Below are 111,069 nucleotides of genomic sequence, written 5' to 3' on the forward strand. Positions count from 1 at the left end.
AGCAAGGTGCCGTAATCGCGCTGTTGCGCCTCGAACTCGTTGATCTCGTCGAAGCCGCGCTTCCATTCCTTCTCGCTGACCAGGCCCATGACATGGTCCTCCAGCACGCGGCGGTACCAGCTGTGGAGGAAGATGGCGGTGTGGCCGGCAGCCGGCAGGCAGTTCCAGAAACGCGCCAGCCAATGGCCCTCGTTCGAGTGGCGGCGATCGGGCGTGATGTTGTGGACGTTGTAATGGACTGGATCGAATGCCGCACCGAGCGCCTTCAGCACGGCCTTCTTGCCGGCGCCTTCCGGACCTTCCAGGACGATGACGGCGCGGCGGCGGTGGACGATCTGTGCGACCTGCGCGCGCGACAGCCGTTCCTGCAGCGCGGCGAGCGCTGAGGCATAGTCACCGGCGAACGGAGCCCCCCGCTCAATGTCGGCCAGATTGATCGGCACGAGTGACGGCTTAACGCAACAGGAATCCACCCGCAACGGAGTTAACATTGATTAACGGATACTTGCGGCCCGGTGCATCGAACCGGGACAGTTACGAATAAAGCTCCGCGCCCTCGCCCGTCACCTTGATGTTGAGCTCGCGCAGCTGCTTCGGATCGACGACCGCCGGGGCGTTCATCATCAAATCCTCGGCCTTCTGGTTCATCGGGAAGAGAATGACTTCGCGAATGTTCGGCTCGTCCGCCAGCAGCATGACGATGCGGTCGACGCCCGGCGCCGACCCACCGTGCGGCGGCGCGCCGAACTTGAAGGCATTGATCATGCCGGCGAAGTTCGTGTCGACTTCTTCCTTGGTGTAGCCGGCAATCTCGAACGCCTTGTACATGATATCCGGCCGGTGGTTCCGGATCGCGCCCGAGCTGAGCTCCACGCCGTTGCAGACGATGTCATATTGCCAGGCAAGGATGTCGAGCGGGTCCTTGGTCTCCAGCGCTTCCAGCTCGCCCTGCGGCATCGAGAAGGGGTTGTGAGAGAAGTCGATCTTCTTCTGCTCGTCATTATATTCGAACATCGGGAAATCGACGATCCAGCAGAAATCAAAGCGATTCTGGTCGATGAGGCCCAGGTCCTCGCCGACGCGGGTGCGGGCGAGGCCGGCGAGCTTGGCAGCCTGCTCTTCATTGCCCGCGGCGAAGAAAATGCCGTCGTCAGGGCCGAGGCCAAGCTCATTCGCGAGCTTGTCCATGCCTTCGGTGCCGTGGTTTTTGGCGATGGGGCCGCCCCACTCACCGCTTTTGCGGGTGGCGTAGCCAAGGCCGGCATAGCCTTCGCCGCGCGCCCACTCGTTCATGTCGTCGAAGAACTTGCGGCTCTTTTCGGCGGTGCCCGGCGCAGGAATGGCGCGGACGACATTGCCCTTTTCGACGAGGCCGGCGAACAGGCCGAAGCCCGAACCGCGAAAATGCTCGCCGACGTCGGAGATGAGGATCGGGTTGCGGAGGTCCGGCTTGTCGCTGCCGTATTTCAGCATCGCCTCGCGGTAGGGAATGCGCGGGAACGAGCCGGCCGGAGTCACCGTTTTGCCGTTGGCGAATTCTTCGAACAGGCCGGCGAGCACCGGCTCGATGGCGTTGAAGACGTCGTCCTGGGTGACGTAGCTCATCTCGAAATCGAGCTGGTAGAATTCGCCTGGGCTGCGGTCGGCGCGGGCGTCCTCGTCACGGAAGCAGGGCGCGATCTGGAAATAGCGGTCGAAGCCGGCGACCATGATCAGCTGCTTGAACATCTGCGGCGCCTGCGGGAGCGCGTAGAACTTCCCCGGATGGACGCGGCTGGGGACGAGATAGTCGCGGGCGCCTTCCGGCGAACTGGCCGTCAGGATCGGCGTCTGGAACTCGGTGAAGCCCTGGTCGATCATTCGGCGCCGGATCGAGGCGATGACCGCGGCGCGCAGCATGATGTTGGCGTGAACCTGCTCGCGGCGGAGGTCGAGATAGCGGTAGCGGAGGCGGATTTCCTCCGGATACTCGGCCTCGCCGGCGACTGGCATCGGCAGCTCGGTCGCGTACGACTGCACCGTCACTTCGCGGGCGACGACCTCGATCTCGCCGGTGGCGAGCTTGGCATTGGTGACTTCTGCGCCGCGAGCGACAACGTCGCCTGTGACGGTCACGACCGATTCCAGCTTCAGGCTGTCGAGCAGCTTCATCGCATCGCTGCCGGCGACTCCGACGATTTGCGTCAGGCCGTAATGGTCGCGGAGGTCGATGAAGAGCACGCCGCCATGGTCGCGCTTGCGGTGAATCCAGCCCGACAGGCGAACAGTCGAACCAACGTCGGCGGCGCGGAGCTGTCCGCAGTTATGCGTGCGATAGGGGTGCATAGTCTTTCTCTTGGAGATTGCGGGGCGCTTTCCCGTCCCCTCCCCTTTTGTCAACCCGCCGCCCTCGCTATGGGCCGTGCAGCATGAAGATTCTCCCGTTGATTAGCGACAGCGCGACACTGGCCGCGCTGGTCGAAAGATTGTCCGCCGCTCCCTTCGTCGCCGTCGATACGGAGTTCATGCGCGAGAACAGCTACTGGCCCGAGCTTTGCCTGCTGCAGATCGCCTCGCCGGACGAGGCCGCGGCCATCGACCCCAAGGCCGAAGGGCTGGACATGAAGCCGCTTCTCGACCTTCTGGTCGAGAATGATGAGGTCCTGAAAGTCTTCCACGCCGGCGGGCAGGACCTCGAAATCGTCTACAACCTGACCGGCAAGACGCCCGCTCCCTTGTTCGACACGCAGATTGCGGCGATGGCGCTCGGCTATGGCGAGCAGGTTGGATATTCGAACCTCATCGAATCCATGCTTGGCCACGTCCTCGACAAAGGTGCGCGCTTCACGGACTGGAGCCGTAGGCCGCTCGAAAAGAGGCAGATCGATTACGCGATCGCCGACGTCACCCACCTTGCGACAATCTTCCCGAAGATGGTTGAGAAGTTGAAGAAGAACGGGCGCGGCGCGTGGCTGAATGAAGAGATGGAGCGGCTTGCCGATCCGTCGAGCTTCGCTTTCGCGCCCGAAGATGCGTGGAAGCGGTTAAAAATCCCCGGCCGTAACCCGCAGTTACTCGGCCGCCTGAGGGCGCTCGCCGCGTGGCGGGAGAACGAGGCGCGGAACAAAAATTTGCCGCGCGGGCGAATCGCCAAGGACGACACGCTGCAGGAAATCGCCAGTCATCCGCCCAAGACGCAAGACGACCTGGGACGCGTGCGCGGCCTGTCGGCGGGTTGGCGGAGCAATGATATCGGCGGTCGGATGATGGCTGCGCTCGCCTCTGCGAAGCCGCTCGCGCCCGAAGACATGCCTGCGCGCGAGCCACGCCGCCCGGGTCTCACCAAAGACGCGGTACTGGTCAGCGACCTTTTGAAGCTGCTGCTGAAAATCCGCTCGAAAGAGAGCGGCGTTGCGCCGAAGCTCATCGCGCGCTCGGACGACCTGGAGGCGCTTGCCGCCGGAGTCCGTGACGGATTGATCATCCTCAATGGATGGCGGTTTGAAGAATTCGGGCGCGACGCCCTCGACCTCGTCGAAGGGCGCCTCGCATTCGCCATCGAGGAAGGAAAGCTCAAGATGACCAGGACCGTCAGGGAAAGCGTCGATGCGTAGGCTGGCCTTGCTGGCTGCGCTTGCGCTCCCAGCTTGCGCCGCAGCAGCACCGGAAGCGCCGGTGCGTGGCGCAAGCGCTTACGAGTGCAAGGACGACGCTTTGGGGCAGTTTACCGGCCAGCCGGCGACCCAGCAGCTTGGCGCCGACATGCAGCGGGTTTCGGGTGCCCGCCGCCTGCAATGGGTCGGGCACGGAATGATGGTGACGATGGACTTCAGCCCTGAACGGCTGAGGGTGTTCCTGACCGCCGACAATCGCGTCGAACGGGCCAGCTGCGGCTAGGCCGCGCGGTCGATCAAACCTGCTTCCATCAGCGCTCGCCGAACGGTCGGCAGCGTGACACGCGCATGTTCCGCGATCGCAAAGCGGTCGATAGCTTCGACGATGCGCTCCGCGTTCAGATAGTCGCGATGCACCCGGCCAGTGATGAAGCGCAAAGCCTCGCCGGGGATGTGCAGGCCCCGATCGGCGAAGAGCAGCTCGATGAGTGCCGCGAACAAGGCATCGTCCGGCTGGTGGATGCGCGCCACCGGTGTCACCGCCAGACGGGTCTTGAGGTCGGGCAGCTTGACTGCCCAGCCTTCGCTGTCGTCGACGACGATGACGATGGGCTTGCCGGTCTCCTGCGCCTGATTCCATGCGTGGAACAGTGCTTCTTCCTCATGCCGCTCGGCATCGTCGAAAAGCCGGCCGCCGACTCGATCGACGAAGCCGCGCGCCAGTAGCGACCGTCCCGAGCGGCGCGGGCCGGTGAGCACCGTCGCCTTGACCGGCCACATGCTCCAGTGCCGGAAATGCTCAAAGGCATCGCGATTGGCGTCGGAGAGGATGAAGCGCCGTTCGTCGCCCGACTGGGGGAAATCCAGCGGAAGAGCGATCTGGTCGGCGCCGGGCTTCATTGGCCTGAAGGTGCGCCCGGTATCTGCAGCGCGGGCACGACCCGCAAAGTGCCGTTGACATCACTGACTGTCCAGCCTCGGGCGCGAATGGCCGAGGCCAAGGTGACGTTGTTGCCACGGAAATTGACGAACAGGATCGACCAGCCCTTGTCGCCGCCACGAACGCCGACACCTTCCATGCCGGGGATCGTGCGCAGCTGGGCGACAGCATTGTTGAGGCCCGCGTCGTCGCGAGTCAGGATCTGGATCTGGATTCCCGATAGCGGCACCTGGGCTACGGGCTGGATCGCTGCCAGTTCGTCCTCGACAGGTGGCGGGGGCTCGACGGTGATGAGCGTCGGGTCGCGGACCAACTCCCCAGCGGCCAGCGCGCGGGTGAACAGCTCATCCATCCGCTGCACGCCTTCCGCCATCATGCGCGGTATGTCGGCGCTGTCCTTGGCCTTGAGGTCGAATCCGCCAAGGATTTCACCATCCGGTCCGTGACGCCCGACAAAGCGGGCATAAGCTGGTCCGCCCGGATAGAGCCGCTGCACCGAAACCTCGGCAACCAGAATGTCCGCGGCGCCATAAAGATCGATGATATTGCGCCACCAGCCACGGCCGGGCCGCCCGGTCTGGGCGGCATTCACGAGTAGCGGATCGACGCCCATGCCGCTGATTCGGACATAATCGACCGGGCTTTGCGAGGTCCGGAACTGCGCCCAGGCCCGCTGCCAGGGATTCTTGATTTCAACCGTGGTCGCCGTCCCGCCTGAAATCATCACCGGGACCAGAAGCATCGGCGCCGAGCGGCGGACTTCGCCCGACATGCCCAGCAATTCGCCGGCGCGGGCGCGGTCGAAGAGGATGCCAAGGTCGGCGATGTAACGGGTCGGGCCGATATTCTCGCGATCGACGACGATCGAGCTGACGAGGCCGTCGAGCACCGAATCGCTGAGGTTCGGCGCTTCGGATTCCGGCCGGCCATGCTGTTTGGCCCACAGCTTCTTGAACCCTTCCCGCTGGGCGATCCGCCAACCGGCGTAGCGGGCTGAGGCCGCATCCTTGCCGCCCACATCGACGTGAATCCCGTCAATCTCCAGCGTACCGGTGCTGTCGATCGGCAGGATGCCGCGGTCGCCGGCCTCCATCTGCGCGACGACGGTGCCGCCGACGGCGAGTAGGACGATCAGGCAGGAAGAGGCGGTCAGCAGGCGCCGGCGGGAAGACATGCAGAGGCTTTTGGCGACAACGGCGTGGAAATCCAAGCCGCTTATCGCTAGCGGCCTAACCTATGACGCAAAAGCCACTCACCTATGCCGATGCCGGCGTCTCGATTGCGGCCGGAAACGCGCTGGTGAAGGCAATCGGCCCGCTCGCCAAATCGACCGCGCGCCCGGGGGCGAACGCAGAACTGGGCGGATTCGGCGGCTTCTTCGACCTCAAGGCGGCCGGTTACGACGACCCGCTGCTTGTCGCCGCGAATGATGGAGTCGGCACCAAGCTCAAGCTCGCCATCGACACGGGCAATCATTCCGGCGTCGGGATCGACCTCGTCGCCATGTGCGCCAACGACCTCATCGTCCAGGGCGCCGAACCGCTTTTCTTCCTCGATTATTTTGCGACCGGGAAGCTCGATCCCGCCGTCGCGGAGGCAGTCGTTGCCTCGATCGCCGACGGCTGCCGGCAGGCCGGCTGTGCGCTCATCGGCGGCGAGACGGCGGAAATGCCGGGCATGTACGCGGAGGGCGATTACGACCTCGCCGGCTTCTGCGTCGGCGCCGTCGAGCGATCGAAGGCGCTAACCGGCGATGCGATCGAGGCTGGCGACGTCATTCTCGGCCTTGCCAGTTCCGGCGTCCATTCCAACGGCTTCAGCCTGGTGAGACGGCTGATTTCCAACAATGGCTGGAAGCTGGATCGCCCGGCCCTGTTCGATCACGAACGACTGCTTGGCGATGCGTTGCTCGAACCGACGCGCATCTATGTGAAGAGCCTGCTGCCGCTGGTCCGATCCGGTAGGATCAAGGGCCTCGCGCACATCACGGGTGGCGGACTTCTCGAGAATATTCCGCGAGTTCTGCCCGATCATTGCCACGCAGTCGTCGATGCGGGCGCCTGGGAGCTGCCGCGCATCTTTGCGTTCCTGCAGGCTGGCGGGGCCATCGAACCCGGCGAGCTGGCCCGGACGTTCAATTGCGGCATTGGCATGATCGCGATTGTTTCTGCAGATGATGCCGGGGCAATCTTGGCGGCGCTGACTGACGCCGGTGAGACGGTGCACAACATCGGCGTGATCGAGGCCCGAACGCGCGGCTGCACCGTTCGCGGGCCGGCAGGAAGCTGGAGCGCGCGGGAAGACTGGTCGGCGACGCACGAGCATGAGTGACCCGAAACGCGTCGCGATCCTGATTTCCGGCCGCGGCAGCAATATGAAAGCGTTGATCGAGCAGGCCCGGGGCTATGAGGTCGTCCTGGTCGCCTCGAACAAGGTTCACGCGCCCGGCCTCGACACCGCGAGGGCGCTTGGCGTCCCGACATTCGCCTTTGAGGCGAAGCGGGATGAATTTGAAGCGGCGCTCGAGCGCTCGCTGGCCGACCACAAGATCGGCACGATTGCGCTGGCCGGATACATGCGCATCCTGTCGGCCGCGTTCATCGGCCGCTGGCGGGGCAGGATCCTCAACATCCATCCGTCGCTATTGCCCCGGCACAAGGGCCTGGACACGCATAATAGGGTCCTGGCGGCGGGCGAGACCGTGAGCGGATGCACCGTTCACCTGGTCAGCGAGGAGCTCGATTCCGGCGATGTCATTGCCCAGACCGAAGTGCCGGTCGAATCCGGTGACGATGCGTCGAGACTTGCAGCGCGCGTGCTGGAGGCCGAACATTACCTGTACCCCAAGGCCCTCAGCGAGTTTGTACGGCGATGAACCAGACATCCGAAGAGAAGCGGAAATCCCGGATGCGTTGGGTCACGCTTGGCGAGGCTATCGCCATCGCCGCCCTCATTGTGTCCGGCCTTGGCCTTTACCGCGAATGGAACAAGCCGGACGAGAAGCCGACTGTGGTCGAGAAGGAGCGTTCGTCCATTCGCCTCGCCTTGCGCGGCCGGGCCCAGGACGATGGCCGCTCCATCGTAATCTCGCCGGTCGAAGAGAGCCATGCGCTTGAATCGCTGACCGTCGCCATTGGCGCTTCGAAAATCGAACTCGGCAGCGACGGCGAGCTTGACGCCAGCGATGTCGAGAACGCGCTCGGCAAGACCGATAAGGACGGCAAGGGCACGCACAGCCTGCGGGCGCGCATCACCGCTCAATATGTCGAAGCCGGCGCGGACAAGACCGCCACCGGTTCCTACGCCATCACCTATAAATGGGAAGGCGGTGGCCTGCTTGGCGGCAAGTCGCTGCGCCTGACCGGGATGTCGCGGGGATGACGGCCGGCCGGCTTCTCTGGCTGGCCCTCCTCCTGCCGCTGCTTGGCGGCTGCAACATGCTGATATCCGACAAGCCGATGTACGGGGACGAGGATCGCGCGACGATCACTCCCCGGGACGGCATCTGGCCGTCGCCAGACAAGGGGTGCGATTTCGACAGCAGCCGGCCGGAAGCTTCCTGGCCCGAATGCGCCATGTGGGTGGTCGTCCGGAATGCGGGCAAGGACCTCTACCTGACCGATGGCAAGCAACAGAGCCAGGTCGTTAGCGGCTTCTTCGCCTCGGGAGAGCCGCAAATCCTGCAAGCCTATTGGATCGACACCGACAAGCAGCCGCATCGGGCCTTTTATGGGTTCTTCGGGATCGAAATCCACCAGGTCGGACCTGACGGACGATACTCGGCCGCTTCGGTCTGGCCCGTCGAATGCGGCGCCCAAGCCAATCCTAATGCGGATATCCAGCCCTATCCGGGTGTCGCCCCAGACTGCCATCCGTCATCGAAGGAGGCGATCCGGTCCGCCGCGGAGAAAAGCCGGCGAACGGATGAGGTCCAGGAATGGCGGTGGCTTCGCGCGGAAGCCACCGCGAAGGGCAATTAGCCGACAATCGTCGGCCTAAGACCGTCCCCCGGACGGTCTAGCCGACGATTTCGTCGGGCGAGAAGAAGAAGTCGATTTCAATCTTGGCGTTCTCGTCGCTGTCCGAGCCGTGGACCGAATTGGCCTCGATCGATTCCGCATACGACTTGCGGATGGTGCCTTCGTCGGCGTTGGCCGGATTGGTCGCGCCCATGATGTCGCGGTTACGCTGGACGGCGTTCTCGCCTTCGAGAACCTGAACGACGACCGGGCCGGAGGTCATGAAGGTGCACAGGTCGTTGAAGAACGGACGTTCGCGGTGGACGCCGTAGAAGCCCTCGGCCTGGTCGCGGGTCATGTGAATGCGCTTGGAAGCGACGACGCGGAGGCCGGCTTCCTCCAGCATCTTGGTGACCGCGCCGGTCAGGTTGCGGCGGGTGGCGTCGGGCTTGATGATCGAAAAGGTGCGGGTGACCGCCATGGAAAGCTCCATCGGGTTGCAGGGTTGAGGGGTTGGCCGCGCCCCTAGCGGGCGGGCGGCAGGGGCGCAAGGTTCAGCCCTTTTCGACCCACTTGCCGTCTTCGTTCGCCCAATAGTGGCGCTCGACGCCTTCGCGGCCAGACAGCAGCTTCCATGCCAGCCGGGCAGCTTCCAACGTCTCCGTGTCGAACAAATAGAAAGCGCGGTCGAAGCTCAGCGCCGCGTCGCGCCATTCACCGTCGGCGATCAGCAGGTTGCGGGCGAGGTTGGGCGCATCGACCTGCCGCGACAGGAGGATAGGCTGGCGGGCATCGTCGCTGCCGCCGGCTATGCCATGCGCAAGAAAGCTCGACGCGCCCTGGTCCCATAGCTGGCGGTCGAGGCGCGCCAGCAGGGCTTCGTCTTCGGCGACGACAAGCAGCCGCTGCCCCTCGCCGGTCAGGCGGCCGGCGATTGCGGAAATGACGCTGTCGTGGGGCACGGCGCCAAGCTGGTAGAAGTCCACCCGCACGGTGCCCTTGTCCTCAGCCTTCGTGGTTCGCGGCGATATATTCGTCGAGCAGGCGCACGCCATAGCCGGTCGCGCCCTTGTCGTAGGTCGGCTTCGGCTTGTCCGACCAGGCCATGCCGGCGATGTCGAGGTGCGCCCATTTGACGCCATCATCGACATAGCGCTGCAGGAACTGGGCGGCCGTGATCGAGCCGCCTTCGCGCGGGCCGACGTTCTTCATGTCGGCAATGTGCGAGTCGATGAGGCGGTCGTAGCCCTCACCCAACGGCTGGCGCCACAGGCGGTCACTCGACTTGAGACCGGCGGCGATCAGCTTTTCGGCCAGATCGTCGTCGTTGGAGAAGACCCCCGCCATTTCATGGCCGAGCGTGATCACCATGGCGCCGGTGAGGGTCGCGAGGTCGATCATGACCTTTGGCTTCGCGACCTTCTGGGTCCAGGTCATGATGTCGCAGAGAACCAGGCGGCCTTCCGCATCGGTGTTGATGACCTCGACCGTCTGACCCGACATGGTGGTGACCACGTCTCCCGGGCGCTGGGCATTGCCGTCGGGCATGTTTTCGACCAGGCCGCAGACGCCGATGACATTGGTCTTGGCCTTACGCAGGGCCAGCGCCTTCATGGCACCGGCGACTGCACCAGCACCGCCCATGTCCCACTTCATCGCTTCCATGTTGGCCGCCGGCTTGATCGAGATGCCGCCGGTGTCGAACGTAACGCCCTTGCCGAGCAGCGCCACCGGCGCGTCGCCCTTGGTGCCGCCGTTCCAGCGGAGGACCAGCACGCGCGGCTCACGGCGCGAGCCCTGGTTGACCCCGAGCAGGGCGCCCATGCCGAGCTTCGTCATGGCCGGACCGTCGAGAACCTCGACCTCAAGCCCGGAGCCTTCGACGCTCGCAATGACGCGCTCGACGAAACTTTGCGGATAGATGATGTTGGCGGGCTCGGTCACCAGCTCGCGCGTCAACGAAGCGCCTTCGTAGACAGCGTTGTAGCGGTTGTCCCAGGCGGCCTTCGCGCCGTCGCCGCCGCCGACGATGGTCACTTGCGCCAGCGTCGGCTTCTGCTTGTCCTTGAGGCGGGTCTTGTAGCGGTCGTAGCGCCAGGCCCGCAGCGCCGCCGCCAGTGCGACGCGCGCCGTAGCGTCGGCGTCATAGTTGAGGCCGGTGAGGTCGACCACGGCATGCTTTTCGCCCGACAAAAGCAGGCGCGAGACGATCGCCCCGCCGAGCTTCTCCGCCGCATCGGCAGGCTTCGAATTGGCGCCGGTGCCCACCACAAGCAGGCGCTGGCCGCTCTCGAGGAAGTGCTCCACCGAAGCGGACGCGTCGCCTTCGAAGCGCTGGCGCTTGATTGCCGCCTCGATCGCCTTGCCATCGTCACCGATGGAGGCAAGGCCGGGGCGATTGTCACCGGCAGAAGGAATGACAAGCGCATAATCACCGGCCGGGCGCGTCGCGGCAAAGCTGATCTTCATGGGAGCGGGAATTCCTTATGGGTAAAACGTGTTGCGCGCCCTTTAGGACGCGCTGCCGTCGATGCAAAGTATCGGCTGGCCGACATGGGTGATTGCCGCCTCGCGGACAAGGTGCAATAGCGTTGGCCTGAGGATCTAACGGGGTGGTGTTTCCAGCGTGAAAGCGACAAGTCTCAACTGGACGGCGCTTCCGCTCATTCTCGCCGCTTCAGCCCCGGCAATGGCTCAGGAGAACGCGCCAGCACCTGTCGCCGACAGTGCTGCCGTTGCGCCCGATGAACAGGTCATCGACTTCAGCGCCGACGCCGTAACCTACGATAGCGATGCCGACGTCATCACAGCCAGCGGCCGGGTCAGAATGAATCGAGACGGCAACTACCTAGCCGCCGACCAGGTAATTTGGTCACGCAAGACCGGCGAGGTCCGCGCGAACGGCAGCGTCGTGGTCATGACACCCCAGGGCGACAAGATCCTGGGCGACAATGTCGTCCTGACGGATACGCTTCGCGACGGGACCGTCGATAATCTGCTCGTGATCCTCGAAAGCGGCGGGCGCATCGCCGCCTCGAAGGGAACCCGCGTCAATGGCGAGAACATCCTGGAGCATGCGGTCTATTCGCCCTGCCCTGTGCTGACCCAGAACGGCTGCCCGAAGAGCCCGAGCTGGAAGATCGTTGCGGCCAGGGTGATCCAGGACCCGGTGACACAGCGGATCCGATTCCAGGGCGGCCGATTGCAGCTGTTCGGGCTTACTCTGCCGCTATTGCCGGTCTTCAGCATTGGGTCGAATGGCGAAGGCCAGACGGGCGCCCTGTTCCCGAATTTCGCCATTTCAAACACGAACGGGTTTGAGGTCGCCCTCCCCTATTACTGGCGGATCGCGCCCAACCAGGACCTGACGATCACTCCTCACATTTACACAAAGTCGCTTCCCGCGATTGAGGGCAAGTATCGCGCGCTCACCAGCCTTGGCGCCTTCCAGCTCGGCGGATTCCTTACCTATGGCGATGCCGAAGACCCTGATCCGGATGAGGTCGATCCGGAAAGCAAGGATCGGGTCCGCGGCTATTTCGAAGCCAATGGTCGGTTCCAATTGGACCCTTATTGGAGCGTCACAACGTCACTCCGGGCGGCGACCGACAAGACGGTGACGCGTCAGTACGACATCACGCGCGACGCCGAGCTAAGAAATTTCCTGGACGTCGAACGGATTAGCCCCAACAGCTATATCTCTATCGGCGGCTGGGCCTTCCAGGGCCTGCGGGTCGACGATCATCAGGATGAGATCCCGATCGCATTGCCGGCGATCGATGCCCGTTTCCTGCTCGGCGACCCAATTCTCGGCGGCAAAATTGAGCTCCAGGCGAACAGCCTCGCAATCCTTCGGATCGACGGGCAGGATACGCAGCGCGCTTTTGCGAGCGCCCGCTGGGACCTGCGCAAGCTCACGAAGATGGGCCAGGAGGTGACGTTTACGGCCTACGTGCGCGGCGACGTCTATCACAGCGACGAGAACGACGAGACGGACGTCCTGATCTACCGCGGCGACAACGGATGGCAGTATCGCGGTATTGCCGCCCTTGCCGCCGACATGAAATGGCCGCTCGTTGGTCCGGCCTTCGGCGGCACCCAGCGCCTCACGCCGCGCGTGCAAATGGTGCTGACGCCGCCGACCCCGAACCTGGAGATCCCGAACGAGGATGCCCGTTCCATCGATCTTGAGGATAGCAACCTGTTCGCCCTCAATCGTTTCCCCGGCTATGACCGCTGGGAAGACGGATCGCGCATCACCTATGGCGTCGAATGGGCGCTGGACCGGCCAAATGTCGCCATCGATACGGTCATCGGGCAAAGCTATCGTCTCACCCGTAATCCCGGAATCTTTCCGGAAGGCACCGGACTTACCGATCGCTGGTCTGACATCGTCGGCCGAACACGAATCCGCTTCGGCCGCTTTATCGACCTCACCCACCGGTTCCGGTTCGACAAGGACAATCTTGCCCCACGTCGCAACGAAGTCGACCTGACCGTCGGCACCGACCAGACCTATGCCCAGATCGGCTACCTGCGCCTCAATCGGAACATCAGCACCGCGGTCGAGGACTTGCGGGACAAGGAGGAACTGCGGCTCGCCGGGCGACTGAAGTTCGCACGCTACTGGTCAATCTTCGGAGCCACCGTCCTCGACCTCACCGACAAGAAGGAAGATCCCTTATCGCTGGCTGACGGCTACGAGCCGGTCCGCCATCGCCTGGGAATTACCTATGAAGATGAATGCCTTGAGCTTGGCCTTTCGTGGAAGCGCGACTATGAGCGCGTCGGCGAGTTCAAGAAGGGCAGCACCTTCGCGCTCCGATTCGCCTTGAAGGGAATCGGCCGCTAATCCGGCGTTCAGCGCGGCGCGCCTAACGCCTAATCAGACAATCGATTGAGCTAAAAGGAATTTCGAGGGGTGGCAGTGATTAGCAAATTCGCCAAGGCGGGGCCGATGACAGCGCTTTTGGCGCTCGGCGTAGCGGCCGCCAGTGCCGCAATAGCCCAGGACGAGGCCAGCAGCGTCAGTGCGTTGAAGTTGCCCGACAACCCCATCGTCTTCGGAACGGCTCTGCCCTCGGTTGTGAAGGCGACGGCCATCGTCAATGGCGAGGTCATTACCCAGACGGATATCGACCAGCGCGTAGCGCTGCTGGCCATCGCCAATGGCGGCAAGATACCAGCCGACGAGATCGAGCAGCTTCGCCAGCAGGTGCTTCGCAACCTGATCGACGAAACTCTGCAGATCCAGGCGGCGAAAGCCGCGGAGATCAACGTCACCGAGGCCGATATCGACAAGACGGTCAAGCGCGTTGCCGGCAACGTCAATCAGACACCCGAGCAGATGACTGACTACCTGAAGGCTAATGGTTCTTCGATGCGGTCCATCCGGCGCCAGATTCTCGGTGAGATCAGCTGGCGCCGCCTGCAGAGCGCCAAGATTGAAAGCGGAGTTAGCGTCGGCGACGATGAAGTGAAGGCGGTCATCGCCCGCATGGAAGCGTCCAAGGGTTCCGACGAGTATCGCGTCGGTGAGATTTACCTGTCCTCGAACGCGGGGAACCAGCAGCAGGCGACCGCCAACGCTAACCGAATCATGGAGCAACTGCGGCAGGGTGCGTCCTTCGTTGGTTATGCCCGCCAATATTCGGAAGCCTCGACCGCGGCGGTCGGGGGCGACCTCGGCTGGGTAAGGCCAGAGCAACTCCCCGACGAGCTAGCCAGCGCGGTGCGCGCAATGCAGCCGGGGCAGATCCGCATGGTCCAGGTGCCGGGCGGTATTTCCATCATCGCGGTACAGGACACACGCAAGGTGCTGACCGCGGACCCGCGCAACGCCCAGCTCAACCTCAAGCAAATCTCGGTGAACTTCCCGAAAGGCACGACAAAGGAGACGGCCGAGCCGATCGTCGCCCGTTTTGCCCAAGCAGCACAGGGTATTGGCGGCTGCGGCGGCGCCGAGAAAATGGCGTCGGACTTCAATGGCGAAGTCGTGCAATCCGACGGGGTCAAACTGCGGGATCTGCCGCCGGCGCTACAAGAAATGATGATGCCCATGCAGGTCGGCCAGGCGACCCGTCCCTTCGGTTCGCTCGATGAAGGTATTCGCGTGCTTGTTATCTGCGGCCGCGATGAAGTTACGCCCGACATGCCCACCTACGACCAGGTGCTGGCCCAGATGAACGAAGAGCGCGTGAACCTGCGTGCCCGCCGCTACCTGCGCGACTTGCGCCGCGATGCGGTTATCGACTTCCGCTAAGTGCAATTGCTAAGGGCGGGGCAATGAGCCCCGCCCCACTCCCTCCGCTCGCCGTTTCGCTCGGCGACCCGGCCGGAATCGGGCCGGAAGTGGTCGCCAAATGCTGGGACCATCGTTCGGCCTTCAACCTTCCCGCCTTTCTCGCCGTCGGCGACGCTCGCTCCCTGAGCGCCGTCTGGGACGGCCCGATCGTCACTATCGACGATCCGCGCGACGCCGATTCCGCCTTCGACGTAGGTTTGCCGATCTTCCATATTCCGGCCGGCGATGCCGATATCCCCGGCCAACCGAGTGTCGCCGGCGCGCATTGCTCGCTGGACGCCCTGGAGCTTGCGGTGGGCCTCGCCCGCTCCGGCTCGGCCTCGGCCGTCGTGACGGGACCGGTGAGCAAGCAACAGCTTTATTCAATCGGCTTCGTCCATCCCGGACAGACCGAGTTTGTCGCCGAGCGTTGCGGTGTGGCGTCCGAGAACGTGGCCATGATGCTGGCCGGGCCGACGCTGAGGACCGTGCCTGTCACGACCCATGTGCCGCTGCACGAAGTGCCGCGCCGCCTTAATCCGGGCCTGATTGAAGCCCGCGGTCGCGCCACTTTGCGCGGCCTGCAGCGCAACTTCGGAATTGCCGACCCGCGGCTCGCCATCTCCGCGCTTAATCCGCATGCCGGCGAGGGCGGCGCGCTTGGCAACGAAGAGCAAGACCTGATCAGGCCAGCGATCGATGCGCTTCGCGCCGAAGGCTGGCATGTGATGGGTCCTTTGTCCGCCGACACCATGTTCCACGAGGCGGCGAGGTCCCAATATGACGCCGCGCTCTGCATGTATCATGACCAGGCGCTGATCCCCTTGAAGGCTCTGCATTTCGAGGAAGGCGTCAACATCACCTTGGGCCTGCCGATCGTGCGGACGGCGCCCGACCACGGAACGGCGTTCGACATCGCCGGTGAGGATCGGGCCGACCCGCGAGCCATGGCGGCGGCGATCCGCATGGCGGCGAGCTGTGCCGCCCACCGAGCCGCGGCATGAGCGAGCGCGCGGCGGAACCGCTGCGCGACGTCATCGCCCGCCACGGACTGCAGGCGGCCAAATCGCTAGGGCAGAATTTCATCCTGGACCGGCAGTTGCTGGCACGAATTGCGGCCATTCCGGGCGACCTGACCGGCGCCCCGGTCTATGAGGTAGGCCCCGGGCCGGGCGGCCTGACGCGGGCCCTGCTGGATGCGGGCGCCAATGTGGTGGCCGTCGAGCGCGACCGCCGCTGCCTGCCGGCACTGGCCGAGCTCGAAAGCGAATATTCCGGCAAGCTGCGGGTCATTGAGGGCGACGCCTTGGAAATCGACGGGCAATCGGAGGTTGCCGAGGGTGCGCATATCGTTGCGAACCTGCCCTACAACGTCGGGACCGCACTCCTCCTGCGATGGCTGGGCGACGAGAGCTGGCCACCGTGGTGGCGCTCTTTGACGTTGATGTTCCAGCGGGAAGTCGCGGAGCGGATCGTGGCCGCTCCTAACAGCGAGCACTACGGACGCCTTTCCGTCGCCGCGCAATGGCGGAGCGAAGCCCGGATCGTCATGAACGTTCATCGCTCCGCTTTCGTCCCGCCGCCCAAAGTAACCTCGGCGGTGGTTCACATCGCGCCAATCGCCGCGCCCAAAGGCTTGAGCGGCAAGGTCATGGAGCAGGTCACGGCCGCTGCGTTCGGCCAGCGACGCAAGATGCTGAGGCAGAGTCTAAAGGGACTGCCGGGCGCTTTGGAGGCTCTCGATCGGCTGGGAATCGACCCGCAACGGCGGGCCGAGACGCTCGGCGTCGCGGACTATGTGGCGCTGGCGCGCGAACTCAGCTGAGCTTTAGTTCTTCTTCGGGGTGCCGGCTGGGGGCTTGGCCTGCGCCAGGGTCGGGCCGCGAGTGATGGCTGCGTTGAGCTCTGCAAGTTGCGGGCAGCCCGACGCGCAGACCTTCTGCAGCTTGGCGAGGACTTCCTTGGCGCGCGCGTCGGCGCCCAATTCAACCATCGCCGTGCCCTGAACCGACAAAGCGTCACGGTCGGTCGGCTCCAGCTGCAAGGCCTTGTTGGTGAGGCGGATCGCCTGGCCGAACAGTTTCTGTTTCATCGCCACGCGGGCCATGGTAACGAAGGCGCCGCGGTTACGGGGATCGACGGCGAGCGCGGTCTCGAGCGCATCATCCGCTTCCATCAGCTTGCCGGCGGCAAACGCGGCCTCGCCCTTTTGCTGGAATTCGATCGACTTCGGCGCGATCTGGTTATCGGGCTTCTGGCCGATCACCGGCACCGCGAACGAAGACGCGGCGAGGCCGAGGGCAAGAACAACAGGGGACAAGCGCATCAAAATCTCCAGTAGGTCTCGCCGGCCGCTTAGCACGAGCGCCCAAGCCGCGCGACGAAAAAGCCGTCCGTGCCGTCATGGGCCGGCGTGAGCAGGCGCCCATCGCCGTCCTTGCGGCCGAACGAACCAAGCGCATCCTGCGCCAACCAAGATGAATGGCGCCCTAAGAAAGCCGCAACCTGATCGGCGCCTTCGGCGGCGATGATCGAACATACGGCGTAAACCAGGGTTCCGCCCGGCTTCACGAGCGGCGCGGCGATGTCGAGCAGGCGCGCCTGAAGTTTTGTGACTCGCTGAAGCCGTTCCGCTGTCAGCCGCCAGCGTCCTTCGGGGTTGCGGCGCCAGGTGCCGCTACCTGAGCAAGGCGCGTCGACGAGCACGACGTCGGCCTGTCCGTCGAGGTCGGCCAGTTGCTGAGCTTCGCGGCCGCCGTCGAGGAGGCGGATACCGATTCTTGCCACGGCCCGCTCTGCACGAGGCTCCAAGTTGGAAAGCCGTGCGCGATTGGTGTCGCAGGCGAGGATATGCGCGTCGGGGGCTGCCGCGGCGAGTGCCAGCGACTTGCCGCCGGCACCAGCACATAGGTCCAGGATGTTCGTACTGCCCTGCGGATCGCAGGCGAGCGCGATCAATTGGCTGCCCTCGTCCTGCACTTCCACGAGACCTTCGGCGAATGCGGCGTGCTGATCGACATGGCTGTCGGGCGGGAGGCGAATGCCCCATGGGCTCAGCGCAGTCGGCTCGGCGCCCTCGAATGCTTCGACCATTGCCTGCCGCGTCGTGCGCGCCACGTTGACGCGCAGGTCCAGTGGCGCCCGTTCGAGCAGCGCCGGAAATTCGTCCGCCGTCACCAGCGGCGACAATTGGCTTTGAAGCCATGCGGGAACGAGGCTCCCCTCAGCGCCTTCCTCATCGCCAATCGGCGGCGGACCATGCGCGGAGCCGTCGAACGATGACGTCAGCTCCGCATCCTCGCTCGCCAGCCCAATCATGGCCTTCCGGCCTGCGTTTGGGCGCTCGCCGGAGCGGCGGATGGCGCGGAACACGAGGTCGCGGACGGCGCGGCGGTCTTTTGAGCCCGCATAGCGCCGCGCTTTGAAATAGCGGGTGACGATGGCGTCCGCAGGCGGCCCGTCATTGCGCGTCGAGGCAATGACCTCGTCGAGGATTTCGATTGCCGCCTGGACCCGCGCCGAAGGCGTCATGGCCGCCTACCGCGTCGGGTAATTGGGCGCTTCCCGGGTGATCGCGACGTCGTGGACATGGCTTTCGGAAAGACCCGCGTTGGTGATGCGGACGAAGCGCGCGCGTTTCTGCAGGTCGTCGATGGTCGGGGAGCCGGTGTAGCCCATGGCGGCCTTCACTCCGCCGACCAGCTGGTGGATGATGTCGCGGACATGGCCCTTGTAAGGCACGCGCCCTTCGATTCCTTCCGGCACCAGCTTCAGATGATCCCTGATGTCCTGCTGGAAATAGCGGTCGGCCGAGCCCCGCGCCATCGCGCCCACCGAGCCCATGCCGCGGTAGCTCTTGTAGGCGCGGCCCTGGTACAGGAAGGTCTCGCCCGGTGCTTCCTCCGTGCCGGCAAGCAGGGATCCCACCATGACGGTCGAGGCGCCGGCCGCCAGCGCCTTGGCAATATCGCCGCTGGTACGGATACCGCCGTCGGCGATGATCGGGACGCCATTCGCCGCCTTGGTTGCCGCCATGATTGCGGTGAGTTGCGGCACCCCGACGCCAGCGACGATCCGCGTCGTGCAGATCGAGCCGGGCCCGATTCCAACTTTGACCGCATCGGCACCGGAATCGATCAGCGCCCGCGTTGCTTCGGCGGTGGCGACATTGCCTGCGACGATCTGGACGCTGTTCGACAGGCCTTTTACGCGCTCGACGGCGACGGCAACGTCGCGATTGTGGCCGTGCGCAGTGTCGATGACGATGCAGTCGCAGCCCGCGTCGATGAGCGCGGCCGAGCGCTCGAATCCGGCATCGCCAACTGTGGTGGCGGCGGCGACGCGGAGGCGCCCGTCGAGGTCCTTGGTCGCGAGCGGTGAAGCCACCGACTTTTCGATGTCCTTCACCGTGATGAGGCCGACGCAATGGTCCTGCTCATCGACGACGAGCAATTTCTCGATTCGGCGCTGGTGGAGAATCCGCTGGGCCTCTTCCTGGCCAGTGCCGATGCCGACCTTTGCGAGATTATCGCGGGTCATCAATTCGCTGACCGGCTGCTTCGGGTTCTCGGCGAAACGGACGTCCCGATTGGTGAGGATGCCTGCCAGCCTGCCCGATTTCTCGACAATCGGGATGCCGCTGATCTTGTTTGCGGCCATCAGCTCCAGTGCATCTGCCAGCGTCTGGTCCGGCGTCATGGTGATCGGATTGACAACCATGCCCGATTCGAAGCGCTTCACGGCACGAACCGCCGCGACTTGCGCGTCGACATCCATGTTGCGGTGGAGGACGCCGATGCCGCCGAGGTGCGCCATCGCAATCGCCATGTCCGCGTCGGTCACGGTGTCCATCGCCGACGACAGGATCGGGATGCGCAAGGGGATCTCGCGGGTCAGAAAGCTGCGCGTGTCAGCCTGGCTGGGCAGGACGCTGGATTCGCACGGCTGGAGCAGCACGTCGTCGAAAGTGAGACCCAGCGGAATTTCGGGAACGTCGAGAAGGTCGGCCATATCGGCCCATGCCAAGGTTCGGCCGATTCGCCAAGGCCTCCCTACTTCTCCAGGTGCGGGACCTGGGCAAAAGTCGGTAACAGCGATCGCGATGCCGCACGGCGAACCAGTTCGACATGAAGGTTGGCGTCGTCCACCGCGCCGCCAAGATCTGTGTCGAGCCGCAACTCGTCCTTTGGCCCATGATAGGCGCTGCCAAAAAAGGCCTCGAGCAGCTTCAGGTCGCTGAAGCTGCCGCCCGCCATGATCATCGGAACGCCGCGTTCCGCCAGCGCCCAGCCGTCCTGCCGCTTGATGAAGGGTTGCGCTTCCCTGTCAGGGTCGAATGGCCGACCGACCGCCTTCGCCGCATCGCGGACCAATTGTTCAAGCGGTGACTTGTCGGGGGCAACGATCGCCACGGGCGCGCCCTTTGGTGCGATTGCAATCGTATCCAGGTTGAAGCCGGCGACGATGCTTGTCAGCGGCACTGGCGGATTGGCAGCGAAGGCCTTGGCCCCCAGCAGTCCCCATTCCTCCCCGCTGGTCGCAACGAGCCAGACGTCACGGTCCAGGCCCATTTTCGCCACCCGCTCGGCAACTGCGATCAACGCGGCAACTCCGCTGGCATTATCGACGGCGCCGTTGCAGATTCGGTCTGGCGCACCTTCGGGTTCGCAAATCCCCAAATGGTCGTAGTGCGCCATGACGACCACTACACGGCCGTCCGACGCCTTGCCTGGCACGCGTCCGACGACATTATAGGCTGTGAACGGGCCCTGTTTGTTGAGTTGCTCAAGGAAGTAGAGCTGGCCGGACGGCATTTGCGCGGAAGCGGCGGGCAGGTCCTTTGGCTTGCGATCGATTGTGAACGGCTGTCGAAAGCCGCCAGCCGGCGATTTCAGTCCGGCACGACGAAACCGGTCCGCAATATAGGCTGCAGCTTTGTCTGCCCCCGGAGTTCCGGCGCGACGTCCCTCAAAGTCGTCGCTGGCCAGTACGCCGATTGCCTGGCGCATCTCTGTTTCATCGATGATTGTCGGTGGGGAAATCTGAGGAGTGGCACATGCGCTTAAGGCCAGGAACAACGGCAACAGCTTCTTCATCGACGCTCCAATATCCGCTGCGCAGTTTCAACATGCATCCGCTCGATCATTTCCCCTTCGAAGCGCTCGGCCCCGCCGGTTGCCGCCGCGACCAGCCTCTCGGCGCGAGCGACCTCCTCCTCGCTCGGCGCGAAGGCCGCGTTGCACAACGGAATCTGGCGCGGGTGGATCAGCGACTTGCCGTCAAAGCCATGGATGCGCCCTTCATGGGCTTCGGAGGTGAACCCCTCGTCATCCTCGAGTGAATTGAACACGCCATCGAAGGCGGCGATGCCGGCTGCTCTGGCGGCGATGATGATCATCTGAAGCGCCATGTGCAGCGGGCGCCGCCCGGCCCCCGGCGGCAAATGGAGATCGGCAGACAGGTCATTGGTACCCGCGATCAGCGCCGACGCCTCGCGAGCAGTCTCGTGGATGGCGACAAGCCCCTTGGCCGTCTCGATCATCGCCAAGACCGGCTTGCCCGTCTGGTTGCGGACGAAGGCGACTTCCTCCTTGCCAACGGCGCGCGGCACAACGATCGCGCTCGGGCTGGACGTCATAACCGCTACCATGTCTTCGCCGTGCCACTCACTGTGCTGCGAATTGATGCGGACGGCGACCGGCATCCGCCAATCCTGCCCGAGCGCTTCGACGGCGGCTGCCCTCGCGGCGACCTTGTCCGCGGGTTTCACTGCATCTTCGAGATCGAGGATCACCAGATCGGCCTCACTCTCACGCGCATGCATGATGGCGCGCGGATTGCTGGCCGGTAGGAAGAGCAGTGACCTGAGGGCGAACAGGTCGATCTTGGAATCCGGGATCACGATACCGATTTCCCTTCCCTCTGGCCTGTCGCCTCTGCATCATGTCGCCAGAACTGGGGGAAGAACATGGAATATTTCCTGATCGCGGTTGCCGCTCTCGTGCTGCTCGTCGTGATGATGAGCGTCAAGATCGTCAGCCAGGGTTATCGTTACACGATCGAGCGGTTCGGGCGTTTCGTCCGCGTCGCCGAACCCGGCCTCAACCTGGTGACGCCGTTCGTCTATCGGGTCGGACGAAAAATCAACATGATGGAGCAGGTCGTCGACATTCCCGGCCAGGAGATCATTACCAAGGACAATGCCATGGTGGCGGTCGACGGTGTGGTGTTCTTCCAGGTCATCGACGCAGCGAAAGCGGCCTATGAGGTCAGCGACCTCTATACCGCCCTTATGGCACTTTCGACCACCAACCTGCGGACGGTCATGGGCTCGATGGATCTCGACGAAACCCTGTCCAAGCGTGACGAGATCAACGCCCGGCTGCTTGCCGTGGTCGACCATGCGACCGAGCCGTGGGGGGTCAAGATCACGCGCGTCGAACTGAAGGACATCCGGCCGCCATCCGATATCGTCAACGCAATGACCCGGCAGATGAAGGCGGAGCGCGAGAAGCGCGCGGCGATCCTTGAATCGGAAGGCATGCGCCAGTCGGAAATCCTCCGGGCCGAGGGCGAGAAGCAGGCCAAGATCCTTCAGGCCGAAGGCCTTAAGGAAGCGGCCTTCCGCGAAGCGGAATCGCGCGAGCGGGCAGCACAGGCCGAAGCCAATGCGACCAAGTCCGTCAGCGACGCGATCGAAGGCGGCAGCACGCAGGCGATCAATTACTTCATTGCCCAAAAATATGTCGAAGCGATCGGCAAGTTCGCGACCTCGCCCAATGCAAAGACCATCCTGTTCCCGGTCGAGGCGACTCAGCTGATGGGCACGCTCGGCGGCATCGGCGAGCTGGCGAAGGAAGCTTTGGGCGATGTGAAAACCAAGGCCCCGACCCAGCAGAAGTCCAAGGCAGAAACCGCCGGTCGCGGCGCACTTCCCGGCATTCCAGGCGTGCCGCGGATCGAGGGATGATGTTCGGGCTACATCCCGGCTGGCTGTGGGCGATCGCCGGAGTCCTGCTGCTGATTGCAGAGGTCATCGCCCCAGGCTTCTTCCTGGTGTTCATCGGCGCGGCGGCGATTGCCACCGGCCTGTTCACCGTCCTGTTCGACCTCGGGATTGCGCCTCAGATCGGCCTGTTCATCATCTATGCGGCGCTATTCGTGCTGGTGTTCAAGCGCTGGTACGGCCAGTCGGACGGGCCAGCCGCCGACCCGCTTTTGAACGACCGTGCCGCCCGGCTCGTTGGCCGCAGCGTCACTGTCGTCGAGGCGGTGGACGAGCATGGCGGCCGGGTTCGCGTCGGCGACGGCGAATGGAGCGCTCGGGGTGGACCTGCAGCGCCCGGCGACCGGGTCCGGGTTGCGTCCGTCGAGGGCAATTGCCTGATCGTCGAAAGGGGGGCTACGCTGCCGGCGACCTGACCGCAGGAGCGTTAGCGTGAACCAAAACACCCTTACCCGTCGTGAGATTCTGGCGAGCCTGGGCGCGAGTGGCGCCGTGGTCGGCCTTGCGGGTTGCACAGCCAGCGCGCCCATTCGCGCAGGCATGCCGGTTCCCAGCATGACGAGCGAGGCTGAAGCCAGCCTCCTTCTCGACTCCATCGCCGAAAACCTCCTTGCATTGCAGCCGGAGTCGGCAACGTCGCTGGGCGTCGATAAGGGGCCGCGCGCGGCGTTGCGCTCCAAGCTTGGCGACCGCAGCCAAGCGGGACAAGATCGTATCGAGGCCGTCTTGCGCGCCGACCTAGCTCGCGCCGAAGCCATGGATGTCTCCACCCTCTCTCATTCGACCCGAACGAGCGTCGAAGTCGTCCGCAGCGCCTATCGCACCGCGCTCGAAGGCTTGGCTCTGCCCTATGGCGACGTTGCCGTCGGCAGCTGGCGCAACACGCCTTATGTCGTCATCCAGAATGTCGGCGCCTATCTCGACACGCCGCGCTTTCTCGACAGCGACCACCCGATCGATAACGCGGCCGACGCCGAGGCCTATATCGCCCGCCTCGAAGCCTATCCTGTCGAACTTAGCGGCGAGCTCGGCCGCATCCGCGACGCCCGCGGCAAGGGCCTGGTCCCGCCCGCCTTCCTCATCGACAAGGCGATCGCCCAGATGGAGACCAGCCTGAAGGGCGCCCGTGATGGCGGGGGCCTGGTGGAATCCATTGAGCGGCGAACCCGCGAGAAGAATATCCCCGGCAATTGGGCGGGCCGCGCCCGCGCCATTACCCAACAGAAGGTCGCGCCGGCACTGGAGCGCCAGATCGCCGAGCTTCGCACGCAACGGCAGACCGCGAGCATGGATGCGGGTATGTGGGCGCGGCCGGGTGGCGAAGCCTTCTATCGCTGGGCGCTCAAGGCCTCGACGACGACGACCATGACGCCGGACCAGGTGCACCAGATGGGTCTTCAGCAGCTGGCCGAGCTGCAGGGCCGCATGGACCCGATCCTGAAGAAGCTCGGTTACACGCAGGGCTCGGTGGGTGCGCGAATGCAGGCGCTGGCCAAGGACCCGCGCTACAAGTTCAGCGAGGGCGACAAGGGCCGCGCCGAGATCATGGCCTATATCCAGGACTGGCTGGGCAAGTTCCGCACCCGCTTGCCCGACGCCTTCCGCACGCTGGTTCGCGGCAATCTGGAAGTAAAGCGCCTGCCGCCCGAGGAAGAGCCGGGCGCTCCCGGAGCCTATGGTGGCGCCGGATCGATCGACGGCAGCATCCCGGGCAAGTTCTGGATCAACCTGCGCTCGACCGATTTGCACTCGAAATACAGCCTGCCCGACCTCGCCGCGCATGAGGCGATCCCGGGCCACGTCTGGCAGGGCGAATACGCCAATCAGCTGCCGATGATCCGTACCTTGCTCGCCTTCAATGCCTATTCCGAAGGCTGGGCGCTTTATGCCGAGCAATTGATGGACGAGCTTGGCGCCTATGACGATTTCGAAGTGGGGCGGCTGGGCTTTCTTCAGTCCCTCGCCTTTCGCGCAGTGCGGCTCGTCGTCGACACCGGCATCCATGCCAAGAAGTGGACCCGCGAGCAGGGCGTGCAATTCTTCGTTGAGCGCAACGGCTCCAACCCGCTGGAGGTCGCGAGCGAAGTTGATCGTTACTGCAGCTGGCCGGGTCAGGCCTGCGGCTACAAGATCGGCCATACCGAGATCGTTCGCCAGCGCACGCGCGCCAGACAAGAGCTAGGTGGCCGCTTCGACCTGCGCGACTATGACGATGCCGTCGTCAAGGGCGGCAACGTGCCGATGGACGTGCTGGCCAAGAACGTAAGCGAATATATCGCGACGGCGAAGCGCGCTGCCGCAGCCTAGCCGCGTCCCGCCCCAGCCTGTCGAGCCATTTACATCCATCCGAAGACTAGAATCTTCGTCCTGTCGATTTGAGGCGGGGTCGCGTTTGCGCCTTGTGAGCGTTCACGGCATGCAATACCGCTCCGGTCGGTCGACAGGGGTTTGCATGCGGGTTCTGGCAACATCAGGACTTTTGGCATTGGCCGTCGCATCCGCGGCGATCGCCGACTCGCCGTTCACGCATCGCGACGGAAGCGACGAGGGCGACTCAATCCTGCCGATCACGTCCTATCCATTGGGCCAGTCCCAGGTCGTCTCCGAGTCCATGGCGCGCAACGTCCAGATGTACTGGATCCAACGAGACATGTGCGAACAGATGGGCTGCCTGATCATCCGGAACGAAGCGAAGAACTACAAAGTCGCGGACTTCAGGATCGAGCTGGTCGACCGTGACGGATCATCGCGCTGGAGCAGGAACCAGCTTCTCCATCCGCTGCTGCCGACGGAGAGCGTGGTCCGTCTCAAGGTGGCGCCGGCGGAAACCTGTGCGCGCCAGATCAAATTCATTCTCCAGCACCGCAAGACCAAGGAAAAGCTGGAGCTAGCGGGAACCACGGACTTCTGCCCGTCGCCTCATGCAACCAATATGATCCGCATCAACGTCAAGTCGCCGGAAGTCACCGTCGAGGACGTCAAAAACTAGTAGCTTGTCCCCGTGCGGGCGGCCGTCTGTGGCGGGAATTGCGCCAGCACCTTGGCAACCGCCTCGTCCAGGCGGGAATAATCGACACGACCGGAATAGCTGTCTCGCTTCACGACGCCGTGCCACGCCGGCTGGTGGGTCTTGCCGTCATAGACGTCGATGATGATGCTGCGCTCGGTCACGGTGTAGATGTCGGGGTAATAAGGCCCCCAGCCACCCCAACCTCCCCAGCCGCCCCAACCGGCCCAGCCACGCCAGCTTCCCCAGCCCGGGCCGACCCAGCCGTAGCCGTCATCGTCTGCCTCGATCCGGTCCCGCTCGCCGACCGTGAAGGTGATGGCGAAGTCGGCCTGGTCCGCCTGGGTATAGCCGCGGGCCGCCAGGTTGCGGTCGATCGAGTCCTTCACGCGGCGGAACATCAACGGGTTCATCCCGCGCGGAGCTTCGCTCGGAAGCCAGGTGTAAGTTCGGTAGGAAGCGATCGGGATCGCCGGGTCAAAATCGGTCTGGACGTTGTGATATTCACAAGCCGTCAGCAATAAAAACGCACCAACCAAGGGAAATGCGCGCATAGCTACTCTCCCGCATGATGGCGAACATGCGCCACCCCCTGCCCGGCCTCTATACAGGAATGCACCGACCGACGCGAGACTCAGTCGCTGGAATCGCCGCCCTCTTCGAACTGCAGCAGGTCGCCCGGCTGGCAGCTTAGCGCTCGGCAGATCGCATCCAGGGTGGAGAAGCGGATTGCGCGGGCCTTGCCGGTCTTGAGGATCGAGAGGTTGGCAAGCGTGAGGTCGACCTTCTCGGCGAGCTCGGTCAATGTCATCCGCCGTTCGTGGAGCAGGTCGTCGAGCCGGACGCCGATAGCCATCAAACGGTCCCTTGCAGGTCGGCGCGCATCACGGTGCCTTCCGCAAAGACTCGGGCGAGAATGAAGGCGAAAAGGATGGCCACCCAGCTGCTGACAGAAAAACCGGCCTCCAGGTGGATGGGTTGCTCCGGTGTCGAGATAGCCTTGCCGATTGCCCCGATGATGATGCTGATGATCTGCATGCCGACCATGATCCAGGCAATCGCGTGCAGTCGGTAGGCATTGGCGGCAACGAACGGATCGCCCTCGCGCACGGTGTCCACCATGGCGACAAGCCGCTTGAGTACCATGTAGTTGAACCCGATCACGACCAGGCCGAGCGCCGCAATCGCCTGCAGCCCCGGCAAGATGCCTCGGATGGGATGGCCTGTGGTTACTCCGAGGGCAGTCAGCGTCCATTCGTGAGCAAACAAGGTTCCGCACAGGATTGCGAAGATGCAGATCCCCCAGACCCAGTTGAGAACGATGAGGATGCGCAGGACGACCGAAGCGATCGGCAGAGCAGCGGTTTGGTGTGACATCGGCTTGCCCCTAACGACTCGAAATATCGATAAACGATAATCTCTTTATCGATATACGGCAAGGTAGATTATCGTTTTTCGATATATCTCCTATGGCAACACCGACAGGTCCGGTTTGACGAAATGGCGCCGTGCCTCGACCGAGAACAGCCGCTCGCCGCTGTAGAACCGCAGCGGCCAATCGCGCCGCCCCATGGGTGAGAGTAGCAGTTCGTTGACCAGTTCGTGGAGCGGTTCGTCAGGATCAGCTTCGGCCAAGAACAGCCGCACGCCATGCAGGAAGGTTCGCGTAATCGTCTCGTGATATCCCTGCGTGTCGTCGTTCACGCCGCCGACGCTCTCGTTATAGCGGCGGATGATGCCGGGCAGCTCACTGTCCAGGTCGATGTCGGTGCGGCGCGCTACCAAGTACGTAGACGCGGCAAGATGAGCTTCGTGGGTCCAATCCTCGCGCGGCAGGGTGCGCGCAAGCAGCCCCTCGCCGATGCGGACAATCGCATCGTCGCTGGTGAATAGACGGGGTCGGTATTCGGTCATTTCGATCGGGCTTTCTCATTCGAGGCCCGATCGAGTGACCGGGCTATTTAGGCGGTAGCGATGACTTTCGGCGCGGCTTGTCGGACGCCTTCGTCGACGTGCTCAGCAAATTGCGCGAAGTTCTCCACGAACAGGTCGACGAGCTTGGCCGCCGTGCGGTCATATTCGTCCTTGTCCGTCCATGTGTTGCGCGGGTCGAGGATGGCGGTATCGACACCCGGAACCGCAACAGGCACGTCGAAGCCGAAGTTCGGGTCCTTGCGGAACTCGACGTTCTTCAGGCTGCCGTCGAGCGCGGCGTTCAGTAGAGCGCGGGTCGCCTTGATCGGCATGCGGCTGCCGGTGCCGTACTTGCCACCGGTCCAGCCGGTGTTGACCAGCCAGCAGTCGGCATTGCCCTTCGCGATCCGCTCCTTGAGCAGGTTGCCGTAGACGCTCGGCGGACGTGGCATGAAGGCCGCGCCGAAGCAGGTGCTGAAGGTCGCGGTCGGCTCGGTCACACCGATTTCGGTCCCGGCGACCTTGGCGGTGTATCCCGACAGGAAGTGGTACATCGCCTGGTCGGGGGTCAGGCGCGAGATCGGGGGCAGCACGCCGAATGCATCGGCGGTCAGGAAGATGATCGTCGACGGCGGCGGACCGAGATTGTCCTTACTGGCGTTCGGGATGAACTCGATTGGATAGGCGCCACGCGTGTTCTCGGTCTTGCCGGCGTCATTGAAGTCGAGCTCCCGCGTCGTCTCGTCCATCGCCACATTCTCGAGGATCGTGCCGAACATCTTGGTCGTCGCGTAGATCTCCGGCTCACCCTCGGCGGACAGGTTGATCATCTTGGCGTAACAGCCGCCTTCGAAGTTGAAGACCGCCGTATCCGACCAGCCGTGCTCGTCGTCGCCGATCAGCGTCCGGCTGGCGTCCGCCGACAGGGTCGTCTTGCCGGTGCCCGACAGCCCGAAGAAAATCGCACTCTTGCCGTCTGCGCCGATATTGGCCGAACAGTGCATCGGCATCACACCCTGCGCGGGGAGCAGGAAGTTGAGCAGGCCGAACACGCCCTTCTTCATCTCGCCCGAATATTCGGTGTTGCCGATCAGGATCAGCTTCTCCGTGAAATTCACCGCGATGACCGTGTCGCTGCGGCAGCCGTGCCGCTCAGGATCGGCCTTGAAGCTCGGCAGGTTGATGATCGTATATTCCGGAACATAGCCGGGAAGCTCGCTCGCGTCGGGGCGAACCAGCAGCGTGCGCACGAACAGATTATGCCACGCCAACTGCGTGATGACACGGACGTTGACCCGATATTCCGGCTGGCTGCCGCCGTAGAGGTCGGCGACGAAGAGTTCTTCCTTGTCCTTCACCGCATCCAGGAAGTCGGCCTTGAGATTGGCCCAATGCTCGCCCGACATCTCCTGGTTGATCGCGCCCCAGTTGATGGTGTCCTCGGTGGTGACGTCGCGGACCACATATTTGTCCTTGACGCTGCGACCGGTGAACTTGCCCGTATCGACAAGCAGCGCGCCGTCCTTGGTGAGCTCGCCCTCGCCGCGCGCGATCGCCTGTTCGACCAGCGGTGCGGTCGTCAGGTTCCAGTGCAGCTTGGCCGAGGTCTCGATACCCTGTGCGTCCAAGCCGTGTCGCGAAACGCGCTCGCTCAACTCTCATCCCCTTGAAAAATCAGACGGCGGCGGCTCTTCAGCCTGCCGCCGTAGCTACCTTCCCGCGCCTATACCGATGGGGTGCCATTCGGTCAAAGGCACGGCCGCTTCCGTCCGGCAGTCCCGAAGCTTATTGTCTCATCCAATGCCCAATTGGGCGCGTTGCAGGCGGATTTGATGGCCGAAGAGCAAATTCCCACTCCGCTGAAAGGGCAAGCGGAAGACGTCGCCCAGGCCTCGTCCCTGTGCGTCGACTGCGGACTGTGCTGCAATGGCTCGCTTCACGACGCGGCGGCTCTCGATGAGGATGAGGTAGACGCCGCCCGGGCGGTTGGGCTGGATGTCATTCGCAACCTCGACAAGACCGGCTTCGCCTTCCCCTGCCCCAAGCTCGACGACACGCGCTGCACGATCTTCGGCCAGCGCCCGAGGGTCTGCAGCCGGTTCATGTGCAAAGTACTGGTGGATCTCCGCGAGGACAGGCTGACGTTCGACGAAGCCACCGCCCATGTCCGCGAGGCCCGGCGGTTGTATGCGGACATGATGGCGGAGCTACCGGACTACATCCCGTTGCGGGCGGCACGATTGCTGATCAGGAACTCCGCGGCGACGCCTGCCCTGCAGCCGCTGGTCGACAAGGGCACCGTGTTTCAGCGCTACCTCGACGATCATTTCCGCAAGCCCAACGACGGGAAGATGATCGATGCGTCCTGACGACGCGGACGTTCGAGACTTCCTGGCGGCCGCACTGCGCGGCGAGCAGGTGGTCTGGCCGGGCTCCGCAGAGCCGGGCGATGTTGCTGAAGCCGCGATCTACCAAGGCGTCGCCGGCCTGCTTATCGAGCGAGAACATGAGTTGGCATCATGGCCGCCGGAGACCATCGACCGAATGCGTACAGAGGCCCGCGGGCGCGCCATGTGGGAACTGCGGCACCGACTATTATTGGCCGAGTTGCTTGACTCGTTTGCGGCAGGCGGAATCGACTGCCTGGTCTTGAAGGGCACGGCGGTCGCGTACGACCTTTACGCCAATGCAGCGACCCGAATGCGCGGGGACACGGACTTGCTTGTTGCTGCAAAGGACGTGGCGAGTGCGAAGGAGGTGCTTTGCGCGTTGGGGTATATGGATCAGACCCTCGGCGGCGTGTCACCCGAGTTCGCCCTCCAGCAAACCTGGACACTCAAGTCGGCGTCGGGCGCGGCCCATTCGATCGACCTTCACTGGCAAGCGTTGAACGCGCCCTCTTTAAAGGGGCTGCTTCGCTTCCAGGACTGCCTCGCCCATTCGATAGGGTTGCCGCGTTTATCCCCGCACGCTCGAACCATGGATCGCGCGCGTCTGCTGGTTCACACCTGCCTGCACCGTGCTACCCAGCATAATGCGCCCTATGTCGTTGACGGGGCCACCTATTATGATCCCGGACGGTTGATCTGGTTGTGGGATATCCACCTTCTTGGGAACGCCTTGAGCAGCCGGGAATGGCTGCAATTGTCCGCTCTCGCGAATGACATGAAGGTTTCCGGTCCATGCCTCGAAGCACTGACGGCCGCGGCGTCGAGTTTCGGAACACCAATCCCCAACGAGACGGCGCGCGCTCTTGGCGAATCCGCAGTTGCCGACCGGACCAATCGATATTTCACACAATCGCACGCCGCCAGCCGCGCCATCCAGGACATTTGGGCGATCCCCGGCTGGCTGAGGAAGCTCAAATATGTGCAGTCGCGTATCGTCACTACGGAGCCGTTCCTGCGTGCCAAATATCCGCAACTGGCGGACCGGCCGCTGCCGTTGCTTTACGGCCGACGCCTGTTGGACGTCGTGCGGCGTAAATCGAATGCGGGCTGAAGGATGAGCGGCATTTTCGGAATCCTGACGCTGGATGGAAGTCAGCCCGAGCAGCGCGACCTGGACGCGATGGCGTCGGTCCTGACGACGCGGGGCCCTGACGGCACGCATTGCTGGCGAAATGGCAAGGTCGCGTTGGGCCATACCTTGCTGGCGACGACCCCCGAGGCGCTCGTCGAGGTCTTGCCCCTGACCGACGCCGAAACAGGCTGCACGATCACGGCGGATTGCCGGCTCGACAATCGCGAAGAGTTGATACCGAAGCTTGGCATAGACGGCGTTGAACGCGTGATCGGCGACGGTGAGATTATCCTGCGGGCCTATCTGAAATGGGGTGAAGAATGCCCAGCCAAACTACTCGGCGACTTCGCCTTCGCCATCTGGGATCCGCGCATCTCGCAACTCTTTTGCGCCCGCGACCACATGGGGATGCGGCAGCTGATTTATTATCATCAGCCCGGCGAGCTGTTCGCTTTCGCGACCGAAGCGGAGGCAGTGCTTGCGCACGCCGCGGTGCCACGCAGGATCAACGAGGGTCGCATCGCCGACTTCCTCGACGATCTCGAAGGCCGCGACCTGAGCTCAACATTCTTCGAAGATGTTCTGAGGCTCCCGCCCGCCCATTGCCTGATGGTGAGCGGAAATGGCGCCAACCTGCATCGCTTTTGGACGCTGGGACCCGGCCCAGCCCTGAAGCCGGAATCCGACGACGCTTTCGCGAAAACATTCCTGAATATCTTCGAAGAGGCCGTTCGTTGCCGTCTGCGCAGCCCTGGGCCCGTCGGATCCATGCTCTCCGGAGGCATGGATTCAGGCTCCGTCGCGGCCATGGCGGCAAGGCTTCTGGAGGACAGCGGACGAGCTCCCTTGCAATCGTTTTCCGCAGTCGGGCCCGATCCCGAGGCCTGTATCGAGACACGCACGATCCTGTCGGCAGCCGGGATCTCTGGGATAAAGGCGACCCTTCTCGACCATGCGGACATCGCCGCCGACATCGAGTCACTCAAGGATCTTCCAGAAGGTGGCGAACCGTTTGATTACCACATGACCCTGATCCGGGCTGTCTATCTCGCGGCCCATGATCGGGGATTGAAGATCATGCTGGACGGCGTCGCCGGCGATATCGCCTTGAACGCGGGCAATCGCGTTGTTCAGCTGTTGCGCGAAGGAGAAATCTTGTCGGCGATCGGCGAGGGCCGAGCCGAAGCACGGTTCTGGGGCTCGAGATGGCCTTTCTGGAAGACGTTCCCGCAAGCCGTTTGGAGCGCGTGGGCCCCGCGTGCCGTCCGCGAGTACAGGCGGCGAGCGCGCTCATGGCTGCGCGACCGGCGCATCGGTCGCAAAGGCATGGTGTCGGGCTCTTTCGCTGAAGAGATCGACTTGCGAGCTCGAAGGGAGAGTTACCGGTCCCACTCGTCCGATGAGCCAGAATCCATCACCCAAAAGCGCGCCCGATCCATATTGCATCCGCATCTCGTGGCGGCGCGAGAGCGATATGATCGTGTGGCCTCGGCCCTAGGAATTGAGCCGCGCGATCCCTTCATGGACGTGCGCTTGCTGCAATTCTGCCTGTCGCTCCCGCCTGAGCAGCTTCAGTCCAGGGGTTGGCCCAAGGCTATCCTGCGCAGAGCGATGCGAGGCCTCCTGCCCGAACAAGTTCTCTGGAGGTACGGCAAGGAGCATTTGGGCTGGGCATTTACGACGGCATTGTTCGAGCGATGGGCGGGTTGGTCCGAAGAACTCGAAATAAGGCCATCCCCGATAGGCCGTTACCTCACTCCGAACGCGATGGATGAAAGCAACCATCCGCGAGGGAAAGGGTTAGACATGGAACAAAAAATTAAGCTATTCTTTCTGCAGAGGTGGCTGGGGCGAGCCCAAACCGATCGCTCTGGGACCGCGCATAATTCGGGGATTGAGAATGTCGAAGAAAATGCCTGAACAGTCGCAAGCCGTTGCCCGCAAGCCGTACTCTCGACCCGGTCTCACGGTTTACGGCGGCATGGCTGCTTTGACGGCTTCAGGCACCCAACCGCCCACCGAAAATGGCGGTCAGCCGCAAAAGCATCCATAGTAGGCGCCCCCAAGCTTAGCGTCGAAAAGGTGATTGACGTTTTGCGAAGCGGTCTCCCTGGATGGAGTCTGCGTAGGGAAAATGCCGATACGGATCTCGCCAAGCACCTAATCCAAGACCCGGCCTGGATCGACGAACCTGGCTTGTTGCATGTGTTTGCCATCTGCCACGACAGAGAACCTCGCTATTACCTGCGGTTTTGCGACGAAATTGGGGTCGACGTTCGATTTGGCAGCCGAACCATTGTTGAACACGCTCTTCGGCCGGATATCCCGCAGTCGACCCGCGACCACTTTCTCGCGGATCAGGTGCTCCCGCGCATTCTGGGCCACAGTGGAGCGTTAGTACTTCATGCTGCGGCCGTGCGCATCGGAAATGGTGCCGTTCTCCTCTTGGGGAAATCAGGATCCGGCAAGTCCACGCTGGCCGCAAGCTTTGCGCAAGCCGGCCATGGCTTGCTTGGCGACGATGCCCTGATCATTTCGTGGCGCGGGCAAGTTCCCCTCGCAAGGACGGTCTATCCCAGTCTGCGGCTTTTTCCAGATTCGCTTGGCGCGCTGTTCGCCGAGGAGACATTGACGACTTCTGTTGCCCATTACACTCCCAAGCTCCGTGTAAATGTGCCCTTGAAAGACCTGGACGAAAGCGGGCGCTTGCCTGTGCACGCAATGTTCGCGCTGGGAACTGCCTCTCGGGACAACGAGATTCTCATCAGGCCAAAGACCATCGCTAACGGTTGCATGACCTTAATCGAGAACAGTTTCGTGCTGGATCCCACGGACCCAGGTCGCGCGCCTTCTCGCCTCGAGGCCGCAAGCAGACTTTCCGGCCAGGTCCCGACTTTCGACCTTTACTATCCCCGTGCCTATTCCTGGCTGCCCGATGTCCGGGCTGCGATGGTTGAGGCTCTGGGCAAAAACACCTGATATCATTGGACTGCAGCGCCATGGGACTTCCGACGGGTTATAATATTCTTGGCTACGGCCTTATGGTTACGTCGGAGCCGCGCATGTCGGCCTACGCTGACGCGTTGCGAAAGGCTGTTACGCCTGGATGTACTGTGTTCGACATCGGTGCGGGACAGGGAATTTTTTCTATCCTGGCCTGCAAATATGGTGCCGGTGCCGTGGTGGCGATCGATCCCGACGACACGATTGCGCTGGCCCGGGAGCTTGCGGCCAACAATGGCTGTGCCGACCGGATCACATTTTTCCAGGGACTGTCGACCGATTTTCAACCGTCAGTCAGGGCGGATGTGATCGTATCGGACATCAGGGGCGGACTTCCGTTATTCGAACATCATATTCCGTCCATTGTAGACGCACGCGAACGGCTCCTGCGCCGCGGCGGCACGCTGATCCCGATGCGCGACACCATCCGCATTGCCCTTGCGGAGAATACGAAGGCCTACGAACTCCACGAAAGGCCATGGTTGGAAAACAAGTTCGATATCGACCTGACTGCAGGGCATCGCTTCGCCTGCAACGTCAGGACGAAAGCAGAAATGGCACCTGCCGACCTTTTGTCTGAACTGCAGGATTTGCTCACGATCGACTATCGCCATGTGACGGATACCGATGCCACTGCATTCGCAACGCTTTCCGCGACCAGGTCTGGAACTGCCCACGGCATGAATCTGTCATTCCAATCGGAACTCGCGGAGGGCATCTCCTTTTCGACCGAGCCGGGTGTGCCGGAGAACGTCTATGGCCAGAATTTCTTTCCATTCCAACGACCTGTGGAGCTGGCGGCCGGCGACCACGTTGACGTCGAGATTAGCGCACGCCTGGTCGATGGTTCCTATATCTGGAACTGGAACAGCGAATTCCGCCGACAGGGGCAGAGCGGGGCCCCGTTGAAGTTTCGGCAGTCCAGTTTCCTTGGCAAGATATACTCGCCCCAGTCGCTTGCCCGCCAGTCCAGGCAATTCATCCCCCCGGCTTCCGAGGCTCAGCAAATCGATCAGCTTTGCTTATCGCTGGTCGATGGAAAGCGATCACTTGAGGCAATTGCTGGCGAGCTAAATGCTAAGTTCCCCAACCGATTCACATCGGCGTCGGACGCCCTTAATCACGTCGCGAATTTGACCGCGCGTTATCGCTAGCTAGAACAGTCCCATGGCCGATATTTTCGACGAGCACCTTGTTCCGAGCACCGATGCAGTCGAAAGCGCCGTCGGCGACGAAACGGTCATTCTCCACCTGAAAAGCGGCACCTATTTCGGGCTCGACGCCGTCGGTACGCGTATCTGGGCGATGGTTAAGGATGGCGTTGCGACCGCCGACATCGCGAAATGCCTGACCGAAGAGTTCGATGTTACCCAAGCGATCGCTGAAGCGGATGCCCGGCGATTCATCGGAGAGCTGAAGGCGAACGACATCCTCATCAATGGTTAGGCGCCGCCTCGACCTGCCGACCGTTCTCGATCTCATTCGCGCGAGTTGGGAATTGGCGCTCGCCCGCAAGCGGCTCGATAGCGTCGATGCCAAGGCTCTGGTCGTGGCCGGTGATAAACCGGCGGGCCCAGAACAGGTCGACCGCCTGGTTTTCGCAGTAAGCGCAATGGGCGCCCGGGTCCCGTGGCGGTCGGATTGCCTGGTTCAGGCGCTCGCCGCCCAGCATTGGCTGGCGAGCATGGGGATCGGCAGCAGCATTCACTTGGGGGTGAAGCCGTCAGAGGCTCCCATCGACGCGCATGCGTGGCTGAAGGTCGGCGACCGGATCCTTCTTGGCGGCGATGTCGCCGACTATTCGGAGTTCCCGCTGCACGACGAGCGCTGAACTTACTTCAGCGCGAAGACCTCGTTGAACCGCGCGACCGCCGCGCCCGGATCGTCCTTCCCCCATACCGCCTGGCAGACGGCGATGAAGTCGGCGCCTGCATCGAGCAAAGGCCGGACATTGTCCGGCGTGATGCCGCCGATGGCGACGCACGGGATTTCGAACAGGCTTGCCCACCAGCTCAATAGTTCCGGCTTCGGCCGATAGTTCGAAGGCTTGGTCGTCGTCTCGTAGAACGCACCGAAGGCAACATAGTCGCAGCCCGCCTCTCCCGCTTCCATCGCCAGGTGGCGGCTGTCGTGACAGGTGCGGCCGATCTGGGCCGCTGGCCCGAGCAGGGCCCTCGCCTCACGCGGATCGCCGTCGCTCTGGCCCAGATGCACGCCGTCGGCGCCTAGCCGCTTGGCCAGCGCCATGCTGTCGTTGACGATGAAGGCGCAATCGTGATCGGCGCAAATGCGCTGCAGCGGCTCGGCCAGCCGCGCCAATTCATGCTCGTTCTTGTCCTTCACCCGCATCTGGAAGGCGGCGACGGGGCCACCCTCCAGCGCTGCTTTCAGCCGGTTGGGAAATCCGCCTCCGACGTCCTGCGGGCTGATCAGGTACAGGCTCGCGGGCTGCGTGCGCCTCGGCGGCGGGAATTGCGTCAGGTCGACTTCGTCTTCATTCATGCCGCGCTCATTAGCCGAGGGCCAGCATCCGTCCAATGAAAGCCATACTTCCCCTGCTCATCTTGGCGCTCAGCGCCTGCGCCGCCACCGTCAACGGCCCGGTCGTCGACGGCGGCCCGATCCGCCAGGACGGACTTGCCATGCTCGGCCAGCCGACGCGGGTCGGCAGTCTGGTCGTCACCCCGATGAAGCTGGTGGAGGACAGCCGCTGCCCGGTGAACGCGCGCTGCGTCTGGGCCGGCCGGGCCGTCGTCACCACGCGGATTGACGGCACGGGATGGCGCGAGACCGCGAACCTCGAGCTAGGCAAGCCCTACGCCACGCACAATCTCAGCGTGCAGCTCAGCTCGGTGCAACCGGAGAAGGTCGCTGGCCAGCAACCGCCGGCCCAGGCCTATGTCTTCGGCTATACGGGCGGCTAAGCGACCGAGGCGCCGTGGATTTCGTCGATGGCCGTGCCGAGGGTGCGGTCGAACTCGGCGTCGTCCTGGTCGTGGCGCAAATCTGACAGCAGCGCTCGGCTGAAGCTGGCGATCATGCCGGGGTTCTTGGCCAGCTCACGGACGGCATCGGCGCGGCTGAAGCCACCCGACAGCGCCACCACGCGCAGCACCTTCGGGTGATTGACCAGCGGTGTGAACAGACCGGCCTCGGCCGGGATCGACAGCTTAAGCATCACCTGTTCGCTGGCCGGGACCGATTCCAGGTTCTTCAGGATCTCGTCGAGCAGGATGCGGTCGGCGGCGGCCCGCTCCGTGCTCTTGATATTCACTTCCGGCTCGATGATCGGGACCATGCCGTGGCCGAGCACCTGGCGCGCGACGTCGAACTGCTGCTTGACGACAGCGGCGATGCCTTCGGGATTGGCGAGGTTGATGACCGAGCGCTCCTTTGTGCCGAACACGCCGAGCGTCTTCGCCTTGGTGAGCAAAGCGTCGAGCTCCGGCATCGGCTTCATCATCTGGACGCCATGCGCCTCATCTTCGAGGCCCTTGTCGATCTTGATGAAGGGCACGACGCCCTGGTCGATCAGCGCCTTCGGGACCGGCTTGCCGTCGATGTCGCCATCCATTGTCCGCTCGAACAAAATCGCGCCGATGACCTTGCCGCTGCCGAACGACGGCGAAGAAATGATTCGCGAACGCATCTGGTGGATGAGGCCGAACATTTCCTCCTCACCCGACCATTCGTCGCCGCGATAGCCATACCCTTGCAGCGCCTTGGGGGTCGAACCGCCGCTCTGGTCCAGCGCCGCGATGAAGCCCTGGCCGTTCGCGATCTTCTCGCGCATCTCGCTATTCGTCATTGTCATCAGTCCTATGCTTGTTCGAGGGCGGCGACGCCGGGGAGCGTCCGCCCTTCCATCCATTCCAGGAAAGCGCCGCCGGCGGTCGACACGAAGGTGAAATCGTCCGTCACTCCAGCCTGGTTCAATGCCGCCACCGTGTCGCCGCCACCGGCGACCGAGACGAGGCTGCCGTCCTGCGTCAACGCAGCCGCCGTCTTGGCCAGCGCGACGGTCGCCGCGTCGAACGGCGGCGTTTCGAACGCGCCTAGCGGACCGTTCCAGACCAATGTCCGGCAGGTTTTCAACGCATCGGCGAGCGCCTCAACGGCGGCCGGGCCGATGTCGAGGATCATCTCGTCCGCGGCGACCTCATGCACATTGCAGGTGCGTAGGCTCGGCGGATTGGCCGCGAATTCCTTGGCCACGACGACATCATAAGGCAAATGGATCGTGCAGCCGGCGGCATCCGCGCGTTCGAAAATGCTCTCCGCTTCACCGAGCAAGTCCTTCTCGCAGAGGGACTTCCCGACGTTGACCCCGCGTGCGGCCAGGAAGGTGTTGGCCATTCCGCCGCCGATGATCAGGTGATCGACCTTGCCGACGAGGTGGCCGAGCACGGCGAGCTTGGTCGAGACTTTGGCGCCGCCCACGACGGCGGCGACCGGGCGCTCGGGGTTACCAAGCGCGCGCTCCAACGCCTGCAGTTCAGCCTCCATCGCCCGTCCCGCGAAAGCCGGCAGCAGATGCGCAACTCCCTCAGTCGAGGCATGCGCGCGATGCGCCGCGGAGAATGCATCGTTGACGTAATAGTCGCCGAGCGCCGCCATTCCCTTGGCCAACTCTGGGTCGTTTTTCTCTTCGCCGGCATGGAAGCGCGTATTCTCAAGCACGCCGATATTACTCGGCAGCATGACCGTGACCGCCCGAGCCGCTTCCGGCCCCTGGCAATCCTCGATGAAGCGCACGGACCGCCCGCTCAGACGGTGAATCGGCAGCACCAGTTGTGCCGTCGACATGTCCGGACGCGTCTCGCCCTTCGGCCGTCCGAAGTGCGAGAGCAACAGGACGATGGCGCCGTGGTCGCTCAATTCGAGCACCGTCGGCAGCATCGCCCGCAGCCTTGTGTCGTCGGTGACCTTTGCGCCGTCCATCGGCACGTTGAGGTCCACGCGAACCAGCACCTTCTTGCCGGTCAATTCCTCCGGCAGGTCGTCGAGGGTCTTGAAGCCGGGCACTTAGCCGAGCTTGGCCATCGCCCGCGCGGTGTCGACCATGCGGTTCGAGAAGCCCCATTCATTGTCATACCAGCTGACGACGCGGACCAACTTGCCTTCGATGACCGCGGTTTCGAGGCTGTCGACCGTCGAGCTCGCTGGATTGTGGTTGAGGTCGATCGAAACCAGCGGCTCGTCGGTATATTCGAGGATGCCCTTCAGGGGGCCGCTCTCGGACGCCGCCTTCAGCGCCGCGTTGATCTCTTCCTTGCTCGTGTCGCGGCCTGGAGTGAAGGTCAGGTCGACCAGGCTGACGTTCGGGGTGGGAACGCGGACGGCCGAGCCATCGAGCTTGCCCTTCAGCTCCGGAAGGACTTCGCCGACGGCGCGTGCGGCGCCAGTGGTCGTCGGGATCATCGACATCCCGGCAGCGCGTGCACGGCGCATGTCCGGGTGGATCTGGTCGAGGATCTTCTGGTCGTTGGTGTAGGCGTGGATCGTCGTCATCAGCCCGCGCTCGATGCCGACCAGATCGTTCAACACTTTGGCGACTGGCGCCAGGCAGTTGGTCGTGCAGCTGGCGTTGGAAACGATCCGGTGATCTCCGGTCAGCTTGTCGTGGTTGACGCCATAGACGACAGTGAGGTCCGCACCCTTGGCCGGCGCCGAGATGAGGACACGCTTGGCGCCGGCGTCGAGATGCTTCTGACCGCCTTCACGGTCGGTGAAGAAACCGGTGCATTCCAGAGCGATTTCGACGCCGAGACCCTTGTGCGGCAGCTTGGCCGGGTCGCGCTCGGCGGTGACGGCGATGCGCTTGCCGTTCACGGTGAAGGAGCTGTCGTCATAGCTGATCTCGCCGGGGAACCGCCCGTGGACGCTGTCGCGCTTGAACAGCAGGGCGTTCGACTTGGCGTCGGCGAGGTCGTTGATAGCGACCAACTCGAGCCCGCAGTCCGGCCGTTCCAGAATGGCCCGGGCGACGAGGCGGCCGATGCGGCCGAAACCGTTGATGGCGACTTTGGTCATGCAATTTCCCTTATTCTCATATGCGCGAGGACGCGCTCGGTGATCTTGGGCGCGGTCAGCCCGAAATTGTCGTAAAGGTCCTTGGCCGGTGCCGAGGCGCCGAAGCGGTCGATGCCGATCCGCAGGCCGTGGAGGCCTGTGTAGCGCTCCCAGCCGATGGTCGTGCCGGCCTCGATCGAGACGCGCAGGATCTGGCGGTTCGAAACGTCCGGCAGGATGTCCTCGCGGTAGGCCGCGTCCTGGGCGTCGAAAACATCGGTGGATGGCATGGACACGACATCGGCGCCGATCCCCTGCCCTTCAAGGGCGATGGCGACGTCGAGGGCAATCTCGACCTCAGAACCGGTGGCAAGGATGATGACCTTCCGCTCGGCCTCCGCGCGTTTCAGCCGATAAGCGCCCCTGGCGCAAAGGTTGGAGCTTTCTGCCTTCGTCCGCACCGGCCGCAAATTCTGACGGGTCAGCGCCAAGAGCGACGGCTTGTCGTCTTGCAGCGCCAGCGCCCAGCACTCGGCCGTCTCGATCGCGTCCGCCGGTCGGTAAACGGTGAGGTTCGGAATCATCCGCAGCGCCTGCAGGTGTTCGATGGGCTGGTGCGTCGGGCCATCCTCTCCAAGCCCAATCGAATCATGCGTCATGACGTGGATGACCCTTGTCTCGGAAAGCGCGCCGAGGCGGATGGCCCCGCGGCTGTAGTCCGAGAAGACAAGGAACGTGCCACCATATGGGACGACACCCCCATGCTGGGCCATGCCGTTCATCGCCGCGGCCATGCCGAACTCGCGGATGCCGTAATAGATGTAACGGCCGCCGTAATTGTCGAAGGTCAGCGGCTCCTGGCCCTTGGTCTTGGTGTTGTTCGAGCCGGTCAGGTCGGCAGAGCCGCCGATGGTGGCAGGAATGGCGGCGTTAATCGCTTCCAGCGCCATTTCCGACGCCTTGCGGGTCGCGACCGGCTTCAGGTCGACCAGCAGCTTGTCGATGTAAGGCTTCAGCCAGGCGTCGTCGTATTTGCCGCCGATGCGAGCCTTGAATTCGTCAGCCTTGCCGCTGGCCTCTAGGCGGCGATTCCAGTCGCCGCGTTCCGTGGCGCCGCGCGATCCGGCAGCGCGCCACGCCTTGGCGACATCGTCCGGGATCTCAAACGGCGGGAATTCCCAGCCCAGTTCCTTGCGGGCAGCCGCAACCTCGTCGGCGCCAAGCGGCGATCCGTGCGTCGCCGACGTGCCCTGCTTGTTGGGCGCTCCGTAACCGATGATCGTCTTGCAGCGGATCAGGCTCGGGCGGGGATCGGCGACTGCTTCGTCGATGGCCTTGGAAACCTTGCCGCTGTCCATGCCGTCGCATTCGGCAGTGTGCCAGCCGCATGCCTGGAAGCGCGCGATGACGTCCTCGTTGCGGCTCAGCTCGGTCGATCCGTCGATGGTGATCTTGTTGTCGTCCCAGAGGACGATCAGCCGGCCGAGGCGGAGATGGCCGGCAAGGCCGACCGCCTCATGATTGATGCCTTCCATCAGGCAGCCGTCGCCGGCAATGACGTAGGTGCGGTGGTCGACCAGTTCATCGCCATAGACGGCGTTCAAATGGCGCTCGGCGATCGCCATGCCGACGGACGCGGCCAAGCCCTGCCCCAGCGGTCCGGTCGTCGTCTCGATGCCCGGCAGCTCGAAATTCTCCGGATGTCCGGCGCACGGGCTGCCAAGCTGCCGGAAATGCCGGATGTCTTCCATGGTCGGCCGAGCGTAGCCGGTGAGGTTCAGGAGCGCGTAGATCAGCATCGACCCGTGACCCGCGGACAGGACGAAGCGGTCGCGATCGGGCCAATGCGGATCGGCGGCGTCGAACTTCAGGTGGCGCGTGAAGAGCGCGGTCGCAGCGTCCGCCATGCCCATCGGCATGCCGGGGTGACCGGAATTGGCGGCTTCGACGGCATCCATCGCCAACGCGCGAATGGCATTGGCTAGTCGGCGCTGGGTCGGCTGCATTGGGTCTCCGTCGCGAAGGGCCGGCCGAAAGGATTACGCCAGCCGATGCGTGGCCCTATTGTCGGTGAGCCGAGCAGCGTCAACCTTGCCCCGTGATTACAATCCTTTTAGCGAGGGCAAATGAGCGACGAAGGTCTAGTTTCAGCACTCGACCGCGCAGATCGCGCGATGGAGCGCATCGAGCGGGCTCTTTCTCGCCTGAAGGCGGGCAGCGGCCGTGACGAACGGCTGCGTGCCAGAGTGCGCGATGTCGTCGCCGAGCTCGACTCCATCATCGAAGGGGCACGCTGATGGCGCATGTCGACCTGCTGATCGCCGGCCGCAGCTACCAGATCGCCTGCCGCGATGGTGAAGAGGACAATCTTCGCGCCGCGGCCCGCCTCGTCGATGCCAAGAGCCGGGAAGCGCTGTCGGGCCTCGGCACGTTGAGCGAGTCGCGGCAGCTCCTGTTTGCCTCGCTCCTGCTCGCCGACCAGCTGGTCGACGGCAGCGGCGGCGCGGTGATGGCACCGCCGCCACCGGAGCCCGCCGGCCCCGACCCTGTTATCGTCGATCGGGTAGTCCGGCTCGCCGAGCGGCTCGAATTGCTTGCCGATTCCCTTGAGAATGGGGCGGCGGACGCTTAAATAGGGTTGCGACGGGTACTGCCCGGTGCGCGCTTTTCGGAAAATCCCTGAGGCGATTAAATCTCCTAGGGGACTGTCCCTGTCCGGGCCCTGGCCCGGTGCATATGGTTCCCACCTGACGTTTGTGGCGTCAGAGGATTTTAGGGCAAACGGCCATGGTGGTCCCGTCACATTCCCCGGTTTTGGCAGATAAAATCGCCTTGAGGCGCCTCGGGCGCGAACGCCGCCAAGCCTTTGTCGCGGGGCTCGATCCTGCTGAACGCGGCCGCCTGGAGCAGCAGCTCGCCGACGTACTCAAGCCCTTGCTCGACAAGTCGCGCGTGCTGGGCGGGTACGCACCATTGCCGACGGAGATCAGCCCGCTGCCGGCCCTCGAAGCCGCCGCAGCGCAAGGCACGATTCTCGCTTTTCCGGCCTTTTCCGATCATCAGAGCGCCTTCCGTTTCCGGGCCGGCGACCCGACTGAAACGGGGCCTTGGGCCATCCTGCAGCCGGCTCTGGACGCCCCACACGTCAATCCGGACCTCGTGCTGCTGCCGCTTGTGGCGGTCGATCGCAAAGGCACACGCCTTGGCCAGGGCAAGGGCCATTACGATCGAGCCGCGTCCGACCTTCGCAAGCAGGGCGGCATGCTGATCGGCGTCGGCTGGGCGGTCCAGATGCTGGACGAAGAGATTCCCGCCGATGCCTGGGACCTGCCGCTGGACGGATTTGCCTCGCCCGAGGGCCTCAGGATGTTTCGTTGAGCGGCCCTATTGTTGAGCCTTCATGGCGGAAACCGGCCGGAATCTTCGGAATTCTGGCCATAATTGTGCTATGGGCGGCGCTCGTCGCATCGCTGGCCGCGTTGGTCGAAAAGTGGCCTGTATTATTGCAGGGCCTTTTCTATCTCGTTGCCGGCATCGCCTGGATTGCACCCTTGAAGCCCTTGCTTCGCTGGATGGAAACCGGGCGGTTCAGGGCGGAGTAAGGCCCTTTATTGTATTATCCGTGTTATATGAGTAATACAGCTTTAGCAGCAAGAATGACACCGAGTCTGACGATCGATCTGGCCCGTCCGTGGCGCACTCACCCGCGTGAGACCGTGGGACTGGGATTGCTCGGCCTGGCGACGGCGGTCGCGCTTGCCGGCGCTGCCATGTCGACCGATCGACTGCCGGGGGCACGCGCTGCCCGTGCGGACAAAGCTCTGCCCTCGTCGCCGGCCGCGACCGACATCCGCAATGTGGATGCACAGACGGCGGAGCAATTGAACGCGGCTATTCCCTTTGCGAGCGGACCGAACCCCGCTGCGCGGCCTTTCACCATGGCCAAGGCCGGTGCGGAGACGCGTGATCGCGCACTCGAGTGCCTGACCAGCGCCATTTATTACGAAGCCGGCCAGGAGCCGCTCGAGGGCCAGCAAGCCGTTGCCCAGGTCGTTCTCAACCGCGTTCGCCATCCGGCCTTCCCGGCGAGCGTCTGCGGCGTCGTCTACGAGGGCTCGACGCGCAGCACCGGCTGCCAGTTCACCTTTACCTGCGACGGTTCGCTCGCCCGCGCGCCGGAGCGCTCGGCATGGGATCGCGCTCGCGAGGTCGCTCGCGCCGCCCTGAATGGCTTCGTGCAGCCGGCGGTCGGTAACGCCACCCACTATCACGCCAATTACGTCGCGCCTTACTGGGCGCCGACGCTCAACAAGACGACATCGATCGGCGCACACATTTTCTATCGCTGGAGCGGCGGCTGGGGCCAACCGGCGGCATTCAGCCAATCCTATTCGGGTCACGAATCCGATCCGAAGGCTTTGCGCTATGCGGCGCTCAGCGTTCCGCACAATATCGTCTCGCCGGTTGTCGCCGCTGCGCCGGCCATGACCAAGATCGAGGGCGTCCAGGTCGTCCAGAACGACGGCAAGCGCATTCGCGTACTCTTCACTCCAGAAGCTCGCGCGGCGGTCGAGAAGGTGAAGCACGTCGATTATATCGAGCGTGTCTCCGCATCCGAGAACCTGCGCGATATGCTTGGCGGCGCTGCGCCAGCCGTAACCGAAAAGCCGCTCGGCCGGGTTAGCGAAGCCGCCCCGGGCCCGTCGACGGTAGCCGCGGCCACTGCCGCGACCGGAGCGCCGGTTTCGGGTAACTAAAACTGCGACCGAAATGGCGGTTTAAGTAACGCCGGCAAAAGGTGAACTCTCCTACCCGCAGACTCCTTGCCACCCAGGAGTCCAGCGTGCCGAACGCCGCCAAGCGCCTTTATGTCCCGGAATTCGCGCACGTCGCCCGAACCCTGCTCATTGAGTTGCGGGAGGCACACCGCCGGCTGACCGCCGAACTCGCTTCAATGGATCGGATCACGGCGAGGAATGCCGCGGACCTGACATCCTGCACCACCGCCCGCTGGCAGCTAAGCCAGGCAGTCCTCCAGCGAAGGCTGATCGCGGCACGCATCTGCGATTATTTCATACATCGCCTCGATGCCGGGCGGCGCGACCAGCTGAAACAGCTGATGGTGGCTGATCGGGCTCGCTGCGGGAAAGCTCGGCGGATCTGGGCCGTTGGTCCACCACCGACCTAGAATCGGATTGGACGGGATTCTGTCAGGCTTCGCGGGAAATCCGTCGCCGGGAGCATGCCCACATCGTGCTGGAACAGCGGTTGCTTTATCCCTTGCTGCGGGGCGCAGTGAAAACCGCGGCCTGAATTGCGAATCGCAAGGGATGGCGCGAGTGACGGGGCTCGAACCCGCGACCTCCGGCGTGACAGGCCGGCGCTCTAACCAACTGAGCTACACCCGCTGAAAAACGGCGTGGCGGGCAACTAGGTGACGCCCCGAAACCTGTCAACCGGTGGAAGACGCCTCTTCGTCGTCTTTTTCGTCATCCTCGCCGATGTGGGTCAACGTCCCCTGTTCAAACAAGAATCCGGCAATGTCGGGCGTGCCCGCCGCTGAAAAGATCGTCTTGAAGATGATCAGCAAGGGAACTGCCAGCAAGGCACCCGTGGTGCCCCAGACCCAGGCCCAGAAGCTCAGGGACACAAGGATCAGCAACGGGTTCACCTCGATCTTGCGACCGACGATCATTGGCGTGATCGCATTGGCTTCGACGAGGTGCAGGCCGATGAAGATTGCCGGCGGCAACATCGCCGCCCAGACGTCGGGGAAGGTCATCAGTCCGCCGATGAACAGAAGGAATGCGGAGACGATGGGACCGAGGTAAGGAATGTAGTTGGCCACCGCGACGATACCGCCCCACATGACCGGCGAATCCATGCCCAGGCCCCACAGGATGAGCGCGGTGAGGGCCCCGAGGCAGACGTTAATGACGGTGATCGTGCCGATGTAGGTCGAGGTCGCCTCGACCACCTGCTGGATGACCCGCGCCGTCGTCATCGCCCCTTCGAAACTGCCACGGCTCTTGATGGTGCTGCGGCGCATGCCGGTCCAGCCGGACAGGAAGAAGAAGACCACCAACAACGCGAAGAACAGTTGGATCGCGGCGTGCGGCGCTGAGGCGGTCACGAGGCCTAGCAAGGAATTGGGCGTCTCGACACGCACCGCCCGTGCATTGGAGCTGGAGACTACGATCTGGGAAAAGATCCGGTCGATATATTTGTCGAGGCTCTTGTAGAGGTCGAGAACCGGCGCGAGCGCGGACTGCACCCTCCCAATCCTCTCCGGGACCTGGACCACCCAGTCCATCGCTGGGACGACGATCGAGCCAATGGCGAACGCCATGATCGACAGGAAGATCACGACGCACATCACTGCAGCAAGCTTTGAAGGCACGCCCCGACGCTCGAACCATTCCAGCATCGGGACCAGCGCAATGGCGACGACTAATGCCGCGGTAACCGGAAGGAAAAACTCGGCCCCCGCTCGCAAAGCGAACGGCAGGCCGACGATCACGCCGATCCCTGCAATCAGCGTCAGCGAAGCCAGCAACCGGTCGCGCCGGACGGCGACTTGCTCGACGGCCTGTTCCAGCTCCGCTGCGCTCGCCTGGGTGCTATCGGTGCGCTTGTCCATCCGCGGCAGCATATCCGCGTGCGGCGGAAGCGAAAGCAGAATTTCTTGGATGGTGCCCCTGGTCCGACTCGAACGGACACTCCGTGAAGAACTCGATTTTGAGTCGAGCGCGTCTACCATTCCGCCACAGGGGCCCCGGGCCGAGCGCCCCTAGCTAGTGATAGCTGGCCAGCGAGGCAACCCGCGGGGTGAAAGCCCGCTCTAAATGCTGGCCGCCGCCCTGATCGATGTAACCGATGCCGGCCCTGCTTTGCCTGCCGCAGACATGACAACCCGGTTTCGGCCACCGTTCTTTGCCTCGTAGAGGGCCTCGTCCGCTTGCCGGATCCAGCGCTCGATGCTCATCCCGCCTGCCCGATCGAGCACCGAGACGCCGACGCTGACCGTGACATTGCCCAGCGGGCTTTCCGAATGAGCGATCCCAAGCTCGGCAATCGCGAGCCGCATCTTGTCCGCCCGCACGGCCGCCGCACGGATCGACGCCGCCTTCATCACGATCAGGAACTCTTCGCCGCCAAGGCGATACGCCGTGTCGCCTTCGGCCAGCGACCCGCGAATGGCCTCGGCTACCAGTTGCAGCGCCTGATCGCCGGCCAGGTGACCTCGGCTGTCATTGAACTGCTTGAAGAAATCGATGTCGCACATCGCCGCGCAATATTGGTGTGGCGAGATGTCGGTCAGGAGCCACTTCGGCGCGTCCTCATTGAGGCTGAGGCGCGTGGCGAGACCGGTCAATGGGTCGACGCGTGCCTGGCGAAAGAGGCGTTGGTTGAGTTTCTGAAGCTCGAGTTGATTCTCCTCCAGCTTTACAGCGGAGCTTTCAGCAGCGGTCCGTGCAATCTCGATTTCCTTACCCCACCGGCGCACCGGACCAACGAAAGCGAACCAGCCGACGACGATCAGGGCCAACGACATTCCGGACAGGGATATGATTGTCCACAAGTAGAAATTCAGGCGGCTTCGTGTCGACTTGACGAACCGTGCCGCATGTTTTTCAATCGCTCTGATGCCCTCGTAATAGACATTGTTCAGATAGTCGTAGCGCGAGCTGCGAATGAGCTTCTGGGCGCTTGGGAGCTTGCCTTTGCTGGCAAGATCAAGCGCCTGGTATTCCATGGCAATCAACTTCAGATCCGCCTCGTCCACCGTTGCAATCGCCGCTTCATTCTGGCCCGACTGCAGATCGCGGCGAAGCGAGCTCAACGTTTCCCTTAAGACCGGCTGTATGGTGCGGTATCGGGCAGCCGCTTCGCTATCGCCGTTCGTCACGACGGCTTTCATCGACATCTCGAGGACGGTTCCATAGTGGTCGACCTTCTCGGCCGCGGTGATCACGTCGATCTGCGCCCGCATTTCGTCGCGGATATTGTCGCCCACTCGCCACGTCAGGGTGATCGAAGCCAGCATGAGGGCGATCATCGCCAGGATCCCGAGGCGGAACATGCCGATGGGAAAACGCGATGACTCGTGGCTTCGCGCAGGTTCGATCATGGTTTTTGCTTTCGTAGATGCGTTTGACGTGCGCCTACGGTTGCCCGGCGTAAGAAAGGCTTAGTTGCTCATCCGAAACGGATGAGGTTCACTCGATCAGTTCCTCGGCGCTTGGTGGCGATAGCTGAGGGCTTCGGCGACGTGGATCCGGCCGACCTGCTCCGCCCCCGCCAAATCGGCGATCGTCCGCGCCACTCGCAGGACCCGATGAAAACCGCGTGCCGACAGCCGCATTGCCGCGGCTGCGTCTGCAAGCAGTTTGCGGCCGGGCTCGTCCGGCGTTGCGACACTATCGAGCAGCTCTCCGTCCGCCTCCGCATTCGTGCGCGGGCCATGGCCGTTGTAGCGTATGGACTGCACATCTCTCGCCTGTGCCACGCGCTTTGCAACTTCTTCACTCCCCTCTGCGGGCGGGGGCAGGGTCAGATCGGCGGCGCTCACTCCCTGCACATCTACGTGCAGGTCGATGCGATCGATGAGGGGCCCCGACACCTTCGCCTGATAGTCGGCAGCACAGCGCGGCGCCCGCGAGCAGGCCAGCGCCGGATCGCTCAGATGTCCGCAGCGGCACGGGTTCATTGCCGCGATCAGCTGCACCCGCGCGGGAAAGGTCACGTGCGTATTCGCCCGGGCGACGCTGACATTGCCAGTCTCCAGCGGCTGTCGCAGCGAATCGAGTACGGCGCGCTGGAACTCGGGCAGTTCGTCGAGGAACAGTACGCCGAGATGCGCCAGGCTGATCTCGCCCGGCCGCACCTTCAACCCGCCGCCGACCAAGGCCGGCATCGACGCCGAATGATGCGGCGAGCGGAACGGCCGTCGCCGGACCATCCTTCCGCCGTTCAACTCACCTGCCACCGACGCGACCATTGAGACTTCCAGCGCCTCGGCCGGTTCGAGCGGCGGCAAGATTCCCGGCATGCATGCAGCAAGCAGAGACTTTCCCGCCCCCGGCGGACCGCTCATCAGCAGGTTATGACCACCCGCCGCGGCAATCTCCAGCGCGCGCTTGGCCGTTTCCTGCCCCTTAACCTGTTTAAGGTCCGGACCGCCCGTCAGCGGCTCCGCCTCACCCGGCTGCGGCGCTGCCAGCAAGGTCGTACCCTTCAAATGCGCGAGCAACGCCAACAAATCCGGCGCTGCAAGCACCTCGACATCGCCGGCCCAGGCCGCCTCTGCGCCCTGTCCAGCCGGGCAGATCAGTCCCTTTCCTTCGCTACTCGCGTGTAGCGCCGCCAGCAGCACTCCCGGGGAGGCGGCGATCCGCCCGTCGAGGCTCAACTCACCGACAGCGACATAATGCGAGAGGCTTTCGGCATCGGTCGCCCCGATCGCCGCCAAGAGGCCAAGTGCGATCGGCAGGTCGAAATGCGAACCTTCTTTCGGCAAATCCGCCGGCGACAGATTGACCGTGATTCGCTTGGGCGGCAACGCGAGTCCGATCGATGCCAATGCCGCGCGCACTCGCTCCCGGCTCTCGGCAACGGCCTTGTCCGGCAACCCGACGATGACGAAGGCCGGCATTCCGGCGGCGAGCTGTACCTGCACCTCGACGGCGCGAGCCTCGAGTCCCAGATATGCGACAGTTGAGACGATCGCGACCATTACGGCCGCTCCTGGAACGCGATACTGACCGGCGGCAAATACCCCCCTAACTCGGCGGCGCCGACCCTAGCGCCGCTCGCGCTCGACGCAAGCACTTGCCGACCGCGCCGCCATTGCCCACATGCCCGCCATGATCACGCGTAGGCAGTGGCTGCGTTTTATAAACCACCCGTTAGTCGAATGGTCGATGTTCGGCCTGGGCATCCTCTTGATGCTCGCTTCGATTCCCGTCGGCGCCCTTCCCGGCCCGGGCGGAATCTTCGTTTTCGCTGCCGGCCTGGCGCTTGTTCTCAGGACCAGCATGTGGGCCAAGCGGCGCTACGTGAGGTTCAAGCGCTGGCAGCCCAAGGCCGGGCGCTGGGCCGACTGGGGTCTGCAGCGCCGCAGTGCCAAGCGCCGCGAGGAGCTTCGCAAGGAACGTAAGGAACGGCACAAACTTGAAGCGGCTGCCAAGAGTCCAGCCGATACTCAGGTTAAAGCCGCTTCTGACGTCCACGGCGATTGACTTTGACGGCTCACCCCTATAGTGGCGCCCCCAACAACGGCCGCCCTTTGGCGGCTCTTTTTTCTTATATTCGAGGCATGAGCGATGAAGCGCACTTTCCAGCCGAGCAATCTGGTCCGCAAGCGGCGGCACGGATTCCGCAGCCGCATGGCGACGGTCGGCGGCCGCAAGGTGCTGAACGCGCGCCGCGCACGCGGCCGCAAGAAGCTCAGCGCCTAGTCACGATCCGCAAGCGGTCAGACTTCCTGGCCGCCAACCGCGGTACCCGAATCCCGACGCCCGGCTTCGTCCTCCTCGTCCGCAAGCGCGATGACGGGGATGACGCGCTGCGTGTCGGCTTCACTGTGACAAAGAAAATCGGCAATGCCGTGGTGCGCAACCGCATGAAGCGCCGCTTCCGCAAACTCGCGCGTGAGCTGGTACCGGCGGACGGAATGCCCGGCACCGATTTTGTCATGATCGGCCGCTCCGGCGGGATCGAGCGCGACTATGGCCTGCTGCGCCAGGACCTGGCCAAGGCTCTGGACAAGGCGCGCCGGTGATCGGCAAGGCCCTCATCGGCATCTGCCGCCTGTGGCAGAAAGGCCCGTCGCAGGTGCTGCCGCCGTCCTGCCGTTACCAACCCAGCTGTTCGGCCTATGCGATTACCGCAATTCAACGCTATGGGGCCGCTCGGGGTAGCTGGATTGCCCTGAAACGAATCTTTCGCTGCCATCCCTGGGGCGGCCAGGGCTACGACCCCGTACCCTGACAGACATGAGGATCTGACCGCTTGAACGAACATCGCAACATGATCCTCGCGATCGTGCTGAGCCTTCTGGTGCTGGTAGGCTGGAGCTTCGTCGCGGAACGCTGGTTCCCGACCGCGCAACCGCAGACCCAGAAGGTCGAAGACGGCAAGGTAAAGCCGTTGGCGCCTCCCAGCACTTCACCGGCTGCGCCGCAGGCTTTGCAGGCGCGTTCGGCGGTCATTGCCTCGACCCCTCGCGTTCGCTTCCAGAATTCGTCGATCAGCGGCTCGATCAACCTGAAGGGCGCGCGCATCGATGATTTGGTGATGCTGAAGCACCGCATCACGATCTCGAAGAAGTCCGGCCCCGTGCCGCTGCTGTCGCCGCAGGGCGCCAAGGCCGCCTCGTTCGTCGGATTTGGCTGGAGCGGCGATGGCGTCGCCGTTCCCGGCCCCGACACCATCTGGCAAGCGAATGGCTCCGAGCTCGCCCCCGGCAAGCCTGTAGCCCTGACCTGGACCAATCCCGCGGGCCTGCGGTTCGAGATCGACCTCGCGGTCGACGACCAATATCTCTTCACGGTCGCGCAAAAGGTCACCAACGCCAGCCCCGCTCCCGTGGCGCTCCGCCCCTATCTCTTCGCCAGCCGCGCCGGGCGCTCGCACGATGTATCGAGCCCGACCGTTCACGTCGGCCCGATCCGCGTTGCGGACGGCAAGGCCGATTACGAAGTCAGCTGGCAGAAGGTCCGCGAGGCAGGCCCTGCCCTCAATTTCTCCAAATCCAAGGGCTGGATCGGTTTCACCGACAAATATTGGCTGACGGCCCTGATTCCAGACGGCGGGACCACCAATGATTTCCGCCATTCCGACGCCGGCCCCTACCAGGCTGACGCCGCCGCCGATCAGCAGGTCGTCCAGCCGGGCCAGACTCTCCAGTTCAAGTCGCAGGTCTTCTCGGGCGCCAAGGAGAAGAAAGCGCTCGATGGCTATGAGAACGGCGGGATTGAACTGCTGTCCAAGTCGATCGACTGGGGCTGGTTCGAATGGTTCATGCGGCCGATTTTCAACCTGCTCAATTGGCTGTTCAAGGTGACCGGCAACTTCGGCGTCGCCATCATCTGCCTGACGCTGATCGTCCGCGGCCTGATGTTCCCGATCGCGGACCGGCAGTTCCGTTCGATGGCCGGCATGCGCCGTATCCAGCCGAAGCTGAAGGCGATCCAGGAGCGCTACAAGGACGATAAGGTGCGGCTGCAGCAGGAAATGCTGAACCTGTACAAGCAGGAAAAGATCAATCCTGCCGCCGGTTGCCTGCCGATCCTGCTCCAGATCCCGGTCTTCTACGCGCTCTACAAGGTGCTCATGGTGTCGGTGGAAATGCGCCACCAGCCCTTCGCCTTGTGGATCCACGACTTGTCGGCGCCCGATCCGGCGACCGTCCTCAATCTGTTCGGCCTGCTGAACTTTACGCCGCACGGCTTCCTCGCCATCGGCGTGCTGCCGATCCTGCTCGGCGTGACCATGTTCATCCAGTTCAAGCTGAACCCGCAGCAGATGGACCCAGTCCAGCAGCAGATGTTCAGCATCATGCCCTGGATCCTGATGTTCGTAATGGCGCCGTTCGCGGCGGGCCTCCAGCTCTACTGGACCGTCTCGAACATCCTGACGATCTGCCAACAGTGGTGGCTCTACAAGCGCTACGACCTCCACTATTCCGACACGCACCCGGTAAAGACCTGAAGCCGTGGATGAGGGAAAGGAAATGGAGGAGCGCGCCCGCAAGCTGTTCGCGGGACCGATCGCCTTCCTGAAGTCCGCGCCCGGACTCCAGTTCCTGCCCGATGCTACGGTCCCCGAGATCGCCTTCGCGGGACGCTCGAACGTCGGGAAATCATCGCTCCTGAACGCGCTGACCAACCGCAAGGCGCTGGCGCGGACATCGAACACGCCTGGCCGGACTCAGGAGCTCAACTTCTTTGATGTCGGCGAACCGCTACAATTCCGGCTCGTCGACATGCCCGGCTATGGCTTCGCCGAGGCACCCAAGGACCTCGTCCGCAAATGGCGCTATCTGGTGAACGACTTCCTGCGAGGCCGCGCGATGCTCAAACGCACGCTGGTCCTGGTCGATAGCCGTCACGGCCTCAAGGACGTAGACCGCGAGATCATGGAGATGCTCGACAAGGCAGCCGCCAGCTATCATCTGGTGCTGACCAAGGCGGACAAGATCAAGCCGACCGTATTGTCGGCCACTCTTGAGGCGACCAAGGCGGAAGCCGCGCGTCATCCGGCGGCACATCCCGCCCTGTTCGCGACATCGAGCGAAACCGGCGCGGGTATCGCCGAGTTAAGGACAGCAATCCTGGAGGCGGCGCTCACCTGATGAAGAGACTGGCATGAAGCTGATTATCGGCAACCGTGCTTACTCAAGCTGGTCGATGCGCGGCTGGCTGGCTTGCAAGCAGTCCGAGCTCGAATTCGAAGAGCTCGTGGTGCCGATGTTCGACGAAAATTGGGAAAAGCGCCGGGAGGGCGACGAGTTCGCACCGTCTCTGGGCAAGGTCCCGATCCTCTGGGACGACGAATGCGTCGTTTGGGACAGCCTCGCGATCGTCGAGTTTCTCGCCGACAGGGTTGGTCGCAAGCGTTTCTGGCCTGAGGACGATTCCGCGCGCGGGATGGCGCGATCAATGGCCGCGGAGATGCACTCGGGTTTCGCGGCCTTGCGTCGCGAGCTTCCGATGAACGTCCGTCGGATCATCGATTCGGGACCGCTCTCCGACGACGTTCGCAGCGATATCGACCGTATCCTGCAGCTATGGGCGCAGGCGCGAGCCCGCTTTGGCGGTACTGGCGATTATCTTTTCGGAGACTGGTCCGCGGCCGACATCATGTTCGCGCCGGTAGTCACCCGTTTCGTCACTTACCGGGTGCCGGTACCGCCCTTTGCCGCGCGCTACATGGAGGATGTGCTCCACCATCCGCATGTCGTCGAATGGATCGAGCTTGCCCAGGATGAGCCTTGGGTCATCGAGCAGTACGAACCGGAAAAAGAGACCGAGGACGCCGACTAGGGCTGGCGCTTGGGATATTCGGTGCCGTCGCGATGGCGGAAAACGCCGTCTGCCGTCCACGTCATATCGATATCGGAGTAACCACCGCTGGTGCGCTCGCCGGCGCTGATCGCGACGAAGGTGCAAGGCTCGTCCGACCGGTTGATGAGATGATGCCCGTTGCTGACGCCCTTGGCCCAGGCCAGCACGTCTCCGGGACCGACCTCTCGCTCGCCGTCGTCCTCGACCAGCACGGCCCGGCCGGCGAGCATGATGACCAACTCGTCCTCCGTCTCATGCCAATGCCTTTGGCTGGACCATGCTCCCGGATCGAGCGTGACGTGGCTCGCGCCCAATTCAGTAAGCTTGGCGGCAGGCGCGATCCGCTTCCACCAGCGGCCTTGGACCTCCTTATGGAACGGATCGGGATAGCCGGTGGCGTTCGACGGGGTGATTGCATCCAGGTCGACCTTGGGCATTGGCAAGTCCTTTGCTAGGCGAAGGCAATGTCGATCGATCCCATCGCTTTTGCGACCGCGCTAATCAACTGTCCAAGCATCACGCCGGCGCGCGGCAGGGTTTTCGACCTCCTCGAGGAAGCGCTGCTTCCGCTTGGGTTCGACGTCCACCGTTTCGTCCTCGGCGAGGAGCCCGATGGCCCGACCGAGAACATGGTCGCGATCCGCGGCGCGGGCAGCCCGCACTTCGGATTTGCCGGCCATCTCGACATCGTGCCGCCGGGCGATGGCTGGAGCAGCGACCCGTTCAGTGCGGTCATTAAGGACGGCCGCCTGTTCGGCCGCGGTGCGAACGACATGAAGAGCGCGATCGCGGCTTTCGTCGCCGCCATCCCCGAGCAACAGGCCAGCGGCACGCTGTCCCTACTGATCACCGGCGACGAAGAAGGTTATGCGACTTACGGCACGCCGCGCATCATCGACTGGCTGAACGAGCATGGGATCAGCCCCGACATGATCCTGATCGGCGAGCCCACGTCGGTCGATCGCCTGGGCGACACAATCAAGATCGGCCGGCGCGGATCGGTCAACATGTGGATCGACGTTCCCGGGACGCAGGGCCACGTTGCCTACCCCCACCGCGCCGACAACCCGGTGCCCAAGCTTGCCCGGGTCGTCGACGCTTTGTCGGCCCTGCATCTCGACGACGGGAATGATGCCTTTCCCCCTTCGAACCTCGAGTTCACGGCGATCTCGACACCGACCAATGCGAGCAATGTGATTCCGGCGTCGGCGGAGGCACAGCTGAACATCCGCTTCAACAACCTCCACAAGGGCGCCGACCTCGTCCAACTGGTCGAAGACACCGCCGCCGGCGCGGCACCGGGCACGACAGTCCGTGCCCGCATCTCCGGCGAAGCTTTCCTGACGCCTGCCGGGGAGCTCTACGACCTGGTCGTCTCCGCAATTCAGGATGAAACCGGCATCGAGCCAGAACTGTCGACCAGCGGCGGCACGTCCGACGGACGATTCCTGATCCAGCTTTGCCCGGTGGTCGATTTCGGCCTGCCGAACGCCACGATGCACAAAGTCGGTGAAAGCGCGGCGGTCGAAGACATTCGCGCGCTTAGCCGCATCTACGGCCGTGTTATCTCGAAGGCATTTGGAGCTTAGGCGACGCTGCGCGCGTGACGGTCGGCGCCAACCGTCCAGGCCTGGTATTCGTCCTGGTACATCGGCTCGGCAAAGACATAGCCCTGGATGGTGTGGCAGCCCATCGCACGGAGAATGTCGGCCTGGGCGACGGTCTCGACCGCCTCGGCGACGACTTCGCAGCCGACACCCTTGATAAGCTCGACCACTGCCTGGACGACCACCCGTGCCTGCTCACTACTGTCGAGATCGGAGATCAAGGAAGGGTCTAACTTGACCCGGTCGAGAGGCATGGAGCGCAGGCGGGCGATGTTCGAATAGCCGGTGCCGAAATCATCGATGGCGATCGACGCACCTTCGGACCTCAGAGCCGCGATCTCGGCGAGGTCGCCCTCCGAGCACTGCATGGCGGCGCTTTCGGTGAACTCCAGCTCGACCATCGATAACGGAACGCCCTGATCGAAGAAGGTCTGGCGCAGCCGGCTGAAGAAGTCGACGCGGTCCAACTGGCGCGGGCTGACGTTGAATGCCAGGCGGCGCTTGATCCCGTCGCGCTGCCAGCCGGCCAGGATCGAGGCCGCCTCGGTCACCACCCAATCGCCGATCTCGGCGATGATACCGGTCTGTTCGGCGATCGGAATGAAGCTCGAAGGGCTGCGAATGCCATCGCGCGGGTGATGCCAGCGAATGAGAGCCTCAGCGCCCGTCACTTCGCCCGTGGCGAGGTTGACCTGGGGCTGCAGGGCAATCCTCAGCTGGTCGCGGGGCACGGCATCGGTCAGCGCCGTCTCGATCTCGATGCGGCTCTGGTGCTCGAGCGCCAGCTTGTCGGAGAAGAGGTAATGCTGGCCTCCGCCGCGCTGCTTGGCGCGGTACATGGCGAGGTCAGCGGCACGCATCAGCGCCTCGACCGACTGGCCATGGTCCGGAGAAATGGCGACACCGATCGAGGCGCCAATATCGATGCTGTGCCCCTGCAGCTCGAACGGTTCGGCGATCGCCAGGGCGATGCGGCGGGCGAGCATTTCGACCTCGGCAACCGACTCGATCTTCGGGAAGAACATGGTGAACTCGTCGCCAGCAAGCCGCGCCAGCAAAGGTCGGGGCGTGCCAGTATCGCCGAGCTCGGCGGTAACGACAACGCGCAGGCGGTTCGCAACCATCACGAGCAACTGGTCGCCGCGGGCATGGCCCAGGCAATCGTTGACTGCCTTGAAGCGATCGAGATCGACAAACAGCATGGCCGACTGGTTCTTGCCGACCTGGTTCAACAGTTTGTCCGCCTCCGAACGGAAATGCAGGCGGTTGGGCAGCGAGGTGACCGGGTCATACATGCCAAGGGCATGGGCGTTCTCAATGGACGAGCGGACCTCGTCGAAAAGGCTATCCACCGCCGCCGCCAGTTTCGGCAGGCTGCGCTTCAGGAGCGACGGCGCCGGACTGGTGAGGTCGCCATGTTCGACGGCCAGCAGACGGTCGACGAGCGCCGACAGGGCACGTGCACCTTCGGTATTGGGCCGCTCCGACGCGATGTAGCTGATCAAGAGGCAGAAGGTGCCGGCGACAAGCGACGCCAGGATCTTCTGGTCCAGCTCGGTAAGATAGAGCAGCGCCATCAGCGAAAAGACAAAGGAAGCCAGGCCCGCCAACCCCGAGAGGATGGCGTTGCTGATCTTCTGCGCCCTTCCGTCTTTCATGGTGGTGCGATCGCCTTCGAAATCACGGGCCATGCCGCTATCCGCACGCGATTAAACGGCCAGCGTTAAGAAGCCGTGCGAGAGAAAGGTTAACGCCGCAGAATGACGTAGAGGCTTCCGCCTCCGCCGTGGCGCCGGTGCGCGGCCCTGACGGCGGCGATTTCGCCTCTGTGGCGCGATGCTGCGAGCCAATCGTGAACGGCGGCACGGATCCGCCCGCGCTGCACCGGCGGCTCGCCCGGACGCGCATGACCCGTAATCAATAATAGCACCCGCTCCCGGTTAACCACGGCCCGTTCAAGCGCCCGGTCGATCGAATCCCAGGCGCTGTCGAGGTTGTGACCGTGCAGGTCGACGACTCGATCCGGCTCGACCGACCCTGCCCTCAGTCGCCTGTCCCAATGAGAATCCAGCGTGTTGGCGATCGCGGGTCGCGGCCGGGCGAGCGTCGGCGTCGATTTCGGCGGTGAGCCCTTGGGCTTGTGCGCAATGGGTGGCGGTGTGGGCCTTGGCAGGGTCGGCGACACTTCAACCTTGGGCAGCGGATCGCGCGACAGCGGCCGAATCGTCTCGGTCACCTTGGCCCAGAGGGCCTGCTCCTCAGGGGACAGTCCGCGCACCGGCCGCCTCGATGCGTGCGACGCTGCCCTTGGGCAACAATATCATGGCAGTGCCATTTGCCGACATGCCGCCAGCGGTCCGCTCGGCGGCCGCACCGGCGCCCCAGAATGTGTCGAAGCGGTTGGCTCCTTTAATCGCGCCGCCCGTGTCCTGAGCCACCCACAGGCCATCGGTCTCGTTGCGATCCATGTCGATGAACACCGGCGCGCCCAAGGGCACGAACAAGGGGTCAGCGGCGACCGTCACCTGCGGTGTCACTGCGACATTCATTGCGCCGATCGGACCCGGCCCAATCAATTCCTTGAAGAATACGTAGCTCAGATTCTCGCGCATCAGCGCTTTGCCGCCATCCGGCTGGGCCCGCATCCAGTTGATGATTACGTCGCGGGTGATGCCGCCCGAAGGCAGGATTCCGCGGTCGCGCAACAATCTCCCAACCGCCACATAGTCGCGGCCGTTCTGATTGTCGTAGCCGATGCGCATAATGGTGCCGTCCGGTGCCTTGAGCCGCCCCGAGCCCTGGATTTCGACGAAGAAAAGGTCGATCGGATCGGCGGCCCAGGCCAATTCCAGCCCTTTGTCGGAGAGAGCTCCATCCTCGATCTCGGGCCGTGTGAAATAAAGCACGCAGGCGCCGGTTTCATCGACCCGCCCGCGCCCGATCGTGCCGTCGGCCTTGGTGCAGCGAGTGAGGTCGCCAGGCGTCCGATAAATCGGAACCTCAAAACCCGGTTGGCGCGTGCGAACGCCAGCAATTTCCGGCTCATAATAACCTGTGGCGAAAGCCTTGCCGTCGCCAACCCGCGCCCAGTCGAATCGATCGCGGAAGAATGCGGCCGCACTTCCGGACGGCACGGCGCGTGCTTCGGCGCAGAGGATTTGCCAGTCGGAAGCCTGGCTCAATCCCGACTTGTCCTGGCGGCGAACCAGTGCCGGACAACCGAGGACAAAGGCCCGCAAAGCGTCAGCCGCGTCGGATTCAGCAAGCGTCCTTGGCTGCGCCAGCGTTACGCCCGCCGCGACCGCATTGGCCGGTGGCGGCGGAGCCGGCGGTGTGGGCAGGGGCCGCGACGGGACTTCACTTGGAGGCCTCGTAGGGGTGGACGGAACCTGGGGCCTGGGTGCGCAAGCGGCAAGCAGCGCCAGCGCCGCAAGCGTAACAGCGCGTGAGGCGAACCTCACTCTTCCTCGTCGGTTTCGATCAGGAGCCAGTTCGGGTCGCGCGACGTGATGTCCCGGCGGAAGGTCCAGCGGTCGCGGGTCTGGACCGCGTCGCTCATGGACCCTGCCACGACTTCACCATCGGCATTGCGGGTGACGGCCGCGATATCGGCCTCAAAGCGCACGGTAATGACGGCCGCGCCATTGTCGACTTCTGCCTCCGCAATGACCGGAGGCTCGAGCGCGACCAAACGGTTGTCCAGCTTGTGTCCGTCCTTTTCGCGTTGTTCGACAGCGGCAGCAAAGGTTTCATAAACATGCGCTGCGACGTGCGGCTTGATGGCGTCAAGGTCGCCCTTCCAGAAGCTCTCCAGGATCAGGCGATAGGCGCCGCCCGCTCCCTCCAGGAAACGGCTGACGTCGAAGCTCGGATCGGCAGCAAGCAAAGCCCGCACGCCCGGCCCCGCCATCGGCAGGTACGCAAGATCACCAGCATCGGGCGTTTTCGCCGCCTCGCGCGGGGCCGCCGGCTGCGGCTGGCTGATGCGCGCATCGGGATCGGCAGGCTTGAGGATCGGCTGTTCATGACCCGTGCGTTCGCCGAGCACGGCGTAAAGGCGAAGGCCGATGAACAAGGCAACTAAGGCAAGGATGACTATGACGGCCAATTCAAAATCCTGATCAGTTCGGCACCCAACATAATGCGCACAACGCTTGGATTCAAAGGTCGCTCCCGGCATTGCGCCGCATTATTGCGGCTGCTAGGCGCGCTCCTTCACTTTCCAAAGGCTTACTCGGCATAGGCCGAAGCCCGCAAGCAGCACATAAGGACCATTCCCGATCATGGCCGACCAGGATCCCAATAACGCGAACAATGGCTCAGGACCGGAGGGTGCGCCGCAGATCGCGGTTCTGACTCAGTATATCAAGGATTTGTCGGTCGAATGCCCGAATAGCCCGGCCGTGTTCCAATGGCAGGCCCAGCCGCAGGTCGATATCCAGTTCAATATCAACGTCAACAATGTCTCGGACGAGGTTCACGAGGTCATCCTCAAGGTGAATGTTGCCGCCCGTTCGGACAATGGCGCACACTTCCTGATCGACCTCAGCTATGCCGGGCTGCTCGGCCTTCGGAATATCCCCGAAGATGCAATCGGACCGTTTCTGCTGATCGAAGCGCCGCGGATGCTCTTCCCGTTCGTCCGGCAGATCGTCGCGGAGGCCGTCGGCAATACCGGCTTCCCGCCGCTGCTGCTTGAGCCGATCGACTTCAACGCGGCTTACATCCAGCAGCTCAACACGTTGCAGGGTTCCGAGGGCGGTGAGCCCGCCGACGGTGCTGGTGAGGCGCCCGCCGAGGGCTCCGACCAGACCAACAGCTAAAAACCGGCATTGCGCCCATGAATCTCGTCAAGGCGACGGGCACCATTGGCGGGCTGACGCTCGTCAGCCGGGTTGCAGGGTTCGCCCGCGAGATGCTGATGTCGCGGGTGATGGGTGCCAGCTGGCAGGCCGACGCCTTTTTTGTCGCGTTCCGCCTTCCCAACACATTTCGCCGCCTGTTCGGCGAAGGTGCCTTTTCGGCCGGCTTCGTGCCGCTCTATTCGCAGCGGCTGCATGGCCCCGGCGGCCAAGCAGAGGCCAAGCATTTTTCCGAGGAAGTGCTGGCGGTGTTCGCGCCGACTCTGGTGCTGTTCACGCTGGTGTTCGAAGTGATCATGGGGCCATTCGTGGCCCTGCTTTCCGGCTACACGGGTGAAAAGCTCCAACTGGCCACGTTCCTTACCAGCATCACATTCCCCTATCTCGTCCTCATCAGCCTCGTGTCGTTGTTCAGCGGCATCCTCAACAGCCTGGCGCGCTTCACTGCGGCGGCGTTCGCCCCCGCCCTCCTTAACCTCGCCATGCTGTCGGCGCTGATCTTCGTGCCGGATGGCGGTCACATTACCGCCACGGCGCTGGCGATCGCCGTGACGCTCGGTGGTGTGCTCCAGCTGGCGCTGCTCATGGCAGCCTGCAAGCGGGCGGGTATTGTCCTCAAATGGCGCAGGCCGCGGTTGACGCCGGGCGTCCGCCAGTTCGTCCGGGTGGTCATCCCCGCAACTCTGGGCGCGGGCGTCTACCAGATCAGCGCTTTCATCGACACGTTCTTCCTGACTCGCATCGGGACGGGCGCCATGAGCTATTTCAACTATGCCGATCGGTTGAACCAATTGCCGCTTGGTGTGATCGGCGCCGCGCTCGGCACCGCCATTCTGCCACAGGTTTCAAAGCACGTCGGCGCCGGCCAGCAGGAAGAGGCGGCCAAGGTCCAGGGGCAAGCTGCCGAGCTTGCAATGTTGTTGTGCCTGCCCGCTGCGCTCGCACTCGCGGTCTCCAGTGGCCCGCTGGTCTCAGCCCTATTCCAGGGCGGCCATTTCACCGCCGAGGATGCGCGCCTCTCGGCCCTGACACTGGCCATCATCAGCCTCGGGCTTCCGGCCTATGTCCTGGTCAAGGTGCTGACTCCGGGCTTTTACGCTCGGCAGGACACTGCCACGCCGGTCAAGACGGCGGCGTTCGTCCTCCTGGCCAACATCGGCCTCAACTTCGCGCTGATCCCGCCGTTCGGAATTGGCGGCCTGGCCGCGGCCATAGCGATCTGCAGCTGGCTCAATTGCCTGATCCTCTATGTCATCCTTCATCGCCGGGGACATTTCCGAATCCAGGGGTGGCTCGCCAGCCGGGTCATCCGTCAGCTGATCGCCGCAGCGGCGATGGTGGGCGCATTGTTCGCGATCAAGATGGGGCTGGCCAGCTTCTTCGCCGGCTCGGTTGGCCATCGCATGTTGGGCGTCATCGCGCTCGTCGGCGGCGGCATGGCGGTTTATTTCCCGCTTGTCTGGCTGCTCGGCGGCACCGACAAGGAGGAATTGCGCTCGCTGGTTCGGCGCAGGAGGAAGTACACGGATGCCGGCTGAAGCCCAGTCCAAGGCCATGCGGGTCGTTTCCGGAATTCAGCCGACCGGTGACCTGCATCTTGGCAATCTGCTTGGCGCTATCCTTCGCTGGGTCCGGATGCAGGATGAGGCCCAGTGCCTCTTCTTTCTCGCCGACCTCCATGCTCTGACCGTCGATGTCGATCCCGGGCAGCTGGCCAAGAGTGTCCGCGAGATGGCGGCGGCGCTGATCGCCAGCGGCATCGATCCCGCCAAGTCGATTCTGTTCCGGCAGAGCGCCATCCCCGCCCACGCGGAGCTGGCATGGATCCTTCAGGGCACGGCCCGCATGGGCTGGCTCAATCGCATGACGCAGTGGAAGGACAAGGCCGGCAAGAACAAGGAGGGTGCGTCCGTAGGCCTGTTCACCTATCCGGTCCTGCAGGCAGCAGATATCCTGCTCTACCAGGCGACCCACGTGCCCGTCGGCGAGGACCAGAAGCAGCATATCGAACTGACCCGCGACATCGCCATCAAGTTCAACACGGATTTCGACGTCGAACTGTTCGTCCCGCCCGAGCCGTTTATCGGCGGTGGCACGGCGGCGCGGGTCATGAGCCTGCGCGATGGCGGCGCCAAAATGTCCAAGACCGATCCGTCGGACATGAGCCGGATCAACCTGATCGACGACGATGACATGATCGCCCAGAAAATCCGCAAGGCGAAGACAGACCCTGAGCCTCTGCCGGACGACCCTGCCCTGCTTGAAGGCCGGCCAGAAGCGAAGAACCTCGTCGGCATTTACGGGGCCGTGACTGGCGATAGCGTGGAGCAAGTCCTTGCACGCTTCGCAGACCAGGGATTCGGCTCATTCAAGCCGGCATTGGCGGAAGCCTTGATTGCCCTGCTGAAACCGATCCGTTCGCGCCTCGACGAGCTTCGCTCCGACACCGCAGAACTTGATCGCATCCTCGCCGACGGGGCGGCTCGCGCCAGCGCCCTTGGCGCCCCTACCTTGGCTTCCGCCTACACCGCAGTCGGCCTCGGCCGCTAAGCTCAAAAATACAAAAGCCCGTCCGGATTTACGCCGGACGGGCCTTTGCTAGTCCTCCCCGGCCCGCGGGCAAGGGCCGGGGAGGTCGCGGCACTGGGCCGCAATCGGAACGCTTTCCCCAGACTCTTACGCAACTTGCCGTCCGGGCCGCGCCTCCCTCGCAGCCCGGTGCCCGGTCAGCCCTCCAGCTGCCTCGTCAGCAGCCGGATGTCGGCGTCGAGCTCGGCATCGGAAGCGCGAAGCTTCTCGATCTGCCGCACGGCGTGAATCACGGTCGTGTGGTCGCGGCCGCCGAAACGACGGCCGATGTCGGGCAGCGACTTCGGTGTCAGCTGCTTGGACAGATACATCGCCACCTGGCGCGGGCGAGCAACCTCGCGGGCGCGGCGCGCCGAGGTCATCTCCGCCTTGCGGATACGGTAATGCTCGGCAACCTGGGTCTGGATCTCGTCGATCGAGATGCGGCGCTGGTTGGCGCGAAGCACATTCGCCAGCACTTCCTCGACGAATGCCAGGTCGATCGCCCTGCCCGTCATCATCGCATAAGCGGCGATGCGGTTCAATGCGCCTTCGAGTTCGCGGATCGAATTGGTCAGGCGGCGCGCCAAAAACTCGACGACGTTCTTCGGCATCTCGATGCCGGGCAGGCCCGCCAACTTCGCTTCGAGGATGTTGAGACGCAGCTCGTAATCCGCGGGGTTGATATCGGCGACCAGTCCCCAGCTGAGGCGCGACAGGATGCGCGGGGCGATACCGTCCAGGTCTTGAGGCGCGCGATCCGAAGTAATCACCAGTCGCCGGCCGGCGGTGATGATCTCGTTCATCGTGTGGAAGAATTCCTCCTGCGTGGAATCCTTGCCGGCGATGAACTGGACGTCGTCGATCAACAGCAGGTCGGCCGAACGCAGCCGGCTCTTGAAGCCGATCGTGTCATTCTCTTTCAGCGCGCGGACGAATTCGACCATGAATTTCTCGGCCGACATCGACACGACGCGGGCGGACGGGCGGCGGGCGAGGAAATCCTGGCCGATGGCGTGCAGCAAGTGGGTCTTACCGCGGCCGGTGCCGCCATGAATGAACAGTGGGTTGAAGCTGACCGTGTCAGCGCTCGCCAAGGTCCGCGCCGCGGTGCAGGCGACCTCATTGGCCTTGCCGACGACGAACGTCTCGAAGCGATAGCGCGGGTCGAAATTGGGAGCGTTCGGATCGCGCTCGATCGCGTTCGCCGGCGCCGCGGGGATTTCCTCGAGGATCAGCAGCGGCGAGGGGCGCGGGGCGTCGGCGGCGGCGGTAATGCGCACATCGCGCACAACCGGCAAAGCCGACCTCCAGGCGAGGATCAGCCGCTCGCCGAAATGCGAGCGCACCCAGTCTGCCATGAACTTGCTGGGCATGACGAGTTCGAGCTCGCCCGAGTCGGGGTCGAACGCGCCAAGCTCGGCCGGCTTCAGCCAGCCATCAAAAGTGCGGGCACCGCAATCGCGGCGAAGGCCAGTGCGGATCGATTCCCATGCCGCCGATAACGGCGTGTCGAGGATCGCCGCAGCACCGGGATCATTCGACGCAACCTGCCCAACCCCCTGCACTTCGTGGCGCCTCCTCTATCCCGTCCGTCAGGGCGCAAGAAGGCTTCTGCGCCGGTCCCGAGTCGCGGCGCCTTTAGCTTTCTCTACGCGGTGTCCCCCCAGTGGAATCACTGCCGGAGCCGATGGTTTTGAAAGCGATTGCGTGCGCGTTCAAGCGGGATTTTTCACAAAACTGAAAATAAAACGCCTTGACACGGAAAACCGGCAGAAATGCGTTAATTTGGCAGTAACGCGCCATTTTTCAGGCATTTGCGGCAGCGCGCAATGCGCGAATCGCGGGAATTGCTGGAATTTTTGCGGATGCGAAATGAAAAGGGCCGCCGGATCACCCCAGCCGCCCGTTTCAAAGCGGGACTATATTTAACCGGCGAACTTAGCCGAGAGCCGAGACCCGCTTGGTCAGGCGCGAGAACTTGCGCGAGGCAGTGTTCTTGTGAAGCACGCCGCGAGCAACGCCACGAGCCATTTCCGGCTGCGCATTCTTCAGCGCCTCGGCGGCGGCCTTCTTGTCGCCCTTCTCCAGCGCCGACTCGACGGCCTTCACGAAGGTCCGGATACGGCTGACGCGGGCACCGTTGATCTCGGCGCGATTGGAGTTGCGGCGGATGCGCTTCTTGGCTTGCGGCGTGTTCGCCATCGTGTCGGTTCCAAATCTCTGTCGGTCTAAATGAAAGCGGCGCGTGCCCAACGGGCCGCACCGGCGTGGCGCTCCCCTATAAGAGAGAGGCCGGAAGGTCAACCGTCACGCGCGGCTATCGCTGGCAAGCAGGGCAGAAGAAGGTCGAGCGGCCACCCTGGACGATTCGCTTCACTTTTCCGCCGCAACCGCAGGGCAGGCCTTCGCGGTCGTAGACGTCGAACGTTTTGGAGAAATAGCCAAGCTCGCCATCGGGCTGGATGAAGTCCTTCAGCGTCGATCCGCCAGCTGCGATCGCCTCTTCGAGGACTTGAAGGATCGCATCCGCAAGGCCGTCCAGCTTTGCCCGCGACACCTTCCCCGCCGCTTTCCTCGGATCGATGCGCGCACGGTAGAGCGCCTCACAGGCATAGATATTGCCAAGCCCGGCGATCACCCTCTGATCCATCAGCATGGCTTTGACCGGGGCTGTCCGGCCAGCGAATCTCTCGCGCAGCCACGCGCCAGTGACCTCACCCGTCGGTTCCGGACCGAGCGCCTTGAAGGCGGGCCATTCGCCAAGCTCGCCGGTCCGCACCAGATCGACCGATCCAAAGCGGCGCGGGTCGTTCAGCGTCAACCGCCGCCCCTCGTCCGTCTCGATCAGCAGGTGGTCGTGCTTGCCAAGTTCGGCATGATCGATCCGCCAGCTTCCCGACATCCCCAGATGGAAGATCATCGTGTCACCGCGGTCCGTATCGATCAGCCCATATTTGGCCCGCCGCCGCAGTCCGGTGACCCGCGCTCCGGTCAGCCGCTGGCCAAGGTCTCTGGGGAAAGCCCGGCGCAAATCTTCGCGCCGCGCTTCGACGCGGGTAATGCGGCGCCCGTCGAGCACCTTCTCCAGGCCGCGCACAGTGGTTTCGACTTCGGGAAGCTCGGGCATTGAGGCCGCATATGGCGGACGGCCGTTTCCGCCGCTAGAGGCGCTTCACCATGCAGGACAAGGTTCAGTTCGGCGACCAGTTGGTCAGCCCCGAGGAAAAGACCCGCCGTGTCGGCGGCGTCTTCTCGTCCGTCGCCCGCCGCTACGATGTCATGAACGACCTAATGTCGGGCGGCATGCACCGGTTGTGGAAGGACCGCTTCGTCGCCCGCGTGAAGCCGCGCGCCGGAGACGTGATCCTCGATATGGCCGGCGGCACCGGCGACATTGCCTTCCGCATGGCCAAGCGCGGAGCACAGGTTACCGTCGCCGATATCAACCGCGACATGCTCGACGTCGGCATCGAGCGGGCGAAGTCCCGCCGCATCGAAGGGCTGTCCTGGTCCGAACAGAATGCGGAGAAGCTCAGCTTCGCCGACGCGAGCTTCGACGCCTACACGATCGCTTTCGGCATCAGGAACGTCACCGACATCCCGGCCGCGCTGAAGGAGGCGCACCGGGTCCTGCGTCGCGGCGGCCGCCTGTTCGTGCTGGAATTCTCGACCAGTGAATGGCCGGGCTTCGGACAGGCCTACGAGCTTTACGCCGACAAGGTTATCCCACGGATCGGCAAGGCCGTGGCCGACGATGAAGAAAGCTATCGCTACCTCGTCGAATCGATCCGCCGGTTCCCGAAGCCCGATGAGTTCCGCCGGATGATCGCCGACGCAGGGTTCGCAAACGCCAAGGTCGAACCAATGCTCGGCGGACTAGTCTGCATCTGGAGCGGGTGGAAGATTTGACCGCTACGGTTACCCATCTGTGGCGGCTGTTCAAATGGGGCCGCACACTGGCGCGCCACGGCGCCCTGCAGGGCATCGAGCGCGACCCGCTGACACCGCCCAACGTGCGGCGGCTGTGCCGCATTGCCCGCATCGGCGCACGGGTCCCCGCAGAGGTCGACTATGCAGCGGCGCTGCAGGAAATCGGCCCGGCCGCCATCAAACTTGGGCAGGCGCTCGCTACAAGGCCGGACCTGGTAGGCGCCGCCGCCGCTGCGAACCTTCTCCAGCTTCAGGATGCGCTCCCGCCCGAACCCTTCGCCAAGATCCGCGCTGCCATCGAGGCGGGCCTCGGCGGTCCGCTCGACCAGTTCTTCACCGAGGTCGACCCCGAGCCCGTCGGCGCCGCATCCATCGCCCAGGTCCATCGCGCCGTCACGACCGAAGGCCGGACCGTCGCGGTCAAGGTGCTGCGTCCGGGGATTGAGGATGAGTTCGCGCGCGCCATCGAAACTTATGAATGGGCCGCTGCCCACGTCGAGCTCTTGGGAGGCGAGGCCGAGCGGCTCCGTCCCCGCATGGTGGTCGCTTATTTCAAGCAGTGGGTGCGCCGCGAGCTCGACCTGACCCGCGAGGCAGCTTCGGCTTCGGAGCTCAAGGAAAACATGCTTGCCGAGCCAGGTTTCCACATCCCTGACATCGACTGGCGGCGGACATCCAGGCGCGTGATGACGCTGGAATGGCTCGACGGCATCAAGCTGTCGAAGCGCGACGAGCTGATTGCGGCCGGCCACGATACCAAGTCGCTGGCGGCAATCCTCGTCCGCGCCTTCCTCCGGCAGGCGGTGGTCGACGGTTATTTCCACGCCGACCTGCACCAGGGGAATTTGTTCGCTTTGCCTGACGGCCGCGTCGCGGCCATCGATTTCGGAATCATGGGTCGCATAGACCGCCGCGCCCGCGTCTGGCTTGCGGAAATCCTCTACGGCCTCATCACCGGCAATTACGATCGCGTCGCCGAAATCCATTTCGAGGCGCAATATGTTCCGCCGCACCACAGTGTCGCAGAGTTCGCGACCGCCCTGCGTGCTGTCGGCGAGCCGATCCGCGGCCTTCCGGTCCGGGAAATCTCGGTCGGCCGGATGCTGGAAGGCCTGTTCGCCATCACCCGCGACTTTGACATGCCGGTCCAGCCACACCTTCTGCTGCTGCAGAAAACGATGGTGATGGAGGAAGGCGTCGCGACTGCGCTCGATCCCGACATCAACATGTGGGAGACTTCGGAGCCGTTCCTCCGCGACTGGATGCGGACCGAGCTCGGGCCCGAGGCTTATTATGCCGATCGCATCATCGACACGGTTCGTGCGCTCAAGAAAATCCCGCAGCTCATCGACCGCCTCGACGCTTATTATCCGGCTGCCGGCGGCGCTCCGCCGCCACCGCCGCTCGCCGATATCGCCGTCATCCGGCCCAAACGAAGCGGAGCATTGCTGCTAGTAGGACTCCTTGCGGCAGCGGCCGGCGCGGCCGCTATGTACTTCATTCGCTGACATATTTGCAGAATTGTCAGCAAGTGATACAGCTTGCGGTTAACGCGCCGATTCCGGCGCGCTTTTTAATCTGGGGATGAGGCCATCTATGCTCGGTAAATTGTCTCTTGCGTTGCTGTTGGTTGCTGCGCCTGCCTTGGCGCAGGAGGCACCTCCCGCCGATCCTCAGGCCGGCGACACCGCCGAAGCCTCAAGCGATCCCAAGCCCCTGCCCTACAAACTGAAGAAGATTTGCAGGCCGCAGGAAGTCGTTGGCTCCGCGATTCCGCGGAACGTTTGTGTCACGAAGCGGATCTACCTGAAGCCGGACGAAGAGGCGCAAGCGACCAACAAGTCGCAGCCGGAGACGCATTCGCAGCTGTAACCTGCTGAAGCGGCAGCTCTCGACTCCTCTTTCACTCCTTGGCAGGAGGCGGCCATGGCGCGCCTGCTCCTGATCATCGGCGGCGGCATTGCCGCTTACAAGGCGAGCGAGCTCATTCGCCTCGCCCGTAAAGCGGGCCATGAGGTGACGCCGGTCCTCACCGCGGGCGGCGCACATTTCGTAACGCCGATGACGCTTGCCGCGCTAGCCGAAAGCCCGGTTTACACCTCGCTCTGGGATCTCAAGGACGAGACCGAGATGGGGCATATCCAATTGTCCCGTGCGGCGGACCTGGTGCTGGTCTGCCCCGCTACCGCCGACCTCATTGCGCGGATGGCCGCTGGGATCGCCGATGATTTGGCCACCACCTTGCTGCTCGCCACCGACAAGCCTGTCGTCATTGCTCCGGCGATGAACCACCGAATGTGGCTGCACGAGGCGACAATGGACAATGTCGCCAGACTCAAGAGTCGGGGCATCAAGGTGATCGAACCTGTCGAGGGCGACATGGCTTGCGGCGAATATGGCCCGGGTCGCCTGCCCGAGCCGGTCGACATCATGGCTTATCTGGCGAAGGAGTTTTCGCTCCCTTTTGACGCTGGTGCACTGTTTCCGGCTCCGACCGTGCCGCCTACCGCTCCGGCAGCCGATGGTTCGCTCAAGGGGAAACATATCCTGGTGACCGCTGGCCCGACCCACGAGCCCATCGATCCCGTGCGCGTCATCGCCAACCGTTCGTCCGGAAAGCAGGGCTTTGCGATCGCAGCCGCAGCCGCCGCTGCCGGGGCCCGGGTCACGCTTGTCGCGGGTCCAGTCTCGCTCCCGACGCCGGGGGGAGTTGCCCGGATCGATGTCGAGACGGCCGAGCAGATGGCGGCCGCGGTCGACGCCGCCCTCCCCTGCGATGCTGCAATCCTGGTTGCTGCAGTCGCCGACTGGAAAGTTCAGGCGTCGCCCACCAAGCTCAAAAAGGCGGACGGCCCGCCGCAACTGCGGTTCGAACCCAATCCCGACATCCTGGCGACCTTGGCCAGGCACCCCCTGCGGCCGGGGCTGCTGGTCGGATTTGCCGCGGAAACCCAAGATCTCGCCGCCAACGCCTCCGCCAAGCGGCAGGCCAAAGGTGCCGATTGGATCGTGGCCAATGACGTGTCCGGCGACGTCATGGGCGGATCCCACAACCAGGTTCGCCTGGTCACCGCCGAAGGCTCCGAAGATTGGGAGGAAGCAACCAAGGAGGCGGTCGCGCAGCACCTTGTCAGCCGGATTGCGGAGGAACTCCACAGGCCCGGCAGCCAGGATCGGCCGGCAGCGGAATAGCCCGCCAGCTCAACTGGTCGGCGTCCAGCAAGTGCAGTTTACCGGAATCCTCGCCCATGCCGGCGATCGCCCGGATCGCCATCAGGGCCGCGAAGCTGCCGACTGTCAGCGGGAGCGCGCCCAGCACCCCAAGCTCGGCGCAATTGTCGCAATCTTCGCTATCGAAAGCGTCGCCGACAAAGCAGCGATAGCAAGGTGCCCCCCGGAAGAGGCCGACCTGGCCTTGAAGCTGGACGGCCGCTGCTGAAACCAGCGGGATGCCGAGGCCTACGCACGCGTCACTGACGGCCAGCCGGGTCGCGAAATTGTCGCTGCCGTCGAGGACGAGGTCGTGGCCTTCAAGCAGTTCCGATGCGTTGCCGGCGTCGATGCGGCGTTCGCGGGCCACGGCTTCGACGTGCGGGTTGAGGGCCATGGCGAACCGCGCCGCCAGCATGGCCTTTTCGCCACCAACCTGGTCGTCGCGGAAAATTGGCTGGCGCTGCAGGTTGGACCGGTCGACTACGTCATCGTCGATGATGGTAAGCTTGCCGATGCCGGCGGCCGCCAGGGCCGGGACAGCGCCGCTGCCGATGCCGCCGGCGCCGATGACGGCAATACTGGCGGCTTTCAGTTTCTGCTGCCCCACACCACCGAATTTCGGCAGCACGATCTGCCGTGCATAGCGTTCGAGTTCGGCGTCGCTGAGGCTCATCGGCCCGTCGAGCCGAAGCCTCCGGCCCCGCGATGGGTTTCGTCGAGGCTGCCGACTTCTTCGAATTCGGCCTTGGTCACGACCGCCGGAACCAGCTGGGCAATACGCTCGCCGCGTCTCACCTCGAACGGCTCGGCGCCGAGATTGGCGAGGATGACTTTCACCTCGCCGCGATAATCCTCATCGATCGTGCCGGGCGTGTTGAGGCAGGTGATGCCATGCTTCAGCGCCAGGCCGGAACGCGGACGGACCTGCACTTCGTGGCCAGGCGGGATGGCGATGGCGAACCCGGTCGCAACCGCACGCCGCTCGCCTGGCGCCAAAGTGATGTCCTCGGCGGAGACGACGTCCATGCCGGCGGCGCCGTGGCTGGCATAGGCGGGCAGCGGCAGGCCCTCGCCGTGCGGCAGGCGATTGATGGCGATGCGGATCACTTCTTCTTCGCCTTCCGCCTGGCGGGCTTCTTCGACGGGCCCTTGGCGGCCTTTGCGTCGATCAGGGCCACAGCCTCGTCGAGTGTCACGGCTTTGGGATCAGCGGTCTTGGGAAGCGTCGCGTGGGTCGCGCCGTCGCTGACATAGGGGCCGTAGCGACCCGCCATCACCTTGATGTCCTTGCCGCTTTCGGGATGCTTGCCGAGCTCGGCGATCGGTTCGCGGCTGGCACCGCGGCCCTTGCCGCCACCGGCTGCTGCGTCCGCTAGCTTGGCGACGGCGGCATTCATGCCGGTTTCGAACACCTCGGCGGTCGAGCCCAGCCGCGCATATTTGCCGTCATGCTGGAGATAGGGACCGTAGCGGCCGATCGACGCGACGATCGGCTTGCCGCTGTCTGGATGCATGCCGACCTCGCGTGGCAGCGACAGCAGCATCTTGGCCATGTCGAGCGTCAGGCCCTCGGCGGGCACGTCCTTCGGCAATGACACGCGCTTGTCGCCCTGTTCGACATAGGGGCCGAACCGCCCGGTCTTGAGGTGGATGCCTTCACCCAGCTCCGCCGGCTCGGCGCTTGCTGCCTGCGCCCCGCCCTGCCCGAACTTCTGCGTATATTTGCAGTCGGGGTAGTTGGAGCAGGCGACGAACGCGCCGTAGCGGCCGCCGCGCAGCGACAGGCGGCCTTCCCCGCATTGCGGACAGAGCCGCGGGTCCGACCCGTCGCCCTTGTCGTGGTAGAGCCAGGGCGCGAGGAATTCGTCGAGCGCCGCCGTCACTTCGGACGGCTTTTGCTCCATGACTTCGCCTGCCTTCGGCTTGAAGTCGCGCCAGAAGTCGTCGAGCAATTTCTGCCAGTCGAGCCGCCCGCCCGAGACGTCGTCGAGCTCTTCCTCGAGCTCGGCGGTATAGTCGTAGCTGACATATTTCTCGAAGAAGCGCTCGAGGAAGGCCGTCACCAGCCGTCCGCTCTCCTCCGGAATGAAGCGCGCCTTTTCCAGCCGCACATATTCGCGGTCCTTCAACGTCTGCAGTGTCGCCGCATAGGTTGAGGGACGCCCGATGCCGAGCTCCTCCAGCCGCTTGACGAGGCTCGCCTCGGAGTAGCGCGGAGGCGGCTGGGTGAAGCTTTGAACCGCCTCGACGCCGGTCTTGGCGGGCGCGTCGCCCTGACGCAGCGCCGGCATGCGGGCGCTCTCCTCATCGTCCTTTTCGTCGCGGCCTTCTTCGTAGAGCGCAAGATAGCCGGGGAAGAGCGTCACCTGACCGGTGGCGCGAAGCACCGCGCGTCCGGCGCCATCGTTGAGCTCGACCGTCGTCCGCTCCAGCCGGGCTGAGGCCATCTGGCTGGCGAGGGCACGGTTATAGACGAGCTCGTACAGGCGGGCATGGTCGCCCGAACCGGCGCGCGACTTGTGGAAATCGGTCGGCCGGATGGCCTCGTGTGCTTCCTGCGCGTTCTTCGCCTTGGTCGAATAATGGCGCGGCTTGTCGGGCAGGTAACCCGTGTCATAGCGGTCGGCGACGGCACGGCGGGCGGCGCTAATCGCCTCCTCCGCCATCTGAACGCCGTCGGTCCGCATGTAAGTGATGAGACCATCTTCGTAGAGCTGCTGCGCAATGCGCATCGTGTGACTGGCGGCAAAGCCGAGCTTGCGCGCCGCCTCCTGTTGCAGCGTCGAGGTGGTGAATGGCGGCGGCGGGTTCTTCGAGAAGGGCTTGGTCTCGACCGAAGCGACGGTGAAGCGCCCGGCCTCGACGACCGCCTTGGCCGCGTCGGCGTCGCCCTTGTTGCCGATCGTCAGCCGTTCGATCTTCTTTCCGTCCAGCTGGACCAGGCGTCCCGTAAAAGCCTGCCCGTCCGCTTCGAACGTCGCCGAGACAGACCAATATTCCTGGGGCTTGAAGACCTCGATCTCGCGCTCGCGATCGACGATGAGGCGCAGCGCCACCGACTGCACCCTGCCGGCCGACTTGGCTCCCGGCAGCTTGCGCCACAGGATCGGCGACAGCGTAAAACCGACAAGATAGTCGAGTGCCCGCCGCGCCCTGTAGGCGTCAATCAAGTCCTCATCGAGGGCACGCGGGCGTGACATCGCCTCGGTCACGGCCGACTTGGTAATGGCGTTGAAGGTCACGCGCTCGACCTGCGCGGGCAACGCTTTCTTCTTCCTCAGCAGTTCCTGGACGTGCCAGCTGATCGCCTCGCCCTCGCGGTCGGGGTCGGTGGCCAGGATCAGGGTTTCAGCCTTCTTCGCCTCGTCGGCGATGGCCTTCACTTGGCGTGCCTTGTCCGGATAGGTCTCCCAATCCATGGCGAAGCCTTCGTCCGGCTTCACCGAGCCGTCCTTGGGCGGCAGGTCGCGGACATGGCCATAGCTGGCCAGCACGCGGTGCCCCGGCCCCAGATATTTTTCGATGGTTTTTGCCTTGGCAGGCGATTCGACGACGACGAGCTTCACATTTTCCCCTTACGCATGCGTGCGAGGGTGGAGGCCGGCCAAATAGGTCGTCAAGCCGTCAGCGCAAGCTTACCTTGCCGCCGGCATGACGATCGAGGCGTCCGGCAAGATCGAGTTCGAGTAGGACCATCTGCACGGGGCCGCTTGGCTGGCCTGACAGCCTGACCAGTTCATCGACCGGCACGGGCGACGGTCCGAGCAGCTCCTCGATGGATCTTCGAACGCTATCATCCGGGTCAATGGCCTCGCCTGCCGCCGCTTCGAACGGCCTATTTCCCGATTGTACGCGACCGTCCATGGGGCGGATCGTCTCGATCACGTCCGCGGCATTCTGGATCAGCGTGGCACCCTCGCGGATCAGCTCGTTGCAGCCCTGGGCACGCGGATCTAGCGGCGACCCGGGCACGGCCATGACGTCCCTGCCCGCCTCGGCGGCCAGCCGAGCCGTGATCAGCGAACCCGATTTCGGCGCCGCTTCGACAACGATCGTGCCAAGGCTGAGGCCCGCGATGATCCGGTTGCGATAGGGAAAGTGGCGCGCTCGCGGCTCCGTGCCCGGCGGCATTTCCGCGATGACCAGCCCGTGGTCGAACATGGCGCGCTGTCGATCTTCATTCTCGGGCGGGTAGAAAATGTCGATCCCGCCAGCGACGATGCCGATCGTTCCGCTCCCCAGCGCACCGTCATGGGCTGCAGCGTCGATCCCACGCGCGAGGCCTGAGACGACTGCCAGGCCTTGCTGCCCAAGGTCGTGCGCAAGCCCTCGTGCAAAGCGGCATGCTGCCGCCGAGGCGTTGCGCGCGCCGACGATTGCCACCGACTGCCGGTCGAGCAGCCCGAAATCGCCCTTGGCGATCAACAGCGGCGGAGCCGCCGGCAATTCCGCCAGCAACCGCGGGTAAAGACCCCGGCCGAGCGCAAGGTAACGCGCGCCGAATTTCTCGACCCGGTCCATCTCGGCGCGGGCCGACGCCGCCGTCGCAATGACCGGCGGCTTGCCCCCGCCTCGCGCAGCAAGGTCGGGAATGGCGGCGAGCGCCGCATCGGCGGAACCGAAACGGGCAAGCAACTGACGAAACGTGACCGGCCCGATGGAGGGCGAACGGATCAATCTGATTTTTGCGAGAAGGTCTTCGTTCAAGCCTTGTCCCTGCCGATTTTCGGCTCCGTGCCGGCGATCAGGCGCTGGATGTTGGCGCGATGTTTCCAGATCACGAGCAGAGTGAAACCGAGCAGGAGTGGGAAATATTCTTGTTTGTTGAGCAGCGCCGCCACCAGCGGCGGGGTCGCAGCGGCGACAAGACCTGCGACCGACGAGATTCGGACGACGAGCAGCAGGCCAATCCAGACCAGGGCATAGACGGCAGGTCCCGGCCACCAGAGCAGGGGTGCGATGACGCCCATCAATGTCGCAACACCCTTGCCGCCCCGGAACTTCAGCCACAGCGGATAGAGGTGGCCGACCATGGCGCCGGCGGCGGCGAACTGGACGCCTTCCGGCCAGTAGCGCTGAGCGAGCAGTACGGCAGCCGCTCCCTTCAGAGCATCGAGGATCAGGGTTGCGACCGCGAGCCCCTTCGATCCGGTCCGCAGCACGTTGGTCGCGCCGATATTGCCGGAGCCTATCGCGCGAATGTCGCCCTTGCCGCCCAACCGGGTCAGGATCAGCCCGAACGGGATCGAACCGAGCAGATAACCGACTAGGAGGGGAATGATCAGGCCGGACGACATTGGCGGCGGTGGTAGCAAATCAGCTTGCCTACGCAACCTTGACATCCTCCCCACGATTTCGTGGGGAGGGGGGCCGGCGAAGCCGGTGGAGGGGTCTTGTCAGTCACCAGAGCGCGCGAGCTTAGTAAGCGCCTGAGCCCGACGGAGGTCAGGCTTTGGCGCGTCCTGCAAACTAGCCCCGCCGGGCTTCGATTTCGCAAGCAGCATCCGTGCGGTCCATTCGTACTCGATTTCTATTGCTGTGCCGCCGGACTCGCCGTCGAGGTCGATGGCCTCGCACATGATTTCGACCACAATGTTCAACGCGACCAGCGGCGAGACCAATGGGTGCGCGATCAAGGCGTTGAGACACTTAGGATTGCAGCCGAAGAAGTGAGGGCTAATCTTGAGTGTGTTGTGATGCATAACGTGAGCCGATGCCTGGCAAGGACCCCACCACCGCGCGCAGCGCGGTCCCCCTCTCCAGCAAATGCTGGGGAGGATGTTGAGCCGTGACTCCAGACGCCCCTATCCTGTTCTTCGATTCCGGTGTCGGCGGCCTGTCCGTGCTCGGTCCGACCCGGGCGCTCCTGCCGAACGCGCCCATCGTCTACGCGGCGGATAGCGCAGGCTTTCCGTACGGCACCAAAACCGAGGAGGAACTGGCTTCGCGAGTGCCAGCGCTGCTGGGCCGGCTCGTCGAGCGGTACCACCCACGGCTTGCCGTCATTGCCTGCAACACCGCCTCCACAATCGCGCTCGATCACGTCCGGGCCGCGCTAGACATCCCGGTCGTCGGCACGGTTCCTGCCATCAAGCCCGCGGCGGAAATGTCGAAGACCCGCGTCATCGGCGTGCTCGGCACCGAGGCGACCGTGCGGCAACCCTATGTCGACAACCTTGCCCGCGAATACGCCTCCGATTGTACAATCGTCCGGCACGGCTCGGCGGAGCTGGTCGCGCTGGCCGAGGCCAAGCTCGCCGGCGAGGCCATAGACCAAGCCGCGGCCGAAGCGGCCGTACATCCGCTAAGGGATACCACGGACCTCGATACCGTGGTCCTCGCCTGCACCCATTTCCCGCTGCTAGCCGAGGAACTGTCGGCGGCGCTGCCCGGCGTTCAATTCGTCGACGGCGGCCCCGGTATCGCCCGGCGGATCGCCTGGCTGACGCGCGACCAACAATGGCCGAACGAGCCGCGAGGTCTTGCGGTCTTCACCGGGCATCAGCCGTCGGAACTATTGACGGCCTCGCTCGGAAGGTTCGGCCTAACGAGGGTCGAAACGCTCTAGCCCCGCCGACGCATCCCAAATTCGACAACGAGCGCGACGATCGCACCCACAACGGCCCCGCCGACGATGCCGATGACCAAGCCATGGTGGGTGGTCAGGAAAGCGGCCGAGATCGCAGCCATGGCCGCGGCGGCGCCCACAGCGGCCTTGTTTGAACCATTCATGCGATGATCCTCCCCGCCTTGCAGACTACATCAACGCACGCCCTGCGGCCCGCGTGAATTGTTCACCCGCCCCATGACTCTCGCCCGCATCGCTGGAATCCTTGTGGGTGAAGGCCGCGATTCCACGCGGCCGATTCTTTATTCGGGAGCTGGGAATGGCGAGCGACGCGGGCAAGATCCTCAAGAGCATCGAGGATAATGAGATCGAGTGGGTGGACCTTCGCTTCACCGATCCCAAGGGCAAGTGGCAGCACCTTTCCATGGTCGCCGGGGCGATCGACGAGGACATGCTGACCGACGGCTTCATGTTCGATGGCTCGTCGATCGAAGGCTGGAAGGCGATCAACGAGTCCGACATGATCCTGAAGCCGGACCTCAATGCAAGCTATGTCGACCCGTTCAGCGCGACGCCGATGCTGATCCTGGTCTGCAACATCGTCGATCCGGCCACCGGCGAGCTCTACAATCGCGATCCGCGCTCCACCGCGACCCGCGCCGAAGCCTACCTGAAGGCCACCGGCACCGCCGACACCATCTACGTCGGCCCGGAAGCCGAATTCTTCATGTTCGACGATGTCCGGTTCGAGGACAGCTACAACGCCTCGGGCTACAAGCTCGACGACATCGAGCTGCCGACCAACACCATGCGCGAATATGCCGGCGGCAACCTCGCCCACCGCCCGCGCGCCAAAGGCGGCTATTTCCCGGTCGCGCCCGTCGACAGCGCCGGCGACATCCGTGCCGAGATGGTCTCGACCATGCTCGAAATGGGCCTGCCCTGCGACAAGCACCATCATGAAGTCGCCGCCGCCCAGCATGAGCTTGGCCTGACCTATGGCACACTCGTCCAGACCGCCGACCGCATGCAGGTCTACAAATATGTCGTCCACATGGTCGCCCAGGCCTACGGCAAGACCGCGACCTTCATGCCCAAGCCGATCGCCAAGGATAATGGCAGCGGCATGCACACCCACATGTCCCTTTGGAAGGGTGGCAAGCCGCTCTTCGCGGGCAATGGTTATGCGGGCCTCAGCGATACCGCGCTCTATTTCATCGGCGGCGTCATCAAGCACGCACGCGCGCTGAACGCCTTCACCAACCCGACGACCAACAGCTACAAGCGCCTGGTTCCGGGTTTCGAGGCGCCGGTGCTGCTGGCCTATTCGAGTCGCAACCGCTCGGCCTCGTGCCGCATCCCGTACGGCGCCGGCGAGAAGGCCAAGCGCGTCGAGTTCCGCTTCCCTGATGCCCTCGCCAACCCTTATCTCGCTTATGCGGCGCTGCTGATGGCCGGCCTCGACGGCATCCAGAACCGCCTGCATCCCGGCGAGGCGATGGACAAGAACCTCTATGATTTGCCGCCGGCCGAACTGGTCGACGTCCCGACCGTCTGCGGATCGCTCCGCGAAGCGCTGATCGCGCTCGACAAGGACCGTGCCTTCCTCACCAAGGGCGACGTCTTCAGCGACGACCAGATCGACGCCTACATGGAGCTGAAGTGGGACGAGGTCATGCGCTGGGAAACGACGCCCAGCCCGGTCGAGTTCGACATGTACTATTCGAGCTAGAGCGGACCATCAAAGGTTACGATCCGTTTCGAGCGTCGGGCTTACCGGATCGTAACCTTCTTCGATCATCATTGTCGGGTGCCAAGGCATAGGGCTCCGACTAATGAACAGTTTTCGTGACCAGATTCTGGGCGGACCGGCCCCTGAGGGACAGCTTCTGCCGGCCAAGAAGCCCAAGGCTTCGCAGGAAGGCGACAATGCCCTGCATGTGCCGCGCGGTGAGGCTCGCACCATCAACCAGCGTGCCGAGAGCCGAGAATTCCTGGGCGACGGCGAAGCCCAACTGAAGGTCGGCCGCCGGAAATATGTCGTCGACCTGGTCAACCTGTCTGGCGGCGGCGCGATGATCTGCACCAACGTGCCACTGAAGCTCTGGCAGGAAGTCGAGCTGGAGCTGGACGACAATGGGTCGGTCGAATGTGCAGTCCGCTGGATCAAGGGCGACCGCATCGGCCTCGAGTTCGCGCACGAAACCCAGGTCAGTGGCGACGTCGCCAAGCGCGACGCAATGTTGCTGGACACGATCGAGCGCAACTTCCCGGAAGTCGCGACGGAGGAGCGGGCCGAAGACGACGACCAGCGGACCGGCCAGCGCCGGTCCGGCCGTCGCCATCCCTTGATCTGGTCGGGCGCCGTTCACTTCGATCACGACACGACCACTGTTCGCCTGCGCAACATCTCCGAAAGCGGTGTGCTGGTGGAGAGCGAGCGCCCCTTTCCTGCTGGCGCCGAAATCCTCCTGGACCTTGGCGGTGCCGGCCAGCATTTCGCGACTGTCAGCTGGTCGCGGGGCGATCAGGTGGGCCTCAAGTTCCACGAAGCCTTCGACATTGCCTGCCTGGCGAACGCCAAGCCTGAAGTCACATCGCACCTGTGGAAAGAGCCGACCTATTTCGGCCCGGGCGAAGACCGGCGCTCGCCGTGGGCGGACCGGCTTTCGCTTCCGGAGCTCAAGGGCGAGCTCGAGGGCTTCCTGAAGCGCTAATGCGCCTTCAGCTCAATCTTCCTCAATAAGGCTATTGGTCTTGGTCTCGCGCATGCGGACATAGGCGATGAGCGACATCGCCGCGAGCGCCGAGATGTAGATATAGAACCAGCGCTCGTGCCCGATGTTCTTGAGGTAGAGCGCGACATATTCCGCCGTCCCGCCGAAAATCGCATTGGCGATCGCGAAGGGTAGCGCAACGCCAAGTGCCCGGATGTGCGCCGGGAACATCTCCGCCTTGATGATGGCGTTGATCGATGTGTAGCCGGTGACGATGATCAGCGTGGCCATGACGAGCGCGAAGGCGGCCGGCACGCTTCTGGTCTGCTCCAGGGTTGTGAAGATCGGATAGGTCAGCAGCATCGCGCTGGCGCCGAAGAAGATCATCATCGGCCGGCGACCGACCTTGTCCGACAGGCGCCCGGCGAACGGCTGGATGACCAGCATGATCGAAAGCGCCACGGTCATGATTTGCGACGCCGTCGCGCGGTCGAAGCCGCTCGTGTTCACCAGGAATTTCTGCAGGTAGATCGTATAGGCATAAAAGGCCGCGGTTCCGCCAGCAGTCAGCGCCATGACCAGGAAGGCCTGGCGCGGATGCTCGCGAAACAGGCTCCGCGCCGTCGACTTGGGCCGATCCACCTTGGTCTGCACGTTCGCGAAGCTGAGCGTCTCGTCCAGGCTCCGGCGAATGAAGAATACGACGATGGCAAGGACGGCACCGGCGTAGAAGCCGAGGCGCCAGCCCCAGTCCTGCATTGCCTGCTCCCCGAGTAGGAATTGCAGGAGCACTAGCAAGGCAAGCGCCGTCAATTGTCCGCCGATGATCGTCACATATTGGAAGCTCGACCAGAAGCCGCGCCGCTCGCGGTCGGCGATTTCCGACAAATAGGTCGCGCTCGACCCATATTCGCCGCCGAGGCTGATGCCCTGCAGCAAACGAGCGGCCAACAAGATCAGCGGCGAGAATAGCCCCACCTGTTCGTAGGTAGGTGCAACAGCGATGAGCAACGACGCCGCGCACATCAGCGACACTGACAGCGTCAGGCCCGCCTTGCGGCCTTTGTGATCGGCGTAAATGCCCATCAACCAGGCCCCGATCGGCCGGACGACGAACCCCACCGCGAAGACCGCGGCGGTCTGCATCAGCTGCGCGGTCTGGTCGCCCTTCGGGAAGAAGGCCGAGGCGAAATAGAGTCCGAAGGCGGCGTAGACGTACCAGTCGAACCATTCGACGAGGTTCCCCGCCGAACCGCCGATGATATTCTTCAGCCGCCGCGCATCACGCATTCGAGCGGGCCTTCTCCGCCGCCCGGCCGCCGTAGGCGAAATAGACCAGCATCCCGATGATCTGGGCGATGATGAAGAAGATCTGCGTCCGGTTGGGAAGGCTGATGAACAGGTACATGCAGCCGAGGATGCCGACGATCCCCACCACCCACGGGAGCGGCGCCTTGAACTTGCGCTCGCGGTTGGGCTCGCGATGGCGAAGCACCAGCATGGCAGCGCACACCGCGACGAACGCCGCCAGAGTGCCGGCGTTGGCGAGCGCAGCAATCGCCGTCAGGGGGATCAGGCCGGCAAAGACCGACGTAACAATAGCCGTGAAGATCGTGATTCGGACCGGCGTCCCACGGCTCGATACGCGGGCCAGCTTGCCAGGCAGCAAACCGTCTCGGGCGACCGTGAAGAAAATGCGGCTCTGGCCGTAGAAGAATGCGAGGATGACCGTCGGCAAGGCAATCACGGCGGATGCGCCGAGCACTCGCGCCGCCCACGGCTGCCCGATCTCGCGCAGGATGAGCGCCAGCGGTTCGGGGCTGTCGGCAAAGCCGGTGTAGGCCACCGCGCCGATCGCGGCGGCCGCGACCGCCATGTAAATGAGAACGCAAATGGCCATGGAGCCGACGATGCCTATAGCGAGGTCGCGGCCCGGATTCTTGGCCTCTTCGGCGGCCGTCGCGATGGCATCGAACCCGTAGAAGGCGAAGAAGATGATGGCCGCCGCTGCCATCACTCCGACTTCGTGGCCGGACTCGCCTGTGCGTGGAAAACCGAAGGGCATGAACGGCTCGAAATGGGCGCCGTTGAAGACGGGGAACGCGACGGCGAGAAATAGAGCCAGGGCCGCCAGCTTGATGATGACGAGGATGGCGTTGAGGGTCGCACTCTCACGCGTGCCGGCGATCAGCAAGCTAGCGACGACCACGATGATGAAGATGGCCGGCACGTTGATGATGCCGCCAAGCTCTGGCCCCTTCGTCAGCGCATCGGGCAATCCCATCCCGATCGAATTGAGAAAGCCTGCGGCGTAACCGGACCAGCCGACTGCAACCGCGCTAACCACCAGGGTGTATTCGAGGATGAGGGCGACGCCGATCATCCACGCGACCAGCTCGCCAAAGACGACATAGGAGTAGGTGTAGGCCGATCCCGACGCCGGGATCATCGTCGCCACCTCGGCATAAGCGAGCGAGGCGCAGGCGCAGATCACGCCGGCAATGGCAAAGGAGAGGATGACCGCGGGGCCGGCTTTACCGGCGCCGACGCCGATCAGGGTCAGGATGCCGGTGCCGACGATGGCGCCGACGCCGAGCGCGATGAGGTGCGGCCAGGAAAGGGTCTGCTTCAGCCGGTGATGCTCGGGCATTTCCTCGCGCGGCACCACAACCTTGCGGAAATTCCAGTTTTCCATGTCGCCTCCCCTATTTCGGGGAGAGCGTAGCGCCGCTTGCGGCTGGCGCAAGGATTAGCCCTCAGGCGTAGACGTATTTGCGCATTAGCGCGAAGAGGATGAGCGGCGTCACAAATACCATCGGGATGGTCGGCCACCAGGTCGCGCCGCCCAGATACTTGACCAGGAACCAGACGAAAAACTGGTTGAGCACAAAACCAAAAAGCGAAACGGCCAGATATCGCGAAGCGCGCACATGATGCCGGTCACGCGCGCCATGCCCCCTGAAGCTGAAGGCGCCGTGGGTGACGTAGCTGATGCCCGCGAACACCACGAAGACGATCGCGAACGACAGCATGGGGTCGACGCCGCCATGTTCGGCCAGCACCCAATAGCTGGCCGCGAGCGCGAGCGTGATGACAAGGCCGGCGATGGCATAGCGCGACATCTGCAGCACGACGGTGCGCAGCGGCTCCGGCAGGATGCCAATCAGGCGGTTGATCGTCCGGTCGAACCGGGACCCGCCAGCCTGCATTACTTCTTCTGCCATGCCGTCACGCGGAACAGGGTCGCTACCGGCAGGATCGATTTTACCCCCCGGCGTTCGAGGCGTTTGGCGGCGGCGGCTTCGATCGCGTGGATGTTGGTCTCGTGATAATGGCCTTCGAAGCCCGCGAGCTTCCGCCCGAATTTGTAAAGCCAATTCTCAGTCGGCCCCGAAAGGATAAAGACGCCGCCCGGCGCGAGCTTGCCGACCAGCACGTCGAGCAATTCCGCGTAGTTCGTGTTGTGCTCCAGAGAGTCGATGGCGAACACATGGTCGTAAGCGCCGTCCGGCGCCTTCTCCAAAGTCGTCCGCTTGGCCTTCGGCAGCTGCTTCTTGAGGAACTTCGCCGGCAACTCATCGCCTTCGATGAAGTCATATTGGGTCGCTTTTGGAAAAAGGTGACCCACTTCGCCGATCGAAGATCCGAAATCGAGCACGCGCTTCAGCGGCGGGCCGTTGCGCTCCGCCAGTTCCTTCGCTGCAAACAGGCGCATCCAGCTGATGCCGGCGGCGAACGGGTTCGGGTGGCAATAGGAGGGCACGCAGCTCTCCTCCCACGCCTCGAAATCCTTTTTATATTCAATGGCTTCGCGCAGCAGCTTCTGACGCTTCTTCACATAGTCGAGCTTGTTGATCATTTAGTCCCTCGTTGGCGGCCCGGCGTCACGATCGTCTTCTTGTGCACGATCCGCTGGTGAACTGGCTGGTCAGGAATCGACGCAATGTCCTGTCCAAGGAAACTCAGGATGAGCTGGATTCCGACCAACACCGGCAATGCACTCAACATCACGGTACCGGCGGTCGCGGGCTCATCGCTGGCGATGCTGTGCACCCATTCGATCAGGCCATAGGTCGCACCGAACAGGATCATGACGATCCCCATTGGCAGCGCGATCGAGCCAATGCTGAAATTGCGCAGCAGGTAGTTGTAGAAGAACCGCTTGATGAAATTACGCAGATGCAGGAACGGGAAGGTCACCAGACACTTCCAGGCGCTGAGGTGGCTGATCTCGTCTCCGTAGACCGTTTCCAGCGGCAGCTCGATCACCTTCGCCCGCAGGATCGAAAGCCGGAACAGCATGTCGGATTCGAAGAAGTAGCCGGAATGCAGCTTGTCGACCGGAATCAATCGCGCAACTTCCGAATGGATGGCGACATATCCGTTCGCCGGATCGAACAAGTGCCAATAACCCGTCGAAAGCTTCGAAAAGAACGAAAGGCCCGCGTTTCCGACCAGCCTTAGCCGCGGCATCTGCAGCACATGCTCGATGTCGAAGAACCGGTTGCCCTTCACGTAATCAGCCTCGCCGTCCAGGATCGGCTTGGCGAAATCCGGCACGAAGGCACCGTTCATTTGCCCGTCGCCATCAACCTTGACGATGATGTCGGCGCCATCGGCCAGCGCGCGAGTCATGCCCTCCAGGAATGCGGCACCAACGCCGCCGTTTTCTTCGCGCGACACTGCGACGACGCGCGGATCGCTTTTCGCGAGCTTTGCAGTCGCCGCGGCGGTGTGGTCCTTGCTGCAGTCATTGACGCAGTAGACGCGCCAAATGTCGGCGGGGATATTTGCGACGACGTCCTCGATCGACGACGCGACATTGTAGCAGGGGATGACGACGGCGATCCGCGACGCCGGCTTTCCTGCAGTCATCGGCCGCCTCCCCGCGCATCGATCCGGACGAACTGCCGGAACTGGCCGATATTCCCGATCTCCCGATAATGCACCCATTCGCTCCGGAATGCCGGATCCTCACCGTAGAACCCGAGGATGTCGAAGTGGCTGGGCCCTTGCGTATGCCCCCTGGTGTTGGTGTCCAGGAGCACAAGCGCCGGTTTCTTCCGAAGGTCGTAAAGGATGAAGTCGCGCGCATGCCTTTCGATCGATTGTGACCGTTCGCCCTTGGTCCGCAGTTGCATGACCGCTGGCAGGAACCATTGGGCATTCGTCCGCGAGCCATATTGCGCCGGCGCGTAAATTCCCGCCGGGAAGTTCGGATAGGTCCGGACGGTGATAACGAAGAAGCGGTCGCCCGCTGCGTGCCGGGCAATCGACGCATCGATCCGCTCAATCTGCCGATGCAGGCGGCCACCCGGGCGGGCCTCAGGCCACCAGCGAATGAATTCGACCTGCCAGAGCGTGAGGAACAACGCCGTCAAGGCTGCGGCGCCAATTCGCCATAGAAGTCCGAGGTTTTGGTCCAGGACAAATCGAGCCACAAGCAGGAGCGCAACCGCCCGCGCTGGCACCGCGTGATAGTCGTACCCCTTGTTCTGGATGAAGTAGGAGAAGACGAAGGCGGCGAACGCGACGGCCATGATCATTCCAAAACCGTCGCGCTTCTTGAATGCGATGACCGCGAATGGAATTGTCCCCAGGATCACAGGCTTCAACTGAACGGCGACCTTCGAAATCGGCTGATCGAACGACCAGTAGATTTCCCGCACCAGCGGAATGGTCTCCAAAAGATATGCCCGTTCAAACAGGAGCACCCAGAGCCCGTAGAACAGGATGACTGCCGCTGCGGCGATATTCTCCCAACGGAACAACGCTCTCGGCCTCTGTCCGCAAAACCAGAGGACGCCCTCAATCGCCAAGGGCAGGACCAGGAAATAGGGCTTCAGGGCAAAGCCGAGGCCAGCCAGGATTCCAATGGCGATCCGCCCCGAAGCGCCCGGCACCGCGCCTCCGTCGGCCAGCCGCGCGCTGAGCGCGAGATATGGCAGAACCAGGATGATCATCAGCGGCTCGCGCTGCCCGAATTCCCGTCCCTCGAGGGTGAGCAGGACAGCGATGCCTACGGCGGCGAGCAGCACCGAACGGTGCCAGTCCATGCCCGCGGGCCGCATCCGGATCAGGCAGGCAGCGGAAGCGATTCCCCCGATCATCAGCGCAACCTTGAACGGGACATCAAGCGGCACATGCAGCAGCGAAGCGATGACGTTGGTCGGCATCGACAAATACCAGGCAAGCGGCGGGTTGGGCTCGATGATGTCGCGCCCGTAAACGGCGCCATGCATCATCTCGCGGGCGCCCCACAGGACCCAGGCGACGTCGTGATTGGGATAAGTGCTGAATTGAATGAACAGGGCCAAGGCGGTCGGCAGTGCCAAGATGAGCAGCGCGACGGGCCAATTGGCACGGCCGACATCGCGGCCAGTATCCTGTGCGCGCAGAGTCATCCCTTCGGGGCCGGCCAGATCCGGGCCGTCTGCCGCCTGCGCTCCGATACTGACGTCCACCCTATTCCCCCCAGGCATTCCACTAACACTGCCTCGTCCAAAAGTGGTTAATAATCCTTGGAGATTCGGACGTTGGCGCTGGCCCGGCCGATGGTCGAAACGCTCGACAGGACCGATAGCCAGCGCGTGACCTGATATTCGACCCGTGTCGCCGAATAGCCCTGCCCGTCGGTGATCACCTCGACGAACAATTTGCGACCGAGATACTTGCCGGCGGAGATCGACGTCTTCTGCCCGGTGGCAACATCGGCCGGCACGATCCGCAGCCGGTCGAGGCCGACGGCACGCCGCACGGCATTGATCGGATCAAGGCTGCCATTGCCCGATTGGAGCGCGGCGATCGCCGAGGCCAGCTGGATCGCTTCAGGCGCCGACAGGTTCGTGATCGATGTCCCGAACAGGATGCGGGACAAGAGCTCGTCCTGCGGCAGTGCGGGCACGCTCGCGAAGGTGATTTCCGGCTTAAGGCCCGTGCCCCGGACATTGACGCTGGCGTCGAGTCCCTGGACCTGGGCCTCGGCGCGGATGTCGAGCAAGGGATCAACCGGGCTTTCGCCGCGGAAGCGAATAATGCCATGCTCCAGCCGGAAGCTGCGACCCGCGAACTCATATTCGCCGCGGTCGAGATCGGCCTCGCCGGTCAGGCGCGGCGCCGCGACAGACCCGCCGATTTTGAGGTCGGTCCGCCAAAGGCTGTCGATACCGAGGCCGCGCACCGTGAGGTCCTTGCCCGAGACCTTGAGGTCGAGGTTCCAGGGAGCAAGCTGAGAAATCTCGATGACGTCGTCCTCATCGCGGCCGACATGCCTGACCTGGAGCTGCGGTACCGAGGCGGCGGCGCTCGCCTTGCCGAGCGTGAATCGGCCCTTGTCGAGATGAAGCTGGCCGGAAATGCGCCCGCCGTGCCCGCTCGAATGGATGGAAATCGGCCCGGTGACCGTTGCGGCCAAATCGTCGCGATCGAGAAGCTGGGCCTTGTCGACGTTGAAGTCGAGATCGAACGAAGGCGAGCCGCCTGAGAAATTGACGGTGCCGGTCCCGGAGATCGAGCCGCCCGCTGTCCGCCCGGCGATACTGTCGAGGACCAGCCGCGACCCGCCGAACCGCCCATTGGCGTTGAGGCCGGTGACGACCATGCCGGTGACCGCGCTCTCGATGCGCGCATTCTGGGTCCTCAGCGACCCGCGAATGACGGGGTCCACCAGGCGGCCATTGATATCGGCGCCGATCGCGACGGGACCGGACAAATCGAAGACCTCGACGCCCGACAGCCGCCACAATGTGTCCGCTGGCCCGGCGTATCGCAGCTGCAGGAGCATCGGTGCATTGGCGAGCGCGGCGACGATCGGGCCTTGTCCCACTGGCGTGAATCGCGCTTGCGCCCGGCCGATCGTCTTGCCTTCGCTGACCGCGACGGCGCGCATGGCAGCCTTCCCACCCTGGAGAACGGCGGCAAGGCCGACATCGATCGGCTTCGACGACAGCACCAGGCCCGCCCGGCTCAAGCCCCGAATGCGCAGGTCGGCACGGCCGTTCGGCATCCCGTCGGCACCGCGCCAGCTATAGTTGAGCTGGCCATTGGCGCTGCCGCTCAGGTCCAGGTTCGGCCACAGCATGTCGAGCAGTTCGAGCGGCATGGCCTGCACGGAAGCGTGGAGCTCCGGATGGTTGCCGGTGCTACCGGAAACGGTCGCTTGTCCGCCTGAAAAGCGGATGCGTGTCGGCGCAATCTGCCAGCCGCCGTCGGCCCTGGTCAACACCGCCGGGCTTTCCAGCACCAGCTCGCGCCGTTCGATCTGACCGCGCCCGGTGAGCTTGATCTGATCCGGAGTGATATCGGCAAGTGTCACCAGCTCGAAAGCCTGCCCGCGACGGCCGGCAAGCGCCGCGCGAACCTGTCCCGCGCCGTTCACCAGCTTTCCGTTGACGGTCAGCCGCGCGAGGCTGACCGCGCCATAATTGATGCCTCGGCCAATCATCGTGCCGTTGAGCGAGGTGCGGCCTTCTTCGAGCAGGATCGTGCCGTCGAGCTTGCCGGAGCGAATGGCGATTTCCGTAACGCCGGGAATCCTTGCATTGCTGGCAGCGAGGTTAGCCTCGATCTTTTGAGCGTCATTGACCGGCGAGAAGGTGAGGGTTCCGTCGATGCCTCCGCCCGCAAGCGCGAGCACGCCGGTGAAACCGCCCGGATCGGCACGGAGGTCGCCGTGCCCGCTCGTCCCGGCGACATTCAATGCGGCGATCGAGATCACCGTTCGCCCGCCTTTCGGAAGCAGAATCCGGCCATTGCTGGTGAATGGCCCGAGCTTCGACCCGCCGGCCGCCTTGTAATCGAACCCCGCCGCGGTCGGGTCGAGCAGCAGCCGCATGCCCTTGATGCCCATCGCCTCGTTCGGGCTGTCCAGCAGGATGTCGAGCTTCGGCCGCTCGATATGGCCATCGAGGATGAGCTTCAGCGGACCGTATTTCGCCTGCTTGCCCCGCGCCTCGATATGGAAAGTGCCGTCCTTGAACCGGACACCCGTCCCCGACAGGCGAAGGTCGCTCGAATAAAGCTGCAGGTTGGAAAGGTGCAGGAGCCCGTCCTCGGTGCGCTCAAGGTCGGTCGTCAATCGCGGCAGGCTGCCTGTCAGGTCCTTGAAGAAACTATTGTCCAGCCGCCGGACCCAGGCCTCGGCCTTGCCCAGCACCCTGGCCTTGCCTCCGGCGCCGGGAACCACGTGCAAGTCGGTCTTCACATCGACGATGCCGAGGCCGGGGATCAAATAGCGCGTCATCCCGCCGGAGATGACGATGTCGAATTTGCCGGTCTTGAGATCGATCATCAGCGAAATCTTGCCGCTGAGCTTGTCGCTTCTCAGCGTCAGATTGTCGCCACGCACCAGTGCAGGGGTGATCGCTAGAATGCCCTCGATGCGAGCATTGGCAAGGATCGCGCCGGCGACATCGCCGACGCCAGTCACCGCCCGCGCCTGCAGCCGCAGCGGCACCCTCATCGGCCACGGACCAGCGCGGCCGCGGCCCTCGGCGCGCACATCGACAAAGCCGGTGTTGTCGAACTTCACGTTCGGCGAGGTGAGGCGATAGGAATAATCGGCGCGCCCGAACTCGCCATCGAGCGTCCAGACCAGCCGGACGTCGCGACCGGTCATGTTCTTGAACAGTGACGGCGGCCGCAACAAATCGACGCCGAGCCGGACGTGCCGGTAGGCGCCCTCGGCCATGTCGATCCGGCCGCGTGCCACCGCCCGCAATGAGGGGGATGCGAGCCGCACCTCGCCATCCAGCTGCCGCTGAAGGAAGGTCGCGGCTCCGCGAATGCTGATCACCGGCGCCGCCAGTCGCAGCGCCTTGCCCTTGAGGAAGGGCTCGGCGGCGACCTGCCCGTTCAGCTGGTAACGGCCGTTATCCGCGCCGAGCGCCAACCGCGCCACCGCCTTGTCGGCGAGATCCATCACGGCATGGCCGCGCCACCGCTTCCACGTGCCGTCGCCCTCGACGACCAGGTTCATCGGCCGCTTCGACCCGAACAATGCGGGCAACAGACCATTGGCCGGCGCGCTGGCGCGAACGTCGATGTCGAACTTGTTGCCGTCAGGCTCGGCATCGAGGTTGACCAGCAGCCGGTCGCCACCCTTCAGCGCTCCGTCGAGGCGAACGATGGCGCGGCCCTTGGCGATGTCGGCATGGCCCGACAGCTTGCCCACCCGCTCCGGGCCCGCCACTCCCGCCGCGACTTCGAAGCGACGGACCTCGAGCTTGCCGATATGGATGTCGAACTTTGGCAGGGTCGGACCCTTGCGCCCGGTCGGCTTGAGCTTCGGCAGGCGGACCAGCCTCAGCCGATCCGCTTCCAGCCGGTCGATGGTCAGGCTGTTGGTCAGCCAGGCCATGGGCGACCAGTCGAGCCTGATCTCGGGAGACGTCAGGAAAACGCCTTTGCTATCGAGGGCCTGGACGTTGCGGAGCCGGCTTTCGCTGAAGATCGAGCCTTCGATCCGGCCGATGCGGAACCTGAGGCCGGATTTCGTTTCAATCTGCTCCAGCCGGTCGACCAGCCAGCGGTGGCCGGGCGCTGTGTCGAGCGCGACCAAAGCAATGCTTAGCAGGATCATCAGCGCGACAAGCAAGGTCGCGACTTCGCCGGCCAGACGGCGGGACCAATGCGGTTTGATCCTGATCGGCGGCGGGCCGGCTCCCTCCCCTTCCCGGATCGCCAGCTCCGCCATCAGAAGGCCTGGCCCAGCGAGACCACGACGGCGACCCGGCTGTCGCCATGCTGCGGGTTGAGCGGAGTGCCGACATCCACGCGGATCGGGCCGAAGCTGGAATAATAACGAACACCCAGGCCCGCACCCAATTGCCAGTCCCTAAGGTCCGGCAGGGATTCGGTCGACAGGGTGCCACCGTCGAAGAAGGGCACGATCCCGAAATTGCCGCCGAAGGCCTTCAGGCGGATCCGCGCTTCAAGACCGAACTCGGCAAGGCTGCGGCCGCCGATCGGATCGTCGTCAATGTCGTGCGGGCCAAGGCGCTGGTAGCCATAGCCGCGGACCGAACCGCCGCCGCCTGAATAGAAGCGACGTGAAGGGGCGATGTCGTCCCGCGAAGCGCCGACGATCGTGCCCACGCGGATGCGCCCGGCCAGCACGACGCTGGTCGACATCGGATGGTAGGCGCTCGCGTCGAACTGGGCGCGGGCATAAGTGAAAGTGCCGGCGTGGAAGCTGACCTCGGGGCTGATCCTGCCGCCCAGGCGGAAGCCCTTCTTCGGGTCCAGCAGGCTGTCGCTCCCATCGTAATTCAGGCTCAGCGGAAGCGCGGCGATGTAGAATGTCCGGCGCCTCGATTCGCCGGTCGCCTCGATCGTGTCGCGCTCGTCCGTCGCCAGCACTTCGCCGCCGACACTCCAGGTCCACTTCTTCTGCCAAATGAAATTGCTCTGCCGCTCGAGGCTGCCCGACAGCGACAAGGTCTTGGCGTCAAACGCGTCCACGTCGAGATGGCTCGCCGATATTTGCGCGTTCAGCACCTGGTCGCGGCGCAGGTAATTGTTCCTGCGAACCGTGACGGCCGCCAACTGCTCTTGCGTGCCGGCGACGCCGCGAACGGTCAGCGCGCCTTCCGGATTGAAGAAATTGCGGTGGGTCCAGCTGCCCTCCAGCCGGACACCCTCGCCAGTGCCGTAACCAAGCTCGCCGGCCAGTGTACGCATCGGCGCCGGCTCGAGGTGGACGGCGACATCGACGATCCCGCCGTCGTTGCGCGGCACCAGCTTGGTCTCGACCGATGCGACGAGTCCGGTTGCGATCAAGGCACGGCGTAAATCGTCGACCTCGGACCGCTCATACACGTCGCCGGGATGGAAGCGGGCGATGCGGCTGACATGCTTCGCGCCCAGCGGCGGCTGGCCGGTGACCGTGATCTCCCCGAAATGCGCAACCGGTCCGGTCTTGATCGGCAAGACGAGGGTCGCCGTCGCATGCTCATGGTCGAGGACGATGTCCTGGTCGCCGATCTCGGCGAGCGCGAAGCCTTCCTCGCCGAGCGCCACCTTCAGCGCCACGCCGGCATCGATCACCTTCTGTGCGACGACCGGGTCTCCGGCCTTGACCGCAAACGCCTCGCGCAGCTTGGCTGTCCGCTCGCCGCCGGCATCGATCCCGGGCAGCTCGACCGACTGGAAACTGTAGCGCGGCCCCGGGGTCGCACTGAGGTCCACAAGGATTCGGTCGCCTTCCAGCTTGATGCTGGGATCGACCGTCGCATCATAATAGCCTTGCGATTGAAGCAGGCTCACGAGCAGGTCCGCGTCGGCCCGCGCCCGCCGATCGATCTGCGCGGCATTGGCCGCGTCCTTCTCGTCCTTGCGTAGCGCCGACTGGTCGTGGAAACTCTTCTCGATTGCTTCGACATCGGCGATGCCGCCAATGCCTTCGATCTTCCAGCTATAGCGCCGCGTTGCCTCGGCATCTTCGATTGCGGACGCTTCGCTCTCCTGAGAAGCCGGTTGCGCGGTCTCCCCAGGCTCTGGTGCAGGCACCGGGTCGGGCCGGTTCATGTCGGGCCAGTCGACGCCCAGGTCCGGCATCGGATCGAGCGGCGCATTGGGGTCGAGCTCGCCCGAATTCGGCATCGGGTCTTGCGCGGAAACCGGGAACGGCAAGGCCAGCCCGCAAATTACCGCGGCCAGCAGGTACGCTCTGCCCCGCCCCATCGCTCCCGATACCATGACTGCAGCCTAGCCAGCGCACCTGAACGGCGCCAGTGCGGACGGCCCTGAGTTGGACGAATTTCTTAGTGGATCGTGCCTTGCGGTTCGTCGCCGTGAAGCGCGTCGATCAGCCGCTCCACCTGCCGCCAGTGGCAGAACTTCAAAATGTTCTCCGCTTCGCGGCTCTTCTCGGCGCGGACAGCCGCCTGCAACGCCGCCTCGCCTCCGAACTCGCGGATCAGGTCCTGGGCGTCGGTCAGGCTGGTGCGGGAGGCGATGAAGAGGTCGTCCATTCGCCCCGCCTTAACGGGCGAAGCTTCACGTCCCGCGCATGAACGCGGTCAACACAACGTTAGCCATGACGGGTCGAACGTTTACCGGTTTTAACTCCAGCTAACTTAAGTTAGGTTAACGGCAACTGGGGGGGGTGTCTCTTGGACACATTTGAACCGCGTCCGGAACGGCGGGCAGTCGACCTTAATGGCTATGCAATGCTGCCCGACGGCAGCTCGGTCGAAGCGGTGCTCGTCGATCTGTCCTATGAGGGCTGCAGGATACGATCCTCGGCGCCTTTGACGCCGGGCGACAGGATCCGGCTCAGCGTGTCGCGCATGGGGCTGATCGAAGCCGACGTCCGCTGGTACGACGATGGCGTGGCAGGCCTGGCCTTCACGGTCCAGGACGCGCCGGGCCAGACGCACTGGCCGCGGCAGAGCGAGCGTGTCCCGGTGACCGCGACCGTCACCCTGCGCAAGCCCGGCAAGCCCCACTTCCAGGCCAAGGTGTTCGACGTCTCGCCCGAGGGTTGCAAGGTCGAGTTCGTCGATCGGCCGAATGTCGGCGACTGCGTCTGGATCAAGCTTGGCAGTTTCGAAAACCTGGAAGCCGAGGTCTGCTGGGTCGCCGGCAGCCTGATGGGCCTCAACTTCACCAAGTCCTTTCACCCGGCGGTGTTCGGCTTGCTGATGGAACAGCTAGGCCAGACGCGTTGAGCGCGCGCCCTTAGTCTGCCATGAGCGGCGCATGGCGACACGCAACAAGGCAGCCGGCGGTTTCTTCCTGATCCTCGCCATATTCGGCGGGTTCATCTGGGGCCTGATGAGCGGCCTGCCGCTGGAAGGCGCGGTTCTTGGCACACTGATCGGCATCGTGCTGGCGGTCGGTGTCTGGCTGGTCGACCGGCGCCGAGGGTAGAGTCCGCTTTCGACCCATTGCGGTCATTAGCGGTCCCTGCGATCCTGCGCCGATGGCCAAATTAGACGAAATTGAATCTCGCATCAGAAACGAGGTTGCGAAGTGCAAAGGGGTGCTGCCTGCGGATATCGGCCTCGACGATCCCGTAGTCGAAGACATCGGACTTCATGGTGACGATTTTACGGAGATAGCAGCCTATCTACATGGGCATTACGATGTCCGGCCTCCTTTAAATGTCTACAAAGCCGGCATGACTATCAAAGACTGGGCAAAGATCATTAGCGATGCCTCTCGCAAGTGACGGATTCTTTCAGCGTTTCCGTAATGTCCGCTTTCCACTCATTCCGGACTCTGGCTCAAACGATCTTCCGCCCAGCCCAGATCACCCGGCCGATGCAGTGGATGTCGCCTAAGTCGCAGTCGGGCCAATCGGGGTAAGCAGGGTTGTCCGATTGGACGGTGACTCGTCGCCCGAGCGGATGGATCGCGAGCCGCTTAACCAGCAAGCTGTCGTCGACCCTCAGCACGTAGATGCCGTCGCGCAGGCTCCCTTCGCAGCCCGCGCGGTCAATGAGGATGTCGTCGCCGTCGTTCAGCGTCGGCGCCATGGAATCGCCCTCGACGCGGATGATCGACAAATCGCCCTGCTTCGATCCCGTCAGCGCCTTCAGCCATCGTTCGTCGAAGGCGAAATAGGGATGTTCGCGCTCCAGTCCGGGCACTGCTCCCGGTCCCGCCGATGCGCGCACCAGCACGCGTTTCACCGGCACCAGTCCGGGCGGCGGCAGATCGCCTTCGGCGGGCCCGCCAAAGGTCGATTCCGCGACGCCGAAATAGCGCGCCAGCTTGCGCCGTTCGTCCTCGCCCAGGCGCTTGGGCGTCCCCCGCCGGATGAACTGCTGGATATAGGCTGGATTCCTGCCAAGAAATCGCGACAGCCCGGCAAAGTCCTCCCCACGCTCCGCACAGAGGCGTTCAAGCGCCTTTCTTGGCTCATTCGGCATTTGCCGTGTCTAATCCTAGGATATTGCCTAGACAAGTAGGAAACGCATTGGAAGAAACCCTGAGGCCGAGTCGCTTCCAGTCTTGGGGATTCCCGTGCATTTATTGGGCGTTATTATACTTGACATACCCAGTGCGATAGGATAGCTTCCTATTCATTGGAGATTTGAAATGGTTAGTCAGCTTTCCGCCCCGCACTTCCACGATGAGGATGCAGCCTTCGCTTACGTCGAAGCGCGCGTCTGGTCGGAAGGGCCTGTCTGCCCGCATTGTGGTGGCGTCGAGCGCATCTCCAAGATGCAGGGCAAGTCCACCCGCAAGGGCCTCTACAAGTGCTACCAGTGCCGCAAGCCGTTCACCGTTCGCATGGGAACCATCTTTGAGAGTTCGCATGTGCCGCTGCACATCTGGCTCCAGGCCATGTTTCTTGTCGCCGGCAGCAAGAAGGGCATTTCCAGCAACCAGCTGCACCGTATCTTGGGCGTGACCCTGAAAACCGCTTGGTTCATGTCGCACCGTATCCGCGAGGCCATGCGTTCGGGCGGTCTCGCTCCGATGGGCGGCGACGGCGGGATTGTTGAGATTGATGAGACCTACATCGGTCGCAAGAAGGGCAAGGAAGTCGCTCGCGGCACTCACCACAAGATGCCTGTTCTGGCGCTCGTGAACCGCGAGACCGGCGAAAGCCGCGCCTTCGTCGTGGACAAGGCCGATAGCGCCAACATCCTGCCGATCGTCTGGGAGAATGTGGCCAGCGAGACCTTCATCATGACCGACGAAAGCAGCATCTATCGCGCCAAGATCGCCAAGGATTTCCTTGGGCACGATGTGGTGAACCACAAGCGCGGCGAATACGCTTACGGCAACGTCCACACCAACACCGTCGAGGGCTATTTCAGCATCTTCAAGCGCGGCATGCGTGGCGTTTATCAGTGGTGCGCCGAGAAGCACCTGCACCGCTACGTTGCAGAGTTCGATTTCCGCTACACCAACCGCGAGGCCAACGGCTGTAACGATGCGGATCGCGCCGACCGCCTGCTTTCTGGTATCGTCGGCAAGCGCCTTACCTACCAAACAACTTGTGCGAGGGCCTGATGCCTCCAAAGAAGCACCCAGAGACACCGGAGCAGCAGTCGAAGCGGTTCAAAGAAGAGGCCGAAAAGCTAGTCAGAGATGGCGAACTCGACCCCGCAAAGGGCGACGAGGCGCTTGATAAGCTGGTCCGAAAAGCGGGAGCAAAACCCGTTTCTTGATTGTTAAGGGTCTGAGAGATATCATGAACGACGTGAAGAACCTCCTGTCTCACACCAGCTTTCTCACGCATCTGCCGTGGAAGTGGGTCCAGGCTCGCGAGATTTCTGAGGCCACAGTGTCTTGGGAAACTGGCTTGGAAGACTCATGCGAAGCTGTGCGCGTTGAGGACTTGGACCCAGAGTGGATCAACGCTCTGGCCTCCGCCGACTACAGCCACCTTCCAGAGCTGAAAAAACAACCGGCCTAAGTGTCACGACCTGATCCGCAATACGGACAGGTCGTCCGCTTCGAATACCTTTGGGCGTCCGAAGCGGCCGAAGGCTATGCCGAGGGCGAGAAGCGTCGCCCCTGCGCAATCATTGTCACCATAGCGGCTAAGGACGACAAACCGCTGCGAACGATGCTTTGCGCCATCACCCACAGTCAGCCGCGACCGCCTCAGGAGGGCGTGGAGTTGTCTGCTGATGCCAAAAAGGCCGCAGGACTCGACGATGAGCCGTCGTGGGTGCTCACAAGCGAAGTGAATACCGTGAATTGGGACTCAAGAAGGTTCTCTCGAACGCCTTCTGGAGACTGGGCCTACGGAGTGTTGCCCGCCGAAGTTATGCGGGAAATTCGAGACAAGATCATGGCCCGAAACAAGGCCGGCAAAATGGATATTGTTGATCGCGAAAACATCGACAGGCGGGCCAGATAAGCCGCTCAGGCGCGTTCCTTGTCGGTTATGCTGCCGTCAATTCCTCCGCCAAGTGCCGCATCAGCGCGCGGGTGTTGTCGTAGATCAGCACCGCCTGCTCTTCCCCGTAGTTCTCTCGGTTGTGCATGGCGTGGTTCCGCCACGCGTTCTTGATGTGCCTGAAGTGCGCGGCGGCTTCCGCCTCGAATTGAGCGGCCTCGGCGCCGACAGCCCTCTTTGAGCGCGCCTTAAGCTCGTCTTCGATGCCCTTAAGTAGCTCGTGCCAGTTTTCCTTGCTGGTATCAGCTCCGACGCGCTCGGCCAGTGCCACCAGCGGAGTTTCAAGCGCCCGCATGCAGTGCATGACGCACGCAGTCCATCGCTCCAGGCCTCGGCATTTGCTGGCCTCTGAAGCATCGAACTGGGCGTCTGGAAAGGCATCATCGACCGCTTCCCCAAAGCCGACCCCGTCGCCCTCCAGAAACCGCACAGAACCGGTCGATAGAACGAAAATCGGGATGTCCTTGATGACGTTTATGAAGGTCGAATGAAGTGCGGAAAGGTGATGTTTGAAGTGGGATACGCCGTTCGCATCCAGCACCGGATTAGCATCTAGGCTTTCAACGATATCGAGCACCTCTTGCGCGGCGCTTCCTATGCCGGGGATCTCATACTCTTCGCCTGCGGCAATCATGTTCGCACAGCCCTTCCGGAGCGCCTCAATCTCCTGTTGCGCCGCAGTTACTGAACCGCCACCCGCTTCGATCAGCCTTTGCAGGCCTTCCGCATAACGCCGCTCGGTTTGCGCGACATAGGTGAGCGCGCCGAGAACCTCGCGGCTTCGAAAGCGATTGAGCATATCCCACAGACTCCTGAGCCGAGCGCTATTCATCTAACACGCTCCACTCTCTCTGGGTATCGCAAGTATAATATCGCGATTTATTGAGAGAAGTTGAGCAATTCCTGCGCCTTATGAACATTCCACCGGCTCGTTTCGGCCGTGATGCCATGGGCGACCCGCGCTTCGTTTTCGACCTCCGCAATGGCCGTGAACCGCGGCCTCGAACCGTGGCCCGAATCCGCCGATTCCTGGAGGCTGCCCAATGATGAAGCTGGCCATGTCGCCCGCTGCGGCCGGGCTGCTTCGCGCCCTGCTTTCGCGCGCCGGAATCGACCGAAATAGGATTCTGCTTAGCGAATTCCGCTCGACCGATTGGCGGTCGCTCACCTTCAGCGGTGAACGGCACCGGATTGACCTCAGGATTTCCGGGCCCGGCGCCGCGGCCATCGCCGAGGCCCTGACCCGCGATCTCCCAGATGCCGAGTTCGTGATTCCAGGACATGTCGTCGCGGACATCGCCGTCGAAGGTGCATTGGTCGAGCATGCGGACGGCGCCGTCAGCGTCCGGATCGAAGCACTGACCGTCGAAGAGTGATTAGCGAAGCGAGCGCTTCAATTCGTTGAGCGCAGCATAAAGCGCCTGCGACGCGTCAGGTGCGGGCATTGGTGAAGGATGTCGGGGCGCATCCGCCAAATGCCGGTCGATCCGTTCCTTGAGCTGGCCCGGCGTCGGCATCGGCTGATGGGCGAACAATTGAACCACGCGCGATTCCGGTTCCGCCCTCTGCAGGGCATCGACGAGCAGCAAAGCGCTGTCCCCTTCGGCAAGATCCACAAGGAGCAGTTCTTCTTCCTCCAGCCGGTACTCCAGGAGCAGCGGCTCCTCATAGACCGTGTCGAGCAAAAGCGGCTCTTGCCAATCCTCGCCTTCGACGTCCGCCAACGCGAACCCACTGATCGGCAGGTTCCGCGCACCCGGCTTCACCAACCGCATCGCCAGGGCGCCAAGCACAAAGCCGGCAAAGCCCGCGGCTGTCATCGCCATCGGCGGCGCCAAGGCGAAGGACGGCGCGATCTTCAGCGCCGCATAGCCGGTCGCCGCGGCAAGCGCGCCCGCGCCGCAAAGCTCCGCCAGCCAGTCGAACCGGGCCTTCTGCATGCCCGCCTGTTAGTCCGAAAAGATTGCGATCGGGTTTAGACGGCCTCGACCGCCGCGATCAGCGCCTCGGTGAAAGCCTCGACATCTTCGGGCGCCTGCGCGGTGATAAAATTGCCATCAACGACCACCCGATCCTCGGACAATTCGGCCCCCGCATTGCGCAAGTCTGTGCGGATCGATTTCCAGCTGGTCGCCTTGCGCCCACGTAGCACATCCGCTTCGACCAGCAGCCACGGTCCGTGGCAGATGGCCGCCACCGGCTTCCTGGCATTGGCGAAGGCCCGCACCAGCTCGACCGCGAACCGGTTAGTCCGCAGGGCATCGGGATTGATGACGCCGCCCGGCAAGACCAGGGCATCGAAGTCCTGCACCTTCGCATCCGCGATGGTGAGATCGGGCCGGATCGTCTTTCCGGGATCGTCGAGCACCGTCGCCTGGATCGGCGTCAGGCTTGGTGAGGCCAGCATCACCTCCGCGCCCCGCGCCCGCAGGATCGCGCGCGGGCCGAACAGTTCGCTCTGTTCGAAACCATCGGTGGCCATGATCAGGATGCGGGCTTTGTCGATGCTGGGCATGGCGGATCACTGCGCCACCGGAACAAGCGCGCGCAAGGGGCTTTGTGCGAGCAATGTTGCGTTACACCGACCTCGACACCCCTGGCATCACCCGCAAGCGCATCGGCCGCGCCTGGGGCTATTTCGACGCCAAGGGCAAGCGCATCACCGACCGCGACGAGATCGACCGCCTCAATGCCATCGGACTCCCGCCGGCCTATGGCGACGCCTGGTTCTGCCCCGATCCGGACGGGCACATCCAGGCGACCGGCGTGGATGCCCGCGGCCGCAAGCAATATCGCTACCACAAGGATTACCGCGCCCGCCGCGAGGCCGGCAAATATGAAGGCTGCCAGGAATTCGGAAAGGCCCTGCCGAAGATCAGGCGGCGCGTCGACAAGGATCTGAAGCGCAAGAAGCTCGACAAGGACCGCGTGGCCGCCGCCGTCGTCCGCCTGCTCGACGAAGAAAAGGTCCGCGTCGGCAACCGGCAATATGCGCGCGAGAACAAGAGCTTCGGCGCGACGACTCTCCTGTCGCGGCATGTGAAACGCAAGCATGGGCGGCTGATGATGCGCTTCACCGGTAAGCACGGCATCGTTCACGAAATCGGCCTGACCGACGCCCGGCTGGCCCGCGTCGTCAAGCGCGCCCAGGAACTGCCCGGCCAGGCCCTTTTCCAGTACATCAACGGCGACGGCGTGCCGCAGGCCGTCAACAGCGCCGACGTCAACGACTATATCCGCGAGGCGTCCGGGGCGGACTTCACCGCCAAGCATTTCCGGACGTGGGGCGCGAGCGTCATCGCCTTCGAACAGCTGCTGAAGAAGGACGAGGACAAGCGCATCAGCGTCGCGACTTTGGTCGAACCGGTCGCAGAAGCGCTCGGCAACACGCCGGCCATGGCCCGCAAATCCTATGTCCACCCGTCGCTAATCGAAGCGACCAAAGACAATCCGCGCGATCCATTGGGCGGCATGAAACGCCCCCGCGCCCGCAATTGGCTATCGAGCGCCGAGGTCGGCTTCCTCCAATTCCTCAAGCAGCAGAAGCGCCGCCGCAAGCGCTCGGCTTGATTGCGGCGAGGCTTGCCGCCATTCCATGACCGCAATGGAGAAGCCCGCCATCATCTCCTGGCTGGAGACGAACCGCGAAAGCCTGCCGCTCGGCCTCGCCGTCGCGGGCGGCATCATCGCCGCCATGCTCGGCCTGCGCTGGGTCGGCTCTGCCATGTCGCGCGCAGACCCCGGCTGCTCCAGCTGGAAGGGCGTGATCGGCCGGGTGCTCGCTAAGACCGGCGTCACCTTCATGGTTGTCGCCGCGATCGAGATCGTCCTCACTTACGCGGTGCCGCCCTACCGTTTCGCACGGCTGGTCGACATTCTCTTCACCATCGTCGCCGCGCTGCAAGCCGCCGTCTGGGGCCGCGAACTGGTGCTCGGCGTCATCTCGCACCGGGTCGGCGACGAGACGGAGACGACGCTCGGCAATGCCACCGCCATCATCCGGGTGCTGGTCAACGTCGCCTTCTTTGCCGTCGCTTTGGTCGTTATCCTCGACAACCTCGGCGTCAACGTCACGGCGCTGGTCGCTGGCCTCGGCATCGGCGGCATCGCCATCGGCCTCGCCGCGCAGGGCATTTTCTCGGACCTGTTCGCGGCGCTATCGATCCTGTTCGACCGCCCGTTCCGCCGTGGCGACACCGTTCGCTATGGAACGACGACGGCCGTCGTCGAGCGCATCGGCCTGAAGACGACGCGATTGCGCGCCATGACCGGCGAGCAGGTCATCATGGCCAACACCAAGCTGCTCGAGAACGAGATCCACAATTACGCTTTGTCCAACCAGCGGCGGCAGGTCATCGCATTCACGCTTGTCCACAAGGCGCCGATCGACTCCGTCGACGCGCTGGCGGAAATCGCGCGGCCCGCGGTTGAAGGCCAACGCGGCTGCAAGCTCGTCCGCTGCCTCGCCACCAACATCGGGCCTAACGGCATCGATTGCGAATGCGTTTACGATGACCGGTCGAAGGACCAGGATACCTTGGCGCAGCATAAGTCCGCCGTCATCACGGCGCTGTTGCGCGCGCTCGACACCAAGGGCCTTGCCCTCGCCTACCCGACCCAGACGACATACACGGCCGGGCCCGACGGTAAGCTTGTCATGCCCTACGCGCCGCCTGCCAAGGCCTGAGATGGTCTTGCGGGCATCTGGAGCCCGCCCTAGAGCGCCAGTCCATGCCCATCGCTTCGCTTGACGAGATCACCGCCCGCATCGGCACCCAGATCGGTGTTTCCGACTGGATCGCCATCGATCAGGCGCGCATCGACGAGTTCGCCGAGGCGACCGAGGACAGGCAGTTCATTCACGTCGATCCGGAAGCCGCCGGCAAAACCATGTTCGGCGGCACCATCGCCCACGGCTTCCTGACGCTTTCGCTCCTCAGCCGCATGGCCGCCGATGTCATGCTGGTGCCCGCGAACACCAAGATGGCGGTGAACTACGGCCTCAATCGCGTCCGCTTCATCGCGCCCGTGCCGGAGGGCTCCCGCATCCGCGGCACGTTCACGCTCGCCAATATCGAGGAGCGCGGCGACGGCCAGTTCCTCATGCATCACAATGTCCTCGTCGAAATCGAGGGCTCGGACAAAACCGCGCTTACCGCCGACTGGATCGGCCTGCTGGTACTCTAGGGAAAAGGACAATCCATGGCTCGCGACGCCGTCATCGTTTCCACCGCCCGCACGCCGATCGGCCGCGCCTATCGCGGTGCCTTCAACGCCACGCCCGGCGCCACGCTCGGTGCTCTTTCGCTGGCCCCCGCGATCGAGCGCGCCGGCATTGACCCTGGCGAGATCGACGATGTCGTCTGGGGCTGCGTCCTCACCCAGGGAACCCAGTCCGGCAATATCGGGCGCCAGGTCACGCTTCGCGCCGGCTGCCCGGTGACCGTCAGCGCGCAGACCATAGACCGCCAGTGCGCGTCGGGCCTGATGGCCATCGCCACCGCCGCGAAGCAAGTGATCGTCGACCAGATGGATGTGGTCGCCGCGGGGGGACAGGATTCGATCTCCATGGTGCAGACGCCGGAAATGCGCGTCAGCGGCGACCCGTCGCTCATCGCCATGCACAAGGACGTCTACATGCCGATGCTCGGCACGGCCGAGACGGTTTCCCAGCGCTACAAGATCAGCCGTGAGGCACAGGACGAATATGCGCTGCAATCCCAGCAGCGCACCGCCGCCGCCCAGGCCGCCGGCCGCTTCGACGCCGAGATCGTCCCCGCCAACGCGACCATGATGATCAAGGACAAGGAAACCGGCGAGGTCTCGCAGAAGGAAATCACGCTCAGCAAGGACGAGGGCAACCGCGCCGACACGACGCTGGAAGGCCTCGCCTCGCTCCAGCCGGTGCTTGGCCCCGGCACGCACATTACCGCCGGTAATGCCAGTCAGTTGAGCGACGGTTCATCGGCCTGCGTCATCATGGAAGCCTCGGTCGCCGAGAAAAAGGGCCTGCAGCCGCTCGGCCGCTACGTCGGCATGGCCGTCGCCGGCACCGAACCCGACGAAATGGGCATCGGCCCTGTCTTCGCAGTGCCGAAGCTGCTCGGCCGGTTCGGCCTCAAGATGGACGATATCGGCCTGTGGGAGCTGAACGAGGCCTTCGCCGTGCAGGTCCTCTACTGTCGCGACAAGCTCGGCATCCCGAACGACCTGCTGAACGTCGACGGCGGCGCCATTTCCGTCGGCCACCCCTACGGCATGTCGGGCGCCCGCCTGACCGGCCACGCCCTCATCGAAGGCAAGCGCCGCGGCGCGAAATACGTCGTCGCGACCATGTGCATCGGCGGTGGCATGGGCGCTGCGGGGTTGTTTGAAGTCCTCTGACTTGTGCTCCTGCGAAGGCAGGAGCCCAGTCGCGCGCGGCGCTTCTTTGCGGCTTCGCCGGACTGGGTCCCTGCTTTCGCAGGGACACGATTACTTCAAATAATTCTCCGTCCGGATCCAACGGCTCGCCATCCACTTGACCCCTTCCGTAACCGGCAGGCCGGCGTGGATCATGCGCTCGTCGAATGAGCCGTCGTCGCGGACGTTCTTGAAAACCAGCATGTCGCCGACGCCGCCGCGGACCCGGACGTTGATCTTCGGGAAGTCGGTCTCGCCGCCCTCGAACTGGTCGTTGAGCCAGATGAGCGCGGTCAGCGTCCGCACCGACACATTGTCAGAACCGGTGCCGTCATGGTGCGGCTTGTACTGCTGTCCAGGCGTGTACTTGAGGATGTTGAGCGGCTCGCCCCAGCCGGCCTCGGTCCCGGTCGCCTTGGCGATGCAGCGGTTGACCGCCTGGACAATCAGATCCTCCGCCAGGTTCGGGATGCTGCACGAATGCGCGTCGCGGACCTTCTCGTCCGTCCGTCCCTCACCCGAAAGATCGAGGATTCCCGCTTTCTCCAGCCACGGCGTTCCAAGCACAGCGAGATAGCGGCACTCCGCCGGGCTGAAGAGTTGCGGGTAGAGCGCGATATAAGGGTCCTGGCTGATGATCTTCGGCTCAACCTCGGCGAGGCGTTTCTCGCAGCTTAGATGGTCGAGGAAGGCCAGTTGCAGCGCGGCGAACCGGTCTTCTTGCGCAAGCTCGGCAAGCATTTCCTTCGCCGCCTTGGCATCGGCTTTGCGGCCGATGCCGGCGTTGGTCATGTAAACCCAGGCCCGGCGCCCATCAGGATGCCCAAGACGTGCGGCCTGCTGGATCATCTTGTAGGCCGCCTTCTGGTCCGGCTTGGTTTCGATGCCCAGCAGCAGCCGCTCGGCCATGTCCATGGCGGCATTCGGCTCGGTTTGGGCCCGCAGTTCGAGGTCCTGAAGATCGCTCATCGCCGCGCTTCCTGCCCTGCCCTCGATCCTTTGTCACGCCATTGAACCGAAGCTGCTACACAGGGGTTGAGCTGCATGAACAGGAGGACCTGACCATGCCCATGTCCGAATTGCCCTTGGCCGAGCGCATCGCCCGCGTCCTCGCCGGCGCGGCGCTGAGCAAGAATGCCGACGGCAGCAACGGCTCGGCAGCCAAAGACGTCGACGACCACTGGAAGGATCATTTGAACCAGGCGATGGCGGTCCTGCACACGATGCGCGAACCCGATCATTTGATGGCCGAAGCCGGCGACCCGCAGGTCTGGACCCGCATGGTCGAAGCCGCGATCCAGGACGCCGAATAGGCTTTGGCCGGGGGCAAAACCCGCAACGCCGATCCGCGCTGGACCCTGGCGGCCTCGATCCTCGCCTCCAGCCTCAGCTTCGTCGACGGCAGCGTCCTCAATGTCGCGCTGCCCGCGATCCGCGCCAGCTATCATGCCAATGCCGCCGAAGTGCAGTGGGTGGTCAACGCCTACCTCCTGCCCTTGTCAGCGCTGCTGTTGCTCGGCGGAGCGCTCGGCGACCATTTCGGCAGGCGGCGGTTGCTGATCGGCGGCACGGCCCTGTTCGCAATCGCGTCGCTTGTCTGCGCGCTGGCGCCTAGCCTCAACGTCCTGCTCGTGGCCCGCGGCGCGCAGGGCATCGGCGCGGCGCTGCTGCTTCCCAACAGCCTCGCCCTCCTCAATGCCGCCTTTGAAGGAGAAAAGCGCGGTCGCGCTGTCGGCATCTGGGCCGCCGCCGGTGCCGCCGCCGCTGCGGTCGCGCCGCTCATCGGCGGCTGGCTGGTCGACAATGTCGGCTGGCCCTCGATCTTCTACATCAACCTGCCGCTCGCCGCCGGTGCGATCGCTTTGGCGCTGATGTTCGTCACCGAAAGCCACGATCCTGGCGCAGGCCGCACTGACTATGGCGGCGCCTTCCTGGCCACTGCCGCGCTCGGCGGAGCGACCTACGGCCTGACGCTCTGGTCATCGACGGGACGCTTCACGGCGCTCGCCATCGGCGCGATCGTAGCCGGCATTCTGTTTATGGCCGGCTTCTTCTGGGTCGAGCGCCGGCGCCGCGAAAAGGCGATGATGCCGCTGACCCTCTTCAAGGACAGTTGCTTCACCGGCCTCAACCTCATGACCCTGCTGCTTTACGGCGCGTTCGGGGCGGTCATGCTGCTCGTCCCCTATGTGCTGATCGAGCAGTGCGGCTATTCGCCGATCCAGGCCGGCCTCGCAATGCTGCCGCTGCCGATCCTGCTCACCATCGGCTCGCCGATCATGGGCCAGCTGGCGGAGCGCACCGGCCCGCATCTGCCGCTGACCGTCGGCCCCCTAGTCGTCGGCGCGGGCATGATGCTCGCCCTGCGCATCGACAGCCTGGGCGTTTATTGGGCGACAATCTTCCCGGCGATGACGGTCATGGCGGCGGGAATGGCCATCGCCGTCGCGCCGCTCACCGCGTCTGTACTCGGCTCGGTCGAGGAAAGGCACGTCGCCATGGCCTCCGGCTTCAACAGCGCGGTGGCGCGCCTCGGCGGCCTCGTTGCGACCGCCTTGCTTGGCGTGGTCCTGTCAAAGGAAGGCGAAGCTCTAATCACCGGCTTCCACGGCGCAATGATCGCCTCGGCCATTGTCGCGGCGGCGGCGAGTGCCGTCGCCTGGTTCAGCCTTCGATCTTCGAAAAGTCCGCAACCTGGTGGACCGCATCGCGGAAGCGGGCGAGAAGATTCAATCTGCGCGCCCTCGTTTCCTTGTGTGGGTCGTTGACGGTTACCTTGTCGAAGAACGCATCGATGGGCTCACGGAGCAAGGCGAGCGCCGCCATGGCCGCGGTAAAATCCTCGGCCTCGACCGCTGCCTTCGCCTTGGGCTCGGCCGCATCGAGCGCCGCAACCAGCGCCTGCTCCTCGGCCGGAACATCGGTTCCGCCGGCCGCAGCCGCGTCCCACTGCTCCTTCTTCAGAATATTCGCCGCGCGCTTGTAACCCGAGAGCAGGTTCGTCCCCTCGCCCGTCTCCACGAAGCCCTGCAGCGCATTCACCCGCGCCAGTAGGCGAACAAGATCGTCCTCGCCGCCAAGCGCGAACACAGCGTCGATCAAGTCGTGCCGGACCCCCGCCTCGCGCTGCTGGACCTTAAGGCGGTCGGCGATAAAGCCCATCAGCTCGTTCACGTCGGCTTTGGCCTCGGCCAGGCCGAACGCCTCGCGCAGGCTCAACCGAGTGCCGTTCGTGAGAATTGTCTGGACAATCGCCAGCGCCGCGCGGCGCAGCGCGAACGGATCCTTGGACCCCGTCGGCTTGATACTCTTGGCGAAAAAGCTGGCAAGCGTGTCGATACGATCCGCCAGCGCGACGCAAACTGGAATGCAGCCCTCGACGGCCTGCTGGTATTGCTGGTTCAGCGCGGAGACGACGCCCGCCTTCTCTCCTGCGCGTTCGGCATAATACCCACCCATGATGCCCTGAAGTTCGGGAAACTCGCCGACCATGCCGCTGGCGAGGTCAGTCTTGGCGAGCAAGCCGGCGCGATACGCCGTTTCCGGATCGCGTTCCGGAAACCATTTTTCGCAGATCGCCTTCGATAGCTTGGCGATCCGTTCAGCCTTGGCGCGCAGGCTGCCCATGCCCTCGTAGAACAGCATCTGGTCGATCTTCGGCAGCAGTTCTTCCAGCGGCACCTTCAGATCCTGCTCCCAGAAGAAGCGGGCGTCGCTGAGGCGTGCGGCCAGCACCCGGCGATTGCCCTCGACGATCGCCTCGCCGCCGTCCTTGGCATCGATATTGGCAGTGCAGATGAAGGCGGGTGCCAGCGCGCCCGTGTCATCGGTGCAGGCGAAATATTTCTGGTTCGTCCGCATGGTGAGGACGATCACCTCGCGCGGCACGTCGAGGAATTCGGGGTCGAAGCGGCCGAGCAGCGGCACCGGATTCTCGGTCAGGCCGGCATTCTCGACAACCAGCCCCTCATCCTCGACCAGGCTAAGCCCCGCGGCCTTCGCAGCCGCCGCCGCGCCCTCGCGGATGATCGCCTCGCGTTCCTCATGGTCGACGATCACATGGCAGGCGCGCAGCTTCTCGGCATAGTCTGCGCACGAACCGATGGTGATGATGCCCGGGTGGTGGAAGCGATGGCCGACCGTGGCCGCTCCGGCCGCAACACCATCGACCTCGACGGGCACGATCTCCTCGCCGAGCAGTGCAACAATGCCATGCAACGGCCGCACCCAGCGCAAATTGCCCGAACCCCAGCGCATCGACTTCGGCCAAGGGAAATTGCGGACGATGCTTTCGATCGCCTCGGCCAGCACCTCGCTCGCGCCCCGCCCCGGCTTCTCGATCTTGGCGAACAGGACACCGTCGCGCTCTTCCAGCTGCTCGCGGCTCAGCCCCGTCTTTTTCAGGAACCCCGCCAGCGCCTGCTCCGGCGCATTGGCGCGCGGGCCCTTAAGTTCTTCGCTGACCGCCTCGGTCGCTTCCGGCAATCCGCGCGCGATCAGCACCAGCCGCCGCGGCGTTGAATAAGTCTCGATCCCCTCGGTCGTCAGCCCCGCAGCCTGCAGCGCCTCCGCGAACAGCCGCGCCAAATCGGCGCGCGCCTTGGCCTGCATCCGCGCCGGAATTTCCTCCGACCTGAGCTCAAGGAGAAAGTCCGCGCTCACGCCGCATACCCCTTGGCATCCATCCATGCCCCGCAAGCGCCCTTCGCCAGGTCGCGGACGCGCCCGATATAGGCCTGCCGCTCGGCGACGCTGATCACGCCCCGTGCCTGCAACGTGTTGAAGATGTGGCTGGCCTTGATCGCCTGCTCATAGGCCGGGATCGGCAATTTGGCGGTCAGGCAATTCTCGGCCTCCGCCGCCGCCTTCTTGAACAAATCGAACAAGGCATCGGTGTTGGCGGTCTCGAAATTCCACGCCGACATCTGCTGCTCATTGTCCATGAAGACGTCGCCATAGGTCACGCCTTCATTGTTGAAGGCGAGGTCGAAGACATTGTCCTTGCCCTGAATGTACATGGCCAGCCGCTCGAGCCCGTAGGTCAGTTCGCCCGTCACTGGCTTGCACTCGAAGCCGCCGACCTGCTGGAAATAGGTGAATTGCGTCACCTCCATGCCGTCGCACCAGACTTCCCAGCCGAGACCCCAGGCACCCAATGTCGGGCTTTCCCAGTCGTCCTCGACGAAGCGAATGTCATGCTTCAGCGGGTCGATGCCGATGGCGTCGAGGCTGCCGAGATAAAGCTGCTGCAAATCCGCCGGGCTCGGCTTCAGCACCACCTGGTATTGGTAATAATGGCCGAGCCGGTTCGGGTTCTCGCCATAGCGGCCGTCCGTCGGGCGGCGGCACGGCTGGACATAAGCCGCCTTCCACGCGTCCGGCCCAAGCGCGCGCAACACCGTCGCCGGGTGAAACGTCCCCGCCCCCATCTCCATGTCATAAGGCTGGACGATCAGGCAGCCGCGCTCGCTCCAATAATGATGGAGGGTCAGGATCAGGTCCTGGAAGCTCAGCGGCACAAGATATTCCCCGTTGTCGGCGTTGCAGCGGCTTTGGCCGAACCGCCAAAGCCTGACAAGCGCGTTCACTCTTCCTACATGCTTGGCCCGCGATGGGAGATTTCATGCGTATCTGGAACCAAATCCGTGCAAGCCTCGGCTTCCTTGGCCTCGCCGCCGTCACCTTCGGCCTGTCCGGCCCGGCCCTCGCCAGGGAGAGCAAGCCCGCTCTCTGGGAGATCTCCGACAAGGACACGAACATCTATTTGTTCGGCACGATCCACTTGCTCCCGCCCAACACCAACTGGCGCAGCGCCAAGCTCGACAAGGCGACGCAGGACGCCGGCACCTTGGTCGTCGAAACCATCATCGACGAGAAGAACCCGGCGGCCTTCGCGGCCGAATATGCCCGCCTCGGCGTCCGCGCAGGCCTCCCGCCGATCACTAGCCGCGTCTCGGCAAACAAGCAGGCCGCGCTCCGTGCGGTCATCACCAAATCCGGCATTCCCGAGGCCGCGCTCAACAATATGGAAACCTGGGCTGCCGCCTTCGCGCTCCTGCAGGTGCAGTTCAAGGAGCTTGGCGTCTCCGGAAACGACGGCGTCGAGAACACGCTGAAGCAGGCCTTCACCGCCGCCGGAAAGCCGATCCAGCAGCTCGAAACCAACAGCGAGCAGCTGGGCTTCTTCGACACGCTCCCCGAAGCCGCGCAGCGCGAGTTGCTGGAAGGCGCTGTCGAGGACCCGGCAGCGGCCAAGCAACAGTTCAACGCCATGTTTGCGTCCTGGATGTCCGGGGACGTGAAATCGATCGCCCAGACCTTCAACGCAGAGTTCACGAACTCGCCGGAGCTCAAGGCGGCTCTCCTCCAGCGGCGCAACGCCAATTGGAGCGGCTGGGTTGAACGTCGCATGCAGCAGCCGGGCACTGTGTTCATGGCGGTCGGCTCCGGCCACCTCGCGGGCGACGATTCGGTCGTCGAGTTGCTGAAGAGGCGCGGCTATCGGGTGAAGCGCGTCCAGTAGTCGGGGTAATCCACAATTTTGCGACGAATCGCAGCCAGTTAAACGATTAGTAACCTTGACGGGCTGATCGTCGTCCAACACATTCCTCATGCACAGCCCGGGGGGGATAAAGTGCAGGAACGACTGGATTTTTGGCGGGATTCATTCCGCCGTCGCAACGTCCGTAATGTGCTTCACGGCCTGGCCGCCGTGGCCCTTTCCCTCGCCAGTGCCGTTCCAGCTTCCGCCATCAGCGTCCCGGCCGTTCCGTCGGCAATTCAGGCCGAGCCGGGCCCGGCCCTTTGGGTCGTCAGGGACGCCGACACGACCATCTATCTGTTCGGCACCTTCCACGCGCTCGACCCGAACTCTTCCTGGTTCAGCAGCAATATCCGCGCCGCCTTCAATTCCTCTGACGAACTGGTCCTCGAAACCTTGGTCCCCGAAGATCCGTTCGCGCTGCACGCCGCGCTGGCCCGTAACACCGGCATGAGGGAGCCCAAGGTCGGTGAGCCGGTCTATGGCGGCGGCCCTGCGCCCTCGTTCGTGGCCTCCGCGGGTCAGGCCATGACGGCCGGCCGCCAGGTCGGGATGTCCGTCGACAATGGGGCCGACTTCGTCCTCCGCCGGGCCGCCGAAGCCAGCGGCAAGCCGGTTGAGGGCCTCGAAAGCTTCGAGTTCCAGCTCAATATGTTCAAGACGCTGCCACCCTCTCCTCCCCAGGCGACGGCACATGCGGGCGACGGCCTCTCCGGCTTCATGGGCGGGCTGCAGTCGGCCTGGAAGCGCGGCGACAGCAGCAACTTCCTGAAACTGCTCGGAACCATGCGCGCCGAAAGCCCGCAGACTTACGAAACCCTGTTCGTCAGCCGGAACGCCAATTGGGCGGGCTGGATCGCGAACCGCATGGCACAGCCCGGAACGGTCTTCATCGCCGTCGGCACCGGCCACCTCGTCGGCCCCGACAGCGTCCAGCAGCAGCTCGCCGCCCGCGGCTACTCGAGCGCTCGCGTCAGCTAAGTTGCCATTCTGCGCGCCTGCCCTTATAGGCGCGCCAGCCCAAGCCATGGTCATCCCTGGAGGCGTGGCGGGCCGACTTAACTGAAGGAAAAGCAAGCAATGAGCGATCAGCTAACGCTGCCCGCCGAAGCGCGCGACCGGGCTGGCAAGGGAGCCTCCCGTCATCTGCGCCGCGAAGGCCGGGTCCCCGCCGTGGTTTACGGCGAGAAGAAGGATGCCCTCTCGATCCATGTCGAAGAGAAGCTCCTGACCAAGATGCTCCACACGGGGCACTTCATGAATTCCGTCGTCATGATCGACGTCGGCGGCCAGGCGACCCGCACTCTTCCCAAGGCGGTCGACTTCCATCCGGTGACGAGCCGGCCGATCCATGTCGACTTCCTGCGTATCTCCGAGCACACCAAGGTGCACGTCAACGTGCCGGTGCGCTTCGACAATGAAGAAGCCTCGCCGGGCCTGAAGCGCGGCGGCGTCCTCAATGTCGTCCAGCACGAGATCGAACTGGT

Annotated in this window: 118 protein-coding genes, 2 tRNA genes and 1 other RNA gene (2 of these 121 only partly in view); 64 read left to right on the forward strand and 57 right to left on the reverse strand. The window is 63.8% G+C overall.

Annotated features, from left to right (window positions below):
• Together LZ536_RS02575 and aspS are read right to left on the reverse strand one after the other, a co-directional pair.
• Positions 1–443, reverse strand: partial view of a polyphosphate kinase 2 family protein gene (locus LZ536_RS02575; protein WP_249846737.1) — the 5' portion only. Its footprint begins 337 nt before the window's first position; 443 of the gene's 780 nt are visible here — the first part of the coding sequence; its start codon is at positions 441–443; its stop codon lies beyond the left edge, outside the window.
• Between the two features lie 91 nt (positions 444–534).
• Positions 535–2,325, reverse strand: a complete 1,791-nt coding sequence (aspS, locus tag LZ536_RS02580) for an aspartate--tRNA ligase (RefSeq protein ID WP_249846738.1) — start codon at positions 2,323–2,325, stop codon at positions 535–537.
• An 83-nt stretch (positions 2,326–2,408) separates the two neighbouring features.
• On the opposite strand from aspS, the gene rnd reads away from it, so the two are divergent.
• Together rnd and LZ536_RS02590 are read left to right on the forward strand one after the other, a co-directional pair.
• Positions 2,409–3,593 carry a ribonuclease D gene (rnd, locus tag LZ536_RS02585; RefSeq protein ID WP_249846739.1) on the forward strand — a complete coding sequence of 395 codons (1,185 nt, stop codon included), beginning with the start codon at positions 2,409–2,411 and terminating at the stop codon, positions 3,591–3,593.
• Complete coding sequence (locus LZ536_RS02590) at positions 3,586–3,876, forward strand: I78 family peptidase inhibitor (protein WP_249846740.1); 291 nt, start codon at positions 3,586–3,588, stop codon at positions 3,874–3,876. The genes rnd and LZ536_RS02590 overlap by 8 nt, the downstream gene beginning before the upstream one ends.
• Here the strand turns inward: LZ536_RS02590 and LZ536_RS02595 are convergent.
• Together LZ536_RS02595 and LZ536_RS02600 are read right to left on the reverse strand one after the other, a co-directional pair.
• Positions 3,873–4,493 (reverse strand): HdaA/DnaA family protein, encoded by a 621-nt coding sequence (locus tag LZ536_RS02595; protein WP_249846741.1) that lies wholly within the window; start codon positions 4,491–4,493, stop codon positions 3,873–3,875. The two genes, LZ536_RS02590 and LZ536_RS02595, sit on opposite strands and share 4 nt — an antisense overlap.
• The gene (locus tag LZ536_RS02600) at positions 4,490–5,707 is read right to left on the reverse strand and encodes a heavy-metal-associated domain-containing protein (protein WP_249846742.1); all 1,218 of its coding nucleotides are present in this window, start codon (positions 5,705–5,707) and stop codon (positions 4,490–4,492) included. Before LZ536_RS02600 ends, LZ536_RS02595 begins: the two co-directional genes overlap by 4 nt.
• A 62-nt stretch (positions 5,708–5,769) precedes the next feature.
• On the opposite strand from LZ536_RS02600, the gene purM reads away from it, so the two are divergent.
• From purM to LZ536_RS02620, 4 genes are read left to right on the forward strand one after another with little or no spacing between them, the layout of a single operon-like run.
• Positions 5,770–6,864 (forward strand): phosphoribosylformylglycinamidine cyclo-ligase, encoded by a 1,095-nt coding sequence (purM, locus tag LZ536_RS02605; RefSeq protein ID WP_249846743.1) that lies wholly within the window; start codon positions 5,770–5,772, stop codon positions 6,862–6,864.
• Complete coding sequence (gene purN, locus LZ536_RS02610) at positions 6,857–7,408, forward strand: phosphoribosylglycinamide formyltransferase (RefSeq protein ID WP_249846744.1); 552 nt, start codon at positions 6,857–6,859, stop codon at positions 7,406–7,408. Before purM ends, purN begins: the two co-directional genes overlap by 8 nt.
• A 32-nt stretch (positions 7,409–7,440) precedes the next feature.
• Positions 7,441–7,914 (forward strand): hypothetical protein, encoded by a 474-nt coding sequence (locus LZ536_RS02615; protein WP_249846745.1) that lies wholly within the window; start codon positions 7,441–7,443, stop codon positions 7,912–7,914.
• Positions 7,911–8,513, forward strand: a complete 603-nt coding sequence (locus tag LZ536_RS02620) for a hypothetical protein (RefSeq protein ID WP_249846746.1) — start codon at positions 7,911–7,913, stop codon at positions 8,511–8,513. Before LZ536_RS02615 ends, LZ536_RS02620 begins: the two co-directional genes overlap by 4 nt.
• A gap of 37 nt (positions 8,514–8,550) precedes the next feature.
• Here LZ536_RS02620 and ndk read toward each other — a convergent pair whose 3' ends face one another.
• The 3 genes from ndk to LZ536_RS02635 form a co-directional block, all read right to left on the reverse strand.
• The gene (gene ndk, locus LZ536_RS02625; protein ID WP_249846747.1) at positions 8,551–8,973 is read right to left on the reverse strand and encodes a nucleoside-diphosphate kinase; all 423 of its coding nucleotides are present in this window, start codon (positions 8,971–8,973) and stop codon (positions 8,551–8,553) included.
• Positions 8,974–9,046: 73 nt separating this feature from the next.
• Entirely contained in the window at positions 9,047–9,478 is a 432-nt protein-coding gene (locus LZ536_RS02630) for a DNA polymerase III subunit chi (protein WP_348538802.1), read from the reverse strand.
• Between the two features lie 19 nt (positions 9,479–9,497).
• On the reverse strand, positions 9,498–10,961 hold the full coding sequence (locus LZ536_RS02635) for a leucyl aminopeptidase (protein WP_249846749.1): 1,464 nt from the start codon (positions 10,959–10,961) through the stop codon (positions 9,498–9,500).
• Positions 10,962–11,181: 220 nt separating this feature from the next.
• Here LZ536_RS02635 and LZ536_RS02640 point away from each other — a divergent pair, with 220 nt between their 5' ends.
• The 4 genes from LZ536_RS02640 to rsmA all read left to right on the forward strand — a co-directional run bounded on the left by LZ536_RS02640 (position 11,182) and on the right by rsmA (position 16,600).
• Positions 11,182–13,344 (forward strand): LPS-assembly protein LptD, encoded by a 2,163-nt coding sequence (locus tag LZ536_RS02640; protein WP_431357934.1) that lies wholly within the window; start codon positions 11,182–11,184, stop codon positions 13,342–13,344.
• Positions 13,345–13,449: 105 nt separating this feature from the next.
• Entirely contained in the window at positions 13,450–14,754 is a 1,305-nt protein-coding gene (locus tag LZ536_RS02645) for a peptidylprolyl isomerase (protein WP_249846751.1), read from the forward strand.
• Between the two features lie 23 nt (positions 14,755–14,777).
• The gene (gene pdxA / locus LZ536_RS02650) at positions 14,778–15,779 is read left to right on the forward strand and encodes a 4-hydroxythreonine-4-phosphate dehydrogenase PdxA (protein ID WP_249846752.1); all 1,002 of its coding nucleotides are present in this window, start codon (positions 14,778–14,780) and stop codon (positions 15,777–15,779) included.
• Complete coding sequence (rsmA, locus tag LZ536_RS02655; RefSeq protein ID WP_249846753.1) at positions 15,776–16,600, forward strand: 16S rRNA (adenine(1518)-N(6)/adenine(1519)-N(6))-dimethyltransferase RsmA; 825 nt, start codon at positions 15,776–15,778, stop codon at positions 16,598–16,600. Before pdxA ends, rsmA begins: the two co-directional genes overlap by 4 nt.
• A 3-nt stretch (positions 16,601–16,603) precedes the next feature.
• Here the strand turns inward: rsmA and LZ536_RS02660 are convergent, their stop codons facing one another.
• From LZ536_RS02660 to LZ536_RS02680, 5 genes are all read right to left on the reverse strand, one after another.
• Positions 16,604–17,101 carry a tetratricopeptide repeat protein gene (locus LZ536_RS02660; RefSeq protein ID WP_249846754.1) on the reverse strand — a complete coding sequence of 166 codons (498 nt, stop codon included), beginning with the start codon at positions 17,099–17,101 and terminating at the stop codon, positions 16,604–16,606.
• A 29-nt stretch (positions 17,102–17,130) separates the two neighbouring features.
• Positions 17,131–18,306, reverse strand: a complete 1,176-nt coding sequence (locus tag LZ536_RS02665; protein WP_249846755.1) for an RsmB/NOP family class I SAM-dependent RNA methyltransferase — start codon at positions 18,304–18,306, stop codon at positions 17,131–17,133.
• A 6-nt stretch (positions 18,307–18,312) separates the two neighbouring features.
• Entirely contained in the window at positions 18,313–19,785 is a 1,473-nt protein-coding gene (guaB, locus tag LZ536_RS02670; protein ID WP_249846756.1) for an IMP dehydrogenase, read from the reverse strand.
• 41 nt (positions 19,786–19,826) lie between these two features.
• Positions 19,827–20,783, reverse strand: a complete 957-nt coding sequence (locus LZ536_RS02675) for a M20/M25/M40 family metallo-hydrolase (protein ID WP_249846757.1) — start codon at positions 20,781–20,783, stop codon at positions 19,827–19,829.
• A gap of 83 nt (positions 20,784–20,866) precedes the next feature.
• Positions 20,867–21,676, reverse strand: coding sequence for an HpcH/HpaI aldolase/citrate lyase family protein (locus LZ536_RS02680; protein ID WP_348538803.1), 810 nt, complete (start codon positions 21,674–21,676; stop codon positions 20,867–20,869).
• Between the two features lie 66 nt (positions 21,677–21,742).
• On the opposite strand from LZ536_RS02680, the gene LZ536_RS02685 reads away from it, so the two are divergent.
• The 4 genes from LZ536_RS02685 (at position 21,743) to LZ536_RS02700 (ending at position 25,769) form a co-directional block, all read left to right on the forward strand.
• Complete coding sequence (locus LZ536_RS02685; RefSeq protein ID WP_249846758.1) at positions 21,743–22,744, forward strand: SPFH domain-containing protein; 1,002 nt, start codon at positions 21,743–21,745, stop codon at positions 22,742–22,744.
• Positions 22,741–23,196 carry an NfeD family protein gene (locus tag LZ536_RS02690; RefSeq protein ID WP_249846759.1) on the forward strand — a complete coding sequence of 152 codons (456 nt, stop codon included), beginning with the start codon at positions 22,741–22,743 and terminating at the stop codon, positions 23,194–23,196. The genes LZ536_RS02685 and LZ536_RS02690 overlap by 4 nt, the downstream gene beginning before the upstream one ends.
• A 16-nt stretch (positions 23,197–23,212) precedes the next feature.
• Positions 23,213–25,087: a DUF885 domain-containing protein gene (locus LZ536_RS02695; protein WP_249846760.1), complete on the forward strand. Its 1,875-nt coding sequence runs from the start codon at positions 23,213–23,215 to the stop codon at positions 25,085–25,087.
• Positions 25,088–25,232: 145 nt separating this feature from the next.
• Complete coding sequence (locus LZ536_RS02700; protein ID WP_249846761.1) at positions 25,233–25,769, forward strand: hypothetical protein; 537 nt, start codon at positions 25,233–25,235, stop codon at positions 25,767–25,769.
• Here LZ536_RS02700 and LZ536_RS02705 read toward each other — a convergent pair.
• From LZ536_RS02705 to LZ536_RS02725, 5 genes are all read right to left on the reverse strand, one after another.
• Positions 25,766–26,341 carry a DUF4136 domain-containing protein gene (locus LZ536_RS02705; protein ID WP_249846762.1) on the reverse strand — a complete coding sequence of 192 codons (576 nt, stop codon included), beginning with the start codon at positions 26,339–26,341 and terminating at the stop codon, positions 25,766–25,768. The two genes, LZ536_RS02700 and LZ536_RS02705, sit on opposite strands and share 4 nt — an antisense overlap.
• Positions 26,342–26,421: 80 nt before the next feature.
• Positions 26,422–26,643, reverse strand: a complete 222-nt coding sequence (locus LZ536_RS02710) for a helix-turn-helix domain-containing protein (RefSeq protein ID WP_249846763.1) — start codon at positions 26,641–26,643, stop codon at positions 26,422–26,424.
• Positions 26,643–27,164, reverse strand: coding sequence for a DUF2975 domain-containing protein (locus tag LZ536_RS02715; protein WP_249846764.1), 522 nt, complete (start codon positions 27,162–27,164; stop codon positions 26,643–26,645). Before LZ536_RS02715 ends, LZ536_RS02710 begins: the two co-directional genes overlap by 1 nt.
• A gap of 90 nt (positions 27,165–27,254) precedes the next feature.
• Complete coding sequence (locus tag LZ536_RS02720) at positions 27,255–27,701, reverse strand: hypothetical protein (RefSeq protein ID WP_249846765.1); 447 nt, start codon at positions 27,699–27,701, stop codon at positions 27,255–27,257.
• Positions 27,702–27,748: 47 nt separating this feature from the next.
• The gene (locus tag LZ536_RS02725; RefSeq protein ID WP_249846766.1) at positions 27,749–29,356 is read right to left on the reverse strand and encodes a phosphoenolpyruvate carboxykinase; all 1,608 of its coding nucleotides are present in this window, start codon (positions 29,354–29,356) and stop codon (positions 27,749–27,751) included.
• Positions 29,357–29,533: 177 nt separating this feature from the next.
• On the opposite strand from LZ536_RS02725, the gene LZ536_RS02730 reads away from it, so the two are divergent.
• The 7 genes from LZ536_RS02730 to LZ536_RS02760 all read left to right on the forward strand — a co-directional run bounded on the left by LZ536_RS02730 (position 29,534) and on the right by LZ536_RS02760 (position 36,057).
• On the forward strand, positions 29,534–30,070 hold the full coding sequence (locus tag LZ536_RS02730) for a YkgJ family cysteine cluster protein (protein ID WP_249846767.1): 537 nt from the start codon (positions 29,534–29,536) through the stop codon (positions 30,068–30,070).
• Positions 30,060–31,202 (forward strand): nucleotidyltransferase family protein, encoded by a 1,143-nt coding sequence (locus LZ536_RS02735; RefSeq protein WP_249846768.1) that lies wholly within the window; start codon positions 30,060–30,062, stop codon positions 31,200–31,202. Before LZ536_RS02730 ends, LZ536_RS02735 begins: the two co-directional genes overlap by 11 nt.
• 3 nt (positions 31,203–31,205) lie before the next feature.
• Entirely contained in the window at positions 31,206–33,143 is a 1,938-nt protein-coding gene (locus LZ536_RS02740) for an asparagine synthase-related protein (protein ID WP_489146317.1), read from the forward strand.
• Between the two features lie 162 nt (positions 33,144–33,305).
• Complete coding sequence (locus LZ536_RS02745) at positions 33,306–34,202, forward strand: hypothetical protein (protein WP_249846769.1); 897 nt, start codon at positions 33,306–33,308, stop codon at positions 34,200–34,202.
• Between the two features lie 83 nt (positions 34,203–34,285).
• On the forward strand, positions 34,286–35,380 hold the full coding sequence (locus LZ536_RS02750) for a 50S ribosomal protein L11 methyltransferase (protein WP_249846770.1): 1,095 nt from the start codon (positions 34,286–34,288) through the stop codon (positions 35,378–35,380).
• A 13-nt stretch (positions 35,381–35,393) separates the two neighbouring features.
• Complete coding sequence (locus LZ536_RS02755) at positions 35,394–35,672, forward strand: PqqD family protein (protein ID WP_249846771.1); 279 nt, start codon at positions 35,394–35,396, stop codon at positions 35,670–35,672.
• Positions 35,665–36,057, forward strand: coding sequence for a lasso peptide biosynthesis B2 protein (locus LZ536_RS02760; RefSeq protein ID WP_249846772.1), 393 nt, complete (start codon positions 35,665–35,667; stop codon positions 36,055–36,057). Before LZ536_RS02755 ends, LZ536_RS02760 begins: the two co-directional genes overlap by 8 nt.
• Positions 36,058–36,059: 2 nt before the next feature.
• Here the strand turns inward: LZ536_RS02760 and thiE are convergent, their stop codons facing one another.
• Positions 36,060–36,728, reverse strand: a complete 669-nt coding sequence (gene thiE / locus LZ536_RS02765) for a thiamine phosphate synthase (RefSeq protein ID WP_249846773.1) — start codon at positions 36,726–36,728, stop codon at positions 36,060–36,062.
• A gap of 35 nt (positions 36,729–36,763) precedes the next feature.
• Between thiE and LZ536_RS02770 the strand changes: the two genes are divergently transcribed.
• On the forward strand, positions 36,764–37,150 hold the full coding sequence (locus tag LZ536_RS02770) for a hypothetical protein (protein WP_249846774.1): 387 nt from the start codon (positions 36,764–36,766) through the stop codon (positions 37,148–37,150).
• On the opposite strand, the gene LZ536_RS02775 is transcribed toward LZ536_RS02770, so the two are convergent.
• From LZ536_RS02775 to tkt, 4 genes are read right to left on the reverse strand one after another with little or no spacing between them, the layout of a single operon-like run.
• Entirely contained in the window at positions 37,147–38,034 is an 888-nt protein-coding gene (locus tag LZ536_RS02775) for a fructose bisphosphate aldolase (protein ID WP_249848538.1), read from the reverse strand. The two genes, LZ536_RS02770 and LZ536_RS02775, sit on opposite strands and share 4 nt — an antisense overlap.
• 11 nt (positions 38,035–38,045) lie before the next feature.
• Positions 38,046–39,251, reverse strand: coding sequence for a phosphoglycerate kinase (locus LZ536_RS02780; protein ID WP_249846775.1), 1,206 nt, complete (start codon positions 39,249–39,251; stop codon positions 38,046–38,048).
• Complete coding sequence (gene gap / locus LZ536_RS02785) at positions 39,252–40,259, reverse strand: type I glyceraldehyde-3-phosphate dehydrogenase (protein ID WP_249846776.1); 1,008 nt, start codon at positions 40,257–40,259, stop codon at positions 39,252–39,254. It abuts the gene before it with no gap.
• A complete protein-coding gene (gene tkt / locus LZ536_RS02790) occupies positions 40,256–42,244 on the reverse strand; it encodes a transketolase (protein ID WP_249846777.1) in 1,989 nt (662 codons plus the stop codon). Before tkt ends, gap begins: the two co-directional genes overlap by 4 nt.
• A gap of 120 nt (positions 42,245–42,364) precedes the next feature.
• Between tkt and LZ536_RS02795 the strand changes: the two genes are divergently transcribed.
• The 7 genes from LZ536_RS02795 (at position 42,365) to LZ536_RS02820 (ending at position 45,426) form a co-directional block, all read left to right on the forward strand.
• Positions 42,365–42,535, forward strand: a complete 171-nt coding sequence (locus tag LZ536_RS02795) for a hypothetical protein (protein WP_249846778.1) — start codon at positions 42,365–42,367, stop codon at positions 42,533–42,535.
• Positions 42,535–42,870, forward strand: coding sequence for a cell division protein ZapA (locus LZ536_RS02800; protein ID WP_249846779.1), 336 nt, complete (start codon positions 42,535–42,537; stop codon positions 42,868–42,870). Before LZ536_RS02795 ends, LZ536_RS02800 begins: the two co-directional genes overlap by 1 nt.
• Before the next feature lie 12 nt (positions 42,871–42,882).
• Positions 42,883–43,039, forward strand: a non-coding RNA gene (gene ssrS / locus LZ536_RS13155) — 6S RNA.
• Positions 43,040–43,070: 31 nt separating this feature from the next.
• Positions 43,071–43,616 (forward strand): 5-formyltetrahydrofolate cyclo-ligase, encoded by a 546-nt coding sequence (locus tag LZ536_RS02805; RefSeq protein ID WP_249846780.1) that lies wholly within the window; start codon positions 43,071–43,073, stop codon positions 43,614–43,616.
• Positions 43,613–43,840, forward strand: a complete 228-nt coding sequence (locus LZ536_RS02810; protein WP_283938376.1) for a DUF2842 domain-containing protein — start codon at positions 43,613–43,615, stop codon at positions 43,838–43,840. Before LZ536_RS02805 ends, LZ536_RS02810 begins: the two co-directional genes overlap by 4 nt.
• Before the next feature lie 54 nt (positions 43,841–43,894).
• A complete protein-coding gene (locus tag LZ536_RS02815) occupies positions 43,895–44,995 on the forward strand; it encodes a cell wall hydrolase (protein WP_249846781.1) in 1,101 nt (366 codons plus the stop codon).
• An 86-nt stretch (positions 44,996–45,081) separates the two neighbouring features.
• Positions 45,082–45,426, forward strand: a complete 345-nt coding sequence (locus tag LZ536_RS02820; protein WP_249846782.1) for a hypothetical protein — start codon at positions 45,082–45,084, stop codon at positions 45,424–45,426.
• 143 nt (positions 45,427–45,569) lie between these two features.
• Here the strand turns inward: LZ536_RS02820 and LZ536_RS02825 are convergent.
• The 5 genes from LZ536_RS02825 to LZ536_RS02845 form a co-directional block, all read right to left on the reverse strand.
• Positions 45,570–45,646: transfer RNA gene (locus LZ536_RS02825), tRNA-Asp, on the reverse strand.
• A 44-nt stretch (positions 45,647–45,690) separates the two neighbouring features.
• Positions 45,691–46,878 carry an AI-2E family transporter gene (locus LZ536_RS02830; RefSeq protein ID WP_249846783.1) on the reverse strand — a complete coding sequence of 396 codons (1,188 nt, stop codon included), beginning with the start codon at positions 46,876–46,878 and terminating at the stop codon, positions 45,691–45,693.
• 50 nt (positions 46,879–46,928) lie between these two features.
• A tRNA-Leu gene (locus LZ536_RS02835) sits at positions 46,929–47,012 on the reverse strand.
• 67 nt (positions 47,013–47,079) lie between these two features.
• Complete coding sequence (locus tag LZ536_RS02840) at positions 47,080–48,369, reverse strand: GGDEF domain-containing protein (protein ID WP_249846784.1); 1,290 nt, start codon at positions 48,367–48,369, stop codon at positions 47,080–47,082.
• Between the two features lie 96 nt (positions 48,370–48,465).
• On the reverse strand, positions 48,466–49,974 hold the full coding sequence (locus LZ536_RS02845) for a YifB family Mg chelatase-like AAA ATPase (RefSeq protein WP_249846785.1): 1,509 nt from the start codon (positions 49,972–49,974) through the stop codon (positions 48,466–48,468).
• A gap of 187 nt (positions 49,975–50,161) precedes the next feature.
• Here LZ536_RS02845 and LZ536_RS02850 point away from each other — a divergent pair, with 187 nt between their 5' ends.
• From LZ536_RS02850 to LZ536_RS02880, 7 genes are all read left to right on the forward strand, one after another.
• A complete protein-coding gene (locus LZ536_RS02850) occupies positions 50,162–50,479 on the forward strand; it encodes a hypothetical protein (protein WP_249846786.1) in 318 nt (105 codons plus the stop codon).
• A gap of 84 nt (positions 50,480–50,563) precedes the next feature.
• Complete coding sequence (gene rpmH / locus LZ536_RS02855) at positions 50,564–50,698, forward strand: 50S ribosomal protein L34 (protein WP_037504084.1); 135 nt, start codon at positions 50,564–50,566, stop codon at positions 50,696–50,698.
• Positions 50,699–50,703: 5 nt separating this feature from the next.
• On the forward strand, positions 50,704–51,021 hold the full coding sequence (rnpA, locus tag LZ536_RS02860) for a ribonuclease P protein component (RefSeq protein ID WP_348538833.1): 318 nt from the start codon (positions 50,704–50,706) through the stop codon (positions 51,019–51,021).
• Positions 51,018–51,230 carry a membrane protein insertion efficiency factor YidD gene (gene yidD, locus LZ536_RS02865; protein WP_249846787.1) on the forward strand — a complete coding sequence of 71 codons (213 nt, stop codon included), beginning with the start codon at positions 51,018–51,020 and terminating at the stop codon, positions 51,228–51,230. The genes rnpA and yidD overlap by 4 nt, the downstream gene beginning before the upstream one ends.
• A gap of 21 nt (positions 51,231–51,251) precedes the next feature.
• Positions 51,252–52,952 carry a membrane protein insertase YidC gene (yidC, locus tag LZ536_RS02870; protein WP_249846788.1) on the forward strand — a complete coding sequence of 567 codons (1,701 nt, stop codon included), beginning with the start codon at positions 51,252–51,254 and terminating at the stop codon, positions 52,950–52,952.
• 22 nt (positions 52,953–52,974) lie between these two features.
• A complete protein-coding gene (gene yihA / locus LZ536_RS02875; protein ID WP_249848541.1) occupies positions 52,975–53,595 on the forward strand; it encodes a ribosome biogenesis GTP-binding protein YihA/YsxC in 621 nt (206 codons plus the stop codon).
• A gap of 13 nt (positions 53,596–53,608) precedes the next feature.
• Positions 53,609–54,286 carry a glutathione S-transferase family protein gene (locus LZ536_RS02880; protein WP_249846789.1) on the forward strand — a complete coding sequence of 226 codons (678 nt, stop codon included), beginning with the start codon at positions 53,609–53,611 and terminating at the stop codon, positions 54,284–54,286.
• Here LZ536_RS02880 and LZ536_RS02885 read toward each other — a convergent pair.
• On the reverse strand, positions 54,283–54,744 hold the full coding sequence (locus tag LZ536_RS02885) for a cupin domain-containing protein (protein WP_249846790.1): 462 nt from the start codon (positions 54,742–54,744) through the stop codon (positions 54,283–54,285). The two genes, LZ536_RS02880 and LZ536_RS02885, sit on opposite strands and share 4 nt — an antisense overlap.
• A 27-nt stretch (positions 54,745–54,771) precedes the next feature.
• Here LZ536_RS02885 and dapE point away from each other — a divergent pair, with 27 nt between their 5' ends.
• Positions 54,772–55,896 carry a succinyl-diaminopimelate desuccinylase gene (dapE, locus tag LZ536_RS02890; RefSeq protein ID WP_249846791.1) on the forward strand — a complete coding sequence of 375 codons (1,125 nt, stop codon included), beginning with the start codon at positions 54,772–54,774 and terminating at the stop codon, positions 55,894–55,896.
• Here the strand turns inward: dapE and LZ536_RS02895 are convergent.
• From LZ536_RS02895 to LZ536_RS02910, 4 genes are read right to left on the reverse strand one after another with little or no spacing between them, the layout of a single operon-like run.
• Complete coding sequence (locus LZ536_RS02895; RefSeq protein ID WP_249846792.1) at positions 55,893–57,605, reverse strand: putative bifunctional diguanylate cyclase/phosphodiesterase; 1,713 nt, start codon at positions 57,603–57,605, stop codon at positions 55,893–55,895. The two genes, dapE and LZ536_RS02895, sit on opposite strands and share 4 nt — an antisense overlap.
• Before the next feature lie 56 nt (positions 57,606–57,661).
• On the reverse strand, positions 57,662–58,192 hold the full coding sequence (locus LZ536_RS02900) for a Smr/MutS family protein (RefSeq protein ID WP_249846793.1): 531 nt from the start codon (positions 58,190–58,192) through the stop codon (positions 57,662–57,664).
• Complete coding sequence (gene mltA / locus LZ536_RS02905; RefSeq protein WP_249846794.1) at positions 58,173–59,375, reverse strand: murein transglycosylase A; 1,203 nt, start codon at positions 59,373–59,375, stop codon at positions 58,173–58,175. Before mltA ends, LZ536_RS02900 begins: the two co-directional genes overlap by 20 nt.
• On the reverse strand, positions 59,372–60,022 hold the full coding sequence (locus tag LZ536_RS02910; protein ID WP_249846795.1) for a Tim44/TimA family putative adaptor protein: 651 nt from the start codon (positions 60,020–60,022) through the stop codon (positions 59,372–59,374). The genes mltA and LZ536_RS02910 overlap by 4 nt, the downstream gene beginning before the upstream one ends.
• Before the next feature lie 175 nt (positions 60,023–60,197).
• On the opposite strand from LZ536_RS02910, the gene secB reads away from it, so the two are divergent.
• From secB to trpS, 3 genes are read left to right on the forward strand one after another with little or no spacing between them, the layout of a single operon-like run.
• Complete coding sequence (gene secB, locus LZ536_RS02915; RefSeq protein WP_249846796.1) at positions 60,198–60,737, forward strand: protein-export chaperone SecB; 540 nt, start codon at positions 60,198–60,200, stop codon at positions 60,735–60,737.
• A 17-nt stretch (positions 60,738–60,754) separates the two neighbouring features.
• Entirely contained in the window at positions 60,755–62,314 is a 1,560-nt protein-coding gene (murJ, locus tag LZ536_RS02920) for a murein biosynthesis integral membrane protein MurJ (RefSeq protein ID WP_249846797.1), read from the forward strand.
• A gap of 16 nt (positions 62,315–62,330) precedes the next feature.
• Positions 62,331–63,326 (forward strand): tryptophan--tRNA ligase, encoded by a 996-nt coding sequence (gene trpS / locus LZ536_RS02925; RefSeq protein WP_249848542.1) that lies wholly within the window; start codon positions 62,331–62,333, stop codon positions 63,324–63,326.
• A gap of 176 nt (positions 63,327–63,502) precedes the next feature.
• Here trpS and dnaA read toward each other — a convergent pair whose 3' ends face one another.
• The 3 genes from dnaA to mutM form a co-directional block, all read right to left on the reverse strand.
• Complete coding sequence (dnaA, locus tag LZ536_RS02930) at positions 63,503–64,912, reverse strand: chromosomal replication initiator protein DnaA (RefSeq protein ID WP_249846798.1); 1,410 nt, start codon at positions 64,910–64,912, stop codon at positions 63,503–63,505.
• Between the two features lie 373 nt (positions 64,913–65,285).
• Positions 65,286–65,549, reverse strand: coding sequence for a 30S ribosomal protein S20 (rpsT, locus tag LZ536_RS02935; protein WP_249846799.1), 264 nt, complete (start codon positions 65,547–65,549; stop codon positions 65,286–65,288).
• A 115-nt stretch (positions 65,550–65,664) separates the two neighbouring features.
• On the reverse strand, positions 65,665–66,474 hold the full coding sequence (gene mutM / locus LZ536_RS02940; protein WP_249846800.1) for a bifunctional DNA-formamidopyrimidine glycosylase/DNA-(apurinic or apyrimidinic site) lyase: 810 nt from the start codon (positions 66,472–66,474) through the stop codon (positions 65,665–65,667).
• A 50-nt stretch (positions 66,475–66,524) separates the two neighbouring features.
• Between mutM and ubiE the strand changes: the two genes are divergently transcribed.
• The 4 genes from ubiE (at position 66,525) to LZ536_RS02960 (ending at position 70,469) form a co-directional block, all read left to right on the forward strand.
• Entirely contained in the window at positions 66,525–67,256 is a 732-nt protein-coding gene (gene ubiE / locus LZ536_RS02945) for a bifunctional demethylmenaquinone methyltransferase/2-methoxy-6-polyprenyl-1,4-benzoquinol methylase UbiE (protein WP_249846801.1), read from the forward strand.
• The gene (ubiB, locus tag LZ536_RS02950) at positions 67,253–68,785 is read left to right on the forward strand and encodes a 2-polyprenylphenol 6-hydroxylase (protein WP_249846802.1); all 1,533 of its coding nucleotides are present in this window, start codon (positions 67,253–67,255) and stop codon (positions 68,783–68,785) included. Before ubiE ends, ubiB begins: the two co-directional genes overlap by 4 nt.
• 88 nt (positions 68,786–68,873) lie before the next feature.
• Positions 68,874–69,149 carry a hypothetical protein gene (locus LZ536_RS02955; protein ID WP_249846803.1) on the forward strand — a complete coding sequence of 92 codons (276 nt, stop codon included), beginning with the start codon at positions 68,874–68,876 and terminating at the stop codon, positions 69,147–69,149.
• Between the two features lie 54 nt (positions 69,150–69,203).
• Positions 69,204–70,469 carry a bifunctional phosphopantothenoylcysteine decarboxylase/phosphopantothenate synthase gene (locus LZ536_RS02960; RefSeq protein ID WP_249846804.1) on the forward strand — a complete coding sequence of 422 codons (1,266 nt, stop codon included), beginning with the start codon at positions 69,204–69,206 and terminating at the stop codon, positions 70,467–70,469.
• Here LZ536_RS02960 and LZ536_RS02965 read toward each other — a convergent pair.
• Genes LZ536_RS02965 through plsY form a run of 5 tightly spaced genes read right to left on the reverse strand, consistent with a single transcriptional unit; the run spans position 70,408 to position 75,787 of the window.
• The gene (locus tag LZ536_RS02965) at positions 70,408–71,163 is read right to left on the reverse strand and encodes a HesA/MoeB/ThiF family protein (protein WP_249846805.1); all 756 of its coding nucleotides are present in this window, start codon (positions 71,161–71,163) and stop codon (positions 70,408–70,410) included. The genes LZ536_RS02960 and LZ536_RS02965 overlap by 62 nt on opposite strands.
• Positions 71,160–71,597: a dUTP diphosphatase gene (gene dut / locus LZ536_RS02970; RefSeq protein WP_249846806.1), complete on the reverse strand. Its 438-nt coding sequence runs from the start codon at positions 71,595–71,597 to the stop codon at positions 71,160–71,162. Before dut ends, LZ536_RS02965 begins: the two co-directional genes overlap by 4 nt.
• The gene (gene topA / locus LZ536_RS02975) at positions 71,594–74,056 is read right to left on the reverse strand and encodes a type I DNA topoisomerase (RefSeq protein ID WP_249846807.1); all 2,463 of its coding nucleotides are present in this window, start codon (positions 74,054–74,056) and stop codon (positions 71,594–71,596) included. Before topA ends, dut begins: the two co-directional genes overlap by 4 nt.
• A 58-nt stretch (positions 74,057–74,114) precedes the next feature.
• A complete protein-coding gene (gene dprA, locus LZ536_RS02980; protein ID WP_249846808.1) occupies positions 74,115–75,197 on the reverse strand; it encodes a DNA-processing protein DprA in 1,083 nt (360 codons plus the stop codon).
• Positions 75,194–75,787, reverse strand: coding sequence for a glycerol-3-phosphate 1-O-acyltransferase PlsY (gene plsY, locus LZ536_RS02985; protein WP_249848543.1), 594 nt, complete (start codon positions 75,785–75,787; stop codon positions 75,194–75,196). Before plsY ends, dprA begins: the two co-directional genes overlap by 4 nt.
• A 60-nt stretch (positions 75,788–75,847) precedes the next feature.
• Between plsY and LZ536_RS13160 the strand changes: the two genes are divergently transcribed.
• Together LZ536_RS13160 and murI are read left to right on the forward strand one after the other, a co-directional pair.
• Positions 75,848–76,282, forward strand: a complete 435-nt coding sequence (locus LZ536_RS13160; protein WP_431357908.1) for an endonuclease domain-containing protein — start codon at positions 75,848–75,850, stop codon at positions 76,280–76,282.
• Positions 76,279–77,058, forward strand: a complete 780-nt coding sequence (murI, locus tag LZ536_RS02995; protein WP_249846810.1) for a glutamate racemase — start codon at positions 76,279–76,281, stop codon at positions 77,056–77,058. Before LZ536_RS13160 ends, murI begins: the two co-directional genes overlap by 4 nt.
• Here the strand turns inward: murI and LZ536_RS03000 are convergent.
• Positions 77,055–77,222: a hypothetical protein gene (locus LZ536_RS03000; protein ID WP_249846811.1), complete on the reverse strand. Its 168-nt coding sequence runs from the start codon at positions 77,220–77,222 to the stop codon at positions 77,055–77,057. The genes murI and LZ536_RS03000 overlap by 4 nt on opposite strands.
• Before the next feature lie 155 nt (positions 77,223–77,377).
• Here LZ536_RS03000 and glnA point away from each other — a divergent pair, with 155 nt between their 5' ends.
• A complete protein-coding gene (glnA, locus tag LZ536_RS03005; protein WP_249846812.1) occupies positions 77,378–78,790 on the forward strand; it encodes a type I glutamate--ammonia ligase in 1,413 nt (470 codons plus the stop codon).
• 103 nt (positions 78,791–78,893) lie between these two features.
• Complete coding sequence (locus LZ536_RS03010; protein ID WP_249846813.1) at positions 78,894–79,775, forward strand: PilZ domain-containing protein; 882 nt, start codon at positions 78,894–78,896, stop codon at positions 79,773–79,775.
• A gap of 12 nt (positions 79,776–79,787) precedes the next feature.
• On the opposite strand, the gene LZ536_RS03015 is transcribed toward LZ536_RS03010, so the two are convergent.
• The 9 genes from LZ536_RS03015 to LZ536_RS03055 all read right to left on the reverse strand — a co-directional run bounded on the left by LZ536_RS03015 (position 79,788) and on the right by LZ536_RS03055 (position 92,746).
• Positions 79,788–81,065, reverse strand: coding sequence for an MFS transporter (locus tag LZ536_RS03015; RefSeq protein ID WP_249846814.1), 1,278 nt, complete (start codon positions 81,063–81,065; stop codon positions 79,788–79,790).
• Positions 81,058–82,470, reverse strand: a complete 1,413-nt coding sequence (locus LZ536_RS03020; protein WP_249846815.1) for an amino acid permease — start codon at positions 82,468–82,470, stop codon at positions 81,058–81,060. Before LZ536_RS03020 ends, LZ536_RS03015 begins: the two co-directional genes overlap by 8 nt.
• Positions 82,471–82,531: 61 nt before the next feature.
• Positions 82,532–82,999 carry a GtrA family protein gene (locus tag LZ536_RS03025; protein WP_249846816.1) on the reverse strand — a complete coding sequence of 156 codons (468 nt, stop codon included), beginning with the start codon at positions 82,997–82,999 and terminating at the stop codon, positions 82,532–82,534.
• Positions 82,984–83,634 (reverse strand): class I SAM-dependent methyltransferase, encoded by a 651-nt coding sequence (locus LZ536_RS03030; protein ID WP_249846817.1) that lies wholly within the window; start codon positions 83,632–83,634, stop codon positions 82,984–82,986. The genes LZ536_RS03025 and LZ536_RS03030 overlap by 16 nt, the downstream gene beginning before the upstream one ends.
• Entirely contained in the window at positions 83,631–84,650 is a 1,020-nt protein-coding gene (locus LZ536_RS03035) for a glycosyltransferase family 2 protein (protein ID WP_249846818.1), read from the reverse strand. Before LZ536_RS03035 ends, LZ536_RS03030 begins: the two co-directional genes overlap by 4 nt.
• On the reverse strand, positions 84,647–86,239 hold the full coding sequence (locus LZ536_RS03040) for a hypothetical protein (protein ID WP_249846819.1): 1,593 nt from the start codon (positions 86,237–86,239) through the stop codon (positions 84,647–84,649). The genes LZ536_RS03035 and LZ536_RS03040 overlap by 4 nt, the downstream gene beginning before the upstream one ends.
• 47 nt (positions 86,240–86,286) lie before the next feature.
• Positions 86,287–90,468: a translocation/assembly module TamB domain-containing protein gene (locus LZ536_RS03045; RefSeq protein ID WP_249846820.1), complete on the reverse strand. Its 4,182-nt coding sequence runs from the start codon at positions 90,466–90,468 to the stop codon at positions 86,287–86,289.
• Entirely contained in the window at positions 90,468–92,456 is a 1,989-nt protein-coding gene (locus tag LZ536_RS03050) for an autotransporter assembly complex protein TamA (RefSeq protein ID WP_249846821.1), read from the reverse strand. Before LZ536_RS03050 ends, LZ536_RS03045 begins: the two co-directional genes overlap by 1 nt.
• Positions 92,457–92,536: 80 nt before the next feature.
• Positions 92,537–92,746 carry a hypothetical protein gene (locus tag LZ536_RS03055; RefSeq protein WP_249846822.1) on the reverse strand — a complete coding sequence of 70 codons (210 nt, stop codon included), beginning with the start codon at positions 92,744–92,746 and terminating at the stop codon, positions 92,537–92,539.
• 141 nt (positions 92,747–92,887) lie between these two features.
• On the opposite strand from LZ536_RS03055, the gene LZ536_RS03060 reads away from it, so the two are divergent.
• The 3 genes from LZ536_RS03060 to LZ536_RS03070 are packed head-to-tail and all read left to right on the forward strand — an operon-like array spanning position 92,888 to position 93,948.
• Entirely contained in the window at positions 92,888–93,445 is a 558-nt protein-coding gene (locus LZ536_RS03060; protein ID WP_249846823.1) for a PilZ domain-containing protein, read from the forward strand.
• Between the two features lie 31 nt (positions 93,446–93,476).
• Entirely contained in the window at positions 93,477–93,647 is a 171-nt protein-coding gene (locus LZ536_RS03065) for a hypothetical protein (protein WP_249846824.1), read from the forward strand.
• A gap of 52 nt (positions 93,648–93,699) precedes the next feature.
• The gene (locus LZ536_RS03070; RefSeq protein ID WP_249846825.1) at positions 93,700–93,948 is read left to right on the forward strand and encodes an acyl carrier protein; all 249 of its coding nucleotides are present in this window, start codon (positions 93,700–93,702) and stop codon (positions 93,946–93,948) included.
• A 55-nt stretch (positions 93,949–94,003) separates the two neighbouring features.
• Here the strand turns inward: LZ536_RS03070 and LZ536_RS03075 are convergent, their stop codons facing one another.
• Positions 94,004–94,651, reverse strand: coding sequence for a S24 family peptidase (locus LZ536_RS03075; protein ID WP_249846826.1), 648 nt, complete (start codon positions 94,649–94,651; stop codon positions 94,004–94,006).
• A gap of 169 nt (positions 94,652–94,820) precedes the next feature.
• Between LZ536_RS03075 and LZ536_RS03080 the strand changes: the two genes are divergently transcribed.
• The 3 genes from LZ536_RS03080 to LZ536_RS03090 all read left to right on the forward strand — a co-directional run bounded on the left by LZ536_RS03080 (position 94,821) and on the right by LZ536_RS03090 (position 96,600).
• Complete coding sequence (locus tag LZ536_RS03080; RefSeq protein WP_249846827.1) at positions 94,821–95,744, forward strand: IS1595 family transposase; 924 nt, start codon at positions 94,821–94,823, stop codon at positions 95,742–95,744.
• Positions 95,745–95,925: 181 nt separating this feature from the next.
• Positions 95,926–96,150 carry a hypothetical protein gene (locus LZ536_RS03085; RefSeq protein WP_249846828.1) on the forward strand — a complete coding sequence of 75 codons (225 nt, stop codon included), beginning with the start codon at positions 95,926–95,928 and terminating at the stop codon, positions 96,148–96,150.
• Entirely contained in the window at positions 96,151–96,600 is a 450-nt protein-coding gene (locus LZ536_RS03090) for a type II toxin-antitoxin system PemK/MazF family toxin (RefSeq protein WP_249846829.1), read from the forward strand. It begins immediately after the preceding gene.
• A gap of 25 nt (positions 96,601–96,625) precedes the next feature.
• Here the strand turns inward: LZ536_RS03090 and LZ536_RS03095 are convergent, their stop codons facing one another.
• On the reverse strand, positions 96,626–97,273 hold the full coding sequence (locus LZ536_RS03095) for a hypothetical protein (RefSeq protein WP_249846830.1): 648 nt from the start codon (positions 97,271–97,273) through the stop codon (positions 96,626–96,628).
• Positions 97,274–97,682: 409 nt separating this feature from the next.
• Between LZ536_RS03095 and LZ536_RS03100 the strand changes: the two genes are divergently transcribed.
• Positions 97,683–98,015 carry a gp17 family tail completion protein gene (locus tag LZ536_RS03100; protein ID WP_249846831.1) on the forward strand — a complete coding sequence of 111 codons (333 nt, stop codon included), beginning with the start codon at positions 97,683–97,685 and terminating at the stop codon, positions 98,013–98,015.
• Here the strand turns inward: LZ536_RS03100 and LZ536_RS03105 are convergent, their stop codons facing one another.
• Together LZ536_RS03105 and LZ536_RS03110 are read right to left on the reverse strand one after the other, a co-directional pair.
• Positions 98,016–98,579, reverse strand: a complete 564-nt coding sequence (locus LZ536_RS03105; protein WP_249846832.1) for a hypothetical protein — start codon at positions 98,577–98,579, stop codon at positions 98,016–98,018.
• A 35-nt stretch (positions 98,580–98,614) separates the two neighbouring features.
• Entirely contained in the window at positions 98,615–99,154 is a 540-nt protein-coding gene (locus tag LZ536_RS03110) for a type 1 glutamine amidotransferase domain-containing protein (protein ID WP_249846833.1), read from the reverse strand.
• Between the two features lie 53 nt (positions 99,155–99,207).
• On the opposite strand from LZ536_RS03110, the gene LZ536_RS03115 reads away from it, so the two are divergent.
• From LZ536_RS03115 to LZ536_RS03130, 4 genes are read left to right on the forward strand one after another with little or no spacing between them, the layout of a single operon-like run.
• Entirely contained in the window at positions 99,208–100,209 is a 1,002-nt protein-coding gene (locus tag LZ536_RS03115) for a DNA topoisomerase IB (RefSeq protein ID WP_249846834.1), read from the forward strand.
• A 25-nt stretch (positions 100,210–100,234) separates the two neighbouring features.
• Positions 100,235–101,326 (forward strand): mechanosensitive ion channel family protein, encoded by a 1,092-nt coding sequence (locus LZ536_RS03120; RefSeq protein WP_249846835.1) that lies wholly within the window; start codon positions 100,235–100,237, stop codon positions 101,324–101,326.
• 44 nt (positions 101,327–101,370) lie between these two features.
• Positions 101,371–101,826, forward strand: a complete 456-nt coding sequence (locus LZ536_RS03125) for a MaoC family dehydratase (RefSeq protein ID WP_249846836.1) — start codon at positions 101,371–101,373, stop codon at positions 101,824–101,826.
• A gap of 15 nt (positions 101,827–101,841) precedes the next feature.
• A complete protein-coding gene (locus tag LZ536_RS03130; RefSeq protein ID WP_249846837.1) occupies positions 101,842–103,023 on the forward strand; it encodes an acetyl-CoA C-acyltransferase in 1,182 nt (393 codons plus the stop codon).
• Positions 103,024–103,113: 90 nt separating this feature from the next.
• On the opposite strand, the gene LZ536_RS03135 is transcribed toward LZ536_RS03130, so the two are convergent.
• Positions 103,114–104,010: a prolyl hydroxylase family protein gene (locus LZ536_RS03135; RefSeq protein ID WP_249846838.1), complete on the reverse strand. Its 897-nt coding sequence runs from the start codon at positions 104,008–104,010 to the stop codon at positions 103,114–103,116.
• Positions 104,011–104,105: 95 nt separating this feature from the next.
• On the opposite strand from LZ536_RS03135, the gene LZ536_RS03140 reads away from it, so the two are divergent.
• Complete coding sequence (locus LZ536_RS03140; protein ID WP_249846839.1) at positions 104,106–104,354, forward strand: hypothetical protein; 249 nt, start codon at positions 104,106–104,108, stop codon at positions 104,352–104,354.
• Positions 104,355–104,357: 3 nt separating this feature from the next.
• Positions 104,358–105,809, forward strand: a complete 1,452-nt coding sequence (locus tag LZ536_RS03145) for an MFS transporter (RefSeq protein ID WP_249846840.1) — start codon at positions 104,358–104,360, stop codon at positions 105,807–105,809.
• On the opposite strand, the gene glyS is transcribed toward LZ536_RS03145, so the two are convergent.
• Together glyS and LZ536_RS03155 are read right to left on the reverse strand one after the other, a co-directional pair.
• On the reverse strand, positions 105,706–107,730 hold the full coding sequence (glyS, locus tag LZ536_RS03150) for a glycine--tRNA ligase subunit beta (RefSeq protein ID WP_249846841.1): 2,025 nt from the start codon (positions 107,728–107,730) through the stop codon (positions 105,706–105,708). The two genes, LZ536_RS03145 and glyS, sit on opposite strands and share 104 nt — an antisense overlap.
• Positions 107,700–108,560: a glycine--tRNA ligase subunit alpha gene (locus LZ536_RS03155; RefSeq protein ID WP_249848544.1), complete on the reverse strand. Its 861-nt coding sequence runs from the start codon at positions 108,558–108,560 to the stop codon at positions 107,700–107,702. Before LZ536_RS03155 ends, glyS begins: the two co-directional genes overlap by 31 nt.
• 104 nt (positions 108,561–108,664) lie before the next feature.
• Between LZ536_RS03155 and LZ536_RS03160 the strand changes: the two genes are divergently transcribed.
• The 3 genes from LZ536_RS03160 to LZ536_RS03170 all read left to right on the forward strand — a co-directional run.
• Entirely contained in the window at positions 108,665–109,564 is a 900-nt protein-coding gene (locus LZ536_RS03160; RefSeq protein WP_249846842.1) for a TraB/GumN family protein, read from the forward strand.
• Positions 109,565–109,675: 111 nt separating this feature from the next.
• Positions 109,676–110,563: a TraB/GumN family protein gene (locus LZ536_RS03165; RefSeq protein WP_249846843.1), complete on the forward strand. Its 888-nt coding sequence runs from the start codon at positions 109,676–109,678 to the stop codon at positions 110,561–110,563.
• 99 nt (positions 110,564–110,662) lie between these two features.
• Positions 110,663–111,069: the 5' portion of a 50S ribosomal protein L25/general stress protein Ctc gene (locus LZ536_RS03170; protein WP_249846844.1), read on the forward strand. The gene runs 265 nt beyond the window's last position; the window shows 407 of its 672 coding nt (coding positions 1–407); its start codon is at positions 110,663–110,665; its stop codon lies off the right edge, out of view.

Origin of the sequence: Sphingomonas alba (assembly GCF_023516555.1) — a bacterium.
Lineage (GTDB): Bacteria > Pseudomonadota > Alphaproteobacteria > Sphingomonadales > Sphingomonadaceae > Sphingomicrobium > Sphingomicrobium album.

Bases quoted from the DNA above. Each gene is read 5' to 3' on its own strand.
- LZ536_RS03120 (WP_249846835.1), top strand. From the start codon at position 100,235: ATGACCGCAATGGAGAAGCCCGCCATCATCTCCTGGCTGGAGACGAAC.
- rpsT (WP_249846799.1), bottom strand. From the start codon at position 65,549: ATGGCGAACACGCCGCAAGCCAAGAAGCGCATCCGCCGCAACTCCAAT.
- LZ536_RS03045 (WP_249846820.1), bottom strand. From the start codon at position 90,468: ATGGCGGAGCTGGCGATCCGGGAAGGGGAGGGAGCCGGCCCGCCGCCG.
- LZ536_RS02815 (WP_249846781.1), top strand. From the start codon at position 43,895: ATGACACCGAGTCTGACGATCGATCTGGCCCGTCCGTGGCGCACTCAC.
- LZ536_RS03105 (WP_249846832.1), bottom strand. From the start codon at position 98,579: ATGCAGAAGGCCCGGTTCGACTGGCTGGCGGAGCTTTGCGGCGCGGGC.
- thiE (WP_249846773.1), bottom strand. From the start codon at position 36,728: ATGAATGAAGACGAAGTCGACCTGACGCAATTCCCGCCGCCGAGGCGC.
- dapE (WP_249846791.1), top strand. From the start codon at position 54,772: ATGTCGATCGATCCCATCGCTTTTGCGACCGCGCTAATCAACTGTCCA.
- LZ536_RS02760 (WP_249846772.1), top strand. From the start codon at position 35,665: ATGGTTAGGCGCCGCCTCGACCTGCCGACCGTTCTCGATCTCATTCGC.
- LZ536_RS02775 (WP_249848538.1), bottom strand. From the start codon at position 38,034: ATGACGAATAGCGAGATGCGCGAGAAGATCGCGAACGGCCAGGGCTTC.
- LZ536_RS02850 (WP_249846786.1), top strand. From the start codon at position 50,162: ATGTTCGGCCTGGGCATCCTCTTGATGCTCGCTTCGATTCCCGTCGGC.
- secB (WP_249846796.1), top strand. From the start codon at position 60,198: ATGGCCGACCAGGATCCCAATAACGCGAACAATGGCTCAGGACCGGAG.
- LZ536_RS02635 (WP_249846749.1), bottom strand. From the start codon at position 10,961: ATGAAGATCAGCTTTGCCGCGACGCGCCCGGCCGGTGATTATGCGCTT.
- ndk (WP_249846747.1), bottom strand. From the start codon at position 8,973: ATGGCGGTCACCCGCACCTTTTCGATCATCAAGCCCGACGCCACCCGC.
- LZ536_RS03085 (WP_249846828.1), top strand. From the start codon at position 95,926: ATGAACGACGTGAAGAACCTCCTGTCTCACACCAGCTTTCTCACGCAT.
- LZ536_RS03020 (WP_249846815.1), bottom strand. From the start codon at position 82,470: ATGGAAAACTGGAATTTCCGCAAGGTTGTGGTGCCGCGCGAGGAAATG.
- LZ536_RS02675 (WP_249846757.1), bottom strand. From the start codon at position 20,783: ATGCGCCAGGCAATCGGCGTACTGGCCAGCGACGACTTTGAGGGACGT.
- LZ536_RS02660 (WP_249846754.1), bottom strand. From the start codon at position 17,101: ATGCGCTTGTCCCCTGTTGTTCTTGCCCTCGGCCTCGCCGCGTCTTCG.
- gap (WP_249846776.1), bottom strand. From the start codon at position 40,259: ATGACCAAAGTCGCCATCAACGGTTTCGGCCGCATCGGCCGCCTCGTC.
- LZ536_RS02830 (WP_249846783.1), bottom strand. From the start codon at position 46,878: ATGGACAAGCGCACCGATAGCACCCAGGCGAGCGCAGCGGAGCTGGAA.
- LZ536_RS02755 (WP_249846771.1), top strand. From the start codon at position 35,394: ATGGCCGATATTTTCGACGAGCACCTTGTTCCGAGCACCGATGCAGTC.
- LZ536_RS03125 (WP_249846836.1), top strand. From the start codon at position 101,371: ATGCCCATCGCTTCGCTTGACGAGATCACCGCCCGCATCGGCACCCAG.
- aspS (WP_249846738.1), bottom strand. From the start codon at position 2,325: ATGCACCCCTATCGCACGCATAACTGCGGACAGCTCCGCGCCGCCGAC.
- LZ536_RS02960 (WP_249846804.1), top strand. From the start codon at position 69,204: ATGGCGCGCCTGCTCCTGATCATCGGCGGCGGCATTGCCGCTTACAAG.
- LZ536_RS02640 (WP_431357934.1), top strand. From the start codon at position 11,182: ATGGCTCAGGAGAACGCGCCAGCACCTGTCGCCGACAGTGCTGCCGTT.
- tkt (WP_249846777.1), bottom strand. From the start codon at position 42,244: ATGCAGCCGACCCAGCGCCGACTAGCCAATGCCATTCGCGCGTTGGCG.
- mutM (WP_249846800.1), bottom strand. From the start codon at position 66,474: ATGCCCGAGCTTCCCGAAGTCGAAACCACTGTGCGCGGCCTGGAGAAG.
- murJ (WP_249846797.1), top strand. From the start codon at position 60,755: ATGAATCTCGTCAAGGCGACGGGCACCATTGGCGGGCTGACGCTCGTC.
- LZ536_RS03070 (WP_249846825.1), top strand. From the start codon at position 93,700: ATGGCCAAATTAGACGAAATTGAATCTCGCATCAGAAACGAGGTTGCG.
- rpmH (WP_037504084.1), top strand. From the start codon at position 50,564: ATGAAGCGCACTTTCCAGCCGAGCAATCTGGTCCGCAAGCGGCGGCAC.
- plsY (WP_249848543.1), bottom strand. From the start codon at position 75,787: ATGTCGTCCGGCCTGATCATTCCCCTCCTAGTCGGTTATCTGCTCGGT.
- LZ536_RS03055 (WP_249846822.1), bottom strand. From the start codon at position 92,746: ATGGACGACCTCTTCATCGCCTCCCGCACCAGCCTGACCGACGCCCAG.
- LZ536_RS02770 (WP_249846774.1), top strand. From the start codon at position 36,764: ATGAAAGCCATACTTCCCCTGCTCATCTTGGCGCTCAGCGCCTGCGCC.
- LZ536_RS02710 (WP_249846763.1), bottom strand. From the start codon at position 26,643: ATGGCTATCGGCGTCCGGCTCGACGACCTGCTCCACGAACGGCGGATG.
- LZ536_RS02685 (WP_249846758.1), top strand. From the start codon at position 21,743: ATGGAATATTTCCTGATCGCGGTTGCCGCTCTCGTGCTGCTCGTCGTG.
- LZ536_RS02615 (WP_249846745.1), top strand. From the start codon at position 7,441: ATGCGTTGGGTCACGCTTGGCGAGGCTATCGCCATCGCCGCCCTCATT.
- LZ536_RS03080 (WP_249846827.1), top strand. From the start codon at position 94,821: ATGGTTAGTCAGCTTTCCGCCCCGCACTTCCACGATGAGGATGCAGCC.
- LZ536_RS02705 (WP_249846762.1), bottom strand. From the start codon at position 26,341: ATGCGCGCATTTCCCTTGGTTGGTGCGTTTTTATTGCTGACGGCTTGT.
- LZ536_RS03050 (WP_249846821.1), bottom strand. From the start codon at position 92,456: ATGGGGCGGGGCAGAGCGTACCTGCTGGCCGCGGTAATTTGCGGGCTG.
- LZ536_RS02700 (WP_249846761.1), top strand. From the start codon at position 25,233: ATGCGGGTTCTGGCAACATCAGGACTTTTGGCATTGGCCGTCGCATCC.
- LZ536_RS03100 (WP_249846831.1), top strand. From the start codon at position 97,683: ATGATGAAGCTGGCCATGTCGCCCGCTGCGGCCGGGCTGCTTCGCGCC.
- LZ536_RS02965 (WP_249846805.1), bottom strand. From the start codon at position 71,163: ATGAGCCTCAGCGACGCCGAACTCGAACGCTATGCACGGCAGATCGTG.
- yihA (WP_249848541.1), top strand. From the start codon at position 52,975: ATGGAGGAGCGCGCCCGCAAGCTGTTCGCGGGACCGATCGCCTTCCTG.
- LZ536_RS02885 (WP_249846790.1), bottom strand. From the start codon at position 54,744: ATGCCCAAGGTCGACCTGGATGCAATCACCCCGTCGAACGCCACCGGC.
- LZ536_RS03135 (WP_249846838.1), bottom strand. From the start codon at position 104,010: ATGAGCGATCTTCAGGACCTCGAACTGCGGGCCCAAACCGAGCCGAAT.
- LZ536_RS03130 (WP_249846837.1), top strand. From the start codon at position 101,842: ATGGCTCGCGACGCCGTCATCGTTTCCACCGCCCGCACGCCGATCGGC.
- LZ536_RS02665 (WP_249846755.1), bottom strand. From the start codon at position 18,306: ATGACGCCTTCGGCGCGGGTCCAGGCGGCAATCGAAATCCTCGACGAG.
- purM (WP_249846743.1), top strand. From the start codon at position 5,770: ATGACGCAAAAGCCACTCACCTATGCCGATGCCGGCGTCTCGATTGCG.
- guaB (WP_249846756.1), bottom strand. From the start codon at position 19,785: ATGGCCGACCTTCTCGACGTTCCCGAAATTCCGCTGGGTCTCACTTTC.
- LZ536_RS02620 (WP_249846746.1), top strand. From the start codon at position 7,911: ATGACGGCCGGCCGGCTTCTCTGGCTGGCCCTCCTCCTGCCGCTGCTT.
- LZ536_RS03115 (WP_249846834.1), top strand. From the start codon at position 99,208: ATGTTGCGTTACACCGACCTCGACACCCCTGGCATCACCCGCAAGCGC.
- LZ536_RS02715 (WP_249846764.1), bottom strand. From the start codon at position 27,164: ATGTCACACCAAACCGCTGCTCTGCCGATCGCTTCGGTCGTCCTGCGC.
- LZ536_RS02840 (WP_249846784.1), bottom strand. From the start codon at position 48,369: ATGATCGAACCTGCGCGAAGCCACGAGTCATCGCGTTTTCCCATCGGC.
- rnd (WP_249846739.1), top strand. From the start codon at position 2,409: ATGAAGATTCTCCCGTTGATTAGCGACAGCGCGACACTGGCCGCGCTG.
- LZ536_RS03075 (WP_249846826.1), bottom strand. From the start codon at position 94,651: ATGCCGAATGAGCCAAGAAAGGCGCTTGAACGCCTCTGTGCGGAGCGT.
- LZ536_RS03095 (WP_249846830.1), bottom strand. From the start codon at position 97,273: ATGATTGCCGCAGGCGAAGAGTATGAGATCCCCGGCATAGGAAGCGCC.
- LZ536_RS02800 (WP_249846779.1), top strand. From the start codon at position 42,535: ATGGCGCATGTCGACCTGCTGATCGCCGGCCGCAGCTACCAGATCGCC.
- LZ536_RS03000 (WP_249846811.1), bottom strand. From the start codon at position 77,222: ATGAATGGTTCAAACAAGGCCGCTGTGGGCGCCGCCGCGGCCATGGCT.
- LZ536_RS02795 (WP_249846778.1), top strand. From the start codon at position 42,365: ATGAGCGACGAAGGTCTAGTTTCAGCACTCGACCGCGCAGATCGCGCG.
- LZ536_RS03030 (WP_249846817.1), bottom strand. From the start codon at position 83,634: ATGATCAACAAGCTCGACTATGTGAAGAAGCGTCAGAAGCTGCTGCGC.
- pdxA (WP_249846752.1), top strand. From the start codon at position 14,778: ATGAGCCCCGCCCCACTCCCTCCGCTCGCCGTTTCGCTCGGCGACCCG.
- LZ536_RS03015 (WP_249846814.1), bottom strand. From the start codon at position 81,065: ATGCGTGATGCGCGGCGGCTGAAGAATATCATCGGCGGTTCGGCGGGG.
- LZ536_RS03025 (WP_249846816.1), bottom strand. From the start codon at position 82,999: ATGGCAGAAGAAGTAATGCAGGCTGGCGGGTCCCGGTTCGACCGGACG.
- LZ536_RS03140 (WP_249846839.1), top strand. From the start codon at position 104,106: ATGCCCATGTCCGAATTGCCCTTGGCCGAGCGCATCGCCCGCGTCCTC.
- trpS (WP_249848542.1), top strand. From the start codon at position 62,331: ATGCGGGTCGTTTCCGGAATTCAGCCGACCGGTGACCTGCATCTTGGC.
- LZ536_RS02845 (WP_249846785.1), bottom strand. From the start codon at position 49,974: ATGGTCGCGATCGTCTCAACTGTCGCATATCTGGGACTCGAGGCTCGC.
- purN (WP_249846744.1), top strand. From the start codon at position 6,857: ATGAGTGACCCGAAACGCGTCGCGATCCTGATTTCCGGCCGCGGCAGC.
- LZ536_RS02750 (WP_249846770.1), top strand. From the start codon at position 34,286: ATGTCGGCCTACGCTGACGCGTTGCGAAAGGCTGTTACGCCTGGATGT.
- LZ536_RS02595 (WP_249846741.1), bottom strand. From the start codon at position 4,493: ATGAAGCCCGGCGCCGACCAGATCGCTCTTCCGCTGGATTTCCCCCAG.
- LZ536_RS03160 (WP_249846842.1), top strand. From the start codon at position 108,665: ATGCGTATCTGGAACCAAATCCGTGCAAGCCTCGGCTTCCTTGGCCTC.
- rsmA (WP_249846753.1), top strand. From the start codon at position 15,776: ATGAGCGAGCGCGCGGCGGAACCGCTGCGCGACGTCATCGCCCGCCAC.
- glnA (WP_249846812.1), top strand. From the start codon at position 77,378: ATGGCGAGCGACGCGGGCAAGATCCTCAAGAGCATCGAGGATAATGAG.
- LZ536_RS02720 (WP_249846765.1), bottom strand. From the start codon at position 27,701: ATGACCGAATACCGACCCCGTCTATTCACCAGCGACGATGCGATTGTC.
- LZ536_RS03065 (WP_249846824.1), top strand. From the start codon at position 93,477: ATGGCGACACGCAACAAGGCAGCCGGCGGTTTCTTCCTGATCCTCGCC.
- ubiE (WP_249846801.1), top strand. From the start codon at position 66,525: ATGCAGGACAAGGTTCAGTTCGGCGACCAGTTGGTCAGCCCCGAGGAA.
- LZ536_RS02955 (WP_249846803.1), top strand. From the start codon at position 68,874: ATGCTCGGTAAATTGTCTCTTGCGTTGCTGTTGGTTGCTGCGCCTGCC.
- LZ536_RS02740 (WP_489146317.1), top strand. From the start codon at position 31,206: ATGAGCGGCATTTTCGGAATCCTGACGCTGGATGGAAGTCAGCCCGAG.
- LZ536_RS02730 (WP_249846767.1), top strand. From the start codon at position 29,534: ATGGCCGAAGAGCAAATTCCCACTCCGCTGAAAGGGCAAGCGGAAGAC.
- LZ536_RS02895 (WP_249846792.1), bottom strand. From the start codon at position 57,605: ATGGCCCGTGATTTCGAAGGCGATCGCACCACCATGAAAGACGGAAGG.
- LZ536_RS02880 (WP_249846789.1), top strand. From the start codon at position 53,609: ATGAAGCTGATTATCGGCAACCGTGCTTACTCAAGCTGGTCGATGCGC.
- LZ536_RS02735 (WP_249846768.1), top strand. From the start codon at position 30,060: ATGCGTCCTGACGACGCGGACGTTCGAGACTTCCTGGCGGCCGCACTG.
- LZ536_RS03035 (WP_249846818.1), bottom strand. From the start codon at position 84,650: ATGACTGCAGGAAAGCCGGCGTCGCGGATCGCCGTCGTCATCCCCTGC.
- LZ536_RS03110 (WP_249846833.1), bottom strand. From the start codon at position 99,154: ATGCCCAGCATCGACAAAGCCCGCATCCTGATCATGGCCACCGATGGT.
- LZ536_RS02600 (WP_249846742.1), bottom strand. From the start codon at position 5,707: ATGTCTTCCCGCCGGCGCCTGCTGACCGCCTCTTCCTGCCTGATCGTC.
- glyS (WP_249846841.1), bottom strand. From the start codon at position 107,730: ATGGATGGATGCCAAGGGGTATGCGGCGTGAGCGCGGACTTTCTCCTT.
- LZ536_RS02590 (WP_249846740.1), top strand. From the start codon at position 3,586: ATGCGTAGGCTGGCCTTGCTGGCTGCGCTTGCGCTCCCAGCTTGCGCC.
- LZ536_RS03010 (WP_249846813.1), top strand. From the start codon at position 78,894: ATGAACAGTTTTCGTGACCAGATTCTGGGCGGACCGGCCCCTGAGGGA.
- LZ536_RS02690 (WP_249846759.1), top strand. From the start codon at position 22,741: ATGATGTTCGGGCTACATCCCGGCTGGCTGTGGGCGATCGCCGGAGTC.
- LZ536_RS02645 (WP_249846751.1), top strand. From the start codon at position 13,450: ATGACAGCGCTTTTGGCGCTCGGCGTAGCGGCCGCCAGTGCCGCAATA.